The organism is Saccharibacillus sacchari DSM 19268, from assembly GCF_000585395.1.
In the GTDB taxonomy this organism is placed as follows: domain Bacteria; phylum Bacillota; class Bacilli; order Paenibacillales; family Paenibacillaceae; genus Saccharibacillus; species Saccharibacillus sacchari.
Window position 1 is genome coordinate 4,441,191 of the sequence record NZ_KK073875.1, and the last position, 115,343, is coordinate 4,556,533.

The window sequence follows — 115,343 nt, forward strand, 5'->3', positions numbered from 1 at the left end:
GTCTTCGGCGAAGATCATTTCGTAGGCGGACAAGCGCAGGATTTGGCGGTCTACGCGGGATAGGCGGCTGATTTGCCAGCCTTTGAGGTAGCCTCCGAGCAAGTCGTCGAGAGCTGTTTTGTTGGTCCATACGCCGTTGACCAGCGCCAGGACGTATTCGGCAAGGCGGTCGGCGTCTTCGAGTTTGACTTCGCCTTCGTTTTCATTGCCTGCCTCCGAAATCAGCATCGAAACGGCATCAAGTGCTGAAACTTCGTTCATTTCCATCTGGTACAAGCTCTGTACCGCAAGTTCTCTTCCCAATCGTCTTTTCATGGGTGCCTCCTGTAATCATGTTCTAGTATATGGCTTCGGTTCATTATTAGGTTTACGTTTGATCTTACACATGCAAAAACCTGTGAAACGCTTCTCCCGGTGTCTGAACGCTGTCTTTCCCGAGAAAAGCGAGCCGGACGGCTTTGTGGCCGTGCCGTCCTCGCATTCCGGCGAGAAATGCCGCCTGTCTTGCTTAGAAGACGGACGCAAGCAGTTCTTCTTATGGCTTGTATTCATTTAAGACAAGCCATCGGTCCGGCGTAAAAACGTCTCACAGGCTTTCGCTCAACTTGCTCTCGCGAAAGAAGGGCGATACAGCTCTTCTTCGCGTTTTCCGGTTCAGTTTCTTGCTCCTTTTACCGAAAAGGCCGCCAGCGTGCAGCGAGCTTCTCCCGGATTTCGCCCCAGGGAAGCAATGGACCCGAACGCAAATCTTTCCGTCGGCCGATCCAATAGCCAAACAGGGTCAAAAGAGCCACGACGACCATGTGCCAAAAGCCGACTAACAGATAAAGCAGGCCGAAAAACAATCCGCACGCGGTCCAGCTTAGTCGGCCACCGTACTCGGCCCAAATTTCATTCCATTTCATCGGCGGCCCCCTTTATTCCACGCGGCTTTTAAAGGCCTGTTGCTGCACCACGCCAGCCACGTAGACGGAGACGGAGGCCACAGGGATTCCCGTAATTTCCTGAACGAATTCCTTGACTCCGCGCTGAATCTCATCCGTAAGTGCAGGGATTGGATATTCGCCGTCGACGACCGTGCGGATTTGCACATCAAGTCCCGGTTCGGTCATGCGGATCCGCGTTTTCGGTTCCTTGACTCCTTTTACGCGGGCAGCGGCTTTCAGGCACAGATTTTCAATCGTCTCAACCGAGATCTGAATCTCGCCAAGGTCTGTGCGTTGGTCAACAGAATGCAGATGCCCCCGACTGCGTCGAAGCGAGACGAACAGCATTCTTAGGCTGATCAGAATTAGCACGGCGAGCGCGGCAATCAGAATCGACAGCATCGGCAGATCGAATCGGAAATCGACAGGAACCTGAACCGATCTGCTGAGCAGGAGGATTGCGAAGATGCTCAAAACCAAAATCGTGACACTGTATACGAACAGCAGCAGACGGTCTACAATTTTTGCCACTTGCAGCCAAGCCCCCTCAAAACGGTAGTAAACCCCGACTTTACAGGTCGGGGGTTGGAAAAAATCGTTATTTCACCCGGGGAGTGCCGAGATCGAGTTCTTCGGTCCGTCCTTCGACCGCCTTCGCTCTGAACTGCACGTCATGCACATGCACATTGACTTCGATCACAGACAATCCCGTCATCATCTCGATCGAACGTTTCACGTTGCGTTGAACCGCTCCGGCTACTTCCGGCAAACGGGAACCGTATTCCACGATAACCGATACGTCCACTGCCGCTTCACGCTGGCCGACTTCGACTTTTACGCCCTTGGACAGATTTTTGCGTCCGAGCAGCTCGGCGATGCCGCCGGCAAACCCGCCGCTCATGCCCGCGATACCTTCCACTTCGATTGTAGCCAGGCCCGCGATCACTTCGATCACTTCCGGCGCGATCTGGATCTCGCCGATCTCCGTGCGTTCAAATTCTGTAGGTAAGCTGCTCATATTCGATACCATCCACCTTATGGATTATTTATTCCTTCAATATATCATTTGCCGCCCAATGTGACAAACGGCGTTTATCACGTTTAGACTTCGTTTTCTTCAAGGAATTTGATGTCGAAATCACCGCGGACGAAGGTTTCATGGTTCAACAAACGCTGGTGGAAAGGAATGGTTGTCGCAATGCCTTCGACTGCAAATTCCGCCAATGCGCGTTTCATTTTCGCAATGGCTTCATGGCGAGTCGGCGCCCAAACAATCAATTTCGCGATCATCGAATCATAGAAGGGCGGAATGCTGTATCCTTGATAAGCTGCACTGTCTACTCGAACTCCGGGCCCGCCTGGCGGCAAGTAAAAGCTGATTTTACCCGGAGCCGGCATAAAGTTGCGATCCGGGTCTTCCGCATTGATCCGGCATTCGATCGACCAACCATTGATTTTCACGTCAGCTTGGGCGAAGGACAGCGGATTGCCTTCAGCAACCGAAATCATTTCCTGGATCAGATCGACGCTTGTCACCATTTCCGTAACCGGATGTTCGACCTGGATACGCGTGTTCATCTCCATAAAGTAGAAGTTATCGTCCGGACCCAGCAGGAACTCCAGCGTACCCGCTCCCGAATAATTAACGGCGTGCGCCGCGCGTACCGCAGCTTGGCCCATGGCTTCGCGAACTTCTTCGGACAGAACGGAACACGGTGCTTCCTCGACCAGCTTTTGACGGCGACGCTGCACGGAACAGTCACGCTCGCCCAAGTGAACGGCATTGCCGTGCTTGTCGGCGATGACCTGAATCTCGACGTGCTTCATGCCTGTCAAGAATTTCTCCAGGTAAACGCCCGCATTGCCGAAAGCCTTCTCGGCTTCTTGCTGGGCAGCCACGATCTGCTGGCGCAGCGTGTCCTCATCCTCGGCCAAACGGATGCCTTTGCCGCCTCCGCCCGCCGTTGCCTTGATGATGACCGGATAGCCGATGCCGCGAGCCAACTCCACGGCCTGTTCCAAATCTTCAACGAGACCGTCGGAACCCGGAATAACCGGTACGCCGGCCTGCTGCATGGTCGATTTGGCAACCGCTTTGTCGCCCATCTTCGTGATCGCTTCCGGCGAAGGTCCGATGAAGGCGATATTGCACGATTCGCAAATTTCCGCGAAATCCGCATTTTCGGCCAAGAATCCGTAACCCGGATGCACGGCATCGCATTCGGTGAGCGTAGCTACGCTCATCAGGTTGGTGAAGTTCAAGTAGCTGTCTTTCGACGCTGTCGGTCCGATGCAGTAAGCTTCGTCAGCCAGACGAACATGCAACGAATCACGGTCGGCTTCGGAATAGACGGCCACTGTTGAGATACCAAGCTCGCGGCACGCACGAATAATCCGCACAGCGATCTCGCCGCGGTTGGCGATCAGAATTTTATTGAATTTCGTCGTTTCCAAATCGATACGTCCTCCTTCCGTTACCGGGTCGCTCATTCCGCTCGAACCAGGAACAGAGGCTGTCCGTATTCGACCAACTGTCCGTTCTCGACGAGCACTTCAACGATTTCGCCTTTCACTTCAGCCAAAAGCTCGTTCATCAGCTTCATCGCTTCGATGATGCAGACGACCGATTTTTCGTTGACGCGGCTGCCCGCGTTTACATAAACATCCGCATCCGGCGAAGGCGACGAGTAAAAAGTGCCTACCATCGGGGAGACGATTTTATGTAAAGACTCGTCTGGTACCGAAGCTTGAGCAGTTGATGCTGCTGCAGCTTGTGCGGGAACGGCTTGGATTTGCGGCTGCTGTTGGATCACTACAGGAGCTTGAAGAGCCGAAGCGTCAATACGCGATCCTTTGCGGATGACGACGCGCGCGCCTTCTTCTTCCAATTCCAATTCCTGAACCGACGTACGGTCCAATAATTCAATGAGTTCTTTAATTTCGCTTATTTTAAACATTCAGGCACGCTCCTTAACATTTTCAGGCTTGTGCGGGTATTCAACCAGCTTTTTGTAAAATGCACGGCAAGCCGTTTACTAACGTTATGTATTATATCACAACACCGTAAAATAAAAAGAGCGGTCTCCCGGAGGAGATTCCCGCCCTTTTCAACCTCTCTAACCCCTTGCCCCGCCTAACTTAACGGCGATCTTGCGGGCCTCCGACAAATGCCTGTTCCTGCGTATCCAAGTTATAGGCCGTATGCAGCGCCGCAATAATATCTTTTACCTTTTCGCCTTCGATGACGCAAGAAACTTTAATTTCCGAAGTGCTGACCATCTTGATGCTTACGCCTTGGTCGGAGATCACGCGGAACATTTCCGCGGCCACGCCGGGATGGCTGACCATTCCCGCGCCCACGATAGACACCTTAACCAGATCGGTCTCGGAAGTCAGCTCGCGGTAAGAAACGCGTTCGCGAGTGCTTTCGATGACGCTCAATGCGCGTTCGGCTTCGGTTCCGTTTACGGTAAACGAGAAATCGGCTTTGCCGTCCTGCGATCCGCTCTGCACGATAATGTCGACGTCGACGCGCTCCGCAGCCAAAGCTCCGAATATGCCCGCCAGCACGCCCGGCACGTCCGATACGCCCAAAATGCTGATACGCGCTACATTTTTATCGTAAGCGATCCCGCTTACTACCACTCCCTGCTCCATGCTTGACTCCTCCTCCACTACGGTTCCTTCATTATAGGTAAAGCTCGAACGAACGATCAGGCGCACGCTGTTATGCTTCGCGTATTCAACGGCGCGAGGATGCAGCACCGCCGCGCCCAGATTAGCCAGCTCCAGCATTTCGTCATACGAGATCGATGGCAATTTGCGCGCGCATTTGACGATCCGCGGATCGGTCGAGTAAATGCCGTCCACGTCCGTGTAAATCTCGCAAGCGTCCGCTTTGATCGCGGCAGCCAACGCCACCGCCGTCGTATCGGAACCGCCGCGGCCGAGCGTCGTAATTTCGCCGTCTTCGCTCATCCCCTGGAATCCGGCCACAATAACGATTTTCCCTGCGTCCAGCGCTTTGATAACGCGATCCGGACGAATATTGAGGATTCTGGCGCTGCCATGATTGGCTTCGGTCTCGAATCCCGCCTGCCACCCGGTAAAAGATACCGCTTCATGACCGATAGCCTGGATTGCGATCGACAGCAGCGAGATGGAAATCTGCTCCCCTGTCGTCATCAACATATCCATTTCTCGAGCCGGCAGATTATCGCTCAAGCGCTTGGCCGAATCGATCAGATCATCCGTGGTGTCTCCCATCGCCGATACGACGACGACGCATTGATGGCCTTCTTCTTTTTTCTCGGCGATTCGCTTCGCAACCCGCTGCATCCGCTCGGTGTCGCCGACAGAACTGCCGCCGAATTTCATAACGAATAATGACAAAACGTGTTCACTCCCCCGCATGTTTCCGAAACTCGTTTGTCAGGCAAACGGCTCCGGTCTATTTTATCGCTTTAAATGAGTATAATACGAAAACGCCTCAATCTTCCATTGTTTTTCGGAAAATTATTTACACTTTTCTGCATAAGTATGTATAAAAAAAGCTCTTCACCCGCCTAACGGTGTGAAGAGCTTTTAAATTCCATGCCTAAATGATCAAATAACTAAGCACGGGAGATGTATTTACCTTCGCGCGTATCGATCAGCAGAACGTCGCCTTCGTTGATGAACAAAGGTACTTGAACGTTATGACCGGTTTCGAGTTTTGCGTTTTTGGATGCGCCAGTCGCTGTGTTACCTTTGATACCCGGCTCTGTTTCCACAACTTTCAGCTCAACGCTTGTCGGCAGGTTAATCCCGAGGATTTCGCCTTTGTAGCTGATGATGTGCACGTTCATGTTTTCGCGAATGAATTTGAGTTCCCACTCCAATTGTTCGCTGGTCAGCGAGAATTGGTCATAAGTCTCGTTATCCATAAACGTATGCTCTTGACCGCTTGCATACAGGTATTGCACGCCGCGGTTTTCGATTTGCGCGCGGCCGATCGTTTCACCAGCACGGAATGTACGCTCAACTGTGTTGCCGTTGCGCAGGTTTTTGAGCTTGGAGCGCACGAATGCGGCACCTTTACCCGGTTTTACGTGTTGGAATTCGATAACGGTGAAGATGTCGCCGTCGACTTCGACGGTAAGGCCTGTTTTAAAATCGTTAACTGAGATCATAGAGGATCCCTCCTTGGAATGGTTGCCTTGCTGAAGTAACTTCTAAGATTGCCTTATGCCATCGGCAGAAGGGTAAGCTCTTTGGTCGAAGAAGTGATGATCTCGATTCCCGTCTCGGTAATCACGATATCGTCTTCGATGCGCACGCCGCCGAAGCCCGGAATGTAGATGCCCGGTTCTACGGTTACGACCATGCCCGGCTTCAGGATATCATCGCTGAGCTTGGACAAACGCGGACTTTCATGCACTTCCATGCCCAGTCCGTGTCCCGTGCTGTGCCCGTAGTTATCTCCGTAGCCGTACGACGAGATGATATCGCGAGTCAGAGCGTCCGCTTCGCGGCCGGTCATTCCCGGACGAATCTTGTCGAGCGCATTGAGCTGGGCTTCAAGCACGATGCCGTAGACTTCGCGATGACGGTCGCTCGCTTCGCCAAGTACAACCGTACGCGTAACGTCGGAGCAATAACCGTTGAGCAAAGCGCCGAAGTCAAAGGTAATGAATTCGTTCCCTTGCAAAACGCGTGAACTTGCTACGCCGTGCGGCAGCGCCGAACGTTCGCCGGAAGCGACAATCGTATCAAACGACGACGAAGTTGCCCCGTTTTCGCGCATGAACATTTCCATCTGCAGATCGAGCTCGCGCTCCGTGACGCCAGGACGAATTTTCGTCAGGATATGGCTGAAGGTACGGTCCGCCAAAACGGCCGCTTCGCGCATGATCGCAAGTTCTCCCTCGTCCTTGAAGATGCGCAGGCCTTCCACAAGACCCGACACCGGCACGAGTTCGACGCCCGCCAGCGCTTCCTTATAGCTTTGATACGTCGCAAATGTGACATGTTCCTGCTCGAAACCGAGTTTCGCCGAAGAACCAAGCAGTTCCTTAACCGTTTCCATCACCTTGGGTGCATGCTCGACCACTTTGAAATCTTTGGCCTGCTCAGGTGCCTGCGTCATATAACGGAAGTCGGTAAGCAGATAGCTTTCGTTTTCCGTGATGAGCACGTATCCGGCGGAACCGGTAAATCCGGTCAGGTAACGACGGTTAATGTCACTGGCCACAAACATTGCGCTAACGCCTTGCAAAGCCATCGCTTCGCGCAATTTGCTTACACGCTGCTGCATATTTTCTCCTCTTTCCCGGTGAACCTATATCAGTTCGTATTTTCCAGAGCTTCAAGCGAAATTACCACAGTACATTCTATCATATGCCCGCCCCCTCTGAGAAGCCTTTTTACGCGCAAGCAACGCAGGCCCGGAAGCCGCCTGTTCGCTGGTATTTGCCTGTAAAATCCGATACAATGAAAAGAAATGTCTTTTAAAACGTTTAGGAAGGTGAAGGTTTTGTCTGAAAAATCTGCTCCCGTCGCCTACGGCGGACAAGCCGTGATCGAAGGAGTCATGTTCGGCGGCAAGCACGTCAACGTCACCGCGGTGCGCCGCAAGAGCGGGGAGATCACTTTCCTCGAAGTGCCCCGCGAAGAAAAAAGTTGGGTGCGCTCTTTGCGCAAGGTTCCGCTGCTTCGCGGTCTTGTTAGCTTGGTCGACTCCAGTATCAAAGGCTCCAAACACCTCAATTATTCGTTCGACGCTTATGCGGACGACGAGATGACGCCTGAAGAACGCGAAGAATTGAAAGCGAAAAACAAAAAAGGCGAAGCAAAATTAAGTCTTGGCGCTATCGTGGGCGTAACGGCAGCCGCGATTATTTCCTTTATCGTCGGCAAGGTTGTATTTACGCTGGTACCGGTATTCGTCGAACAATTCCTGTTCAAAGGTTCGTTCGCCCATCAGATTTACCATAATCTGGCCGAAGGCGGTATCAAGCTCGTCCTGCTTCTTTTGTACCTGTATTTGATCTCGTTGACTCCGCTCGTCAAACGATTGTTCCAATATCACGGAGCCGAGCACAAAGTCATCAGCGCATTCGAAGCCGGCGAAGAACTGACGCCGAAAAACGTGCAAAAGTATACGAGATTGCATTATCGTTGCGGAAGCAGCTTTATCATGCTAACCGTGATCGTCGGCATTTTAATCTACTCGTTGTTCACTTGGGATAATTTGGCCGAGCGCGTCATTCAGCGTCTTTTGCTCCTGCCTGTCGTGATGGGCGTATCTTTCGAGTTTCTGAAGTTCACCAACGCGCTTCGCGACGTGCCGGTGCTGCGTTATCTGGGTTACCCGGGACTGTGGCTTCAACTGCTCACGACCAAAGAACCGACCGACGAACAAGTCGAAGTGTCGATCGCTTCTTTCAACCGGATGCGCGAACTGGATGCCGTTTATCAAAAACAAGGCGTTCCCGCTTCGGCGCCGAACGCCATACTCGATCCTCTGGAGGGTTGATGCTTTATGAAAAGACCGGGAATCGCAGGTTGGATCATTCTGGCGCTTGCCGCGGTGGGCATCCTGCAAATGATCACGAATCCTTCCATCACTTGGTTGATTCCGATCGGCATCATTGCGGTGGTCGCCATCCTTTACTTCGTCCTGCCAAAAGCCCGTCGTTCCGGGGGCTATCGTACTTCGGACGGTAAACGTCCCAAAATCAAGCCTTCGGCCCGCACGCAGGAAAAACTGGCACGTATGTCTTCTTCCACTTCGTCAAAGTCGTCCGCGCCTCGCGGCGTCAAACCGCCTGCACCTTCGAAAAACTCGAAGAAAAAAAAGAACTATCCGTTTCAGGTGATTGAAGGACGCAAAAGCAAAGATGATGAGGACGTGCCGAAATTCCACTGAGCAGGACGCTGATAGGCGGTATAACGTCGAAGTTCGTTTCGTGGAGGGACTGCGGCGCGTGCAGGGAGACGTTTCGGGCTCGATCGCCGTTGTTTTCGAAAAAATGGATTGGATTATAATTAAGGAGTTTTTCCGAAATACAAATGCTCTCTTACCTCGAAACGTCTCCCCGCTCGTGGCACTTTGGCGGTGTGCGAAACGAAAAGCATCCTGCTCAATTTTGTAGGTAGTAAAGATTGAAAAAGCCAGGCCGCGGAAATTTCGCGGCCTGGCTTTTTTTGAGTTTTATTTGACATTTTTCAATCAGTTCGCCCAATATTGTTCCAGAGTCGTTTGCACTTTGCCGGACAAGATATGTTGGGCGCGGAAGAAGATGTTTCCGTCGACGTTTTGATGGCCGAGAGTATACGCCAAGTGGTCGGTCAGTTCGCTTGCGCTGCTCCAACCGGCTTCGCTTGTACCTACTTTGTAGGCGGCTTCGCCGATATAGAGTTTGACGTCGGTTCCGGCTACGACGTCGGCCCACCAATCGACTACCGTTTTGTAATTGGCGGCCGTATTGGCATTGCTCCAATAGACTTGCGGGACGATATAGTCGACCCATTCTTTTTTGATCCAGGTACGCGCATCGGCATAGGTCGTATCATACGCGGTTACGCCTGCACGGGTGTTGGAGCCGAGCGAATCGGTCGAAGCATTGCGCCACACGCCGAATGGGCTGACCCCGTAGCTGACCGCAGGTTTGGCGGCATGGATATTTTGTCCGAGTTTTTGCACGAAGTCGTTGATGTTTCCGCGACGCCAGTCCCCTTTGTTGGAAAAAGCAGCCGTGTTGTATTGTTTGTAGGTGTTGTCGTCATTGAATTTCTTCGAAGACGATTCTCCGTACGGATAGAAATAATCATCCAGATGCACGCCGTCGATGTCGTATTTATTAACGACTTCCATGACTTCGTCAATGACGGATTGGCGAGCGTCCGGGATTCCCGGGTTGATGTACAATTTGCTATCAAAATTCACGATCCAGTCCGGATGGGCTTTAGCTACATGGTTGGAAGCCAGGCCTGCCGTGGAAGAGCCCGTACTGGCGCGGAACGGGTTGAACCAAGCATGGAACTCCATACCCCGCTTATGCGATTCCTCGATCATGAAAGCAAGCGGATCGTAACCCGGATTTTTGCCCTGCGTTCCGGTCAGTACGTTCGACCAGGGCACCAGCGCAGACGGGTAGAGCGCATCCGCGCTTGGACGCACCTGCACGAATACGGCATTGATGCCGGTTTCCTGGAGCTGGTCCAGCATGGACGCGAACTGCGCTTTCTGTTTGGTCGCGTCTTTCGAAGACGGCCAATCCAGACTGGACACGGTTGCGACCCATGCGCCTCGAAGCGCCGTCAGATTGCCTTGGTTATCCGGTACGCCCGGCGTCGGAACGCCGATCGGACCGTCCGGCGTGGTCAGCGTAATGGTCTGGGCAGCCTGGCTCCAATTGACGTTAAGGCCCAGTCCTTGACCGACAAACCGCAGCGGAACCATGATCCGTCCGTTCAAACTCGTGACCGAAGCTTCAAGTTCCACGGCATTGCCGTTGACATAGGCCGTTTTCGAACCGAGCGGAATCGAGAGCAGCGTGCCTCCCTGATTGATTTTCACGACTTTGTCGCTTTGCGACCATTCGATCTGAGCGCCCAGGCTCGTACTTACCAGTCGCATCGGCACAAGCGTTGTATTGGATACGATGTAAGGGTCCGCATCGCCCTGAATCCGTTGTCCGTCCAGTATGATTTGAATAACCGATGCCGCATTCGCTTTCGTTGTTCCAAGCCCGCTCCATGCCGGTAACAGCAGCAGGACAGCCAGGAACACCATGATTCCTTGACGCCATTTCATTTTTCCAAGTCCCTCGTTTCGTATTGGTTTCGTTTCGCACCTCTCAAAAAGGCCTTAATCGTTATACGCAAACTGCTTGCTGATTGTAGCGGTAAACGGACGAGAAAACTTTTCCGCAAGCAAAATCGCAAACAAAAAGGCATCTGTGCCCAATGGCCACAGACGCCTTTTCTAATTTTCGGTCGTTGTGTCGTTCTGGATTGCTCTAAGCTCTTCCACCCGCTTCGGATCGCCATTGAAATATTCCACCAGCGATTCGATCTGCGTGATTGAATTCCAGCTCAGATGGTGCTCAATGCCTTCCACATCCGTATAGATATGGCTCTCCTCCACCCCGATCAGACGCAAAAATTCTTCCAACAGCTGATGGCGGTCCACCAGTCTTTTGCCGATCTTTTTGCCTTTGCTCGTAAGGATCAACCCTCGGTATTTCTCATACACCAGGTACTCGTCCTTATCGAGCTTCTGAATCATCTTGGTGACTGAAGAAGGATGAACTTCCAGCCCTTCGGCAATATCCGATACCCGGGCGTAGCCCTTTTCCTCAATCAGCAGGTAGATACGCTCCAAATAATCTTCCATACTGGGCGTTGGCATCCGCTTCCCTCTTTTCCTTGACTTGAGGCCGCGTCTTGCGCGACTCTCTCGATAATGACGCCGATGAACACAGATCCCGCCGTGTCGAAGATCGCACCGCTTCGAGACCTGTCTTCATGAGGCGTCAGCCTTGCATATTCATCATGCCAGCAAAAAAACGGCTCTTACTATGATACCTTTATTCGAAGCCTATTGGCAAGTTCATGTCATAAAAAAAGAGGATACCGTCAGACGGTATACCCTCTTCGCGCCACCAGCGTCAGCAGCAGCATCAAAATAAGCAAAAGGACAATCGTAGCCCCCGGCGCAAAATTCCAAATGCCCGCAACGATCAAGCCTACAATCACGGCAATCTCTGCTACGGCCACCGACAATATGATCGACATGCGGAAGCTTTTAGCCAAGAACAGACTGCACGCGACCGGAATCGTCAATAGTGCCGATACCAGCAGCGCACCCACGATCTTGATGGCTGTACTGATCACAAGCGCTGCCAGCACCGTAATCAACATATTCAGCAGTTTAACCGGAAGTCCGCTCACCGCAGCCGCATCCTCTTCGAACGTAAGCAGGAACAATTCCTTATAGAAAAAGACTACGACAGCCACAACAACCACCGTAACGCCGCCTACCAGATACAAATCGGTCCGACCTAACGTATAGATACTGCCGAACAGATAACTCGTTACGTCGGTATTATAACCTTGTCCCAACGTAAACAGGAACGAGGCCATCGCCACACCGCCCGACATAATCACCGCGATCGACAGCTCGGCATACCCTTTGTACGCACGGCGCAGCTTTTCTATTGCGAAGGATGAAATGACCGCAAACACCAAGCCCACCACGAGCGGATAGACATTAATCAAAAAACCGAGCGCCACCCCTGCAATCGTCACGTGCGCGAGCGTGTCCCCGATCATCGACAGACGACGCAGCACAAGAAACATGCCGATCAGCGGTGCCGTCAATCCAATCAGCAGGCCGCCAAGTAAAGCACGCTGAAAAAAGTCACTGAACAAAATTTCCAAGTTACCGTCTCCTTACCCTTGCTCCGCCGACCCGACGAGCGGTATCGAATGCTGCAGATTCGTTTCGCCGCAGTCCAGATCGTCGTGCGAATGACGCACGAAAAACTTGATTTTCCCGTTTTGCTGCCGCGGTTCTTTGCCCAAATAATCTTCCAGGCGATCGATATCGTGCGACACCATCAAGAACGTGATATTGTGATGCTGATGCATGTGCCGAATCAATTCGAAAAAGCCGTCCTGCGTCTCCGCATCGATCCCTACCGTCGGCTCGTCGAGCACAAGCAGATCCGGTCGATTGATCATCGCGCGCGCCAAAAATACCCGCTGCTGCTGACCGCCGGATAGGCGTCCGATACGCTTGTCCGCAATGTCCTCGATCCGCATAACCTGAAGCGCGTCTTCAAGCTTCGCTTTAGCGTCTTTGCCCATGCGACGGAACAGGCTTTTGTTCGTGTACAGCCCCGAAGTCACCACTTCGCGCACCGTTGCCGGAAAAAGCATGTTCAGCGCGTTTTTCTGCGGGACATATCCGATGCGCTCCCAGTCGCGGAAGCTGCGGATCGACTCGCCGAACAAACGGATCTCCCCGCTCGTCGGCGGCATCAATCCCACCAGCATTTTGAGCAGCGTCGTCTTGCCGGCTCCGTTGGAACCCACGATCCCGACGAAGTCCCGTTCTTTTACGCTGAAGTTCAGGTCTTTCATGACATGCTGATCTTTATAGGAAAAGGACACGTCGCGTAGCTCGATCATCGGCTGATGGCAATCCACAGTCGGAAAAGCGGACATGGCATTCCCTCCTTTTTTATCTGCGTCCACTCAAACGCGCGGCCCGGCAGATTGCCGGAACCGCGCGTTTATCTATTGACCTTATCGAACGCGGTCAACATGCTTGTCTCTTCTATTGTAAGGCGAGAAGCAGATTTTGCAAATTCTTTTGCATCAAACTGAAGTAATCATCGCCGTCTTTGGCCTGCTGCTCCGTCAAACCCTCAACCGGATTCAAGACCAACGTCTCGACGCCGGCTTCGTCCGCCAATGTTTTGGCCAGTTTATCGGATACCAGTTCTTCGAAGAAAATATAACGGATGCCTTCTTCCTTCACCAGCTTCGCCAGATTCAGCATATCCTGCGCACGCGGCTCGGCGTCCGGGGACAGACCCATGATGGCATGCTGCGACAACCCGTAATCACGCGCCAAATACCCGAAGGCTTGGTGGGAAACCACAATTTCTTTATTCTTCAATGGAGAAAGCTTTTCCGTAAACTCGGCATCCAGTTGAGTCAGCTTGTCCGCCAACACTTCATAACGTTCATCGTAGCCTGCCTTGTGATCCGGATCGGCTTCAACGAGACTGTCGCGAATATTCCCTGCCATGATCAGCGCCGACTTCGGACTAACCCAAGTATGGGGATCCGTATGTTTGGCATCGGCAGACTCTACGGCATGTTCGTCCTCCGAATGTTCTTCGCCTTCATGGTCGTGATCTTCTTCCGCGGCTCCGTGATTGTGCCCGTCGTCTTCGGTTGTCAGAATCAGATCGACACCCTGACTGACCTCCACGGCTTTGACTTCGGAATCGGAATCCAGCCCCTTCAGAAAGTCCGGCACCCATCCTTCAAGCCCGGCTCCATTGTAGAAAAACAGTTGAGCTTTCGAGGTGTTTACGATGTCCTGACCGCGCGGCGTCCAATCATGCGGTTCTACGCCGGTCGGCAGCAGGTTGATCACGTTCGCATCGTCGCCTCCGATCGCGGAAGCAAATTCATAGATGGGATAAAAGGTTGTGACTACATTGACCTTGCCTTCCACAATAGTTCCTGCCGAGTTTCGACCGCACGCCGACAATACAAGCAATGCCGCCAAGGCTATGACTAGCGCCAAGCGCCCTGCATATTTGTTGTTGCGCTGCATATTTACATACACTCCGTTTCATGTAAAAAATCCGATTCCGAGCAAACACGCCCTAATCGTAACCTTACCGATTATAGGATTCTGTTTGAACATTGTCAACCTTTTTCGATACATTTACGGTTAATTTCAATAGCAAAAAACCGGACTTCTCCGCAGCGGGAGAAATCCGGTACAATCTGTTCTTATTTGACGATTGCGCCGTTCGGCATCGAATCCGGCACGGTCGCCAGCGTCAGTTGATCGCCGTGCGAAGCTGCCAGGATCATCCCGCGGGATTCTTCCCCGCGCAGCTTAACCGGCTTCAGATTGGTTACGCAGATCACCTTGCGGCCAATCAGCTCTTCAGGCGTATAGAACTTCGCGATGCCCGAAACGACTTGACGTTGTTCGAAGCCAAGGTCAAGTTGCAGCTTCAGCAGCTTATCGGCTTTTTTGACCGGTTCGCAGGCAATCACTTGAGCGACGCGCAGTTCCACTTTACCGAAGTCGTCGATTCCAATCTCTTCTTTCGGCTCCGGCGTTTCGATCGGCGCGGCCGCTTCGGCCTTCGAAGCTTCTTCTGCTTTGGCCGGAGTGCCTCCGCTCATGGACTCTACAATATTCGCGACTTCGACTTCCACGTCGAGACGCGGGAAGATCGGATCTCCCTTATGCAGTTTGGTTCCCGGAGCAATGACGCCGAATGTCTTCGTCGTGTCCCATTCTCTCCATGCCGCGGCTTCTTCGCCCGCGATACCGAGCTGGGTCCAGATCAGCTTAGGCGCACGGGTCAGGAACGGTTGCAGCAGCAAGGACGCGATGCGCAAGCTTTCGATCAGATGCAGCATCACCGATTCCAGCTCGCCTTTGCGGCTTTCGTCTTTGGCAATCGCCCACGGCTGCGTCTCGTCGATGTATTTGTTCGTACGGCTTACGAATTGGCTGATGGCCGTCAGAGCGACGGAGAATTCCATGCCGTCCAGCGCCTGCTCGACTTTATCTACCGCCGCTATGGCTGCTTTTTCCAAGGCCGCATCAAATGGCGTAACTTGTCCGTTATAAGCAGGCACTTCGCCGCCTACGTATTTATCGACCATCGCTACCGTACGGTTCAACAGATTGCCCAGATCGTTTGCCAAGTCGGAATTGATGCGCTCCACGAAGCTTTCGGGCGTGAATTGTCCGTCCGAACCGAAAGGCACTTCGCGCAGCACGTAGTAACGCAGCGCGTCGAGGCCGTAACGGTCAATCAGCTTGACCGGATCGATCACGTTGCCCTTGGACTTGGACATTTTGCCTTCGCGAGTCAGGAACCATCCATGACCGAACACCTTCTTCGGCAGCGGCAGATCAAGCGCCATCAGCATGATCGGCCAATAGATGGTATGGAAGCGCAGAATGTCTTTACCAACCAAATGCACATCGGCAGGCCAGTATTTTTCGAACAGCGACGGATCTTTCGAACCGTAACCCAGTGCCGTGATGTAGTTCGACAACGCATCGATCCACACGTAGACGACATGCTTCGGATCGCTTTTAACCGGAACGCCCCATTTGAACGTGGTACGCGATACGGCCAGATCTTCCAGACCCGGCTTAATGAAGTTGTTGACCATTTCGTTTTTGCGGGACTCCGGCTGAATGAAACCCGGATTATCTTCATAATACTTCAGCAGGCGGTCCGCATAATTGCTCATTCTGAAGAAATAACACTCTTCCTTGACCAGTTCGACCGGATGGCCGCTTTCCGGGCTTTTGCCGCTGACGACTTTATTGTTGTCGTCACGCACGACGTCGGCCAATTGCGATTCGGTGTAGTACGTTTCGTCCGGAATGCTGTACCAACCTTCGTATTCGCCTTTGTAAATGTCTCCTTGTTTCAGCAAACGCTCGAAAATATCCTGAACGACCGTGATATGACGTTCTTCCGTTGTCCGAATGAAATCGTCATAAGAGATGTCGAGCTTATCCCACAGACTGCGAATGCCTTCGACGATCCCGTCAATAAACTGGATCGGCGTCTGGCCCGCTTCCGCCGCTTTTTGCTCAATCTTCTGACCATGCTCGTCCGTTCCTGTCAGGAAGCGCACGTCATAGCCGCGCAGTCGCTTGTAACGGGACATGGCATCGGCTGCTACCGTCGTATACGTGTGTCCGATGTGCAGCTTGCCGCTCGGGTAATAGATCGGCGTCGTAATATAAAAGCTTTTTTTCTCCGTCATGCTCTTCTCTCCTTTTAAAAAAGATTCGGAGCGGAAATATCAAAAAGACTCCCGCCCCATAAATGGGACGAGAGCCGTAAGCTCGCGCGGTACCACCCACATTCCCTTCGTTCTCGCGAATCGAAGGCTCTGCCGGTCACATTCGACCGTCCATTAACGCTGGAACACGCCTTGCACTCACTCTTCGCTGATCGATCTTGTCCAACTCTCCAAACCGTATGGGGCTTTTCTGTTGATACAATTCGTCGCGTCGCAGCTTGCACAAAGTTCCTCCCGGACCATATTCGAAGGCTCTTCCAGACCGGTTCGCAGCGTGTTTCCCGGTTCTCTGAGGCTGGTGCTTCCTTCTACTCATCCGTTCTTCGGACTTCAGTATGAATCGCATAATGCAACATCATGATAATGATACACCAAAATATACCGAAGAAAAGCCCGAGGTGTCAAGTATAGTCTTGAAACTCACTACCTGCGCATACAAAAAAGTCCACGTCCCCCATTAGATATGGGTTCCGTGAACTCCTCCATGCCCTTCGCGATCGTCCGGTTTTGGCTTGCGGGCAACACGCGGCGGCACGGGATCATAGCCGCCGGCATGCAACGGATGACATTTCGCGATTCTTTTCGCGGCCAGCCAACTTCCTTTGGCAGCCCCGTGAACTTCAATCGCTTCAAGCGCATACGCCGAACAAGTCGGCACGAACCGACAGCTCGGCGGCGTAAGCGGGGAAATAAACTTCCGGTAAAAGCGGATCGGACCCTGGACCGTCCGGCGTGCGATTTTCATCGCGCCTCACGCTTCCCGGCAGCCGCTTTAACCGGCTCCTGCGCCGCTTCTTCGCGGCAGTCCTTGCAGTACCCAAAGACTTCGAACTTATGCTTCACGACTTGGAAATCGTCCGGCGACTCCGTCAACTGCATCGGGCAAAACGTGATCGGATACGTTTTTTCGCATTGCAGGCAAATCATATGATGATGGTGATGATCCTCGCTGCAATGCAGCTTAAACTTCACGCCTTCTTCGAATACGATCTGCTCCAACACGCCGAGTTCCTGCATGACGCGCAAATTACGATAAACCGTGTCGAAGCTGAGTCCTTTGTATTTTTGTCCCATATAGTCATAAACATCCTTGGCAGACAGATAACCGGGTGCTTCGGCAAATAATCGTGCCAGCGTCTTGCGCTGATCCGTGATCCGCAACCCCTGTTCAGCCATGATCTCGATAATGCGTTCCATCGAAAGCATCGGTAATCCTCGCCTCCCGGCCGTCTCCGGCTTAGTCCTGGAGCGCCTTTATTCGTAACGCCCTTCATTAATAATGCCCCAAATCAGCCGCGGAGTCAATCAGCCGCATTCCCGCGGACACGCGAAAAATCCGGCTCCGCATCAAGCGGAGCCGGATTTTCGGTTAACCTTCGATTCATCGGAGCACGCACGGCCTCGAAATATCCCGGACCTGCCGAAGCCATGCCTAACCGTGATGTCCTGTCGCTTGTACTCTCGTTAAAATTATTGCTTGAGTGAAGGCATTTGGCTGAAGATCAGATTGACCGACAGGTTGCTGCCGGGTGCCGGCGTGAACTCCAAATCTACGCTCTCCGTGTTATTGCCCGTACGGTAGACTACGCCTGCTTCGCTGGATGTATTCAAAGCGGAACCGACAAGTCCCATGCTTTGCGCGGACAACTCAACAAGTTGACCATTTACAACGATCCAGCCTGCATATTTGCCGCCGCGTCCGTTAAAGGTAATGAGCGTATTCGGGGCAACCTTGTCGAGGTGGATCTTGTACAACACGCCGAAGTTGCCCAGATTTGATTCTGGCAGGTTATTCGGGGCATCCACGCCAGTCAAGTTCAGGTCGTCTTTGTTATCGCCGATAATGAGCTTCGTTGGCGTTGGGCCGCCTACCGGCTCGAATACATCGATGATTTTAGTCGCGAGCGGATACGTGCCGCGGTTGTGAACGCCGTCGCGCGGAGCTGTCGTCAATGTTTTTGCCGCTTCGATCGGATCGACATCGGTATCGACCATCAACGTGCTGTACGTGATTGGCTGGGAAGCATCGACGTCGGCAATCAGCGAGATCACCGTCTTGTCTGCCATCGGAACTTTATTCAGATCCGTCAAAATGATTTTGCTTTCTCCCGGCTGCAACGTGATCGTCGTACGTTGTTTACCATCGATCACCGATTGATGGTAACGCTGTACGGAGACTTTACCTGCTGCCGTAGCGAAAGGACTCGGGCCGCCGAAGCCGCTATCCAAAGTTTGAATCGTTGCCGGCGTCGCATTGTTATTGGTCGCGACAACGTACATGGTTACGCGTTTTTTCGTGTAGTTCGCATGGTGAACCATGAAACGAACTTTGCCGTTGATTGTATCTTCGTACAGTTTTCCTGTGCCGAATACCGATTCCGGACTGTTGCTGCGATACAGGGTCACGTCACCGAGCGTATCGTAACGAGCTACTTTTTGCATAGCCGGAACGCTGCCGCCATCAAACAAGAATTTGCTTCCGATCGGTACGAACAGCGCATTATATTCATCTTGCGTGTACAGAACTTCGTCTGTAACCGTGATCGTTTTGGTGAAGGTATCGGTTGCGCCGTCTTCATCCGTAACAGTCAGGGTAATGTTCTGAGGACCCGAAACGAAATAAGCTCCCTTCTGGTTTTCCCATAAACGGCTGTTAGCTTCCGGCAAGTTACCGTCCGGGTCGTAACTTTGGTCCGTATAATTGACGGGTTCACCCATACGGTAGACTTCTTTATCGGTTGTAAATTGTGCTACCGGTGGCTGGTTTGGCGCTTCAACCGTAACGGTTTGGCTGTATGGAGCACTCCATTGTCCCTTGGAATCTTGTACGGAATAAGTGATTGTATAGGTTCCGGGATCAGTGAAGACGTCCTGACGTCCTTCCCAACGCTCATCAACGATATCGTAGCCGCTAGGCGATTCGGATTTCGTTGCATAAGTTACCATGGTTTCACCGGCGATGATTTTTTCAGGTGACACGGTAAAGGATGCTGTCGGCTTCGAAGAGATCGTCAACGTGATCGTTTTGGCTTTGTAGTCGATCTTATAAGGAATACCCAGTGCTTGCGTGATCGAAGTCAGCGGCACCATGAAGGTACTTTTCTCTTGATAAGAAGTTCCTTTCATTTTGGTAGGCACCCCGTTTACCGTATAGGTGTCGGTTCCCAATTTGAAGCGCAATTCATCTGCACCTTTTGTAATGACGGTTTCTTTCGTTTTTGCATCGTATGTAAGTTTGAGGCCTACACGATTAACAAACGAACGAACAGCAATATACGACACGCCGTCTTTAGCAGCCATCGGCTGAGCAGCGGTATAAGTTTGCCCGTCCTGATACATTTTGTCGCCGTTGATCATCAGAACAAGCTTATCCGTTCCCAGTGTCGTCGATGCGTCGAATGTCGGCACGGTAGGCGTCGTTGCATTCGGAGTCTTCGTTGGCGTTCCGGTGCTTGGCGTAGTCGGTGTCGGTGCCGGATTCTGCGTAGCCGGTACGGTTTCTTCGTCTGTTGGAGGTTCCGTTGTCTCCGTTCCGTCGACAGGGGTTGCCGAGGAATCGTCAGGCGTTTGCGTATCGGTAGGCACGCTGCCTTCAGTTCCCGTCGGGTCCGTCGAAGGTTGTTCGTTTGGCGAAGGCTGTACATTTGTAGATGCTGCCGGATCGGCAACAGAGTTTGTATCTGGGTTAGTTGTTGCATTCGGTGCAACTTGCGGTTGTGCGGCAAGCTTCTCCGTATAGTTTTTTGCTGTTCCGTCTTGTTGTACGACTTCTCCCTGTACAACAACTGGCGTATTACCCGATGTCGCTGCTGCTTGGGCCGATGCCGGAGGCAGCACGGCTGCCGCCTGCACGACAACGAGCAGAGCGATGATCGTGATTTTCTTCAGATTCATTTTACGACTCCCTTTATAGCTGAATTTGGTCCTTCTCTCGCTAAGCACATAGACTTAGACGCGCCAATCGGTTAAAAGTTTCTGTGAAACAATAAAAAAAGCGCCCTTCCTGTAAAAGGAAAGGTCGCTTTCTGTAAACGTTATGCAAGCATTTACACAATTATCAACCTGTTAATATTTAAAAAGATAATTTCTTGAATTTTAGGTATTACAGCAACAAAATCATTTATGCCATTTGCATGTTGCGTCCTTCTTCAATTAATCTGTACGCTCGTTGAACTTGCTCGTCCGTCGGAGAATCTACGCCTTCCAGCGGGTATTCCCGACCGAGTTCTTTCCATTTATAAATGCCCATTTGATGATAAGGAAGAATTTCGAATTTCTCGACGCCGTTCAACGTTCCGATAAACTTCCCAAGATCTCGCAGGTTATTTTCATCGTCATGAATGCCAGGTACGAATACATGGCGAATCCACATTTTTTTGCCATGATCAGATAGCCATTGTGCAGTACGCAGCGTTTGTTCATTGCTAACGCCAGTCAATACTTTATGCTTGTCGTTATCGATATGCTTGATATCCAGCAGAACAAGATCCGTTACATCCATCAGATATTGCAGTTTGTCCGCATTATTGAAGCCGTTGCTGTCCAGTGTCGTATGCAGTCCCCAACGTGCCTTAACTTCGCGGAAGACTTCAGCTACAAATGCAGCTTGCAGTGTGGGTTCGCCGCCCGAGATGGTTAATCCGCCACCGGAAGAACGATAGTAATTGAGGTAAGGCTGTATTTCGGATAGTACTTCTTCAACGGTTACTTCTCTGCCCCCGTCAAAATTCCAGGTATCGGGGTTGTGGCAGTATTGGCATTTCATCAAGCATCCTTGCATAAATAGTACGAAGCGAATTCCCGGGCCGTCTACCGTCCCGAATGTTTCCAGTGAGTGTATGCGTCCTTTGTGACTCATTCGTCGTCACCCTTTCAATAATAACGGCGCTCACATCCCGCGAGCGCCGTATAGTTGATGTTGAATGAACAGGTAGCCAGTCCGAAGTGATCGCTTCGGCTTGCTTACTTACATATTAGAGTGGAACGTACGGTTGATAACGTCCATTTGTTGTTCGCGAGTCAGCTTGATGAAGTTAACGGCATAACCCGATACGCGAATCGTCAATTGCGGGTAGTTTTCCGGGTGCTCCATCGCGTCCATCAGTTGTTCGCGATCGAACACGTTAACGTTCAAGTGGTGAGCGTTGCTGCCGAAGTATCCGTCCAGCATAGCGACCAGGTTCGACTTACGAGTTTCTTCTTCTTTACCCAGTGCTTTAGGCACGATCGAGAATGTGTTCGAAATGCCGTCAAGGCTTTCTTCATAAGGCAGTTTGGCAACGGAACTCAGGGAAGCCAATGCGCCTTTTTTATCGCGGCCGTGCATTGGGTTAGCGCCTGGTGCGAATGGTTCGCCAGCTTTGCGTCCATCCGGTGTTGTACCTGTTTTCTTGCCGTATACCACGTTCGAAGTGATCGTCAGTACGGATTGAGTAGGCAGCGAATCACGGTATGTTTTGTGTTTGCGAATCATACGCATGAATTTCTCGACCAATTGTACGGCAATTTGGTCGACACGATCGTCGTTGTTGCCGTAGCAAGGATATTCGCCTTCGATTTCGAAGTCGATCGCGATTCCTTGTTCATTGCGGATTGGTTTAACTTTTGCGTATTTAATTGCGCTCAGGGAGTCAGCCGCTACGGACAGACCCGCGATACCGCAAGCCATTGTACGCAGGATGTCACGGTCGTGCAGCGCCATTTCGATACGTTCGTAGCTGTATTTGTCGTGCATATAGTGAATGATGTTCAGGGCGTTCAAGTATACTTTGGACAGCCATTCCATCATCGGTTCATAGCGTTTCATCACTTCGTCATATTCGAGGTATTCGGAAGTAATCGCCGGGAATTCCGGTCCAACTTGTTCGCCCGATTTTTCGTCTTTACCGCCGTTGATTGCGTACAGCAGCGTTTTTGCCAGGTTGGCACGAGCGCCGAAGAATTGCATTTGTTTACCGATGCGCATTGCGGATACGCAGCATGCAATACCGTAGTCATCACCATAGATCGGACGCATCAGGTCATCATTTTCGTACTGGATCGAGCTTGTTTCGATCGAGACTTTTGCGCAGTATTTTTTGAACGCATCAGGCATTTGTTCCGACCACAGTACGGTCAAGTTCGGTTCCGGCGCAGGGCCCAGATTGTACAGGGTATGCAGGAAGCGGAAGCTGCTCTTCGTTACGCGAGTCGTGCCGTCTACAGCCATGCCGCCGATTGATTCGGTTACCCAAGTCGGGTCGCCGCTGAACAGTTCGTTGTAGTCAGGCGTGCGCAGGAATTTCACGATACGCAGTTTCATAACGAAATGGTCAACCAGTTCTTGAGCCGTTTCTTCAGTCAAAGTGCCTTCGGCCAGATCGCGCTGCACGTAGATGTCCAGGAAAGACGATACGCGTCCCAGCGACATTGCCGCACCGTTTTGTTCTTTGACTGCTGCAAGGTAACCGAAGTACACCCATTGGAACGCTTCTTTAGCATTGGTTGCCGGCTTGGAGATGTCCATACCGTGCAGTTTAGCCATTTGTTTCAGCTCGCCCAATGCGCGGTATTGTTCGGAGATTTCTTCGCGCAGACGAATCGTGTTTTCATCCATGCCGTCTCCGACCGTTTCGTTGTGCTCTTGTTGTTTTTGTTTCATCAGGAAGTCTACGCCGTACAGAGCAACGCGACGGTAGTCGCCGATGATGCGACCGCGACCGTAAGCATCCGGCAGACCCGTTACGATACCGGATTTACGTGCAGCACGAATTTCGGGTGTATAAGCATCAAATACGCCTTGGTTATGCGTTTTACGAATATTAGTGAAGGTATCCACGATCGATTGCGGAACTTCGAAGCCGTAAGCTTTACAAGCGTCGATAACCATTCGGATCCCGCCGTAAGGCTGAATCGCGCGTCTGAAAGGTGCATCCGTTTGTACGCCTACGATTTGTTCTTTTTCTTTATCCAAGTACCCCGCGCCGTGCGAAGTGATCGATCCCGGAGTGTTGACGTCTACGTCCCACACGCCGCCTCTTTCTCTTTCTTCTTTCGACAACTGGGAAACGATTTTCCAGAGATCATTCGTATTTTGCGTAGGACCGGCCAAGAATTCTTCGTTGCCCGTGTAAGGAGCGATATTCTCGTCGATGAAGTTTTTCGTATCGACGTGGTTTGTCCACTTACCTGCTTTAAAATTTCTCCATGCTTCCGAATTTGCGCCTGTGATTTCTTTTTCGATAACCGACATGTGATTACCTCCATTTATATGTTTAGCTGAGATCACGGCCTAGAGAGGCTTTCCGCGTCTCGCTTCAGATCCCTAGCTGCTGACGATCCCACCAACAAGGTGAAAAATATCACATTCATCAACAGAGCTTAAGACTTTCTTTTTTCTCTCAATGTCTTGGGGACCTTTCATGCCTTTATTATGCCCTTCTTCATCCCAAGATGATGTGATTTTTATCACAATCATTCACTTTTTTATGATTTTTATCACTTTTAAGCCCGCTTTCTGAATAACACATCATTTCATGACTGTTTTTCAATTTTCATGATAACTAACTTTCTTCCTGATTTTATATTGTGCAAGAAAAAAGCGGCGCTGCTCACCAATGTGAGTGCGCCGCATCATAGTACGAGAGTTTGTGTTGCTTAAAGGGCGTCGGAAGCCCGAGCGGGTCGGATACAGTGTCAGAGCTAAAAGTATCAGTCTTCGAATCTGCCGTAGAACGCGTCGCGGTATACGTCAGCCAGTTCAGTCACAAGCGGCAGCTTAGGGTTAGCCGTTGTGCATTGGTCTTCGAACGCACGGTCAGCCAGGTAATCAACGCGCGATTCAAACTGTTTCGCATCGAAGCCCAGTTCCTGGAATGTAGCCGGGATGCCCAGTTTATCATTCAGCTCACGGATGGCCTTAATCAAGCTTTTCACGCCTTCTTCGGTTGTTCTCGCCGGCAATCCCAGAATGCGCGCAATTTCAGCGTAACGCTCGTCAGCGATAAAGTGCGAATATTTAGGGAACGAAGCGAACTTCGACGGTTTTTTCGCATTGTAACGGATGACGTGAGGCATCAAGATCGCATTGGTGCGACCGTGAGCCGTGTGGTACTCCCCGCCCCATTTGTGCGCCAAGCTGTGGTTGATGCCGAGGAAGGCATTCGCGAACGCCATGCCGGCAAGCGTCGAAGCATTGTGCATTTTTTCACGGGCTACTTTATCGGCAGTCAGTGCTGATTTTTCCAGGTTAGCGAAGACGAGTTGGATTGCTTTGATTGCCAAGCCGTCGCTGTAGTCGCTTGCCATAACCGATACATAAGCTTCGATCGCGTGGGTCAGCACGTCCATGCCCGTGTCGGCAACCGCGACTTTAGGCAGCGAGTATACGAATACCGGATCGACGATCGCTACGTCCGGAGTCAGCTCATAGTCGGCCAATGGATATTTCGTATTGCCTTTTTCCTTATCGGTGATGACCGCGAACGAAGTCACTTCCGAACCTGTGCCCGAAGTCGTAGGAATCGCCACGAATTTTGCTTTGCGACCCAGACGAGGGTATTTGTAAATCCGTTTGCGGATATCCATGAATTTTTGTTTCAGGTTGTCGAACTCGGTATCCGGATATTCATAGAACAACCACATGCCTTTTGCAGCATCCATCGGCGAACCGCCGCCCAGCGCGATAATGCAGTCCGGTTGGAAACGTTCCATCATGGCACGTCCGCGCTCGACCGTCGTGGTCGACGGATCGGGTTCGACTTCCGAGAAGACTTCGATCGCAACCGGAGTTTGACGTTGACGCAGATAATGTTGAACGCGTTCCACGTAGCCAAGCTGTACCATCATCGGGTCCGTTACGATTGCCACACGCGTGATGTCCGGCATTTTAGCCAGATATTGGGTTGCGTTCTTTTCAAAATAGATTTTATCCGGTACTTTGAACCATTGCATATTCACGGTACGACGCGCCACCCTTTTCACGTTAATCAGGTTCACTGCGGTTACGTTCGACGATGTCGAGTTACGGCCGTAAGATCCGCAGCCCAGCGTCAGCGATGGCAGGTTCGTATTGTAGATGTCGCCGATCGCGCCGTGCGTCGAAGGCGAGTTTACGATGATACGACCGGTTTGCAGGCGGTTCGCGAAGCGTTGAATCACCGCATCGTCGTTCGAGTGGATCGCCGACGAGTGACCCATGCCGCCGAACTCGACGACTTCTGCGGCGCGAGCGATACCTTCATCGGCCGTTTTTACTTTATAGCAAGCCAGAACCGGGCTCAGCTTTTCAGCCGACAGCGGATACTTCGTGCCTACGCCTTCGATCTCGGCAACCAGGATTTTCGTTGTTGCCGGAACTGTGATGCCTGCCATTTCCGCGATTTTCACCGCCGATTGGCCGACGATCGCCGGGTTAACTGCGCATTTTTCCACGTTCATGGCGCTTGGCGTCAATTTGGCGATTTCATCTTTATTCAGGAAGTAGCAGCCGTTTGCAATCATTTTCTTTTTAACTCGATCAAAAATCGGTTCTTCGATGATAACCGCTTGTTCGGATGCGCAGATCATGCCGTTATCGAACGATTTCGACAGAATCAGGTCGGTTACGGCCTGGTCGATATCCGCCGTTTTTTCGATGAAGGCCGGAACGTTACCGGGACCTACGCCGAGAGCAGGTTTGCCGCAGCTGTAAGCTGCACGAACCATTGCTCCGCCGCCGGTAGCCAGAATCAATGCTACATCGTTGTGGTTCATCAGAATGTTCGTTTTATCCATCGAAGGCTTGTCAATCCATTGGATACATCCTTCTGGCGCGCCTGCTTTAACCGCTGCTTCATGCAGGATTCGAGCGGCTTCCGAACTACAGTATTGCGCAGATGGGTGGAATCCGAATATAATAGGGTTACGTGTCTTAATCGAAATCAGCGCTTTGAACATGGTTGTGGAAGTCGGGTTGGTTACAGGCGTGATCCCCATCACGATGCCTACCGGTTCCGCAATTTTCTGGAAGCTGTCATACTCATTGTCCTCAATAACGCCTACCGTCTTATCATTTTTAATGCTGTGATAGATGTATTCCGTTGCGAAGAGATTTTTTGTGATCTTGTCTTCGTACACGCCGCGTTTCGTTTCTTCAATGGCGATCTTGGCGAGATACATGTGCTTGTCCAGGCCGGCCAGGGCCATCGCTTGCACGACGGTATCGATTTGTTGTTGGTCCATTTGCATGAACGCTTCCTGTGCTTTTTTCGCGTTATCAATCAGTTTTTGAATGTCCTGTTCAGCGGTTGGTTCAACAGTACGGGCGGCTTCATTTTTCACTGCCATTTCCCTCATCCTCCTCAAGATGTTTGCGTTGTTTTCTCTACGTCACAAATCATAGCACACGCGTTTTAGTTTGGGAAGTGAAAAATTTCACAAAATAATTTCGAGCCGTATTCCTCTCCTTTTCCCGAAGCATTCCTTGCACTTCCTTTCATTAATGCCTTCGAATACCCTCGGCTTACTCTTTCAAAAAAAAGTTAAAACAATTCTCTTTTTTTGCATTTACTTTCGTTTGAAATAGCTAAAGTACTACCATTTCCCCCAAAATAAAAATATAAAAATTTATACAAAAATTTGCGTAATAAGAATTGACAAAATCGCAGATATCCCTCATGATAAAGACATAAAGTGAAAAAAGTCACAATGTTTGATATTTTGCCACTATTTTTCGCTCCATTGACTCCAAAAACTTGAAATTTTCAGTTATAATTAATTTAAAATTTGATTAACGAAAAAGCGTTAGGCTTGTACGGAAACTTTGAAGGAAGCAGATTGGCCTGAATTTTCGCTCTGTGCAAGGACCGGTTTCGAAGGCGTGGCCGGGGCAAGTCAAGAAATCGTGACGCGACAGAGAGTGAAAAGGCAGGGAAAGATGCACTTCAGTAAGTTTTCGTACACGCCCTAGTAAATGCTCGGCCGACAATTCGAAGTGTGCGCTTGCGCAAAGGAGATGTTAATGATGACCCTGTATCACCATGCCACCGATCATCGAGGCAATACCGGATGTTTTTCGGATCAAAATATGAAGCGTCTGGAAGTCGTTATGAAGGACCGCCATATCCCGGAAGGATCGCATTTGTTTTGGGAGGGAGACCTCGCCGATAAGCTTTATTACATCAAAAGAGGCCGTGTCAAGCTGACCAAATCGACCGATGAAGGCAAGGAACTCATCCTTTACATGTACCAAACCGACGACATGGTCGGGCAAGCGGACCCTTTCTTCAGCAGCAAGCATAGCTTTACGGCTGAAGTTATCGAGGATACTGAAGTCGGCGTTATCGAACATAAAGACCTGGAAGTTCTGATCTGCCAACACTGTGACTTTGCGATCGATTTCATGAAATGGATGGGTATCCACCACCGTTTGACGCAAACCAAATTCCGCGATCTGATGATGTACGGCAAGCCGGGCGCACTCTGCTCGACGCTGATTCGCCTGGGCAATACGTATGGCGAAAAGCACGGCGAAGGCACGCTGATCAATAAAAAAATTACGCATACCGATCTGTCGAACATGATCGGAGCTACGCGCGAGAGCGTGAACCGGATGCTTAGCGATCTGCGTAAAAAAGGTGCTGTCGAGTATGAAAACGGCATGATCGTCATTACAGACCTTGCCATGCTTCAAGAAGTCTGCCACTGCGAACTTTGTCCAAACGAAATATGCCGGATCTAGTACCCTTTCAACTCTTAATCATAGGTTTACGCTCCCCTGAAACGCACACGCTTCAGGTGCGATTCAGGGGAGCGTATTCCTACCTTTAGTGTTGACAAGGTACTAAGCGATCCGGCTTTTTTGTGCGTTTTTATTCCGATTAAGGCGCATCTCAAAATCTCTCCAGTGTCAGCTCGACATAATCTCCCGGCTGTAACGGCATATCAAACCCCCGATCAGGATTGAGTTCTTTCCCGTTCACCTTGAGCACCCATGTCTCCCGAGGTTTGGTCATATACCCTTCTTGCGTATCCGGATTAGCTTTGACCAGTCGAATATTGCGATCATTCTCGGACATGGTCACGAGTCCGCTAGCTTTAAGAACGTCGCGAACCAATGTGCCTTCCGCATACGGATGCGCGTAAGAACCGCCCAATGACGGGTTCAACTCTCCCCCGCTGATTAATAAGGTGTTAACCGGTGCTCCGTCGTTGCCCGGCGCTTCGATATATAGCAGAATTTCGTCGCCGGCTTGCACGCGTGCGCTGAAATCATCACCGGGGATCTCCTTGCCGTTCTGCTTGACCGACCATACCAATTCGGAATGAAGCTCCGTGTCATCGACTGAAGCAATGCGTCCTTCATTATCGAACCGGACGATACCGCTTCGTTCCAGGGCATCGCGGATCGTGTCTTCGGCTCGGTAAGAACTGATCAGCGAGCGATTCTCATTGGGCATATAAATGCCTCCGTCAACGACCAGTCTGAAGTTTTCACCGCTGCTTGCTTCCGCTTCGGCCGTTGTGTCCGCTGAAGGCTGTCGAAGCAAAACGGCTGTCGCGGCTACCGCTATAACAAGCAGGACGGCAAGCACGAACAATAGGACACGTTGATCGGGCAGCTTGATTTTTGTCCGCATGGGTCCCCGTTCCCTTCCTCCCGAAGTGTAACCGATTGCCTCGGCTCATATCTTTTATTGTAACAAAAGCAGCAGGCGTTTCTCAAATGCATACGTCACGAAATAAAAAAAGAACCCCTTCGTCTCCAAAGAGGTTCTTTGCGTTTCCCGGATTAATCGACCCAAGATTCCGCCCACATCTGAATCTGCTGCATAACCGGCTGAAGTGCCCGGCCTTTTTCCGTCAATTCGTATTCGATCCGTACAGGAGTTTCGGGATATACATGACGCACCAGAATACCTTCACCTTCCAGATCCTTCATCCGTTCGGACAACATTTTGTCGCTCATCATCGGAATTTGGTTGGAAATGTCCTTAAATCGCTTCGGACCGCTCATCAATGTCTGAATGATCAGACCGTTCCAGCGCTTGCCCAAAAACGAAAAAGCCGTCTCGAATCTTGGACAAAGCTGCATTGACACTTCATGTTTTTGCTCTATCATAGATGATCACCTCTTAGAAGATTCCCTCTGAAGAGAAACTTACGATTTGTTAGTTTATTTCATATTAACACATTTCCAAGAAAAAGAAAATGCCTTCACGAATTATTTTTTACCGCTAAAAAATGTTTAAGTGCCTTCAGATCGCGATCAATCACTTCTTCGAGCGATCGATTGTATATGACGGCAGCCGGATGATACAGCGGAAAAATCGAATAGGAACGTTCGCCGAAAACGTAGCCGGAAACAGGGTCGTTCATATCTTCGAGTTGCAGCACGGGACCTTCGATCACTTTGCCGTGAAGCGAGGAAATCGTTTCATGACTGCCGATCAGACGATGCAAACCGACATTCCCCATCGGCACGATCACCTGCGGCTGAACATGCTCGATCTCAAAATCCAGAATCGGCGCATGAGCCAACACTTCGTTTTTGGTCGGCGTACGATTGGAACGACTGATCCGCGGAAGGGTACCCACGGGTGCTCCTGCCACAACCTTGTCTTTAAAAGGACGACTGCGTACGGCACTGGAAATGTAAATGTCCTGACGCGTGAGTCCTAGCTTCTCCAGATACTGTTCTAACACCTTCCCTGCCTGACCTGTAAACGGACGACCTTCCACAATTTCCGTCGCGCCTGGCGCTTCTCCAACAAACATAATCTTTGCCGGAATGGCCCCTTGACCGAGCAAAAAGCCTTCAAGGTCATAGCCTTCGGATCTGCGCAAGCATGCCTTTACAATCTCTTCCGTTACGGGCGCGCTGCCAAATTCCACGTTCATAGCCATCCCCCTTTCTTCACTCGCCTCTTCATTATTTACCGGTATTGTTCCTATTTTACCCCAAATCGGATATTGCGCCAACCTCGACAAAGCCCTTCTTTATAATTTTGTTAACGCTTTCTTCATTATAAACAGAAAAGCCGTCCTCCCGCGTTAAGCGAAAGGACGGCCGTGCAGCAGCAATTGCTGCACGCCTTCGATATTCATGTTTCCCCTAAAGTCGGAATTCGTTTGTTTAACGTCGGCAGAGATGTTTTAAACGAGTTCCGGAGCGTGCAATGGACGTACCGGCTGCGAATGCCCATACACCGGTTTAGCCGCAGTCGTCGGATAAGCCCAACGAATCGAATTGGAAATTACGCGGATGATATCCTTGTTGTAATACGTCGGGTACGTCTCGTGTCCCGGGCGGAAGTAGAAGATCTTGCCGGAACCGCGGCGGAACGTGCAGCCGCTGCGGAAGACTTCGCCGCCGGAGAAATTGCTGATAAAGACGATCTCGTCCGGAGTCGGAATATCGAAGAACTCGCCGTACATTTCTTCATGCTCCAGAATGATGTTTTCACCGATGCCTTCCGCGATTGGGTGGGAAGGATTAACCGCCCACAGAATCTCTTGCTCACCGGCTTCACGCCATTTCAGATCGCAGCCCGTTCCCATCAGTTTCTTGAAAGGCTTGGAAAAATGGCCGGAGTGCAATACGATCAGGCCCATGCCTTCGCGCACGCGTTGCGCAACGGCTTCCGCGATCGAGTCGTCAACCAGCTCGTGCGCCATGTGGCCCCACCAGATCATGACGTCCGTCGAGTCCAACACTTCTCTTGTCAAGCCGTGATCGTCCTCTTCCAGCGTACACGTGCGAATTGCGAACCCTTCCGGTGTCAGGGCGCGCTCCAGTTGTTTGTGAATACCGTCCGGATATACGGCTTTAACTTCTTCATCTCTGCGTTCGTGCACGAATTCGTTCCAGATGGTTACATTGATCATCGTCGGTATCTCCTTAGTTATGACTGTAATTTGAGTGCCTTATATTAAACCCACCACATCTCTCCAGCAGGCTCTTCAATGAGTACCTGTTGAAGATTGCGCACGGCTTTACCGAAGCCTTCATCGACGGACATCAGCCCGTCTTCGTGCTCAATACTAACAACGTAATCGTAGTTTTGCAACCGCAGCTCGCTCATCATGTCGGACCACACTTTCAGGTCGTGGCCGTAGCCTACGCTGCGGAAGTTCCATGCCCGATCCTGCATCAACGTGTAGGACTGCATGTCCGTCAGGCCGTGCATGTTGACGTTGTTTTGATCGATCGTGATATCTTTGGCATGGAAATGGTGAATGGCTCCGGCGCGTCCAAGGATACGGATCGCTTGAACCGGATCGATGCCTTGCCACCACATATGGCTAGGGTCGAGGTTGGCGCCGATCGCTTCGCTGGTAGCTTCGCGCAAACGCAGCATGGTTGCCGGCGAATGCACCGAGAAACCGCCGTGCAGTTCGAGTCCTACTTTGACGCCGTGGTCCTGCGCGAACTTCCCTGCATCTTTCCAGTAAGGAATGACTTTGGTTTCCCACTGCCACTTCAGGATGTCCTGATAATCGTTCGGCCACGGTGCGACCGGCCAGTTCGGATATTTCGCATCCTCATGGTCGCCCGGACAGCCGGAGAAGGTATTGACAACTTGCACGTCCAAACGCTGCGCCAATTCGATGCTCTTCATAAAGGCATCGTGATCGGCTTTAGCTAATGCTTTTTGCGGGTGGAGCGGATTGCCGTGGCAGCTTAGCGCACTGATGATCAATCCGCGCGATTCAACCGCTTTTTTGAACGCATCCAGTTTCGACTTGTCGGCCAGCAGTTCTTCCGGGTTGCAATGTACGTTGCCCGGATGCCCGCCTGTAGGGATTTCTACTGCTTTGAGTCCTTTTTCCGCGATGTAATCGAGCGACTCTTCAAATCCCCGTTCGTTGAACATTACCATGAATACTCCAAGCTTCACAACCGAACCTCCTTAATTATTATATCCGTATTTTGAGGTGAATCTGAATAGGAAAGAGGTGCGAAAAAGCCCCTTTTTCCGACATTCGATCGACCAGCGAAATGTACCAGTAATGATGTGGGGCGTGAAGTTCCCATGCGGGTTGGAAGCGGGGGGCTACGGGGAAAAGTCCGTTTCGGTCGCTGTTGAACTCAGAAAATTGGATTGGAATTAATAATGGGATTTTCCGAGTTCAAAGGCGATCACTTGCGTTCCTGCACTGGACTTCTCCCCTTCGCCGTATAGCTTCGCAAAAGCAAAGGAACTTCATTTTTCGAAAAAGTAAATAAAAACATAAAAGATACAGATAAGGGCTAAGTGAGCGAGATGAGGATTCGCTCGCTGGCGCCGGTGATTAAAAGCGAAGCGGGAGCTGGGCACCCGCTTTTTTTAAATCCTTACACTTATGGAACGCAGAAAGCGTTTGAACAGATCACTTTTCGGCAGAACTTTTGGGTGCAACTGGAAAGTTTCTGCCGGAAGGGATTTGGATCAGAGTCCGCTTATGCCGGCGTTCTTCAGCGCATAAGGAATCTTAGTTGAAGTATACGGCTTTGCCGGTTTTGGCGGACTCGTAGAGGGCTTCGAGAATTTGGGTCACCACGAGGGCTTGTTCCGGTTTAACGACCGGATCTTTGTCTTCGAGGATCGCTTCGAGCCATTGGCGAGCTTCGCGGTCTTCGGCGTTTTCGGAGCCGCCGTCATAGAAAGCTACGCCGCCGGAGCCGAAGTCGACTTTGGTTTCGACAAGGCGGCTGCGGTTTTCGCCGTTGATATGCAGGCCGTCAGCCATGTCTGCGCCGCCTTCGGTGCCGCAAAGCAGCGTTTGGGCTTCGCCGAATTTGCGCACGTTGAGCGCCCAACTGGATTCGAGCACGATCGTTGCGCCGTTCTCCATTTTGATGAAGCCGAACGCGGAATCTTCGACTTTGAATTGTTCCGGATCCCACGGTCCGAAAGCGTTGGCTGCATTTTCGCGGCTGCCGAGCTTATGGAAGGTCGAGCCCATGACGCTTTGCGGCTTGTAGTTGTCCATCAGCCAGAGAGTCAGGTCAAGCGCATGCGTGCCGATATCGATCAACGGACCTCCGCCTTGTTTTTCTTCGTCGAGGAACACGCCCCAAGTCGGAACGGCGCGGCGGCGCAGTGCGATCGCTTTGCCGAAGTAGATATCGCCGAGCTCGCCTTTTTCGCACATGTCTTTCAAGTGCAGGCTGTCGTCGCGGAAGCGGTTTTGGTAAGCGATCGAAAGTTTTTTGCCCGTACGCTCTGCCGCTTCGATCATGCTGCGCGCTTCTTCCGTCGTTTTGGCCATCGGTTTTTCGCACAGGACATGCTTGCCGGCTTCAAGTGCCGCAATCGTGATTTCCGCGTGGGAATCGTTCGGCGTGCAGACGTGAACGACTTCGATGCTTGCATCTTTCAGCAATTCCGTATAATCCGTATAGACTTTGGCACCTTCGGCGCCGTATTTGTCGGCAGCTTCTTGAGCACGGGATTCGACGAGGTCGCAAAAAGCGACGAGTACGGCTTTATCTTGTCTGGACAGAGCCGGAAGGTGCTTGCCGTTGGCAATGCCTCCACAACCGATTACGGCGACGTTAAGCGTTTTAGACATTCAATTTTGCTCCTTCTGCTGCGTATTTTTTAACCCATTCCATGCTTGTAGCAATACTTTCGAGCGGTTGGCCGCCTGCACAGTAGTCCTGTTCGACAACGATCCACTTCACTCCTGCTTCGATTGCGGCATCCGCGATGGCTGCAAGATTGACTTCGCCTACGCCCAGTTCAGCCGTAATGGCTTTTCCGTCGGCATCGCGCGTCATGTCTTTCAAGTGAATGATCGGCAGGCGTCCTTTGTAGCGATTGATGTATTCGACCGGATCGTAACCGCCGTAGTGTACCCAACACGTATCCATCTCGACTTGCAGGTCTTCGGCCGGAACGGCATCGTACATGGCGTCGAACACCGGCTTGCCGTCGACTTCTTCCGTCATTTCGAAGTCGTGGTTATGATAAGCCAGCACGGCGCCCTGCTTGCGGGTACGCTCGCCGAGGTCTTTCAGATTCGCGAAGACTTTGTCCCACTGGCGATCTTCTTCCACCAGGTAAGGGACGATCAGCGTATTGTTGCCGATTTGTTTGTTATACGCGATTTCCGCGTCGAGATGCTCAAGCAGTTGGGCGTACGCCGTATGCGTGCCGAGCGCCGTCAATCCAAGCTCGTCGAGAATCGACTTTACTTCTTCTGCGCCGCGGCCGAAGAACGTATGGAATTCCACGCCTTTGTAACCCAGGGCGGCTACCTTCTCAAGCGTTCCGCGGAAATCTTTTTCCATTTCTTCGCGTACGGTGTACAACTGCAATCCTACTTGCGTCATTGTGTACTCCACCTTTTCATCAAATTATAATTTGAGCGAATCGTGTCTTGCGGCGGGAACTTTGTACGAGCTGTCGAGCGTGACATGACGGCTCTCCGCGGATGAGTGCATAAAAGCATGCATTGCTTCCAGCACGTGATAAGCCAGCTCTCCGCTTGCCCGATGACGACGGTTTTCCCGAATGCTTTTGACCATGTCTTCGACGCCCAGCCCCCGCTCGTTGCGGGCACTCTCGAATATAGGCTGAAGAATCTCCCAATTTTCCGATCCGGCGCGGCGCAATCTGACATCCCCGCCGAAAAAGTTCGGATCAGGAAGCGACAGCGTCCCTGCCGTGCCGTAGATTTCCATCCGCGGCAATTCGGTAGCTCCCCGCACGTCGAAACTCATAATCATCGTCACGATCGGTCCGCCCGCGAAATCCAGCGTCCCTGCCAAATGGGTCGGGGTCTGAACCGTGATCGGAGTTCCCGCTTTCGGCCCTGAGCCGATTACGCGATCGGGAATCTGGATGCCGGTCGATGAGCTGATCCGCTGAATCGGGCCCAGAAGATTGACCAATGCCGACAAGTAGTAAGGTCCCATATCGAACATCGGACCTCCGCCGTAGGCATAAAAGAACTCGGGGTCCGTATGCCAACCTTCCGGACCTCCGCCAAGCATGAAAGCCGTTCCCGCAACCGGTCGACCGATCAATCCTTCCTCGATCGCGCGGCGGGCCGTGCTGAGCCCCGCGCCCAAAAAAGTATCCGGCGCGCAGCCTACAGCGAGGTTCCGCTTGGCGGCCTCGTCGAGAATCAGGCGGGCATCCTCCAATGAGACGGCAAGCGGCTTTTCTCCATAAACGTGTTTGCCGGCCTCAATAGCAGCCAGATGTACAGAAGCGTGACTGGCAGGAATCGTCAGGTTGATGACCAACTGTATCGATTCGTTTTCCATTAACTCTTCCACTGTGCAAGCGGTTGCAATGCCGAATTCGGCAGCACGTTCTTCCGCCTTTTCGAGTACACGGTCGGCGAGCGCAACCACTTCGATCCATTCGCTCGCGGCTAGATTTTGCAAGTATATCGCGCTGATGTTGCCGCAGCCGACAATTCCGGTCTTCATGCGTGTCAAAAGAACACCACTCCTTCGTGTCGATTACCAAGTTGCTCGATCGCCGAAATATTCTCGGTTTCTTTTGTTCGTGGTTGGTTCGCTTTCATGGTATTGCATATCGATTTGTATTAAAATGAAGAATATAATCGAAACATGAACAATCTGGTCATTATTTTATTTTCTTTTTCAAGGAGTAGCTGATATGCAGACGACTGACCTCCCTTGCCAAGTATTTACCGCAGGATTTTCCTTCCACCGTACTCCTTTTCACGTTCACCGAACGGAAGGCCTTGGCAGTTATCTGCTTCGCCTTCAGACGGACGGCACTTCCGAAGCTCTCGTTGATGGAAAAATGCAACGGATTGAAGCCGGAGACCTGCTGCTCTACGGGCCGGACGAGACGTATGAACTCAAAATTTTCCCTCCTTCGCCTACGGATAACCGCGAGCGGCCGATGGAAAGCGGGGATTACCACATCTTTTTTGGCGGCGAATGGATCGATCGTTGGTGGAACGAACGCAAGCGCCCAACCAAGATCAACATTCCGCTCAGCGAAGGACTGCTCGGTTTGTTCCGGCAGATCGTGATCGAGCAGCGCCGCATTTCCAATCCGGACCCGCGCATTTCGGATTATTATTTGCGCATTTTATGCCTGGAGACGGATCGTTTGCTGAATGAACAGCCGATTTCGTCAGGCAAAACCTTTCTGGCTTATCGCATCAAACAGTATATCGAAGAAAACGCCTCTTCCCTGTTCAAACTCGAAGACGTCTCTTCTTATGTGGACATCAGCGTCTCCCGCTGCGTTCATCTGTTCAAGGATACGTTCGGGATCAGCATCATGCAGTATGCCCTCGAAGTGCGGCTCGATATGGCAAAAGAACGAATCGTGTTCAGTCCGATGCCGCTCGAACAAGTCGCCGAGACATCAGGGTTTGCCAACTATACGTATTTTCACCGGGTATTCCGCAGCAAATTCGGCATGTCGCCGAAAGAGTTCCGGCATACGCGGCAGGAGAAGATGTAACGCGTGAAAAATCCCGTTCGAACGCTTCAGGCGCTTGAACGGGATTTTCATTGTGGCAGGAGGATTCCCTCTAACCATTCGATTCGCGTTTCTTTTTCTTCATTTGCTCGATCTCTTCAGCCACGACCATACCCAGATCTTCATTGCCGAACATCGTGAGAACGCCGAGCAGCGTATCGTTGGTGATATCGCCGGCTTCCTCCTTGGAAACGGTCAGCTCCAGTCCGCGCGCCAAGCGTTCGTTCGCCTGCTGCTCCGGATAGGCTCTGGAATAGAGTTCCACCGGATCGAGGCCGTTGTTGATACACCACTGCGCATAAACGAGAATCATCATGTCTTCCTCTTGGCGGTAGACCTCCACGATTTTCTCCTGCGTTTCCTTTTCCAGCTCGCGCCGTCCTTCCGTACTTTCGTAGCGCTCATAATCGACGTCCCGGTTCTCGTCGTAATCGTTCATTTTTCGTCCAACCTCCTTTCATTTAAAATAGATTTTGCCTTTTTCCATGAACAAGGCGCGTTGCAATGTCTCGGCAGGAGTCATGCAGCAGCTTCCTTTTCGAGTATACGCGCCCGACGCTGGATTGGCAAAGCAATAACCATCATGCGCAACCCGTTGATTCGTCAACCGCCGGAACGTTTATCTAGGCTTGTGTGCGTAAAGAAGCGCCGGCACTTGCGCAAGCTTCAAAAACGTTTATAATTTAAAATATAACTTCTAATTAATTGCGCATCAAACAATTGATTCAAATAAAAATACGGAGGGATTTACATGGCCGATTATCCATCTTCTATGATCGAAAAAGCAACGTTCGCGGGAGGCTGCTTCTGGTGCATGGTCACCCCGTTCGAAGATTTGCCGGGCATCGTGAAAGTCGTCTCCGGCTATACCGGCGGACACACGGAAAACCCAACTTATAAAGAAGTATGTTCGGAAACGACGGGACACGTCGAAGCGGTTCAAATCACGTATAACCCTGAACTGTTCCCGTACGAAAAATTGTTGGAACTGTTCTGGCAGCAAATCGATCCTACTGACGGCGGCGGACAATTCCACGACCGCGGTTCCTCTTACGGTACGGCAATCTTTACCCATACGGACGAACAGCGCATCAAAGCCGAAGCTTCCAAAAAAGCCCTCGGCGAAAGCGGACGCTTTGACAAGCCGATCGTAACGCCGATCCGTCCGGCCGAAACGTTCTACGAAGCGGAAGAGTACCATCAAGACTACCATAAGAAAAACCCGGGCCACTATAAACGCTACAAAAAAGCCTCCGGCCGCGAAGCGTTTATCGAGGATCATTGGAAAACAACCGTCAACAAAGACGATCTCAAACAGCGTTTAAGCGAAATACAGTATAACGTGACGCAAAAAAACGGCACCGAGCCTGCTTTCCATAACGAGTTCTGGGATCATCACGGCGAAGGCATCTACGTCGACATCGTCTCGGGCGAGCCGCTGTTCAGCTCACGCGACAAATACGACTCGGGCTGCGGATGGCCAAGCTTCACCCGTCCGATCCGCGATTATCACGTGAAGGAAAAAGTCGACCTGACGCATTTCATGATTCGCACCGAAGTGCGCAGCAAAGAAGCCGACTCCCATCTGGGCCACGTATTCGACGACGGTCCGGGTCCGGACGGTCTGCGCTATTGCATCAACTCCGCCGCGCTGCGGTTCGTGCCTGCGGAAAAGCTCGATGAAGAAGGCTACGGCGAATATCGCGCGTTGTTTGCTCAATCCTGAAGCCAACTTTGCCCGACAGCAGAATCAATCTCGGCATGACAAAAACGGATTCCGTCATCAGACGGAATCCGTTTTTGTGTCAGCCTATAAAAGAATCTTAAGCGTGAATACGACGAATCAGGTGCACGAAAGTATCGACCGCTTTGCGGATACGCAGCTCGGTTGCCTGATCGGCAGGATCGCCGTTCTCGTCGAATTTGCGTTGATCGCTGCCGATCGAGATCCATTCCGGGCAGTTCAGGCCGTGCAGGTTACGAACGATAGCCTGCAACGCGCCGAGAGAAGATACCCCTACCGATCCGCCTGCCGAGCTGGCAGACAGCACCGGCTTGCCTTCAAAGTATTCGCTGTTCAGGAAGTCCAGCGCATTTTTCAGGACGCCGGAGATCGAAGAATGATATTCCGGCGTCGACAATACGACAGCCTGGGCCGACTTGACGGCTTGCGACAGCTTGAGCACTTCCTCGTGTCCGTAAGCTTCTCCCGGACCGTAAAGAGGCAACTGGTGCTCGTACAGGCTAAATACTTCAGCTTCGAACCCCTGCTCCTCCAGCAATTTGGCGATGTAACGAATCAATAATGTACTGCTAGCTTGCTCGCGGTTACTGCCCGCGATTAATGTCACTTTCATCGTCAATCTCCTTCCGTCTTTCTTTTTATCTAATGATCTTATCCGCATCGGCAGCTTTTATGAAGAGCTGTCGCGGGACCCTATTTTTTATCATAGCAGGAAGTTTTAAATTTGAACATTCTTTGTCTATTGCTTGCTTCATGCTTTTTAACATTCAAACTGACCGCTGTGATTAGTCACGAATGCCGACGGGTAGGTAAAGAACGTAGACATGGGAGCACACTTCACTACATCCGGAGAGGAGAATTCATCATGCCGTGGAGCAAAAATGATTACCCGCAATCCATGAAAAACCTGGACGAGCGTGTCCGTAACAAAGCCGTTGAGATCGCCAATGCCCTGCTGGACGAAGGTTATGAAGAAGGTCGAGCCATTGCGATCGCCACAGCCAAAGCGGAAGAATGGGACGAGAATCATCCTGCTCGCAAAAAGTAAAACCTTACGGCAGGCAGCTACAAAAAAACCGTTTCGGCTTTCTCCATCGCGGGAGAAAATCGGAACGGTTTTTTTACAAAATCAAACGGGGACGTTTGCGGCTCCGGGCCTTCCCCTGCGGCCCTATATGCTTACACTCGATTCAAACCTTTCACTTCCGGTGCAGCTTGCGGCACATGACGCTTCGACGATGTGAACAGACGCATGATCGAAGTCAGACCTTGACGCAAAATTTGCGGTTCCACGGTCCATGTGATGACTTTGCCTCCGATGCAAACGGCGGCTACCGTGTACAACGTCTCGGCCAGCGGCAGATACAGCAGCGACAGCAGCAGTACCGACGCATCCATCAAAATGAATACCGTACCGATCTTGAGTCCCGTTTTTTCGTGCAGCCAGATGGCCGCGCAATCGTCTCCGCCCGTTGCTCCGCCGGAGCGAAGAACCAGACCTCCGCCGATCCCGGTCAGTATGCCCGACAACAATGCGGCAAGCCACAATTGTCCGTGCAGATCGAAGTTCAGCGTGGAGAAGTGCTCGATGCCGGCATAGAACGCAGTGAACGAGCCCGCGGCAAGCACGGCCGGTCCCATGTTCCTCCACCCTTTTTTCAGGGCGAATAACAGCATGAACGGAATATCGAGAATCAGAATCGTCAACGCGGGCGACAGCCCGAATGCGTATTCGCCGAGCAATGAAAGCCCCACAAATCCGCCTTCCGAAAGATGGTTTTGAAAATTAATGTGATAAAACGCGAATGCCATAACGAACGTGCCTGTTAAGATCGCGGCCGCCTGCGCGGACCGCTTCATCCTTTTCCCTTTTGCCTTCATACGATGATCTCCTCATTTTCGCAGTATTTGTCAAGTCGACAATGCGCTGCGAGCCAGAGGGGAAAACCGTAAGGCATTCATCCTTCGCATGGATGTCCCTTCCCTTCGCAGTGTTTGTCAACAACGATGATCCGACAAACTTTCTACGAGGGACGCTAAGTATAGGAGAGATCGTAACGTTTCCAGATTGTCCTTTGGGGAATACTCCTTCGGGGACTCATGGTATCCTGATCCTTTCTGTGTTTGGATGTGAAGTCTGAGCATTATATACCCAGCGCTGTCACCTTTCTAAACCATTTTACCACAAAGCCATTTGGGAAGCGACAGAATGAATATGGTTTTTTGTCATTTTCATGTAAAAGAAGATGGTTTTCTTTGTAAAAAACCACCTATTTCGCCGCTCGAAGCAAGCGATTCACCGTTTCCCGACGCAAACCGATCAACTGCCCGATTTCCTCCTGCGTAAGCAGATCCGTCAGCGGCTGTCCGTATGTGTAGGTCTCCATCCAGCGCTGCAACAGTTCAAGCCGTTCTCCCGGTGTACCCGCCGTCAAATGATCGATGCGCTGCTGCATGAACCGGACCTTTTCCTGAAGCAGCAAGGCGATTTCCAATGCTTTCTTCGGATCTTCTTCCAGGCTTCGATACCAATCGGCGGCAAGGATCGGCTCGACTTCGCTGCGTACAAGAGCTATTGCGGTGCCGTGCGTTTCTTTCGGGCTGATCAGCGAGTGATGAGGGACGACCTCCCCTGCGTAAAAAACATTGAACAAAATAATATTCCCGTTCTCGTGGAGACGCGTGACTTTGAACAATCCGCTATGTACGCGATACAGGTACTTCCCGTCGTCTCCCTGGCGGAACAATATTTCTCCCTTGTGCAAAATCATGTTTTCCCCCTCTTTCCTTCATGAATCCGGATCTGCCCGGTACATCTGTCTTATCTTCTCGGATTCGGCGGCTACCGCTTCAGCAAATATCGACGGCCGGATGACACGAACCGACGCGCCGAAACCAAGCACCAGACGCAAAGCAAACTCCGGTGTCGCCAAATCCGCATCGACCTCATACTGCCCGTTATCCATCGGCTCTGCGCGCAAGACGCGAGCATATCGTTCTTCCCGAAAAGCCTGCAGCACCTCTGCTGTCATGACCAGGCTCACCTCATAATGAGGCAGTCGGTCCGGAAATGCGCGCAGCGAATCTTGCCAATAAACCGCCAAATCAAAATCTTCGGGATACGCGAACGACTTCTCCAGCAAGCGAATGTTTAGCATGTTGGACACCCGGAAGGTCTTGATCGTATCCCGGTCTTGCGCAGCCAAGTACCAAACTCCCCGTTTGACGATCAAGCCCAGCGGCTCGACCAGACGATTCGGGCCTTTCGACGCGGTCGGGTTTGCTTTTGCATAATCAAACGCCAACAAGCGCTCTTCCCACACGGCTTCCTGGCAGAGCGCCAAGGCTTCAGGAGCTGCTGCCGAACCCGTATGCCAACTGCTCTCATCAATCAACAAGCGGCGTCTTAAAAATTCAGCTTCCTGCCGCTCAGGCTCGGGATAAGCGGCTCTAAGTTTTTGCAAAGCCGTCTCGTAATGTCCGCCCAGTCCCACGTCGCTCAATGGACCGGACGAAGCGCGCAGCAGCAGCGCAGCAGCCTCGTCGGGCGTCATTCCGGTTAGGCCGCTGCGATACCCTTCCATCAGGCTCCAACCGCCGAAACGGCCCCGATGCGCTACGATCGGAATACCCGATTGTCCGATCGCTTCCAAGTCCCGGCTGACCGTACGCGTCGTCACTTCCAATTCATCGGCCAATTCCCGCGTAGACATTCGTCCCCGGCTTTGCAGCAGCAGCACGATTTTCATCAGTCGGTCACCTCTCACGGAAGGACCTCCTTTGTATTTCGTTTGTTTTTCTTCTCGATCCTTATATAAGACAAAGGTTGTCATCTATTATCGCTTATATTGAGAATGCGGGCAATGTGCAATCCGGCCGGAACATTCATTTCCCGACGACGAAGATGACAGGAGAGATGGCACTCATGCCTACGAATAACAGACCGTTGACCGGAAAAATAGCCTTGGTCGCGGGCGCGACAAGAGGAGCGGGACGAGGCATCGCGCTTGAACTGGGAGCACTCGGCGCGCATGTCTACGTAACCGGGCGCACCACAAGGCAGCAGGCATCGGATATGAACAGAAGCGAGACGATTGACGATACGGCAGAAATGATCGAAGCCCGCGGAGGAACCGCCACTGCGGTACGAACGGATCATTCCGACCCCGAGCAAGTAAAAAGGCTGGCGGAACGTATCAAGACCGAACAAGGCGGACTGGACATTCTGGTCAATGACATCTGGGGCGGCGACGATCTGACCAAATGGGATCAAAAGCTTTGGGAGCACTCGCTGGCAGACGGTCTGCTGATCCAGCAGCGCGCCGTTCACACGCATCTGATTACCTCTCATTATCTGCTCCCTCTCATGCTGGAACGACCGGGCGGCCTTGTACTCGAGATCACGGACGGCGTAGACGATCGGTTCCGGGGGAACGTCTACTATAGTCTGGCCAAAGTGTCGGTGATACATCTGGCCAAAGCGATGGCCGAAGAACTTCGCCCGTATCAGATTGCCGCTATTGCTTTAACGCCCGGATTTCTGCGTTCCGAGGCGATGTTGGATCTGTTCGGCGTGACGGAAGAAAACTGGCGGGACGGGGCAAAAGCAGAGCCGCACTTCGTCGCCTCGGAGACGCCGGCTTTCGTCGGACAAGCCGCCGCGCAATTGGCTGCCGATCCCGAAGTCATGACGTTTACGGGGCAAGCGCTGAGTTCATGGGGACTCTCGGATCGATACGGGTTTGTCGATGCGGACGGCGGGCGCCCGCATTGGGGGCGCTACGCGGAGGAACACGGCCTTTAGTTTTCTGTTGCGAGGCTTGGGTCGGTCGGCTGCGGGGGAGGTCGTTTCGGTCGCGTGTTGCTTTAGAGCATACGCTTCCGAAGTGCCTTTTCTTCGAAAAGCCTTTACTACATGACCTCCCCTCCGCCTCCCTTAGGCCTCGCGGAAAAGCAAAAGGCCGAGGGTTGGGAAGTAAGAAAGAGCTATTTTAAAATTGTGAAAGAATTATTTATTCTTTCATAATTTTAAACATACAAAAAGAAGCTGCGGCATATTGCCAGCAGCTTTTATCACTTCTTCTATTTTTTTAAATATCGACAAACACTAACGTAGCTGGAAGCGAGAAGACAGAGAGAGAAATTCAGTGAAAGACGCCTTTGAACTCGGAAAACTTCAACTAAAAATTCCAATCGACTTTTCCGAGTGAGACAGCGACTTGAACGAATTTATCTCGCAGTCTTCTCGCTTCCCTCGCCAAAAGCTAGTTTTTCGACTTCAGCAGTCATCGCGTTAGTGTCCAGGCCGCCGTGGTTGCTGAGGAGGATGATGACCGTTCCGTCGTTTAGGCCCCGGCGAATGCCGGTGGTGTAGCCGTCGCCGCCGCCGCTGTGGAAAGCGACGCGGTTTTGCCCTTCGCCGTCGACATGCCAGCCGAAACCGTAATTTTTGTACGGGCTCACGGTGTACATGCGTTCCATCGTTTCTTCGGACAGCACTTTGCCTGCGCTCAGCGCTTGGGACCAGGTTAGCATGTCGTCGAGCGTGGAATAGAGACTGCCCGTGCCGGAAGGCGAGAAGTAGTAGTAATCGACGCTCTTCCATGCGCCTTCTTGCCAATCGTATTCGTAGCCGGTCGGAATCTTGGTTTGTCTCGTTGCGGTTCCGCTATGCTTCATGCCGAGCGGGTCGAGAATTTGAGATTGAACGAAGTCCGCATAACTCATGCCGGAAGTTTCTTCGATGATGTAAGCAAGCAGCACGAAGCCGCTGTTGCTGTACATGTAATCGGTACCCGGGGCGAATTTGAGCGGACTTTGCTTGATTTCTTCGACCGTCTCCGATAACGGGATTCCTTCTTCGCGTTTAAAATTCAGCGCGATTCCGGATGTGTGCGAAAGCAGCATCGCCAACGTGATTTCGTCCCCGCTAGGATAGTCGGGGATGTGCTGCGACAATGTGTCGTCGATGCTCAGCTTGCCTTCTTCGCCCAGCTTCAAGATCGAAGCGGCGGTAAAAGCTTTGGTCAGGGAACCGAGCCGCATTTGATCCGTCGGCCGGATCAACGTCGAACCCGAAGACAACCCGTACGACTTGCGCATCAGCGCTTCGCCGTCTTTGGCGATCAATACGCTGCCGGAGTAATTTTGGTCTTTGAGATAATCGTTTACAGCCGACAGGCCGGTATCGTAATTCGTTTCCGTGTCTGTTTTAAGCGATAAATTCAATACGCCGCCGCTGGTCACCGGGCTTACTTTTGCCCGCAAAGGCTCGGTCAGCCCGCGCAGCGGTACGGTCAGAATACCGTCCACGTAACGCGTCGTGCCCGGCATTTGCAGTTCGTAGCCGTTGACGGATACGGTGGTGGAATCAGGGCGGTAAAGCAACTCGTCCCCATTCAGCGTTACGATTGCCGCACGCTGGGCTTTGTCCCACTTCACCTTCGCCCCCAGCGAAACTGCTCCTTCCCGCACCGGCACGTAGGTCAAGGAACGATACGTGTAGACGCTGCTCCCCCACTGCGCAGGCTGACCGTCGATCTCGGCAACGATCGAAGAGATCCCGGCTGATACCGTTGCCGGAGAAAGTCTTGCCGATATCGCTTCTTCCGCGTAAGCGGGCAGCGTGCTCGAAGCTACTGCAAACGCCAATCCGGCGCTAAGCGCCATTTTGCTCCAGGCAGAGCTTTTTTTTCCGTAAAACTTCATGTTTGTACATCCTCCTGTCATTCATAGCGCGCATTCCTGCACGTATTCTTCGCTTTCCCTCTACATTATGTATACCGAACTTCGGCTTATTAGTTGTGTGCATTAACAATTTAGAACAGCGATTATTGAATCCGAATAATCACTATACTTTATATAGCTAGTATTTTTTTGATTATTATTTACGATTATGATATGATAATTGAGCGAAAAAGAATACGAACCGTTTACAATCATCATTCATATCCGCGTCATTTGCGAAATGATGCTTTGAGAGGGGAACATAGATATGCTTAAACTCGGTATTCTCGACCAATCGACCATTACGGAAGGAAGCGGCCCCAGAGAGGCGCTTCAGACGACTACGCGCTTGGCTGTCGAAGCCGACCGTTTGGGATACAACCGTTTTTGGGTATCGGAGCACCACAGCTCGAAAGCACTGGCACACTCCAGCCCCGAAGTGCTGATTGCTCATCTCGGTGCTAATACGTCCCGAATCCGGCTCGGCTCCGGCGGTATCATGCTGCCTCATTACAGCGCGTATAAAGTAGCGGAAAACTTCCGTCTGCTCGAAGCCTTGTATCCGGGGCGGATCGACCTTGGCGTCGGACGCGCTCCGGGCGGGCGTCCGCTTTCGACAAGAGCGTTGCAGGAAGGCCATTATAACAGCGCAGACCCTTATCCGCAGCAAATCGTGGATCTGATCGCTTATTTGAACGATGCCGTACCGGCCGATCACCGATTCGCGGGCTTGAGCGTATCGCCTTCGGTGGATACGGTACCCGAGCTATGGTTGCTCGGATCCAGCGGCGGCACGGCGCGTCTGGCCGCGCAAACGGGCGCTTCCTACGCTTTCGCGCAGTTCTTCGGCACGCCGGGCGGATCCGAGGCAACAGCCTTTTACCATGATAATTTCGAGCCTTCGCTCATGTCGCCGAACTCCAAGTCGCTCGCGGCAATCACGGTCGTTTGCGCCGATACGCAGGAAGAAGCAGAGCAGCTGGCTTCCAGTTCCGATCTGTTCTTCCTCGCGATGTACAAAGGCATGGAACTTCCTTATCTGCCGTCCGTGAAGACCGCTACCGAATATCCGTACACGCCTTATGACCGAGAGCAAATTGCCGCAACCCGCGCTTACCGCGTGGTCGGAACACCGCAGCAGGTCAAAGCGCGTCTGCTTGAACTGGCTGAAGAATACAAGACCGACGAATTGATGATTGTCTCGTCGATTCATGATTTGGATGCCCGTCTGAAATCGGTGCGCCTTGTTGCCGAAGCGTTTGGACTTGGCAACGAACAAACAGAGGCCGCAGAAGAAGTTCAAGCTTAAGCGAAAATATAATATTCGAAAAAGCCGTACGGCGTTGCCGTGCGGCCTTTTTGTTCTGCGAAACCTTGAAACCTTCAAAACTCATACGAAAGCCGTTTCCGCCACTCCTGAAAGAGCGCCGGAAACGGCCCGTTTTTTTCCGAAATTCGAACCAACTATTCCCGCGTCAATTGCGACGAACCCGCAATGCCCGGCTTCGTCATCTCGAACGGATTCAAGATGATATCCAGCTCTTCTTCGCTGAGCACGTTGTGCATCAGGCACAGATCACGTACGGAGCGGCCGGTCGTCATGGCTTCACGAGCGATACGGGCACAAATTTCGTAACCCAGATACGGGCTGAGCGCCGTAATCACGCCGACGCTGCGTTCCACATATTCGGCGCAGTTCGCTTCGTTGGCTTCGATGCCGTCGATGCAGTGCGTACGGAACACGGTCAACGCCTGATTCATGATGCTGATCGACTGAAGCAGGTTGAATACCAATACCGGCTCCATCACGTTCAGTTCCAGTTGTCCGGCTTCGGATGCGAGCGAGATGGTGTGATCGTTACCGATTACCTGGAACGCCGTTTGGTTCACCACTTCGCACATCACCGGATTGACTTTGCCCGGCATGATCGACGATCCCGGTTGACGCTCGGGCAGCTTCAGCTCGGCGAGACCCGCGCGCGGGCCGGAAGCCAACAGACGGATATCGTTGGCGACCTTCGACAGATTGATCATGCAGATCTTAAGCGCGCCGGACAATTCCGTGTAGGCATCCGTATTCTGCGTCGCATCGACCAGATCTTCCGCGTGACGCAGCGGCATGCCGCTGATTTCAGCCAGCTTGACCACGACCGCGTCCATATATTTGACGTCCGCGTTCAGGCCCGTACCGATTGCCGTAGCACCCATGTTGATCTCGTGTAGCAGTTCTTTCGAGCGGCGCACGCGGTGCAGGTCGCGGCCCAGAACGCGTGCGTAAGCAGCGAATTCCTGACCCAGACGGATCGGAACGGCATCCTGAAGATGGGTACGGCCCATTTTAATAATATGATCGAATTCGCGCGCTTTATTCTCGAACGAACGCTGCAAGCGCTCCATCGTATCTTCAAGCATCTCGACCAGCGAGAGTGCCGCAATATGAATCGCCGTCGGGAACACGTCATTGGTGGACTGCGCCATATTGACGTGCACGTTCGGATTCAGATGGAAATAGTCCCCTTTTGCTTTGCCCATCAGTTCAAGCGCGCGGTTGGCAATCACTTCGTTCGCGTTCATGTTGATCGACGTGCCGGCGCCTCCTTGAATCGGATCGACGATGAATTGCGTATCCCATACGCCGTCCATCACTTCGCCCGCAGCTTCAACAATCGGTGCCCCCAGATGTCCCTGCAGTCTTCCCACTTCCATGTTTGCAAGAGCCGCTGCCTTTTTCACGATCCCGAGTGCGCGAACCATTGATTCATGAATCCGGTAGCCGGTAATCGGGAAGTTCTCGATCGCTCTCATCGTTTGTACGCCGTAGTAGGCGTCTGCAGGAACCTGTTTGGCTCCCAGGAAGTCTTTTTCTATCCGAAACTGCGGTTGCATCATATTCCGTCCTCTCAGCGCTGTCTGGGGTATGCCCGTATCCGTCCGGCATACCGCGAGCTGTGTATTTGGTGTGAATGTAAAGGTTGAATCGTTCTTTCTCGTATATCGGCTATTTGCCAGCAAGGATTTAGTCGCTTGCCTTGCGCGGCAAACCTTCTTAATCCGCCTGTTCAGCTACAACAATGGTCGGCTCTGCCGATACTTCGACGTTTCCTTGAAGCGCGCGCGTAATCATGCAGGAACTTTCCGCTTTGTGCGCCAGACGCTCCGCCTTCACGCGAACCTCTTCATCTTGGCCTGGGGCCAATACGAGCAGCGGACGATGCGTAATCGTTTTGTACGTAAATACATTATTCGTAACGTCCACAATCCCGTCGGATTCCAGCGTCAGACTTTGCACGGCAATTGCCGAACGCTCCAGCATCGCCGCAAGCGTAATAATATAACAGGTAGATGCCGCTCCGAGCAGCATCTCATCCGGATTCGTGCCGATTCCCGGTCCGCCCATCGGTTCGGGAATGGAGATTGCGGTCTTCAGCTCGCCGCTTTCGATGGTGCCGGAGCTGTTGCGCCCTCCGTCCCACTGCGCCGTGAGCCGAAATACATGGTTCATGCGATCGTCTCTCCCTTTTCACTTAAAATTGCTTCTATCTCAGTATACGCCAAACCGTGCGCTTCCGCGACCGCCTTATACGTAACCCGTCCTCCGCAGGTGTTAATGCCTTTGCCGATTGACGGATTATCCAGCGCAGCCTGACGGAAGCCCTTGCGCGCAATTTGCAATCCGTACGGAGTAGTGACCATGGTCAGCGCCAGCGTAGAGGTTCGCGCGACGGCTCCCGGCATGTTGGCTACGGCATAATGCAGCACCCCATGCTTCTCGTAAACAGGGTTATCGTGCGTGGTGATCCGGTCGATCGTCTCGATGGAACCGCCCTGATCGATCGCGACATCCACAATGACCGAACCCGCTCCCATCGTCTTCACCATTTCTTCGGTCACAAGCTTTGGCGCACGCGCCCCCGGAATCAATACTGCGCCCACAAGCAGGTCCGCACGCTCCACAGCGACTTCCAGATTATGCTTGTCCGACATGAGCGTCTTCAAGCGTCCGCCGAATTGGTCGTCGAGTTGCCGCAAACGATCCGCGCTGATATCAAGCAGCGTCACGTCGGCACCGAGCCCGATCGCCATTTTGGCCGCGTTCGCGCCGACGATACCGCCGCCAACGATCGTGACTTTGCCGGGTTCCACGCCTGGCACGCCGCCGAGCAACACGCCTTTGCCGCCGAACGGCTTTTCGAGAAAATGAGCCCCGATCTGGATCGACATGCGGCCGGCTACTTCGCTCATCGGCGTCAGAAGCGGCAGGCTGCCGTTGCTCAGTTGAATCGTTTCATACGCGATGCCGGTAACTCCCTGATCAACCAAAGCTCGGGTCAATGCGGCTTCAGGGGCAAGATGCAGGTAGGTGTACAGAATCAGCCCGGCGCGGAAAAATCCGTATTCGGATTCCAGCGGTTCTTTGATTTTGACAACCATCTCAGCAGTCCAAGCTTCAGCAGCACTGGCTACGACTGTCACTCCTGCCCCCGCATAATCTTCGTCCGAAAATCCGATTCCGAGTCCCGCACCGGATTCCACCCAGACTTGATGCCCTTCAGCGATATACGCTCTTGCGGCCGCCGGCGTCATTCCGACGCGGTTCTCGTTGTTTTTGATCTCTTTCGGTACTCCGATAATCATGTTGATCCCCCGCATTCTGGTCCCCAAAAGACGATATTCGCCCCGCCGGGACAGTTTGGTTAAAGTTCCCAATTCTATTCTAACATGGGCGGCGAAAAAAGAAATCGGCCTTTTTCTTGCGTTTTTTTTACTGAAAAAGCTTTCACGTCTTGCTATGTATACGCCAACCGGATTAGAATGGGAGAAATACGCTTTTTAATCCTGTTCCGAAACAACGCGGTGAAGCGGAATGAGTATTGACGCTCTTTCGTATTCGTGTCAGCGAAGGAACAAGGTAACAGCTCAAAGGAGACTATGCAGACATGAATGAAACATTGGAACAGCTGCGGGCCAGCGTTGACGGAATCGACTCCCAGCTGCTGGAACTGCTCAGCAAACGCGCGGAATTGGTACACCAAATCGGACAAGTGAAAGAAAACCAAGGCGTACCCAAGTTTGAGCCGGAGCGCGAAAAGGAAATCCTTGACCGCGTAACGGGCCTGAACAAAGGACCTTTCTCGGACAGCACGCTGAAGCATCTGTTCAAAGAAATCTTCAAGGCGTCGCTGAACATTCAGCAAGAAGATCACAAGCGCCAGCTGCTGGTTAGCCGTAAAAAGCGTCCGGAAGACACCATCGTCAAATTTAACGGCGTTGAAGTCGGCGGCCCAAGCCCGATCCTCGTAGCAGGTCCTTGCTCGATCGAATCGCGCGACCAACTGCGTACCGTTGCCAAAGCCCTCAAAGAATCGGGCATCACGGTTATGCGCGGCGGTGCCTTCAAACCAAGAACGTCCCCTTACGACTTCCAAGGTCTGGGTCTGGACGGCCTGAAATTGCTGAAAGAAGTTGCGGACGAGTTCGGCCTGGCAACAATCAGCGAAATCGTACACCCTTCGCATATCGAGATCGCTGCCGATTACATCGACGTGATCCAGATCGGCGCGCGCAACATGCACAACTTCGAGCTGCTGAAAGAAGTAGGCGGCGCGAAAATTCCGGTTCTGCTCAAACGAGGCCTGTCCGCGACGCTGGACGAGTTCATCCACGCGGCCGAGTACATCATGGTTAGCGGCAACGAGCAAATCATGCTGATCGAACGCGGGATCCGCACTTACGAGACAGCAACGCGCAACACGCTCGACATCTCGGCGGTTCCACTGCTCAAACAAGAAACTCACCTGCCGGTTATGGTTGACGTGACTCACTCGACCGGACGCAAAGACATCATGCTTCCTTGCGCAAAAGCCGCTCTGGCAGCCGGCGCAGACGGCATCATGGTCGAAGTTCACCCGGATCCGCAAACGGCATTGTCGGACGCGGCTCAACAGTTCGACATCCCGCAATTCGGCAACTTCTGGAACGGCCTGAAAAACTCCGGCCTATTCGGACCGCGCTCGTAAGATTACACCCTAAGTGCGGGAAAGGCCTGGGGGAGGCGGCGGGAATTCGCTCAGTTCGCTGTCTCAATCGGGAAGCTGGATGGATTGGATGAAGGAAGCTTCCCGATTTCAAAGGCGAACTTCACGATCTCCTTCTGCCTCCTACGGCCTTTCCAGGGCCGGCTTTTCAAGCGGCATTTTCATAAAAAGAAAAAGCAGCTCTGCGTATATTGCGCAGAGCTGCTTTACTGTGTCGAGAAAGGCTAACGTAGCTGGAAGACAGAAGGCGGAGAGAGAAATTCAGTGAAAGACGCCTTTGAACTCGGAAAACTCCTTATTTAAATCCAATCCTTTTTCCGAGTGAGACAGCGCCTTGAACGAATTTCTCTCGCAGCCTTCTGTCTTCCCGCGCATACGTAACTTTTTCGACAGAGCGAAGCAGCTCTATGACATATCGCAGAGCTGCTTTTTCGCGTACAACTTTAGTTTAATAGGGCGGCTTGGCGTTTGAAGTGGTCTTCGACAACCAGGCAGACCATGCTTTCGACGACGGGAATGATTCTCGGGCAGATGCAAGGGTCATGTCTGCCGACGGTAGAGATTTCCGTTTCGGTTCCGTCAACGGTCACCGTCTGTTGCGGCTTGGAGATCGACGAAGTGGGTTTGACGACGACTCGGAAGACAATGTCCGCTCCGTTGCTGATGCCGCCGATGATTCCGCCGCTGTTATTCGTCAAAAAGCCGTCGCTGTTCATTTGGTCATTATGCTCGCTGCCCAACATTTTCGCCGCCGCGAAGCCCGCGCCGAACTCGATCCCTTTGATCGCTCCGATCGACAACATGGCTTTGGCCAAGTCCGCATCCAATTTATCGAAAGCCGGTTCTCCGAGGCCGGGAGCTACTCCCCGTACGACGCATTCCACGATCCCCCCGCAGCTATCGCCTTCTATAGCCAACGATTCGATAAGCTTGACCATTTTCTCTGCCGCTACCGGATCGCAGGCTCTGACGGGGTTTTGCTCGATGAACGATTCGACAAACTGCTCGCATTGAATGCCGCCGATCTCCGACGTATACGCAACAACGGAGACGCCTCTTTTTTCAAGCAATTTTCGGGCTACGGCTCCAGCAGCGACACGCGCGGCCGTTTCTCTGCCGGAAGCTCGCCCGCTCCCCCGATGATCCCGGATTCCGTATTTTTTATGGTACGTAAAATCGGCGTGACCGGGTCGGAACGAATCTTTGATATCGCTGTAAGCGCTCGGCTGCATATCATGGTTAAACAACATGATGCAGATCGGCGTACCGGTCGTTTTGCCTTCGAAAACGCCGGACACGATTTTGATTTTATCGTATTCTTTGCGCGGCGACGTGACCGACGATTGACCCGGCTTTCTGCGGTCCATCTGAATTTGGATATAGGATTCTTCCAACTCCACGCCCGGAGTCGCTCCGTCTATAATCACGCCTACCGCTTCCCCGTGAGATTCTCCGAAAGTCGATATTTTCAGTCGTTCTCCAAATACATTGCCTGGCATGGCTACACATCCTTCTCGTTTTTCTGCTTACAAAAAGTATAGCGTAGTCTATACTATTAATGAAATTGATAACATTGTTATCTGCCATAGAGAGGGATGATAGCATAAATGCAAGTCAACTTGGAGTTCTATAAAGTTTTTTTGAAAGCGGCCGAGACCGGAAACTTGACCCAAGCGGCGGTCGAACTTCATATGACCCAACCTTCGGTCAGCTACGCGATCGGACAATTGGAGAAAAGCACGAATCTTGTTTTATTCCAACGTCTGTCCAAAGGAGTCAGGCTTACATCGGAAGGTCAATTGTTATATGAATCGCTCTCCAAAGCTTTTCAATACTTGGAGTTAGCCGAACAACAAATCCAATCGCTTAACGAACACAAAATCGGATCGATCCGGATCGGTTCGACCGGGGGAATCATCAAAAACATGCTGATGCCCGGACTGGATAAATTCCGCCACCAGTATCCCGGCATTCGCATCAAACTTCTGCAAGCCAAAACAAGCGAAATTTTAACCCAGGTCGAACAAAACAAATTGGACATCGGTTTTGTTTATTTGCCGATCAAAGCTCCGAATCTCATCATGAGACCTTTGAAATCGATGGAAAACGGCTTTGTGGTCGGAGAAAAGTTCAAATCTTTGTCCGAAATGCCTTTAACGACCGAACAATTGTTGGAGATTCCTTTGCTGCTGCTGTCGTCCGGAAGCACGACCCGAATTTTTTTGGAACGATGGTTTGCGGATCACGGACATCCAATATCCGCCGATATCGAGTTGAACAGCATCGATCGGCTGGTCGATTTCGCGAAACTCGGGTATGGAGCGGCTTTTGTCGGCACGTCTTTTGTCGAGAAAGAACTGGAACGCGGCGAGTTATTCGTACTGCATACCCGGGATCGGATACCGGCTCAAGAACTCGGCATGATTACGAGAAAAAATCAAACGCCGCTGATCCTCAGCTTTACCGAAACGTTATCCGCGCTGTTCAAGTCGCCTTGATTTTGACTTGAACTCCGGACATACACGGACGCCTTCTTTTCAATCTTCCGCCGGGTTGCCGACCTCGCCCATGAACACGATCGCTCCCGTCGTACGGTCGGTAATGGCGAAAAAGAACGGACGATTGAACTTGAGGTCAAACGGCGTTTGCGGAGCGGGGGCCGATGTGGTCTCGGCTCCGATCACGGTCACGGCAGCCGCTTCCGTGCCTTCTTCGTTCACTTCGATAAAGGTATCGTGCGTGACGAAGCTCACGAAAATATCACCGGGCTGTGCGCCGCCTGCCGCGAGGCCGCCGAGCTCGGCCTTCTGGTCACTGAAGGCGTCGACCATGCCGAGCGCGGACAACGTCGCGTTCAGCTTCAATTTGTCCTGAAGTTTGAAGCGCGGGAGTTCGAGGCTGCCTTCGTTGTCGGACAGTTCTTGGCTCCATGCGTTGAATTTAGGCAATTGCCGTTGTTTGAACTCATCCAGCGAACTGCTCTCGTCAGGCAAAGCAAGAATCATGCCGAAGTTCTTGGTTTCGCCATACGGTAAACGAACAGCTTCGAATCCTTCTCCGTCCAGATAAGCATACTCGCCGCTTTGGCGCATCGTCGGAATCTTCACTTCCTCGCCGCCTTCCGGATAAAAAGGCAGGTCTTCAGTTTGTCCTTTTTTGAACGGTTCGCTCCAATCGCCTTTAAAGTACATCGCGTTCATGAGCAGCAAAACAAGGTCCGGGCTGAGCGGCGCCTCGACGACTTCAGGAATCTTTCCGGCCGTGTTATCGGATGCCCATTGATTAATAGTGCTCGCGGCTTGATCGGAGGTAAAATCGATCGCTTGAACTTGCGCGCCGTAGCTTTTTTCCATCCGCTCCGCGTAATTTTTATTTACTTCAAAGCCTTGACGGCTCCATAATGAATTGGCAATATCCATCTTTACGGCAGGATCCGAGCCTCGCAGCAGGTCGCTCAGGATCATTTGGCTTTCGGCCAGCACTTCGGGCGACATCCCGTTCAGACGGAGCATGTCGTCCATTTGCTGAGCCGTCTTCCCTTCCGCTCCGTCTTTTAACATGGATAGCGCAATGCTGATTCCCGCGGGCGAGACCATTCGATTAGGCCCCGGATCCGCTTCGCCGGGCTCTTCTTCAAGCTCGGCATACAGATCCAAAGCAAACTTGTTCATCGCAGCGGCAAGTTCCGGGTTCGCGTCTTCGGCCTTATACGCGGAGACGTAGTTCGGCTCGGACGTTCCGTTCGAACATCCGGTTACCGCAATGACGGCCAGCAAGGAGCATAACGTCAGTCTTTTAAAAGCTTTTCCTGCTTTAAACTTCCCCGCGTTGCTTTGGCCCCGTTCTGTATCCAATCTCTTTTCCGAATTTGTCTGGTTTGAATTACGCATCTTCGATAGACCCCCTTTTTTGTCGGTCGCGCGCGTTTTTGTAAAAAATCAGAATTCCAACGGATTGCCGACTTCGCCCATGAATACGATCAGTCCTGTTGTTCGATCGGTGATGGCGAAGAAAAACGGACGGTTGAGCTTCAATTCGAACGGTTCTTCCGGCGGAAAGGCTGCGCCTGCGCGAGCGATGCCCGTTACCGCTGCCGCTTCCGTGCCTTCCTCGTCCACTTCGATAAACGTCTTATGCGCAATCGCCCCGATCGGTTGTCCGTTTCCTTGTCCCATGCCGCCGAAATCGAATTCAAGCGGATCGAAAGCCTTTTGGATGCCCAGACCCATTAATGCTTCGTTTAACCGCAGCGACGTCTCCAGTTTGAACTTCGGCAGTTCGACCGTTCCTCGCGCCGATGCAAATCGCTCATTCCATTCCGTCCATCTTGGCAGCTGCTCGGCATGGAAGTCTTGAAGCGTCCGTCCCGAATCGGGAAGCGCCAGCAGCATATCGAATGCCCGAGCTTCGCCATAAGGCAAACGAACAGCGCGGAACCCTTCCGCATCCAGATACGCGTAACGGCCGCTTTGCTTCATTGTCGGTACATCAACGCTTTTTCCACCCTCGGACTCCGAACTGAAAAATGGGCGATCGGTTGTCTGCGAGGGGTTAAACGGTTCCGACCACATTCCTTTGAAATAAACGGCATTCGCCAAGTAGCTGCTTAACCCCGACAACGTTCCCCCATCCACCAACTGATCGATTTTCCCATGCGTCGAATCGGATACCCACCGATTGATGATGTCTGCCGCCGCCGGTTCTCTAAAATTAATCTCCCGACTTTCCGCCCCGTAATGAACGCGCAGCGCTTCTTGATAAGTTTCGGACACTGGATGCCCCACCTGACTCCATAACGCATTGGCAATCTCCAACTGCACCGAAGGGTCCGCCGACGACAACCGTTCCCGCAAGTTTTGTTGAAGACTGCCAAGCGAAGCATTCTCATCAAGCACCGAACCCAATACCCCATCCATTTCAACGGCCGTCTCATCCAAAGCGCCTTCGCGCAGCATCGATAACGCAAATCCGATACTCGCAGGCGAGATCATCCGATTACGCAGGCTTGAGGATTCCGGCTCGTCTTGGGACGCGTTCAGTTTACCGAACAACCCGATTCCCAGCGCGTTCACCGATTGCACGAGCGATTCCAGCGGATTTGTTTGTTGCTTCATTGATTGATTGTCCTCCTTTTCCCTCTATCGCTTGCTATCGTTTCTATTCACCTATGACTCTGCCGGATTCCCGACTTCGCCCATGAATAAGATCAAGCCCGTCGTACGATCCATAATGGCAAAAAAGAACGGGCGGTTCAGCTGCATTTCGAACGGTCGGTCGGACAGTGAAGCGGATTCGTTCAATGCTACTACCGTTACGGCCGCGGCCTCCGTGCCTTCTTCATTAACTTCGATAAAAGTATCTTGCGTCACCTCGCTCACGAAAAGTCCGGCAGCTTCCTTGGCAATCCCGCCAAACTGAGCCTCATAGGGATCAAAAGCCGATTCCATGCCCAACGATTTAAGAACGTCATTCAAACTCATGGAGTCCTCAAGCTTGAACTTGGGCAGTTCCACCTGACCTTCTTGTTCCGCCAGTCGGGCGCTCCATACCGGAAATTCGGCAAGATGCTTCTTTTTAAAAGAGTCCAACGTCGCGTCTTCATGAGGAACTGCCGCGATCATGGCGAAGTTCCCGGATGTCCCGTAGGGCAACCGAATCGCCTGAAAATCTCCCTCGTCCGCGTAAGCGTAGCACCCGGTTTGCGACATTGTCGGAACTCGAACCCTTTCACCTTCATCTGTCGTAAACGGCTTCTCCTTCGTCAATGCCGGATCGAACGGTGTCATCCAACTGCCTTTGAAATAGAGCGCGTTCATCAGAAAAAGAACCGTGTTCGGATCGATCGGAGGGTCAATGACCTGCTCAATCTTGCCGTTCGTGTGCAGCGATGCCCATTCGTTCATGGTGTCGGCAGCCGTTTCCGAATTAAAATCCAATGCACGCGCTTGCGCTTCGTAACTTTGCTCAAGACGTTCGACAAAGCTCGGCTTCAACTGAAACCCCTCACGCGCCCACAAGGAATTGGCGATCTCCGTCCGCACTGAAGGATCGGCGGCCAGCAGAAGCTCGCGCAAAACCTGTTGCCCTTCACCAAGCTGCTCGGCATCGGCCTTCAACCCCAATACCCGATCCATCTCTTCAGCGGTTCGTCCTTCGGCTCCCGCTCTCAGCATGGATAAAGCCATACTCAGTCCCGCAGGCGAAAGCATCACGTTAGACTGCACGATTTCCTGTGAAGCAGCCCACTCCGCATACAAATCCAGCCCAAAACGATTCATGGCATGCGTCAGATCGCGATCGACATCATTCTCCCGATAAGCCGTAGTTCGAGCAGCAGACGTTTGACCAGTATCTATTTGCCTACTCCCGCTCTCTACGCAGCCAGCCAGAAGTCCCGTCGCAAGCAACGCGCTTATTCCCGCCCGTCCCCATCCTGCAAAGCCTGACCGTCTCACCTGTTCACCTCCTGACACCGCTGTTCAAAAAATCGCAGTCTTATATGTTTACCAACGCCACGTCATACGGAAATGTTGCTTAAATTAGAAAAGAAAGTGCGGCACTCATAAAAAAAGTCCCCTTTGCAAGCCTAAGCTCGCAATGAGGACTTCCCAAGCAACATGATATCCGCTAAAGCTTTTCCGAATGCGAATTTCCTTTCCCGAGTAGGCGCGTTCGGGCTATGTTCAGTACCCGTTCCACTTCGGACGCGGCCACGGGCTTGCTAATGAATTCATCCATCCCGCCGGAAAGACATCGTTCCACGTCCTCTTCCCGTACAAAAGAACTCACTCCCACGATCAACGGCGTTCGATCCGGAGGCAGCTGCGTACGGATGCGCGAAGCCGCTTCAACGCCATCCGCGCCCGGCATCCGTACATCCATGAAGATCAAATCGTAATCGCCGGAGATCGCCCGTCTGATTGCGCGTTCCCCGTCCTCGACCGTATCCGCACGGCAGTCAAATCGGGCGAGCATAGCTTCAAGAACCTTGCGATTCACCGGAAGATCTTCGGCAATCAGAATGCGCAAATCCTGACGCGGCTCCGGAGCCGGCGGCGCCACGCTCGGCTTGATCGCCGGCTCGACCACTTCTTCGATATCCGTGAGACCGATAAACGGCTTACCTTCCGTATCCGGAATCAAGAACCGAAGCAGGAAACGGAAGGTTGCGCCCTCCCCTTCTTCGCTCTCCACCGAAATCATTCCGCCCATCAATTCAACCAATTTACGGCTAATCGACAAGCCGAGTCCGGTTCCCCCATACTTGCGGTTCAAGATCGGATGCAATTGGGAAAAAGGCTGGAACAGACGATGCTGCAACTCGCTTGCGATTCCGATTCCCGTATCCGTCACCGCAAATTCGATCCAGACTTCGCTAGGGGCACGGAACGCTCTGGGAGTCACGCGAAGCGTCACGCTTCCCTGCTCCGTGAACTTGATTGCATTCCCGACCAGGTTAATCAATATTTGACGCAAGCGCTCGCTATCGGCAATCACGACCGAAGGCACGCGCTGAACCGATTCGTCGACGGCAAATTTCAAAGCCAGATTTTTCTCCGTCGCGCGCGGCAGGAAGAGTTGAATCACGCTGACCAGCACCTCGCGCAACTCCACGGGCCGAGGCTCGATCTCCATGCGCCCGGCCTCGATTTTGCTGATATCCAAAATCTCGTTCAAAATCTTCAACAACGCGTGGCTGCTCTCGGAAATGATATCGGCATACTGCCGCTGCTCCTGTTGAAGCTCCGTTTCGCGCAGCAAATCCGTCATTCCGATGATTCCGTTCATTGGCGTGCGCAACTCGTGGCTGACGGTCGACAAAAATTCGGACTTCGCCTGATCCGCACGCTCTGCCGATTCTTTTGCCCGGATAATTTCTTTCTCTCCGGTCACGTCGCGAAATACGAGTACGGCTCCCCGACGTTCATTACGATCCAGAATCGGCGTAAACTGGTAGGAAACGAGGAAGCTTCCGCCGTCTTTTCTCCAGAACACCGCTTCAGGCTGCGCATGCGCAACGCCGGAATGAAGAGCATCCAGCAGCTCTGCTCCGCCAGCCTGATAAGCGCTCTCCTGAGTTTGCGCCTGTCGCATCATTTCCGAGTAGGAGCGACCGATCGCTTCTCCGCCCTCATAACCAAGCATGGCCGCGGCAGCCGGATTGGTGAACATCACGCGGCCCGTCGTATCAAAGCCGATGATCCCTTCCGAGACTGTATTAAGCAGCAGCGAATGCTGGTAGCTGAGCGCTTCGATCTGTGCCGTATATTGCTTGCGTTCCGTGATATCGGTAATGATCGCATACACGCCGGACTGATCTTTTTTCGACCCGATCGGAACGTAAGCGACGCTGACGTCGCGCATTCGTCCATCGCGGCGATGGAACGTCGTTTCGAAAACGCGGGACTCCCCGTTGCGCGCAGCCTCGAAATGGTTGCGCGAAAGACCGGCGTATTTTTTGGGCTGAAGCATGCCGATTCGAAGACGCTGCATCTGCTCGCGATTATAACCGCACATGGCTTCCATGGCCGGATTGACGCTCAAAATGCGTCCTTTCATATCCAGGGATATGATGCCCGAATTATGGTTCATGAAAAGCGAACGATACTGGCTCTCGCTGCTACGCAGCTTCTCCTCGATGCGCACGCGGGCGGTCACGTCCTGCACGATGCCGATCACCTGCAAAGGCTCGCCGGTCGTACTGTCTTTGGACACTTCCCAAACGTCGTAAATCGTCTTTTCGGCCCCGTTGGGCAGTTTGATCCGATAAGTAATCTCTCCGTCGCGCCCGTTTTTCAAAATCCCGGCCACCACGGTTTCGAAACGTTTCCGATCCTCGGGATGGATAAGACGAAGCAGCGATTCCGTTCCCGACTCGACCCCGTTCACCGCATAATCGAAAATTTCCCGCATTTCCCGGGAAAAAGTAAGGCGCATCTGCACCAGATCCCATTGCCAGGAACCGATGCTGGCAAGCTGCTGGGCTTTCGCCAACACGACGTCGTTCATCTTCCGCTCGGTGATGTCGCGCGCAATAACCAAGATCCGGTTCACTTCGCCATTCGAGCCGCGAATAAGTCGAAACGAGGTATCCACCCAACGAACGCTGCCGTTTTTGTGCAGCACGCGACGTTCGAAGGTTTCGTTTTCCGCGTACAGCGTCCCTTCGATCGTCATTTTCGTGGCATCGCCGGAATGGTAAAACGCAGTCCGATTCCGTCCCAGCATCTCCTTCGGCGTATAACCCAAAGTCCGCTCGACCGAAGGGGACACGTATAATAACGTGCCGTCCGGCTTGCTGAAAGAGATCATATCGGGCGTGTTTTGCGTAATCAATTTATAAATCTCCCGAGTGCGATCCCCCTGATCGCCTACAGTAAGGTTGCGTTCGGATACGTCATCCATATAAACCAGGGCGAAAGGCGGTTCGCCGTCACCGGAAAGTTCGCACTCCACCTCAACCCATACGATATCTCCTCCGCTTCGCGCAAGACGGATCTCAATAGGTCCGAACGACCGTGGTTTCTTCTGCCATTCATCGAAGTAATCCAGAAGATCAAGCGCACTATCCGCCTCGGCGCGAAGCAATTGCAAATAACCGTCGCCCAGAAGTTCAGGAGCGGCTCGGCCAACGATCCGGCTTGCGGCCGGATTTGCACCGACGCATTTCCCTCCCAAATCGAGAATCAGGACACCGGTTGATATTTTGTTATATATGCGTGTATGCAGGGATGCGTTTGGAATATCGGACGAGGTCAAGTTCATTCTCCTTTAAAAGGCTCTTCAACAACATGCATGCAAGCGGCAAAACGTCCGGATCATTCGTAAATTCAGCAGGTCCGCTTCCTGAAGAAGCCAGCCTGATGAATTCACTCATACCCGGACAATATGCCGATTCGGCACGCTTATCAGCCTTACCGTTAAAAGTCTATTCTTATCTTTTACCCAAATCCGTAACCTTTATATCGAATTCGAGCCTCTATCCGTCAAATTTCGCGCTCAGTCGCTTTCTTGCAGCGCAATTTGTCAGGCCGGGTACGATTATAACATATACATCGTATCAAATAAGGGTTGGTATTTTAAAGATTGTTTTGGTGAATCGCTATGTAGAAATTTGTCGAAACTTTTGTCAATTCGATGTAAAGCGACGTAAATTCGGCTATAGTTAAAAGAACTAAAAAATTCGGATGATTTCCTTTTAAATCGGCTCATGCCGAAATGAACCTTTCATCCTGAAGGAGGAACCCATGAAACGAATCAAACCTTCTGCGGCGAAGACGTCCGTCTCATCCAATCGACCCCATAACGAACCGGATCTATCTTCTACATACACCTTAAGCGAAGAACGAGTTTCGGCAATGCCGATCCCTTTCCTATCGCCGCTCCTACGCGAATTAAATGAAACTTCCAAACGCAAAATGGCGCAAGTTCTTGAATTCTCTTTTGCCCGTCGAGGTGCTTATAAATGGCCCCAAGTTTTATTTGCCAAGTCGATGCTTGACCTATACTCCCAAGCTCGGGGCAGCCGGGAAATCAGACGCAAGCTGGCGGAGGCTGTGATTACAGCCATACGCCCCCTGCTCGATTCGACTGATCCGGCCTTTTCTCCGGAACAATTCGATGCGGATCCGGCAGATTGGACCCTGCATCATGGCAAGTGGCATTGTTATTGGGCGTTATATTTTTCCTCTTCGGCCGATCCGTTCGAAGAAGCCGGACGTCTGCGGCTTGAACGATTGGCTGCCGAAACGACCGTCGCATCTCCCGCTGCGGAGTCTCTTGCAGAGGCGACGGTTGCGCTTGATCCTCTGCCTTCCGACCTTCGCAACGAAGCTGCCGAACAGCGTCGCATCGAAAAGCTTAATAAGCGTATCGAAGCATTGGAGGAGCGGGCGCGCCGGGAAGAAGAGCGAGCACGACGATCAGAAAAGGAAACTTCGGATGCCAAACGCGAAACGGCCAAACTGCGCGAACATTTGAACCGGAGCGAACTGGAACTGGAAGCCGAACGGCGGTTGACTCATCGATTGACCGAAGAACGGGAGTCTTTTGCAGGACGCCTTGCCGAATCGAAGCGTCAGCACAAGCAGGATCGGAGCCGCCTCGAAGAAGAACTGGCCGAAACGAAACGGATCGCGGAAGCGTTGGAAAGTCGAATTCGAACGATGCAGACTGAAGCTGAACAGGAAGCCTTTGCGGGTACGGAAACGGAAGACCGTGCGGCTAACGATCTTCACGAGGAGCGTCCTTTTTCGAACTCCGACCGACCGCAGCATCAAGGAATTGCATATGCAGACCGGGTATCTCCTAAATCCGCAGTCAACATGGACGATGCAGAGAGCACGATCCATCGATTCGACTCCCTTTTGCGACGCGATCTGCGCGAAGCGGGAACCTCGTTGCCGGGCGGGCACGAACCCGGAGATCCCGAGGCGCGAACGCATATGCGTCGCATACTCGACTTGCTGGATGCCGTGGATGCTTACGTCGCAGGCCGAAGATTGGCGCGCGGCGTCGATGTATTGGCAGATATGCGTCAAATGCCACGGGATCCTTCGGTTCAATCCACGAGCAACCGCGGACAAGATTCGCTGGATCGCGAGGAACATCCAACTGTGCAAGAACTGCAAGCGGAAGCTGGTTCACGCGAAGATCGCGGCATGGCCGAAGCGCTGGAGCAATTCGAATCGAATGAACGTACAGAGGAAAACGGACAGTCCGGTACCTTCTATCGCAGAGACCATGGCGGTTATATCGTGCTCGAAGAAGGGGAAAGCTTCAACATTACCGAGTCGATGGTGTACAAGCATCAGCTTCAACATGAAGCCGAAGTGTTGTGCATACCGAGACCTGACGGTCATGGCGGAACGCAGTATGAAATCTCGCTGCTGTTCCAGGGGGATGATACCTTCTCCCCGGTTCGTCAGTACAACGGATATGCGGAGCAGGATGAATACGGAACCTGGTATGCGGTAGATATGAACGATGCGGACCGCCGTTATCCCATCCATACTCGGGATTTGGATATTCAGCGGCCCGTCGACGGCGCGCCTTGCATCTTCAACGTCGGCGAGGAAGAAACCGTTGCCCGTCTTGCACGGGTCTATCGAGACTTCTCTGCTCCGGATGCGCCGCAACGAAGAGAGTCTTCCGTATTGCGCTCTGCCTCCTCTTCTTCGTCTTCGAGCAAAACTAAACGCGAAGGCCGTAAAAATAAGCCTGAGCCGTTCTTGCAAGGCTGCACGGTCGTGGTCATGGGCGGGCAACGCAAATGGTTTGAAGATGTGGTCGTGGAAAGCGGCGCCGAATATGTTCATGAAAATGGTCTACGACCGGACCTCGTCGCCTCGGACTTGCGGCGGGCGCAGGCGCTGTTCCTGCTGATTACGTCGACGTCGCACCGCGCGTCTTGGGAAAGCGTCGAGCTGGCGAAAGCGGCGGAGATTCCCTACTTTATTATTCAGGGGTCGAAGTCGAATTTGCGCAGTATGTTGTGGGAGAACCGGGACGCGATCATGGAGGCGAACCGAGGCGACTTGTAGTTGTCGCTAAGGCGGGTAAAGAAGTTCCTATTCGCTGGGGGGAAGCTGGGCGGCTGCGGGGGAAATTCGCCTATCGCTTCGCTGAATAGGAACGACTTTACCGGACGCCGCAAAATAATGCCGCGTCGGTTAAAAGAGTAGGAAAAGAAAAAGAGAAAAACAACAAAAAGGATCAGGGTCGCTGCGGACCTGATCCTTTTTGTTGTTGCCTCAATCTTGCGTATCGGCAATAATCGGTTCTGGATTGGGGATTATCCTGCTTCATTGTTGCGAAAAAGCAAGAATTTATCGCGATATCGGCGAAATGAGTGATTGAGTGCCTAAATTGTTGCGTATACGCAGGAATGGGAGGCGAATCGACTTGTTTTGCCCGAAATTGTTGCTTTTATGCAACAATGAAATACTCTCCTGAGCATCAGAAACAGCGAACAATTCAAAGCCGTCCATTATTCGGGGATTTGAGGGGACGTATGTTGGAGCTCATCGAAATTCGGGTGGTCGTGGATCAAGGACTCAGCATGCCGACTACGGCGTCCAGGCCGTCGTCTCGGCCTTCGGGCGGGAGGACTTCGACGCGGACGCGGGTGGGAACGCAGACGATTTGTTGGTACGGGCGGGAAATGAAGCCCATGTCGAGTGCAATGCGCTTGGGGGCGTCCGAGTAGGTCATTCGGATGCCTTTGTCGTAAGATTTTAGCGTATTGTGGCCGAATTCGGTTTGGATGTCGATCTCTCGTTCTTCTCCGGTTAACGGTACGCGTTCGTATTCTTCGCCGTTTACGGTGATGACGGCGACCAGGGTATCGGCGGAAGCAGCAGCGTCGGCTTCTCGCCATTTTTGCCAGATCAATACGGCTCCGGCCAGGATTAAAATGGCGGCGATCAGCACAAAGTCGCCGCGTTTGATTTTTAGCTTGGGCTTGGTCGGTTTGGATTGCGGTTGAGGCTCGTCTGTAGGTTTTCCGGGTTCGGTAAATCGTTCTCCGTTGTCCATCTTTGTGCTCCTTCAAAATTTCTGATGACCTATTTTCGATCATGGGATCATAGATACGTGCTGAACGCTTATTGCTTGATTGCTATAACTTCCAGTTACCTACGCTTTTAAGAACGTGCCCCCACCGCCACCGGAGCCGGTGCGTATTCTTCGTAAGACAGGCCGATATGCGAGCCGTCCATCGGTTGCCGTTCGATAATCGCTTTGCGTTTGGCTTTGAGGACGATCTGCTCGATGTCGGCGAAGCTGCAACCGCCGAGCAGACGGCACGCTTCGGCTTCCGCGCCTTCTTCGCAGCCGAATTCGCCGATCAGCAAACGGATATAATCGCGGCGATCTTTTTCATCCGGCAGTTGGTAAGTCATTCGCGTATCGAAACGGCGCCAGATGGCCGGGTCCAACTCCGTCTCCAGATTCGTGGCGGCCATAAAAATGCTGCTGTCGCCGAATTCGTCCAGACATTGCAGCAGCGTATTGACGGCACGCGCCATCTCTTTCACTTCGTCGCCGCTTTCGCGCGTGCGGGCTACCGCATCAAATTCGTCCAGAAACAGCACGCACGGAACGACGGACGCATAATCGAAAATTTTGCGGATATTGCTGCCTGTCTCCCCCAGATGGCTATGGATCAACGCATCCAACCGCACGACGATCAAAGGCAGACCGAGCGATGCCGCAACGTGAAAAGCCGTCAGCGTTTTCCCCGTTCCCGGCGGTCCGTACATCACCACTTTGTTCGGAATCGGCACGCCGTGCTCGTTGAATTCTTCTCTCCGTTCCAAAATGGTCATAAACTCTTGCACGATGCGTCGATTTCGTTCCGGCAGAACCAAATATTTGACTTTCCGCACGCAATCTTTTGCCTCATATATCGTAGCCATGTCCGTGCCTTTGGATTTTGGCAGGCGCGCGGCTGTAGATGATTTGCCCATTCTTTTCCTTGCTCCTCTCGACGCCTCTAAATCCGAAGCTCATATCTGCATGTCAACTAATAGTAATCATTACTATTTAACTATGGAATACTCCCGTTGTCAAACGTTCTGTATCAAAAAAGCGCCTTTCAGGCGGATTCGAAATCCGACCAAAAAGCGCTTAGTATGAGAATGCCGACGCTTCGCATGTTGCGTCCGTCCAGACTGAAGGTCGGCTCATCGAGGATAAGAATATCCGGTTGCCCCATCCCTCCGGCGGCAAAAGCCAGTCGCTGCTTTTACCCGCCCGAGAGTGCAGCCGGATAGCGATCGCGCAGTTCCCAAAGTTCCAGCTCACGCAGAAAGCGTTCAGCTTTCCGCGCTCAAAGGCGCGTCTCTCACCGAATTTCTTTCTCCGTTTCGCTTCTTTTCACACGTTTATTTTATCATTCTAGAAAAATGAAGTTCGCTGTTCGTGCTAACTCGCGGCGATCTGCGCGTTCATCTTTTTGCCGTTTAAGGCTGCGACGATAAAAGCGATTAGGGCCAGTAAGGTGCAGCAGGTGAATACGGTTGAGTAGGACCAGGTTTGGGCGATCCAGCCGAAAGCTAGGCCGCCGAGGGCGAAGCCCAGGTCGTAGGAAGACATGAACAGACCCATCAGGGTGTAGCGGGCTTGGGTCGGCAGAGCGAAAGATAAATAAGTAGTCAAGGTCGGGTACAGGAAAGCGAGCGCCAGGCCGTTGAAGACGGCGGACAGGTACAAGAGGCTTCCAAGCATCTGCGGCACTGCAAGCATCTGTGTGCCGACGGCCGATGCTAGAAGGAGGCCCAAGATCAAGGCTGCGCTCCAGCGGCCGTCGGACGGGATTTTTTTGCGGAAAACAAAGCGGCAGACGACTACGGTTGCACCTTGCAAAGCCAAATAGATGCCGACGCTTCCGCTGTTTGTGGAGATGAGATATAGCGGTAAAAAGGTCGCGATAGCGCCGAATATACATGAGGTTAGCAGCATAATGAAGGTACTGATGCCGAGCGGGCGGCTGCGGCCGATTTCGCCGAACGACTCGAGTAGTCCGCGCAGTGTGTAGGATTGTTGATTCGCTGAGGCTTTCGGTAGCGGCAGCGACAATCCGGCTGCAATCGCTGCCAACGCCAACAGCAGCATCGCTCCGCCGAAAGCAGAGCTTCCTCCGCGTTCCCATAATTCAACGGCGAGCAGCGGACCGACCAGAGAAGGCAGCATGGTCGAGAGTGTGTACAAGGACAAGCCTTGACCGCGATCTTTATCTTCCAGTCGCTCCATGATTCCGGCCTGCATGGTCATGGAAAAGAATGCCGTCGCCGCGCCTTGCAGCGCTCGAAGCCAAATGTAACCTTCGACGCCGGATACGGCATAAAGCAGCAACGTTACCGCATGGACGACAAGCAAACCGCGCATGACCGCAAGCGGTCCGAATCGACCGATCCATTGACCGGCAAGCGGACGCAGCAGCATGCAGGTCAACATATAAGCGCCCATCATCAATCCGATGCCGCCTTGTTCGAGACCGGCATCGGCACTGCGCAAAGGCAGGGCGACGGTCAATACGGAATTAGCGAAAAAGAATAAAAAGGCAAGCGTATAGAGACGTATAAATCCCGCGGATGCGGGGCTGGTGCGATTCAATCCAAATCCTCCTTCAAACGGGGAGCGTACGCTCAGACTGCTATCGAAAGTTACGTTAGACGTTATCTACACATCGAACATACGATTCCCTTTTCCCGATGACTAAGCCCGATACGCTACTTGACCGTTCACGACGGTCATAAGCGCTTTGGCTTGCAGCAGCGAGGGTTCGCCTTCCGCGATATCCCGATCCAGTAGGGTAAAGTCGGCGGCAAAGCCTTCACGCAGTTGACCGCGTTCCTTCTCCTCGGCCGCGGCCAGTGCGCTGCCTTCGGTGAACAGCCAAAGCGACTGTTCCAGGCTCAAGCGTTCCTGCGGCAGATACCCTTCGGCGGGTTCGGCCAGATCCGGGCGACGACGCGTCATCGCCGCATGGAAGCCGAGCAGCGGATTCAGCGGCTCGATCGGCGCGTCGCTTCCGCCTGCGCAGATCACGCCCGCGTCGATGATCTTTTTCCAAGCATACAGATAATCCGTCCGATCCGGCCCTACCCGATCCAGCACCCACGGAAAGTCGCTGGCGACGAAGCGCGGCTGAATATCGGCAATCAATTGCAGCTTGGTCATGCGGTGCAGCAGCTCGGCATCCAGCACCTGCGCATGGATAAAGCGGTCGGGTAAATTCGTGATGCCTGAACCTGCGAGCGGAAACTTTTCCATCGCGGCAAGCGTCAGATCCGCCGCTCCGTCTCCGATCGCATGCACGGCAATCGGGAAGCCGAGCGAACGGGCGCGGGCGGTGAGCCGATGCAGCCGTTCCGCCGAATGAATCGCCATGCCGCTTGTGTGCGGAGCATCATGATACGGTGCGTTCAGCAGCGCGGTTCGTCCTCCGATCGCGCCGTCGGAGAAAATCTTGACCGCGCCGATCCGCAGCCACTCGTCGCCGTCGCCCGCCGTCAGCCCCAAACGCTCGGCCTCGTCCAGATAATCATGGAAAACAAGCTGATGCGAGCGGAACAAAACGCCTTCCTCGCGCAGCTCGCGGTGGATGCGGCGCATGATATCGATCCCGCCCAGATACCGAAGATCTTCGGTATGCGCGGCAGTCAATCCCAGACTCAGCGCATATTCGCAGGCGGCGCGGATTGTCGATTTTTTGGCGGCGTAATCCGGTTCGGGCTGCACGGCGATTAGCAATTTGCAGGCTTCTTCGTAGATCCAGCCGTTTAGCCCACCCGACTCGTCCCGACCGAAAGCGCCGGACGGCGGATCGGGTGTCTCGTCGGTCACGCCTGCCCGGCGGAAGGCTTCGGTATTGGCCAGAAACGCATGGAAACAAGTTCGCGTGAGATACAGCGGATGCTGCCCTGCCTCCTCATTCAATTCGTCAAGACTCGGTGCGAGCGCAGGCGAAAACGCATTTTCATTCCAATTCAATCCGAAAATCCAATCGCCGTCCGGCGTCTGCCGCGCACGTTCGCGAATTTGCCGAAGCATCTGCTCTTTGGACGAAGTGTCGGAAAAATCGAGCGCCGACAGCTTCATCCCCTGCATCGACAAGTGCATATGCGAGTCGGTCAGGCCAGGGAGCACATAAGCGTCGTTCCAATCGACTGTTTTGTAATCGCGTCCTGACAATTGCAGCTCCAAATCGCGCGTTGTGCCAACGGCTCGGATAAGGCCATTTTCCGTATAAACGGCGTTCGGACCCTGCGGTAAGGCATGAAGGCCGATTCGGCCGTTTTTAAACAAGGTTCCCTGGGTTCGGGTCAAGAGATTCATTCCCTTCTCGGTTCTATTCAGACCTATCCTTGAGTGTACCATGTAACGATGCGATAAATTCGATAAGCTTAAAAGCCGAACATCCGTTGAACGCGGTTGTCCGGCTTTTTGGGCATGATTCTGAACAAAGACGGGAAGACGTTGAAGTTTATAAATCGGCCAGTCCGTAGATTTTTTTCTCCAGCTTCTTTTTGTCTTGTTCCAACGCTTTGCTCGTCTGTTCGGAACGCTTCAATTCTTCCCGGTATTCGGCTTGAAGCTTGCCTAACCGCGAAATTTCGGTATCCAAGAAGCCGATCCGTTCCCGTTCCGCGGCTACGACATAGCGCTCGCCTTGTCCCCATTCCCCGTCGCTATGCAGTGCTTCGTCGGCCATCCGCTCCAAAATGCGATCCTGCTTACGGCGAAGATCCATTAGCGTCACGCTGGATGCCGCATAATTCAGCGTGTATTTGACCAGCCCTGTAAAGCCTTGTCCGCGCTCTTGACGGGACGATTCAGCATCACTCATGCGACGGCGATTCTCCGCGTACTCCTCCAACAGTTGATCGAAGGAGGCCGAGATATGCGGAAGCTGCATGCTGCTAACCCGGAGTTTATCGACCAGCGAGGAACGAATCTCCGTAATTCGCTGCTCGGAACCCGCACGCTCGGTTTGCGCCGCTTCCAATTGCTCGGCGCAGCTGGCGGATTCGCGCGTGTAATAATCGATTCGTCCGTTTTCTTCGTCCAAGTCGGCTTTTAGCGTACCGTGTTCTTCGGCGTGGGAACGCCACAATGCCAGCAGCGGCTCATAATCGGCTTCCAGTTCGTCTTCCGAGACCAGTTCCGGCAGGAACAACTGCGTCAACAACAACGGCACGCGTCTGCGCTGGGGATTCAGATTGCGATACATCGAGAGCGGCGCGCTTTTGCCTCCGCCCGGAATCACTTGCAGAAACGAGGGGCTTGCGGATACCGTCAAAAAGTCGATCCGGCGCCCGTACAATTCCTCGTTTTGGCCGAGTCCCAGCAGCCCTTTTGCCGAAGCCAGCAGCGTCATGGCCGTCTCGTAATAAGCGAAACCCTGCTGTTGTTCGAGCGCGGCAAGCAGGATTTTCACACCGCTTGGACGCGGAGGCGGAGCCGGCTCGGGCTGTTCGTCGGGCGGCAGCGTCGAAGCTTCCCCAGCAACGTCACCTTCGGCGTACAAGGATTCGCTTGAGGAAATCCGTTCAGATCCGAAATCCGAATCGAATTCAGCGGAACGGATCGAGGAATGGCTTGGAGCGTCGGACACTTCTTTGTCCAGCCGTACGCTGCCGATCGGCGCGTCCGCATCCAACGGCGAAGTCATCTCGATATCCGGCTTGAAACTTGGATCGAATCCGGGTACGTCCGATTGCTCCGCAGTCTGCGTAGAATCGACCGGCTCAGGTACAAAGTTCAACGGGTCCCGATCCCGATTCGCCGCTTCCGGCGATTCGGAAATTCCTTGCGTATTGGCTCCGATCCAATCTTCCAAATCGAAATCCGGTTCGGATGGCGATCCTTCCGCTTCCGCCGATGTCTGAAGGTCCGTATCGACTTGCGCCTCAGCCGTCTCCCAGAGTTCCGGAAGATCCGGCAGCAGCGAATCGACGCGCCGCATGTAAAGATCCCAATCCTCTTGAGACGCAGCGTCCAACAGCCGCCCCAAAACCTGCATCAACTGGACAATCTGATAATCGATCAAGGCTTCAAGTTCGCTCGCTTCAGGATGATCTTCCCGAAACGCCAGATAAGCCCGATCTTCTTCAGCAACGCCGATCTCGATATGCTCGACGATTCCCCCGGCGAATTCTTCCAACTCCGCGGCCGTCGTGAGCGGCATGCCGACCAGCTTGGCACGCTTCGCAAGCTCCAGCAAAATACCGAGCCGCAGATCGTCGTCGCTCCATTCACGGTAAGCCATCGCTTTTTCCTCTAGTTTTCTGGCAAAACGTTCCGGCTCGCGCTTGATCCAATCGCGGATTTTGGATACGAGCAACTCTTGCACCGCCGTATCGCAGCAAAGCACGTACATCAGTCGTAATTCGTCGCCCCCCAGCTTGCAGAGTGCCTGCGCAAATGTATGTCCGTACATGGTTACACCCCTTTTAGGCGAATATCTTCGTAGCTTCATTCTAACCGCTGTCGGGGGGTTCGTTCAAACTTTGTCCTTGACCTTTCTCAAATTGCCCTCTATAATCCAGTATCAATGAAACATTCGGCTTTGACCGAAGACAATATTCCCCGAGCGCACCGTCCAGAGAAAGAAGCGATTGCTGAGAGCTTCTTCGGAGAGCGGCCCGGAATTACCCCTTCGCAGCCGCGAAAGCGAACGCCATGTCCGTTGCCGATCCTGAGTGGATCCGCACGATGGCCGGTAGCTTCCGCCGATTGATCCCCGTTACCGGATTCCAAGTAAGGGTCATGACGATTCATCGGAGCATCCGCTTCGAAAGTCATGGCTGAATGAGGGTGGAACCACGAGCCGAGCGCACTCGTCCCTTTCCGGGAGAGTGTGCTTTTTGCGTTTTCCGGAAGATCGTCTGCGCTCGCCATCCCACAATACTTGGAGGAATGCAGCATGTCTCAATTATCCAATCTTAACGTCAATTCCGGTTCGAACGATCGCGAACGAATTGACATCACTTTCCCTAACGGCGATGTACGCCAGGTCTTATCCGGCATTTCGATTCTCGATATCGCCCGGTCCGCAGGAACTTCACTCGGCAAAAACGCGGTAGCCGCCCGTTTGAACGGTCGTTTGGTCGATCTGTGCGAATCCGTGCAGGAGGACGCTTCGCTCAAAATTCTGCTTCCGGCAGATGAAGACAGTCTTCCGATCTATCGCCGCAGCGCCGCCAATCTGCTTGCTCAGGCCGTGAAACGGTTGTACGGCGGCAATGCCGTGGTTCGGCTGGGAGACAGTCAGGTTGCCAAAGACGGCTTTTATTATGAATTCGAACTCCCTTCTGCGCTTTCCGCCGAAGACCTGCCCGCGATCGAACGCGAAATGCGGAAGATCGCCGAAGAGAATCTGCCGAGTCAGAGCCGGAAGATCAGCCGCGAGGAAGCGCTGGCTTTTTTCCGGGAGCGTAATGAATCTTACAAAGTCGAGCGGATCGAAGAATCCCAAGAGAGCTTGGAGTTTCGAATCTATGGGCAAGGCGAATTTGCGGACCTCTATCATGAACCGTTGCTTCCTTCCGCCGGACGGCTCAAAGCGTTCAAGCTGCTGAGCGTCGCCGGCGCTTATTGGAACGGCGACTCGGAGCGTCCGGTGCTTCAGCGGATTCAAGGTTCGGCCTTCCCGCGCAAAGAACAGCTCGACGAGCATCTGCTGCTGTTGGAAGAAGCCAAAAAGCGCGATCACCGCAAGCTGGGGCGCGAGTTGGAGCTGTTCATGTTTTCGGACGAAGCGCCGGGGATGCCTTTCTACTTGCCGAACGGGATGTCGCTTCGTACAGAGCTTGAAAACTTCTCGCGGGGCGTGCAGCTTCGCAGCGGCTATGACGAGGTTCGCTCGCCGTTCATGATGAACCGCCGCCTGTGGGAAGAATCGGGGCACTGGGATCATTACAAAGACAATATGTATTTTTCCGAAGTGGATGACGAAGCCTTCGCGCTCAAGCCGATGAACTGTCCGGGACATATGCTGATGTACAAAAACGAACTGCGTTCCTATCGCGATCTGCCGATCCGCATGATGGAGTTCGGTCAGGTGCATCGCCACGAATATTCCGGCGCGTTGAACGGGCTGATGCGGGTGCGGACTTTTTGCCAGGATGATGCGCATTTGTTCGTACTGCCGAATCAGATCGAAGACGAGATCGGAAAAGTGATGGACCTGATCGACCGCATGTACCGCGTGTTCGGGTTCGACTACCGGATTGAATTGTCCACTCGTCCGGAGGATTCCATGGGTTCGGAAGAGCTGTGGGACGAAGCGGAAAACGCGCTGCGACGCGTGCTGGAAGATCGCGGTGTCGACTATGTGCTGAATGAAGGCGACGGTGCCTTTTACGGGCCGAAGATCGATTACCATGTGTTGGACGCGCTCGGACGCAGCTGGCAGTGCGGCACAATCCAGCTTGATTTTCAAATGCCGGAGAAGTTCGATCTGTGGTATATCGGCGAAGACGGCGGGAAGCATCGTCCGGTCGTGATTCATAGAGCGATATACGGATCGATCGACCGCTTTATCGGTATCCTGATCGAGCATTACGCCGGAGCATTTCCGCTGTGGCTGGCCCCGGTACAGGTTCGCGTATTGCCGGTGTCCGCGCATTATGACGACTATGCGTTCGAGGTGCGGAAAATGCTGCGCGATGCCGGACTTCGGGTCGAAGCGGACATCAGCGGGAACAAACTCGGCTACAAGATGCGGGCGGCGCAGCAGGAAAAGGTGCCTTACGTATTCGTGGTCGGGGAAAAGGAACGGGAATCCGGCAGCGTGAATATGCGGCGGTATAACGGGGATGAACAGGTGCTGATGTCGCTGGATGAAGCGATCGGAGCGTTATTGGAAGAAAATCGCGAGCGGCAATGACAATCAGGCGTCCAACTAATAGGTAAATAAAAGGAAACGTTCAGGCTAATGCCCGAACGTTTCCTTTTTTGATGTCCAAGTTATGCTTTCGAACGCCCGGGCAATCCGGCTGTTAAGCGCCCGGCTTTCTGCGCATCAGAAAGTCGGTCTGCGCATTCGCCAATTCGGAATTGGCCTGCTTCAGTTGCTCCAACGTGGTCGCCGTTTCCAACACTCGTTCCGCTTTGCGCAGCGCGCGGCGAAGATCGCCGAACGCCGACTGCGGATACTGGCCCGGCCCGATTCCTTTCGGCGCGTCCATCGTTTTCCATACGATTGCGATACCGTTCTTCAGTTTTACGTATTCTTCGCTATTTTCGATCGGGCTGTTACGTTTCAATTCGTCGACCAACTTCGCATATCTGACGTCCAGATTGCCCTGAGCCATCTTCACTTGGTTGGAATCGGAATTGCTGTTGACCAGTTGTTCCAATAAGGACGCGGCTTGCTCGAAAGCTTGAACGGAATTCGCGTGATTGCCCGCATTTCCGCTGATCGCGGCAAGTCTGGCTTGAATATCCGCACGGTATTTCGACGCGGATTGCAAATAAGGAGCCGGATCGTACACATACAGTTTTTTCGCTTGAACGACTTTCGGGAGATAGACTTCTTTGAAGGCCCGGATGTAACTGCCTTTCTCCTGCCAGCCCAAGTCTTCGGCATATTTTTGCGCATCCCATACGGCATGCAGCACAGCGCGGTCGGAAACCGACAGCTTGCTTTCGTCCTCGCCGATACTGCTATGGTAATACAATACGTATTCCGATGTCGCGAACGTTTTGGAAATTTGACCGTCAAGGATGTAGAAATCGATAAAATCGTTCAGCGCTTTTTCGTAATCTTGCCGGATGGCCGATAATTCCGCCTGTGAAGCTTCTGGATCAAGCGCCGCGACGTAAGCTTTATTTTGAAGGGCGATCAGATCGTGGTAGCGGTAAGAATCGGGATCGTAAGTATACGTTTGCGTGAGGTAGAAGGTCTGCTCTCTTTTCAAATTCAATCCAATCAGCTCAGCCCGGATTGAGTCGTTCAAGTAAGCAAGGGGGATCGTGGCCTGCGAAGAAACGATCGGTTCGTCTGCTTGCACGTCTGCTTGCACGGCTGATGGCTGAACACCAAATCCTCCTAGGCCGACAGTGACCGCAAGCGCAACGGCGGACGTACGTACGAAACGTTTGTTGATTTTCATATAAAATGTTCTCTTCCTTATTTAGTATCTTGTCAGCGCGAAAAGCCCATTCCTTCGCACTACGAAAGAACGGGCTGAATTTCCGGGGAGTGAAAGCAGAACGGAAACCAATTACGAGTTGCGGCTGCTTTTGAATTTGGAGACGGCCTCGGCCAGATCCGAACGGGCTTCTTTGACCTGCTCCGCCGTCGTGGATTTCTCCAGCGCGCGTTCGGCTTTGCCGATCGCCCGTTTTAACGTCCCGACCGATGAAGCGCCGTATTGGCCTTTTTCTTTGCCGGTCGGCGAATCCAGTAAAGGTTCAGCCGTCTTAATCTCCGCTGCCAATGTCAGACCTTCGTTCAGCGCGGCATACGTGGTCTCGACGCCTGATTGCGCGGCATCCAGCTCGTTTTTGCCGGATGTCCGGTCAAGAATCGCTTCGAGAGCGGCTGCGGACGTATCATAAGCTTCGCGCAAGTCCTCTACCAGATCCTCGTCAACGTTTTCCGTGCGTGCTTTGATGTTTGCTTCGTACTGTTTCAACACGGACGTATAATCGGACGCGCGGAACGCCGTAATATCGTTCGCTTCCGATTCGCGCAGCAGGAACTGCTTATACGCGGACAGCGCGCCGTCTTTCGTGGAGTCTGCCGACAATTTGTTCTGTGCTTCAGCTATGCCTTGCAGAATAAGAGCTCCGGCTGTGTTGCTAGCAGTTTTGCTTTTGGTGTCCGCCAGCAGTTTTTTTACCGTATTCGCATTGCTGATCGCTTCGCCGTTGTAACGGTCCAGCGCTTCTTCCAGCTTGCGGGACGTAGCGTAGATCCGGTCTGTAGGCGCGCTTGGATCAGCCAATACTTCAACGGCCCGGTTGCGGGTCTCCGTCAAAGTCGCATATGCCTTTTCCGATGAATCCAACGGGAAATGCTCGACCGCACGCAGCGTCATGACTTCAAGATCGATTAACGCGGCACGAGTCGCGGTAACCGAAGATTTTTTAGGATCGACAGAGATGACGGGCAGGTACACTTCCGCATTGCCGACTTTGGTAACGGATGTCGATGTGGAAGCCGTGCGAACCGCAGCCTTGGTCGTTGAAGCACTGACTGACGCGGTTGCGGATGTTGCTGCGCTTGATGCCGAACTAGTCTTGGTGCTTGCCGCTTGATCGGCCGGAGCCGCGACTTTGGCCTCCGATTCCGGTGAACCGTCTGCAAAAATATGAGGCACCGCATACACGCCGCCCGCCAATACCGCAGTCGCCACGACCGCCGCTGACCATTTCCTTGCGTGACTTGATGTTTTCTTTTCCATGTGAACGCCTCCTATGTACAGCAGTATGGTTCTACCTCCTTTAAACCATTGAAGCGTTAACGAATCGAAAAAAAGCCCCTCTTTTGAAAAAGAGCGGGTTAAGGAAGAGAGTTAGTTTGGGTGGATTAGGGTTGGGAATTTTTCGAAGATTGGGGCTAGGCTGGTGAAGACGTTTTTTATTAATATACCTATTGGCGACTTTACTGAATACTCTGCATATTTAAGAGCTGCATGTAATTTTTTTGCTTATAGCGGTAAAAGGCCATATCGATACAAATATCTGCTTAGATAATAGCTTTTCTCCAACTTCAAACATGAATCTTCCCTTTTAAAAATTACGTAAAGTTATGACTCTCAATCTGAGCCTTACTATAATTCAATACATAACAAAAAAGCCGGCAAAATACCACCGGCGATAACTAGGTTGAAAATTATTAAACATCAAGAAAAATTTAAAAACTTCCGATACCGCCGCCACCAGGACCTTTTAATGTTATAGAAGGACTGATAACTTTCTGCGATTCACTTGTATCGTTTGATGAGACTTGAACATTCCCCAATAGAGCACTTGAAACAACCAACCCAGCCAAGCTAGTAAAGATCCATTTGGAAATCATTTTTTTCATTATTATACTTCCACCTTTCGCAACATTTCTATATAACTCTTTTTTTGTACCAATGAGGCAAATTTTCTGTTCCGTTCAAATAGAGAAATACATTTCATGAAAGTGTCTTTATCATTAATTTTAATTGCTACATTTAAAGCTTTCAATAGATAACTATGTGCATTTTGGTAAAATACTTTATTGAAAAAGTAAAGAGTTAATTCATAACATATATCTTTATAACGGTTTAATTGATGAATCTTTTTATAATGTGAAGTTTCATTTAACTGTTGCTCCATTTGTTTTTCAAACTTCTCCAGAATATGATCAATGTCTAAATCATATAAGTTAGCTGCTTGTGAAATGAATAGAAAGCTCACAAGTGTTTCAGACGGATTAGATTTCAAGAATTCAACACACTTTTTCAAATACAACTCTGTATTTTTACCTGATAGAAGTTCAATGTGTATCTTATTTTGTTTGGAAAAATCAGAAATTTTTTCTACATATTTAAATCCGCTCTCATCCAATCCTTCAAACCAACTTAAATCTTCATACAATTTATTGTATTCAAGAGCACCTGCAAAATCACCTTTACGAAATAAAATAGTTTCCATACTCAAAAAACCGTAACCGTAATAAACGATTAGTGGATTTTCTGAAGCTATACCAAACAGAACCTTTTTTTCGCATTTCCCTTGTTTGTACAAATTATAAATTTTAGTAGAAAAACTGACTAATTCTCTCGAGTAATATTCTGCTTTATCTAACTTTTCTAACATGAAATACACATCAAACAATCTCATCAACCCATCCAACCGATGATGATCCGGCAGCTTTTCGCAAAACGGTTCGAACTCGATCGCGGCCCGCAAATTCTGTTCATTATCTTCCCCCAGAGCCGCACGGAACAACCGATAATGACTGACTGCCAAACGCTCCGACTGGTGGTACTTCTCGTTCTGCACGATACACTGGTAGAACACGGCCGATTCTTTGATCTTTCCGCTCGTATACAGGGCTTCTCCGATCTCGAAAATCATTTCCAATTGCTTAAGGTCTTCCAGCAACCGGGACAGCACTTTTGCGATACAATCGATTCGGTCCAGCTCGGCAGAGCGGATTAAGAAAGGTTCTACGCGGCGGCGATTCGGCCTTCCGTCGTAGAAACACTCATCAATGTACAACTCGAACATCCAACCTTCCTCGTGTCCGAGCGCCTTTCCGATCCGTTCTAACTGGTTGAGCGAAATGGGCTTGGGAGGATTGCTGTTCAATATTGCGCTGAAAATGCCACGGTTGATTCCCGACCATTCGCCGAACTCTGAAAAATTCATTCCCATTCCTGCGATCCCTCTTTCAATTTCGGAACGCAGCGTCATCGTCATTTCCATCTCCACACCTCTTTCGCTTCAAAGCCGTTTCCTGTATATACCAGTTGACTATTATATTTTTCTCAAAATGCAAGATAAACACTAAATCCTTCCCTTACAATTAATTTACAATATACAGAATAAATAAACATCGGTCAATTTCTTTTTGCACCCATTTTTGAACAATACTTGAATGATTTAAATCAAGCAGAAACAAGGATTTTAAAATGGAAATTTACTTTCCAGAATGACCGGACAGTCATGTATTTAAATTCATAATTTTGATAATTGTATTCGGCTAGTAATAATGAAAAATAAGACTTTTGGTATTTTTGTGAGGGTTCAGCAATCTTTTACTCATAACGTAACTTTTCTGGAACAAAATTCGTCGGATAGATAATGGGAGAGGAGGAGTATTTCTGCATAGATCTGTTCTTTTTCAAAATCAGAATTTTCGGATCATTCTGATCCTCGTTTTTTCAATGACGCTAACGGGATGCAAAGAAGTAAACTCTTCGCAACCTAACGGCGGAGTCTCGATCTCTTCGACTACGGCTACCCCACCTAATGACGAGCAAGACGAGGATGCGAAAATCCGCGAGATTGCCTGGGACAGCTTAAGCGCTCGCCAACAAGAATCCGTACAAGGAAATTGGAAAACGGCTGAAGTTGAACGGCTCCAAGGAAACTCGATCTGGTACGGAATTGCGATGGATGAGCAAAGTACGCAAATACCGGATCAAGTGATTCTGGTGACCTTTAATACGACCCAAGATCAGTTGCTGGGTCCGTTGGTTATTTATATCGATGCCGAGAGCGAGGAGCGTATCGGAGTAGGCGTTCGCGAGTAAAACGACGATGAAAGCCCTCATTCCGCCAAGGAATCGAGGGCTTATCCGCTATTGAACGTGTTCAGTTCTTTTTCGAATCGGCATCCTGTTCGTCATGATGAGACTCCGCTTGCGACAGTACCGATCCTGCGAGCGATTTGGTATTTTTTTCGGCCTCTTTATCGTGAAGAACTTTGGAAGCCAGCGCCGTCATCTTTTTTGAGGAATGCTTGCCGTCATGGGCATTGGAATTGGGCATCCGTATCACCTCCATAGTGTGGAAGTAACCGGAATGACGGGAGAGGAAACAGGCGGACATAAAGTGCGGTTCCGCATGCGCTATCCGATTGTTGTCCGGCTGCGGCCTATAACATAAACGTTCCCTTTCAATGCTTCGCCACGATACCTCTCCCCCAGATCCAGATCCTTGCCTCGCACCAACAGCACAACCTCGCGCCGAAGCTCTGGGTCCTCTGCTTCCTCTTCACGACTATGCGCAGAAATCGTCCCTTTGAACACCCGATAGCCGGATACGAAAAACAACGGGCAGGTCGCAATCGTCTCGGTCTTCACGAATACGGCAATAATGAACACAATCATCAGCAGCGAGATCGCAAAGTTGGTTATGGACGAATAATCGAGTGCGAGCCGTGGCAGCAGCAAGGTCATGAGGAAAAAGGTGTAGTCGCCGGCAGGCAGTTTTTCGAAGCGGCGCACGGCGTACGTCAATCCTCCGCTGCCTGAATGCACTTTTTTCCCAATATCCCGCAGCAACCAGACGATCACCAGACGATACAGCAGCAGCGAACCGCCCAATACGGCTAATAAGAACCCTACTTCCGCAATCCAAATATGCCCTCCGAGCATCTGCGACAATTGCTCTTCTCGAATCGCATGCGGCAGCAGATTGTTGCGATACAAAAAACCGCCGAGCATCAGCATCAACAGCGGTGCATAGGCGGTCGTCCAGAGGATGATCGGTTCTTTTTTACTCCACATTCCCCAAGCTCCTCCTCTATACGCCCATATCCGCTCGTTGTTCGGCATTCTCGATCAAGTCGGTCAGACCGAATTCTTTCGTTAAAAAGGACTGGACGATTTTATTTGCGAAAAAGCGCAGCAGCACCGTGGGGCGACTTCCTTCCGGATAGATCACCAACTCTTTTTCCAAATCAAGAAAATCGTACAGTTCCCATAACGGGGCATAAGCTTGACGATACTCTTGCTCGCGATCTGCGCTGGTCGGCATATTGTTTCGGATCATGCGGAGTTCGCTGCACCGGTCTTTGAAATTCTGCTCCAGCGCTTCCATTTGTTTCTCGCTCATTTGCGCTACCGTTCTTGTATGGAAAAAGGCTGTGCAGTCCTGCTTGAAACGCTCTATGTCCGCTTCCGCAATCGCAAAAAACGGCATAGCTGTAAGCGTACCGAGATTGCGTTCCCGAGCTTGGACAATATGATCGCGGTAATCGAACACATATTCAAAAGATTGAAGCCTGGAAATATACAGCTCGTTTTCGATCATCATAAATTCAATCTTCCCGCCTAATTCGATCAATTCCTCGGAAGCCTCCGTCAGTTCATTAGAGCTGCCAAACGCCCACTTTTTTCGGGATATGCTTTGTTTGGGTTTACGGTAGAAAAAGAAATACAGTTGATGACCGTCACATTCGAGTTGAACGACTTGGAACTCCGTATCGGTCGTTTCCAACAAACTGTCCGGGTGAGCCAGTGCTTGGAGCAGACGCTTTTTGCGTTCATACGGAATTCCGATCGTTTCGTCCAGGGTTAAGCGAGCCAACTGATCGAGCTTTTGGACTTCCAGATGGTATTCACCGACCACGAATCGCCGCGTTCCATCCGATTCTGTAATCTGCAAGGCACGAACCTCGCGAAGAATCTGCTGCTTCAACCATGTGCTCAGACTTTCCGATAAGGAGAGCGTTTTGGCACGGTAATACCGATCCGCTTCCTTTTGCTTGCGTACAAGGGAAAAAGCCACGTTGATTTCACGCAGCTCTTCCGGGGTTGTGAGGCGGCTGAGTTTAGTCAGCGGATGATGTGGCTCGTTGATCGCTAGAGTCATGGATTGACTAGCTCCTTTTTTTTGTAAAAGGTTAGGCAAACATCCCGCTGAGCGTTGCGCCGATCGCGACGAATACGATACCGACGCTGACCGGGATAACGGATAACAGAATGCTTGTCGTCGACTTTAATTTAAAACGCGCCGGATTGTCTCGCAGATAGTACACGTCGACGGGAATGCCGATCTTGTGGCTTCTCCATGAAGTGCCGACTTTAGAGCGTTCTTCCAACAGTCCCTCCGAGGTGCTAAAGCGTACAATCGGAAAATAGTAACGCATCGTGCGATTGGAGCTGCGCCGAACCTCTTCGGCATATTCCACAACTTCGCCTTTCGAAACTTCGGCATGCCGCATAAAGCTTCGGTGTCGCAGCCACACGAACACGCCGATCCCCGCAACGATAACCCCGATCGCGAGAAAAAGCAGTCCCATCCATTGGATCAAGGGAATCCCTCGCTTTCTTTGGCTAATAGTTTGTCCACTTCAAATCGTAAATTTATATTTCTGCCTGCTTCCTCTCCTGCTTATTACCCTTTTTCAAGCAGATTGAGTTGGGCAGAATCAGGCAAAAAGTGCGAACCTGAAGCTCCCAGCAAATCCCCGGGAGGTTCGCACCCCAAGCTGCGTAAGGGATTGAGCAATTTGAGTTGTGTTTTTGTCCAGTTTTCGGTAGGCTGAATTTGAGGTTCGCACTTTTTGACCTGGGAAGCCTTGCTGGGCTTGGGGTTGGAGCAGGTGCAGTCGCACTCCGTGTGAGTACGTGGATTGAAACACGTACCCCTTTCGCCGCAGGTCTTCAATATGGTCGTCGCACTCTGTGTGAGTGCGTGGATTGAAACAAAGAAGATATCGGTCAGCGGGGTATTGGAATGCGTCGCACTCCGTGTGAGTGCGTGGATTGAAACATCCAACGTGCTTGCCAAGCATCCGGATCTTGTCGTCGCACTCCGTATGGGTGCGTGGATTGAAACAAAGCTTCCGGCCCGTACATATAAGCCACGAAGAGTCGCACTCCATGTAGGTGCATGGATTGAAACTCACAAGTAGTCACCTCTTTCTACTCTATCGCGGACAAAATGAAAACACACACGAAAAAGAGATCTGTCCTCTATCGACAGATCTCTTTTTCTCTCACTTTTTTCTCAAGTACCTAACGGCGCAAGCTCAACCTTACTGACAACCCGCATGCCCATGGCTTGCATCACAGCCTGAATTCGCTCCGTCGTAGCTCCATAATACTCGTTACGCTCATCACGCGAGACTTGCGTTTCTGAAATATTTAGCCGGGCTGCAAGTTCTTGCTGGCTAAGACCAATGTAAATCCGATAGGCAATCAAAGTTCGACCTATTTCGCTTAAGTTCCAAATTGGAGCAAATTCCCCTCTTTTAATGCGCTCATAGTAGGCCACTTCTTCTTTCATTTGTTCATGAAAAGCAATTTGAGGTTCGATTGCTCGTTCGATCTGTTCATCATTTAACCCTAAGGCCTGAAACCGATCCTTCTCCTGTTGGATAAATGCTAAATCTTCTTTCAATTTGCTGATTGCTTTACGATAAGCTGCCTCTGTTTTAATCACATGAAACCCTCCTTATTTAACAATTTTCACAATTCCTTTTGGAAGGAAAGTATCTCTGGTTTGACGGAACGCAGACGGGAACTTCAACATATGCCCATACTGATCGGTGATCCCCGAGGCTTGATTATACTCAGGATATAACTCTACCCGATAACGATGCCACATCGGTAATTGCTTTTTGGCAGAATTCCGATCGTATAATCGACTGGAACTATCCCAAGTCCATACTTTATACGGGTCCTCTTTGTTTAGGCGAGCTTGCAGCTCCCCTGTTGCCAACATCATCAAATCGCAAATGAAGTAGCCGTCAATATCGCTTGGATGTGCTTTATTTTCGACAAAAGAACCGTCAATAAAAATATCTTCTATGCCTACTTTCCAAAGTTGCTGCACCATAATTTCCAATTGATCAACCAAATAACCTCTCCAACGCGAATCCCATGGACTACCGTCTGTGGGTCCTTGAACTAATACCGATTGTCGCAGCTGATCCATAGTCAGTAGATAATCGTTAGGCTGTAATAATCCAGACTCGTTAAAATGCATGCTTCTCCTCTTTTCTTACCCGTTCCCTTTAAAATAAAAACAAATAAGTTAAGTTGACTTATATGTTAATAAAATAAAAAGAATAGGTCAATGATTTTGGGCAAATAAAAATGCGGACAAATCCTCTCTCTAGCGAGAAAAGATTTGTCCGCATGCTTTACGGGCATTTTATTTGCTGTTCACTTCAACTTAATAGATTACAGCTTTAAAAGCAAGCAAGTTTTCTTGGCTACCGCAACACCCAACTCAGCAACAACCCCACCCCGATAAACACAATCCCAATCCCCGTCGGAATCACGAAAACAACATATCAGCTACCGACTTCAATTTAAACTTTTCCGACCGATCACGTAGATAGAAAACGTCAACCATGCTGCCTTCCTGATGGCTTTTCCACGACGTACCGACTTTAGAATGCACCTCTTGCACGCCATCCGGCGTCGAGTACCGTACAACCGGAAAATAATAATGCGCCATTCGACTGCCGCTTTTCCCGTGGCGCTGCCGATAATCCGTCCGCTGACGGTATTCGATGATCTCGCCCTGAGTCACTTCGGCACGCTGCATAAAGCTCAGATGCCGCAGCCGCACCATAATCCCGATCCCCGCCACGATGATCCCGATCCCCAGACAAAGCAGTCCCATCCACTGAATTCGAATCCTCTCCCATAGGTACGAAATTCCTTCGGTCATCTTCAATTACTCCTTTTCTTCCTGCTCATCCGGCTTCGAATTCCCAAATGCCGAACCCAGCGCAACGCCTACGCCTATTCCAATCGGCAGACCCAACGCGATATTATCCAACAGCAACCCGAACACTAGACCAAACGAAGTACCGAGCGCGATTCCGAGCCCCATTGACTGCTGTTTCGTCTTCACCGTCGTCCCCTCCTTTGCTCATTTCCTTCGTACTACGAAACAAATTCAATTGCGTCGCGCAAAGTACATCCACATCGCATAAAACAAAATCACCATAAACAGCAGCGCGCCCAACAACGAGAAGAACACCGCCGCATTCAAAAACCCCGCAATTACCGTAGCCACGCCTAGTGCCGCAAACATCACCAAGCATGTCATCGAAGCCGTTTTTTGAATAATCAGACTGAAGCGTTCGTCATTTTCTTCGATGTGCATCTTCTTGAGCGCGGCTTCGCTTCTTGAGCCTTTGATGTTTTGTACCAAGAAACCGAGAATCACCAACTCCAATCCGAAAAAGATACCCTGATGGAATCCTTTCGTGAAGCTGTTAAGAATCGGCAACTCCGAGCGGTAAAGCATAAAGCCTGTATAAATCAACGCAACGACTACCGCCAATACGGTCAATACAATAATGCGAGTTCGTACTTTTTGCTGAAATGTATCCATGATCTATTCCTCCAGTTCGCTGAAATCAAATACCTCTTCGATCGTCAGTCCGAAATAACGAGCAATCTTGTAAGCCAACACCAGAGAAGCCGTATACTTGCCGACTTCGAGCGACGTGATCGTTTGCCGGGTTACGCCGACGGCCAGTCCCAATTCTTCTTGCGACAGCTTGCGCTGCTTCCGCAATTCCGGGATTTTTGTTTTCAAATGGACTCCTCCCTCATCTTTTGCAATGTCCGCTTTGCATTTTTAGTATAGTTAACTTTGCAAAAAGTGTCAAGCCAGCTTTGCATAATGATGTTTCTCCGATAAAAAAGCAAATAAAAACGAGCTTTCGGAATTCGCTCCGCAGCTCGTTTTCAAGTCCGACTTATCTTATGTTCGATTGTTCATCCTGTACACCGTATACCCAGCGTCACAACTGGATCAGTCCGTTCACCAGCAAAATCAATCCAAAGCCCGCACACAACACGCCGCCGACCGTTTTTGCGCGACTACGGCGGCGATCGTAATATTTCGGCCAAATCACGTACACGCCGAAGGCAATCAGCAGAATTCCCATGCCCAGGCTAAAATAGTGCATGATTCCGGTTATTGCTTCGGCACCTTGCCGGACAGCTTGGTCGCGGGGCGATTCTTCCATAAATGATCTCTCCTCTAGGGTGTGTCTTCAAACCTCAATGGAAGCAGATTTTGCCGAATTTTTGTTCTCAGCAAGGAACTTTTTCGCAGTCGTGCCGGGGCACGTCAAGAGAAAGTGACGCAGCCTTTGGTGGATGGCAACACGCTTCAAGTTGATATCCACGGAGGACGAAAAGGCGGCAAAAGATGCACATTGGCAGATTTGAAGACACTCCCTAAGCCAATTTGTCTTTATATTCCGTCGGGCTACAGCCTGCATACTCTTTGAATACTTTGGAAAAATAATGCGGATCGCCAAAGCCAAGCGCATCCGAGACGTGTTTGACCTTCATATCCGGCTCCGAGGCCAGTAAACGGCGCGCTTCGTCGATCTTCAGCTCCATATAATGATGCACGAACGTACTGCCCGTATACCGCTTGATAATCCGGCTGATATACGAAGGACTCACGTGGAACTGCTGCGCGGCTTCGGCAATCGAGATCTGAGCGTACAAGTTTTGCCGAAGGTGACGGTCGATTTGCTCGAATAATTCTTCTCCGCCGCGTTTGCCCGGTTCTTGCAACCGATCGAACTTCGCGGCGCACCATTCATAAAGCGATTCCGCAAAAACTTCCGGGCTTGCAGCAGCGAACAAAGTCCGAAATTCGGGTTCCGAATTTACCGCGTCCGGCACCTTTTCACCGCTTGTTTCTATAGCCGATTCTTGCCTGCCCACCCCAAACTCATCCGTCAAAAAGATCACCAAGCGCTCCAGGCTCATCATCCGCGCCGAAGCGTGCAGCCAATAAGGCAAACTTTGCCGAAGCAGCAGCAGAAAACGTTCTTTTTGACGCTGAACGATCAACTCCGCAAGTTGAACTTGAATCGCCAGTTTCGCCGCTTCGCTGGCCCCGACCTCCTGCTCTCCCGTCAGCGAAGACGCCAGGCAGCCGGACACCGTCAATCGATCGCGCACGGTACGTTCAAGTTTGCCGTATGCCGCGGACAATGTACGTAATTCAACGTGTTGAGCGGCGGCTAACGCGACAGCAGATAGCCCGGCATTTTTTAACGCTTCAACAACCGAAGCTTCATCGAATCGAAGACGCTCTGCGAAGCTTTCCTTTAGGATTCCCGCGTCGTTCCTCTCTATGAATACGCCTTCATCCATCATTATAACAAACTGACCCGCTTGCTGAGAAGGCAGCACCCTGAACGCTTCGATGTTGAAAAAGTCTTTTAACGCGGCAGCAATACTTTCAATATCCCAAAACTTTGATTCTGTCGCAAAAGGACGCTGACGCACCAACATCAACCGTTTCTCTCCCGCCAGCAACTCCGTATCCAACGTCATCTCCGCCAAATAATCCGCTTCCACTACGCCTTCCAGCAAGCGCCGCTCATTCTCCTGCTGCTCGCGAAGCTGCTCCAGCAATCGGCTCAATACATCCACCAACTGTCCTTGATCCACAGGCTTGAGCAAATAGTCGAACGCCTGCAAATTCAACGCGCGGCGCGCATATTCGAAGTCGCTATAACCGCTAATCAGCACCGTTTGCAGCCGGGGGTTCAACTTTTTCGCCTGCTCGATCAGTCCCAGCCCGTCCAGCTTCGGCATGCGGATATCGGTCAGCAAAATATCGGCAGGCCGGGACTTCAAATGCTCCAGCGCCTCCAATCCGTTCGAAGCGGTCGCCGTCACCTGCACGGGCAGGCCGGCCGATCGGATCAGCATTTGAAGGTTGCGCAAGATCGGCTTGCTGTCTTCCGCGATGATCGCGTTATACATATCCCCCACTCCTTTTTGTTAAGACAGGTATTTGGGCGTGTACGCAAACTCAACGCCATGCATCTTGACCTGCCTTTTCGACCTCTGCGGCGTCATTTTCCCTTGACGTGCCCCGGCACGCCTTCGGAAAAATTCCTTGCCGAGAACGAAAATTCAGCTCAATCTGCTCTGACGGAGTTTGCGTACACGCCCTAATAAAAATCTTCCGTAAGCGACGCAATGATCTGAATCGCTGCTCCCCCGCCATTGTCGGAATGATTGTACATGTTGAAAAATAACCGATTCTTGTACATCAGCTGCAAACGGTGCGCCGTATTGACGATGCCCATGCCGCCGATGCCTGTTTCCCTAGGGGAGTCTTCGCCGGAAGATTCCGTCGAGCGGATCAGGTCCAGCGTGTGCGCAATGGTCTCCGGCGAAAAGCCTTCCCCGTTATCCCGTACCTCCAGCGCCCACAATCCATTGTAAACCTTCACGCGAATCTCGATTCGCCACGGCGCGTCCGCATTTCCGAAAGCGTGTTCGATGCAGTTCTCGACAAAGGGCTGGATCACCAATCTCGGCAGACGGATCTCGTCGAACGCCGAATCTTCATCGATCATCCATTCCAAATCATCCTCGTAATTGTGCCGCAGCAGCGCCAGATAGTCTTTCGCGTGCTCCAATTCTTGCGTTAAGCTCACATGTTCATAGGGTGAAGAAACGATATAGCGCAGGCTGTCCGATAGGTTTTTGCACATTTCCGAAACGACTTCATTCTTGCCTTCCTGCGCGGCGATACTGATCAGATACAGCGTATTGTGGATAAAATGCGGCGCGATTTGCGCTTGCAGCGCCGAGTTGCGGGCAATCGCTTCTTCGTGCACCGCCAACTTTTCCCGCTCGATCGACACTTGCAGCCGGTCCAGTAACCCCTGGAACGACTCGCTCAATTGCAGCAGCTCGTTGTTCGACGAAGGGGTCTCCACTCTCGTATCGATATTGCTGTAATTGATGCGCCGCATCTGATTGCGCAGCTTGCGGATCGGCAGCAGAAAACTGCGAGCGGAGAAATACATATACGCGGCGGAAAAAAGGAAAAGCGACGCGATCAGCAGCATGGAGATCGTAGCGACTGAGTTGACCGGACCGAGCACCACTTTTTTCGGCGTTACGGTATAGGCGGTCCAGCCTGTCTCCTCCGACCGATAATACGCAACATAATCGCCGGTATCGCTAATATACACCCCGTTCACGCCCGAGGCCGGAATCCGGAAGTCGGGCACGGCTGCTTCGGATGGATTCGACTCGTAAACGGTGCGTCCATCGTAATCCATCACGTAGACTTCGCTGCCCGAGCTTCCCGCCGCAACCGAACGCCGAAGCATCTCCTGCTGAAGCTGGATCGCCATATACCCGAATACCTTTCCGTTTTGATTCAGAATCGCCCGGATAAAAAAGACGCGATTCGCGGTCGGGCGATACAACGAGTAACCGTTTTCATTCCAGTTTATATCGCTGCCGCTTTTCTCTAAAAAAGGCAGGAGCGACGAAGGATTGCCCGACGTGCCGATAAAAGTGGTCAGCAGACCGCCGCGCAGATCGTAAATCGCGACGTCCTCGATATTCATGCTGGGCCCGATCGACTGGAACATGATCTCTCTTAACTTTCGATTGAGCGCCAATCCTTCGACGGATAACCGTGAAGAGTCGCCCGTCGGCATTAAGTTAAATATCTCTTTACTCGACAAAATTCGCTGAGAAAGCTGATTTTGGCTGTCGACGTAGAGATTGAGCTGATCCCCGATTTTAGCCGCGGCAAGCCGCATCTCGTTCTCCGTCGTCTCCCGCAGCGGATGCACCACGATTCGGTTGACATAGATCGCGAAACTGCCCATCACGATCAAGAGAAGTACGGCGAACGCCAGTAAAAACTTGGTTTGCAGACTGGCTTGGCCGCCGCCGAGTTTGAATGTTCGAAAAAGCACGGTGCGACCTCCCTTCTGGCGTACTGATGTTCATACTGTACAATCAAAACGAAAAATCGACAAGGGTTGGGCATCCAGCTGGCATAGATGAGAAGGAAGGAGATTAGGCTGGATTTTCGTTCGCAATAAGGTACTTTTTCGCAGGCTTGCCGGGGTAAGTCAAGGGAAAGTGACGATGCGTTGCCGGAATCGGACACGCTTTAGGCACGATTCCGGGTGAGGGCGAAAATGATGGATGGGTGCAATATTTGGTCGGTGGATGACTGGAAAGGCTTGCTTCTGGGGTGAGAAGCAGGTAAGGTCGTGCTGCGAACGAGAGTTTCGGCGTGAAAGGCGAAGGCTTCGCGGCTTCTTTTTCCTTTCACGCTACCTCGTTCTTTGCTGGAGGGCGCTCGTATTTTATGAGCGTTTTTTTAAAACCTTTAAAATCCTATCGCTCGAACTGGCGTGGCTTAACAGCAATGGATCCAACCGATCCATTGCTGTTAACCTTCGAGCTTAGTTCAGTATATTACCCCTAAAGAGTAAATCACAGCCATGTACCCTCTCCTCCCCACCCTCTATAATCTAAACATGAAAGCGGATTCAACATGAAAGCACTTCAGGTTCAACATTCACAGGGGGCGATAACATGAAGCAAAAGACAAGAAAGATTGCGGCAGGATTGCTGGGCGGGTTGGTCGCGGTATCGTTGGCGGCTTGCGGCGGAGGCAATGCTTCGCCGGGGGCTTCTCCGGCAGCAGGCGGTGGCGGCGATACGGGCAGCAGCACTAGCGGCGGCGGTAGCGGAACGACGATTGAGCTTGCGATCTCGAAAAGTTCGCAGGATTCGGCGTTCGTGCAGCAGGATCTGCTCGACGCGTTTGAGAAGGAAACTGGAATTAAGGTCAACTTGCAGCTCCTTCCGGCCGAGCAAACAGCGACGGTGCTGCAAACGAAGCTTGCGGTTGACGAGACACCGGACATTATTCAATACAACCTGGCGAGTGCGACGACCGACCTGAATCTGGAGCGCAACTTCGAGATTCTCGACGACGAGCCGTGGGTAAGCCGATTGGAAAACAAAGAAGTATTGTCCGCTTACGGACATGTCTACAGCTTCCACGTCAGCCAAGATACCGGCATGCAGGGCGTCGTGTACAACAAAGACATTTTCGACGAGTTGGGTCTGAGCATTCCGAACAACTTCGAAGAATTCCTCGCGGTGTGCGAGAAGATCAAGGCAGCGGGCATCACGCCCGTATTCATGCCTTACAAAGACAACTGGGCGGCAAACGTGTGGCCGGCGGCGGCTTTCGCGGATTACGCGGACAAGAATGAGCCGACGCTGTTCGAAGACATTAACGCAAACAAGAAAAAATGGGCAGACGTCCCCGCTTTCGCGGACATCCTGCAACAGCAATATGAAGTGTATGAAAAAGGCTATACCAACGGCGATCTGCTGAGCGACAGCTACGATATGGCCGTGGGTAAATTCCTGAACAAAGAAGTCGCAATGATGTTCATGGGCGACTGGCTGATCCAGAACGTCGCGGACAACGATCCGAATATGCGCCTCGGCCTGTTCCCGATCCCGTACACGCAGGATGCCAAGCTTGGCGCCAGCCCGTTGGGCGGTCAATTGTTCATTCCGAAAAAAGCGAAACATATGGCCGAAGCCAAGCAATTCCTCGACTATGTAGCACGTAAAGACGTCGCGCAGCCGATCGTCGACAAACAAAAGTACGTCTCGATCTTCAGCGACGTCACTACGCCGGAGCTGCCGGAGTACAAGCAAGAGATCGTAGACAACTACATCACGCCGAAGAAAACGGTGCTGACGGTGGATGCGCATATGCTGGTTGACCGCAGCGAGCTGTACCGTTTGCTTCAAGACGAATTTGCGGGCGGGCTTGACGCGCAAGGCGTACTGACGGCATGGGACGAGAAATTCGCGCAGCTGATGAAGGATAAAGAGATCGCAGGCTTCTAAGTCTAGCTACCTCATCTACCTAACTTAAGATTTACTGAATAAAGGCGTCCGCCAGGACGGGGGTCGACTCTGATCGTACCCCTGTTCTGCCGCGCGCATATGGAGTGTGAAAAGATGAAAATATCGAGAAAACTATACTCGTACTATCTGATTTGGCCGGCTCTGCTGATCTACTCGATCTTCTTCGTCGTTCCCGCCATCATCGGCCTGTTCTATTCCTTTACGGACTGGCGGTTGGACCGGGTGGGGCTCAATTTTATCGGTTGGGATAACTTCGAACGCATTTTCACGGATAAAACGTTGCTTCTTGCCATTAAAAACACGCTGATCTTCGCGGTCGTGACCGTTATCGGCAAAAACCTGATCGGTCTGGCTCTGGCGGTCGGCTTGAATATGCGATTGAAATCGCGCAATATTCTGCGGGCAATCTTCTATTCCCCGTCTATTCTGAGCGTGTTGGTCATCAGTATCGTATTCACGCCGATGCTGCGCTCCGAAGGCACGATTAACCGTATTTTCGAATCGGTCGGCCTGGATTTTCTTGCGCAACGTTGGCTGACCGATCCGCAAATCGTCATTTTCACCGTCGCCGCGATCTCGATCTGGCAGCATGCGGGCTTCCAAATGGCGATTTACCTGGCGGGTCTGCAATCGATCTCCAAAGATTATTATGAAGCCGCCACGATCGACGGGGCCGGCGCTTGGAGAAGCTTCCGCAGCATCACGCTCCCTCTTCTGCTCCCTGCACTCAATATTAACTTGATGCTGACGCTCATCGGCGGACTGAAAGTGTTCTCCGAAGTATTCGTGCTGACGGGCGGCGGTCCGGGTAACGCTTCGCAGGTCGTCGGCACGATCATTCTGCGTTCGTTCGGCGAAGGCAGTTGGGGCCTCGGTACGGCGGTCAACACGCTGCTGTTCGCAGCCGTTACGGTCATCGCGATTCCGCTGCTCATCTTCATGCGCCGCAAGGAGGTATCCGAATAATGAATTATACGCGTAAAATGGCTTGGCGGAATTACCTCGTCGAAGGCTTCCTGATCTTGATGTCGCTGATTATCATTTTGCCGATGCTGGTCATGATCTTCGGCAGCTTCATGAACAATATCGAAGTCATGAAGTTCTCGCTGCGTTTACCGACCGAATGGCATTTTTCCAACTATGTCACCGTATTCAAAGAAGGCGGATTGGCGCGCGCGTTCTGGAACGGCATCCTGATCACGGGCGTGTCGTGTATCCTCAATATTTTCACGTCTTCCGCCGCCGCTTTTATCTTGACACGGCGCGATACGAAGCTGTCGAATATCCTGTACATGTTCTTCTTTATGGGCCTGATTGCGCCGATGTCGACGATCACTACGATTCGCGTCGTGCAATGGTTCGGCTTCTACGGCAGCATCACGAGCGTTATTTTGATCTACGCCTCGCTCAACACCGCTTTCAGCGTCTTCCTGTACAGCGGCTTTATCCGCTCGATTCCGAAAGCGCTGGATGAAGTGGCTTTCCTCGAAGGGGCGGGCACGCTCAGCGTCTTTTTCAAAATCGTCACGCCGCTGATCCTTCCGGTTAACGCGACGGTCGCGATCATGGTGTTCATGTCGGTATGGAACGACATCACCATCCCGCTGTACTTCCTGACCGACAGTTCGGACTGGACAATGCCGCTCTCGGTCTACAACTTCTACGGAAAATTCAGCCGCGACTGGAACCTGATCTTCGCCGATCTGGTGCTCACCTCGCTGCCGGTATTCATCCTCTATCTGTTCTGCCAAAAGTACATCGTAAGCGGTCTTACGGCTGGCGCGGTGAAAGGCTGATCGATGGCCGAAATGAAAAGGACTTCCCTCTGGATCGCAGCGGGAAGTCCTTTTTTGTCCGATTTCTTCTATTATAGAACTATACTCAGCGTTAAAAACGAAAGCAACGTCGAGACAATCAGCATAACCAGCAGCGGGCGAAGGGCACGGCTGCGCAAATCCTTTAGGTTCACATTCAACCCGAGTCCGACCATCGCGGCTGTCAGCATCCAGGTCGTCAGCGTGCCAAGCCCGTCGAACAGGCCGTCAGGCACTGAAACGACCGGTTCAAGCACATAGCTTCCCAACAGACTCATTAACAAAAATCCAACCAAAAACCATGGAAAGGCAACAGCAGCCTGCGTCGTATCCGAAGATGCAGTCGCGGATTTCCGATCCTTTTTCTTCATCAAAACGATAAAAATCAAACAAACCGGCAGCAGCAAAAAGACTCGGCCGAGCTTGGCTAACAACGCCGCTGCCAGACCGTCCGTGCCAGCCGCCGCTCCTGCCAAAGCCACATGCGCCACTTCATGCAAGCTGAGTCCCGCCCACATGCCATATTGCAGCGAGTTCAACGGCAGAAGCGGAAATAATAGTGCATACCCGACCGAAAATACAGTTCCGAGTAACGCGATCATCCCCACAGCCGCCGCCGTATCTTCTTCCTTCGCCCGAACGATCGGAGCAAGCGCAGCAACGGCTGCAGCTCCGCAGATGCCCGTTCCGATGCCAAGCAGCAGCGACAGATTCCGATCTGCTTTGAATAGTTTAGCCAGGCCGAGCGTCGCCGCAATCGCAAACCCAATCACCAGAGTATCCTTGACTAACAGCCCCGGCCCTTCGCTCAGCACCAGTCCCATGTTCAACTTCAATCCATACAACACGATCGCGAAGCGGAGCAGCCGTTGGGACGAGAATATGATGCCGATTCGCAAAGCTTCCGGGTAGCCGAATACCTGACGATACATGACCGCAAGCAAAATCGCACAGGCCATCTGACCGACACGATCCAATCCGGGAACGCGCGCCAGCTCATACCCTAGCCAAGCGATACCGAATGTAAATAAAACACCGCCCAAACCTCCGAATGGACGAATGCTTCTTGCTCTATGGGCGATGCCGGATCTTTTCATGTATCGGTATTTCTTTATCTTTTCACGTGCGACGATCATATCAATCCCCTCCTGTCCTCATCTTAGGCGGAGGTTGTATATAAGTAAAATTATGATTTAGAATGATGATCATAAGTATTTATGTATGGATAATTGAAATTGTAACCTAGAAAAGAGGCAAAGACATGGATCAGCAGCTTCGAATTTTTATCAAAGTCGTGGAAAAAGGCAATTTCTCGCGCGCCGCAGACAGTCTTCATATGACCCAACCTGCCGTGAGCCAACATATTCGCACATTGGAACAGTCCGTTGGCGCACAGCTGTTGGAACGAACCAATAAGTACGTGCGACTGACCAAAGCCGGAGAAATCGTTTATGCGCATGCGCGCGATATTCTTGGTTTGTACGGGCGAATGCAACACTTGGTGGACGACTTGTCGAATCACGCCGGAGGTCCGCTTGCGATCGGAGCCAGCTATACGTTCGGCGAATACGTTTTGCCCCGGATCGTGGCGGAATTGAAATCTCTGTATCCCGACATCTCGCCTTCGGTGACGATCGGCAACACCTTTTCGATCGCCGAGCAAGTTCGCACCGGGGAGCTGGATGCAGGCATTGTCGAAGGGCATCCCCGCGATATGAAAGAACTTCAAGCGGAAGGATTGGCAGAGGATCGGATGGTGCTGATCGCGTCGCCGAATCATCCGTTACAGCGCAGTCTTTTGTCTGACGAGCGAACGAATAAAGCGGTCTCCCGTTCTTCGGCGAGTATTGCGGAATCGTTAAGCGCCCAGCCTTGGATTCTGCGTGAATCGGGGTCGGGTACGCGCGAGGCTGCGGACGATGCGCTCGGACGAATGGGCGTTACGCCTTCCGAAACCCTCGTTTTCAGCAGCACGCAAGCCGTCAAAGAAGCGGTCATCGCCGGACTCGGGATCAGCTTATTGTCGCAGTGGGCAATTCGGCGAGAGCTGGCAAGCGGCGAGTTGGAGATTCTGGATGTGAAGCCTCTCCCTTATATCCGACAGTTTTCGATCATAACCGGGTCCCCTTTTCGCACCAAAGCACTGGATGTATTTCTGGAACTGTTACGGGAGCGGCGGGATCTGACCGGACTTACGGTTTGATGCTGGATTGGAATTGAGCAACCGCACCGTTCAATACGTTGGCGGCATCCTCCATCTCTTCCCACGCACGCGCTGTTTCAAGCTTCCGCTTCGCATCGTTGATTGCCCGGTTCAGTTCTCCGAATGCGGAAGCGGGATACTGACCGGATCGGATTCCGCGAGGGGCGTCCAGCAAAACTGTAGCCGTGATGACGAGATCCGCCAGCGTTCTCATCTTTTCGAATAAATAACCATGCCGGTCCGCGTTGGTGCGTATCGCGACATAGGCAGTCCTTTTGTAAAGCTTGTTCGATTGTGCCACGGTACTCCAGAGCGAAATCGATTTTTCGAAGTTCTCGACCTGCTGCGCCACGTTTACGCCCAACGACTCCACGATCGGCAGCGTCTCCGCAACCTGACGACGCATATTTTCGATTCCTGCCAAAGCAAATGCCGGATTGTTGCCCTCCAACCGATAATCGCTGACACGTCTTGCTTCGATTCGGTAATAACGATGCGCCTCCAGATAACGCTTCTGATCGTTGCCCGCTTCTGCTGCCATCGCTGCCGCGTCATCAAGCGCCTGAAGCAAAGCATTCTGAACCGGTGAATACGGAGGCGTCGTGACCGGTCCCCAGAATTCGGTAATATACAGGTGCTCGCCTTCCAAAAATTGTTCGAAATCGCCTTGGTCTTGAATGAAAAACCCGCCGTAATCGTCGAATTCATTTTGCAAATGCCGGTACGCCGCAGCGATCTGAGTCGCGGAGACATTCGGGTTCGCGAGCGCAAGGATCGCCTCCTGCTGAGCTGTATTCACGGCCCAAACGTCTTTAGGGTCTACCCCGTACCAGAATGGGTACTGCATATACTGCGAAGCCTCGACCAAAAGAATCAGTTCCTCGATCGCCGGATCTTCCAGATTCGGAAGTGTGCTCGCAGCTTCAATCGAAGACGCGGCCACCGATACGTTCGTCGGCAATGCCGGAAAAATGCCCAGCGTCAGAGAAGATACCAAAGTTGCTGTAGACAGCCGGGAGACAAACTTGAACTTTTTATGCGCCATCTCTGCTATTCCTCCTTCAGCCTGAATGTTATCCAACTCTCATTACACATAAGATTGGAAGACAAATCCATTTTACTGAAACAGCTTTCCCCTAAATTTTTGAGGAAATCGTGAAAATCTCGAAATTTCCCGAAATCGGCCTATCTTTTGGTTATAGGAATAGAGTAGGCGTTTATGCGTTTATTCATTTCATATCCGAAAGGAAGGTGATCGGATTGGCCGTAGCCAATCAATATCGACAGTCGGAGCAGCCTTATTACGTCATCGAAAAGGAAGAGGTGCTGGAGCACCTGGAGAGCGATGAGCAAGGCTTGAGCCCGGAAGAAGCTTCTCGCCGATTGGACGAACACGGACAAAACGTGCTGGATGAAGGAAAGAAAACAGGATTTTTCGCCAAACTCTGGGAACAGCTCAAAAGCGTCATGATTCTGGTCTTGATCGCGGCGGCCGGTCTCTCGATCGCGCTCGGCGAATACATCGACGGCGGCGTCATTCTGATCGTGGTCGGCATGATCGTGGTGTTGGGACTCGTTCAGGAAAGCAAAGCGGAGGCCGCGTTGGAAGCGTTGCAGGAAATGTCCTCCCCGCACGCCAGCGTAAGACGCGACGGCGAAATCGAAGAGATCGAAAGTTCGGAACTTGTTCCGGGCGATATCGTGGTGCTGGAGTCGGGAGATGTCGTACCGGCCGACCTGCGGTTGATCAAAACGAATTCGTTGCAAATCGACGAATCGGCGTTGACGGGCGAATCGCTGCCGGTCGACAAGCAGACGGACAAACTCGAAGACCCGGATTTGGTTGTCGGGGATCGGGTGAATCTGGGCTTTATGAGCAGTATCGTTTCGGGCGGCCGCGGCGAAGGCGTGGTCATCGGAACAGGCATGACCACGGAAGTCGGAAGCATCGCAGGGCATTTGAATGAGGACAGTCGGGAGAAGACCCCTTTGCAAAAACGTCTCGACCATATGGGGAAAATCTTGACCGTTCTGGCGATCGGGGTTGCCGCGGCTTTATTCGGCATCGGTTGGCTTCAAGGGCGCGATCCGTTCGAGATGTTCATGATTACCATCTCCGTAGCGGTATCCGCGATTCCGGAAGGCCTGCCTGCCGTGGTGACGATTATCCTGGCGGTCGGCGTCAAACGCATGGCCGGACGCAAAGCGATCATTCGCAAGCTTCCCGCGATCGAGACGCTCGGCAGCACGCAGGTCATCTGCTCCGACAAAACGGGTACCCTCACGCAAAACCGCATGACCGTTCAGCAGTATTACGTGAACGGCGAAACGGCGGACGTCTCGGAAGAGACAGACGAGCGTTCACGCCAAGCGGATGCGACAAAAGGAGAAGACGCGACGTCTATCTTCATTCAAGTGCTCTCCTTGTGTAACGATGCCAAGCTGGATTCGTCACAAGAAGAAGGTGAAACATCCGGCGAATCGTCGGAAAAACGCGATATCGGCGATCCGACCGACATCGGTCTGGCCCGCTTTGCCCGCGATCTGGGCGCTCCGCGCAGCGAACTGGAACAGCAGTATCCGCGCGAAGGCGAAATTCCGTTCGACTCCACGCGCAAGCTGATGACGACCGCGCACGCGGTCGGCGAAAACGGCGCTTACCGCCTGATGGTCAAAGGCGCGCCGGACGTTCTGCTGGAACGCTGCACCCAAGTTCACGGCGACGGCGTGGAAGAATTGACGGACGAACGCCGCGAGCAGATTCGCCAAGCCAATCAGGACATGACGGACGATGCGCTTCGGGTGTTGGCGTTCGCCTACCGGGAAAGTGACAAATTGCCGGACGAGTCGGACCCGGAAACGTACGAATCAGACCTGATCTTCGTCGGTCTCGCAGGCATGATCGATCCGCCGCGCGAAAACGCGATCGAAGCGGTTCGCGTCTGCCGCGAAGCGGGCATCCGTCCGGTCATGATTACGGGCGACCATGCCGGAACCGCCGCGGCGATTGCCAGGCAGTTAGACATTTTAAAAGAAGGCGACGAAGTATTGACCGGGGCGGAACTGGACAAGCTCGACGACAAGGAATTCGAGCAAAACGTCGATCATTATTCGGTCTATGCACGGGTATCTCCGGAGCATAAAGTCCGGATCGTCAAGGCGTGGAAAAAGAAAGGCAAAGTCGTCGCCATGACCGGAGACGGCGTGAACGACGCGCCTGCGCTCAAAGCGTCGGATATCGGCGTCGGCATGGGCATTTCCGGTACGGACGCCGCCAAAAACGCGTCGAAGATGGTGCTGACCGACGACAATTTCGGCACGATCGTCGTGGCCGTCGAAGAAGGCCGAAAAGTATTCAGCAATATCCGCAAATCGATCCAATTCTTGCTGTCGGCCAACTTCAGCCAGGTCACGACCATCTTTATCGCGACCAGCGTCGGCTGGAGCATCCTGACCCCGATTCAGATTTTGTGGATCAACTTGGTCGATACGCTTCCGGGACTTGCTTTAGGGATGGAAAAATCCGAAGGCGACGAAATGAAAAAGTCTCCACGCAAACCCGACCAGGGGGTATTCGCGGACGGTCTCGGAATCCGGGTGCTGTATCAAGGCGCTTTGCAAGCCATGCTGGTATTGGCTGTATTCATCTGGGGCCTTAATCAGTATTCGTCGGAAGAAGCGGTCAGCATGGCCTTTATCGCGCTCGGCGCGATTCAGCTGACGCACGCGTACAATGCGCGTTCGGCTACCGGCTCGGTGTTCAAGCTGGGATTCTTCTCGAACAAATACCTGAACTGGGCCGTGTTGGCCTCCGGCGTGCTGCTGCTCGGCATCTCGATTCCGGAATTCATGCATCCGTTCTTCGGTCTGGTGCCGCTCGGTCTGAGCCAATGGGCAGTTGCTCTTATAGCGGCGATTGCGATCATCCCGCTGGTTGAACTGGTCAAGTTCTTTATCCGCGCGAGCGATAAAAAAGCGGCGGGCGAAGGCGAGCAGGAAGATCGGCAAGCCGCGTGATCGTAAGGTAGGATTGGAGCATCAGAGTTGCTAAGCGACATGTACCTGTGATACTTTGCGGTACATGCGATAATTAAAGAAGAAACAGCCCCTTCGACGTCGAAGGGGCTGTTTCTTTTCTTGCTTTAGTTTTCTAATTTTAGTTTGCTTTATTCTGCCGTATATAGCAGCGATACTGCGCTTTTTGCTTCAACATTGAAGCTGATTTCGCGGTCGTCGGCACGTCGGGTAGATGGAGATACCGACTCCGATTCGTTTTTCCCAGTCGACAGCATTCCGCTCCATTCCAGCGAAATCTGCCGACTCTGTTCCCCGTCGTTGAACAAAACGACGGCGATCGAACCGTCGCGGTTCTCGAACGCGACGGAGCGAATCTCTTCCGCCGGGCAGGATGACCCGATCCGCACGGCTCCCGGACGAATGACTTTGCTGAAATGCGCCAACGCATAATAATCGAGCGTATACGTCAGCTCTCCGGTCGCTTGGTTGACCTGTACGATGCCTCGGCAGGTGCTTTTGCCGAAGCCCGGCACCGTCGGGCCGTTGTGCTCGTCGAGCGCCATGTTCCACAAGACAAACGATTGGCTGTTATGCCGCAAAATATCGATGCCCGTACGCAGCACGTTCGAGAAAGCCTGCTCGAACGGAGGAATCCATTCGCCACCGGAGCCTTCGGTAAAATGGACTTCTTTTCCGGGTACTGCTTTCCATACGTCGGATTGCGCCGAAGCATTGCCTCCGTACCAATGCCAAGCCACGCCGTCTACCGCATCGCCCGCTCCTTCCAGCACTTCGAGCGGATAATCCGGCCGGTCCCAGTTATGGTCGTAGCACAGAATTTTCGTACTGATTCCGGCGCGCTCGAATGCAGGCTTGAGATGGTCCCGGATCAATACCGTCTGCTCGTCGGCCGGCATCAGCATGCTCGGATAATGCAGCGGCTCGTATAGCGATTCGTTTTGCGGCGTCACCGCATGGATCGGCAGACCGTGCACGGCATACGCCTGAATGTAGCGGACGAAATAATTCGCGAACGCTTCGCGATATTCAGGCTTCAGCCGACCGCCGAGCATCGAACCGCTGGTTTTCATCCATCCCGGCGCGCTCCACGGCGATGCCATCAATTTAATGTCCGGATTCAGCTCCAGCGCTTTTTGAGTCAGCGGAATCACGTCCGCTTCGTCGTGCGCGATCGAAAATCGGGCAAGCTGCGGGTCGCTGTCGCCTTCCGGCAGATCGTCGTAACTGTAGATGCTGCGCGCGTAATCCGAAGCACCCATCGGATTGCGAAGCACCGACAAGCCAATGCCTTTTTCCGCATCGAACAGTTTGACCATCAAATCTTCGCGTATCTGCTCGTCCAATACTTGATGGATCAAATAAGCCGCCGAATCGGTAAAAGAAGCGCCGAATCCGTCCATCGTCTGTCCGCGTTCGGAGAAATCGAGAGTGACGGCGGCTGCGGCTTGAGACGACGTATCGTGCGCGTTCGCTGTTTTCACCGTGACATCCGGCTGCTCGCGTTCGCCATTCAACGGCGGTGCGCCACTGGCAGATGCCGTTTCTTCCGCTATCTCCTGTTCGCTGCCGCGCAGTTCATCCAAGCTTAACTCTCGGAATAATTCATGTTCGCCCCGCGAACGGTAAATCGTCCATCCGGACATATCAGACCCTCCAGTCTTTGTGCTGATTTTCGCTTCGGACGCGATCTGTATCTTCGGACCGCCATCCTATCGATTTTTATTCAAGACCCAGCTTTTCTTTGTTAGCCGCCATTTTTTCGCTGCGAATCTTCACGATATCGGCCCAGCGGTTTTGTTCCAGGAAAGATCGGTATTCGTTCAATACGGCGTCGAATGTGGCATCGTCTTTCGCGCGGATCATGCTGACCAACGTCGTGTTCCATTTGGTATTAATCGCCGTCAATGCGCGCGCTTCGGCGGTGCCTTGATCCGGGTTGATGTTTTCAAGCAGGAAATGCGGAACCAGCTTGCCTTCGCCCCACTCTTGCATCTGCTTGACGGATTCCGGGAACGCGTCGTCGCTCAGCGCTTTGTGCTTGTCATGGCCGAAGAACATGAACTCGCCCATCCGATAGTCTTTTTTATAGCGGTCGGCATCGTCTTTTTGCAGCTTTTTGATTTCCGGCAGCAGTTCGATTTTGCCGTCGGCCGTTTTCTGATAGGTCTCGCCTTCGATCCCGTAGTTCATCAGCATTTGCCCTTCTTCGCTCAGCAAATACGTATAGATTTGGATCGCTTTGGCCGGGTCCTGCACTTTTTTGGTCACGTAAGTCGCCATCCAGCCGGTAATGCCGGATTGGTTCAGCGTCGGTTCGTTGCCTTTGGTGCTTTGCGGTCCGTCGATCGCCATATACGCTTTGTCGGGATTCGCCGTCATGAAGATTTGCAGATTGCCGCTTTGCTGAGGCGTGCCGTCAAGCAGCATCGCCGCATATTTGCCGACTTTTACTTTTTCCTCGAACGCTGTTCCGTCGTCCGCGAAGCTATCGTCGCTCAAGTCTCCGGCACGATAAGCTTCGTTCAACGTTTTGATCCAGGCCAGATAATCCTCATCCAGATTGCGGTCGTAAAATTGTCCGTCTTCCGTTTGCAGCGGCACGCCGAGGAAATCCTGAAGCGTATCGCCGAGCGAACCCGTTCCTTCTCCGATCGAATTGAATCCGAACGGAATCAGATCCGGGAATTGCTGCTTGATCTCGCCCATCACTTGAACGAATTGCTCCGGCGTGCCGATCTCCGGGCTGCCGAGCGCTTCGTATACGTCTTTGCGGATCACGAATGCCGTTTTCGCCGGAATTTCTCCGCTGTCGTAATCGGCCTGCGTATTGGAATAGTTCGGGTACCCGTACGTTTTGCCGTCTTTGAGCTGGAACCAATTCAACGTGTCGGCAGCGGCCACTTTGTTGAAATACGGATCGTACTGCTCGGCCAGGTCGTTCAACGGAAGCGCCCAGGTCGCGGCTTTTTGCGCTACCGCGGAGTTGGAGTCGAACACCGTGATCAGATCGGGCATGTCTCCGCCGGCGAAAAAGGTATTCAGCTTCGTATCGTCGCCCGTGATGAACTTGATATCGATGTTAAGGTCTTCCTTGATCTTTTTCGTGACCAAGTCTTTGCCGAAGTCCGTATTCCACCAATCCGCGTTGACGTACCAAGTGAGCGTCGTAGATTCGGCTTTTTTGTCCAACTGCCAGGCCGGCGTCTCGGGATCAAGTTCGTAACGGCCTTCCAGCGATACCGGAGCCGCCGCTTCGTTGTCCGAACCGCCACCGCATCCGGTTAGCATCAGCGCCGTCGCCAGCACGCCCGCGCCCCATTTCCAAGCCGATTTTCTTAAAACGTTTTTATTTCTTTGCATATTTAACCCCTCCGATTCGTATGAATGGTTTTACCCGTAAATATGGTTTTGACCGATCGATCATGCCGCTGCTTACTCCTTGACCGCGCCCAGCATCATACCGGAAATGAAGTACCGTTGCAGCAGCGGATAGATCGCCAAGATCGGCAGCGTGGTGATCACGATCGTCGCAAGCTGAACTCCTTTGGTCGTCGTCTCGATGACTACCGAACCGCCGATGTTCTGCATGGACTGCGTTTGCGATTGCACGATGATCTCGTACAGCATCATTTGCAGCGGATATAGCGATTGATCGGTGATATACAGCTTGGTCGTCATGAAATCGTTCCATTGGCCGACCCCGTTGAACAACGCGATCGTCGCCAGCGCCGGCATCGAGAGCGGGATGAACAGACTCAGGAACACGCGCCAATCGCCCGCCCCGTCGATCTTGGCCGATTCTTCCAGCGCGTCGGGCACGTTGCGGAAAAAGTTCATCAGGATCACGACGTCGTAATAACTGAACAGCGCCGGAATGATGTATACCCAGAAGCTGTTGAGCAGTCCGAGCGATTTGATGAGCAGGTACGTGGGGATCATGCCGCCGGAAAAGAACATCGTGATAACGCCCATCGCCACGTACAATCTGCGACCTCTTAAGTATTTTTTGCTCAAACCGTAAGCAACCATCGCGCAGAAAAAGACGTGCGTGGAGACGCCGACGATCGTTTTGGATACGGAAATGAAGAATGCCTGCCAGATGCCTGCGTCCCGGAATACCGCGCGATAATTTTCCAGCGAAAATTCCGTCGGCCAGAACACGAACCCGCCTTGCGCGAGCGATTGCCCGGAGCTGAACGACGAGACGAGCACGTTCCACAGCGGAACGACGATCGCGACCGTGAAGAGCAAAAGCAGCGTCATATTGATCGTATCGAAGACCCGGTTGTCCAGTCCTCCTTTGATCCGGGTCGGCTTGATGCCGCTCGGTTTGGTTAACAAGCCCATACGTTTGTCCTCCCTACAGCACGGATTGGTTATCGTTCATTTTGCTCGTCACTTTGTTCGCGGTCAGCAATAAAATGACGGATACGATCGAGACGCCGAGACCGACAGCGGTCGCGTATGAGAAGTCGCCCTGGGCCAAGCCCATGCGGTACACGTACGAGTTGATGACTTCGGCTTTTTCCCGGTTTTGCGAATTCATCAATACCAGCGTCTGGTCGAGGTTCGAACCGAGCAGGCCGCTGATCGTCAAGATCAAGTTCAGGCTGATGATCATCTTCATGTTCGGCAGCGTAATATTCCAGATCTGCCGGAGTCGGCCCGCCCCGTCGATCTTCGCCGCTTCGTAATAGGTCGGGTCGATCTTTGCCATGATGGCGAGATACAAGATGGTGCCCCAGCCGGATTCTTTCCAGATATCAGACAGCGTGGCGATCCACCAATACTTGTTCGCGTCGAGCAAAATGTTCTGCGCGTTGGAGATCAGCCCGAGGTCAAGCAGAAGCTGGTTGAACAGCCCCGTCGTGGAAAACCAGGTGATCATCATCCCGCCGAGCACGATCCAAGACAAGAAGTGCGGCAGGTAGGAGACGGTCTGGACGAACTTTTTGAAACGGTTATAACGGACCTCGTAGATCATAATCGCCAGCACGATCGGAAGAACAAACCCGATGCCGAGCTTGAGAAAGCTGATCGCGAGCGTATTGACGACGGAATCCCAGAAGTAGCGATCCGAGAGGATAATGCGGAAGTTCTCCAGTCCTACCCACGGCGCGCTGTCCAGCGTATCGATCACGGTGTAGCTTTTAAAAGCAATGGTCAGGCCGTAGATCGGCACGAAGCAAAACACGATCATGAACAGGATGCCGGGAATGACCATCGTCTGAAGTTCCCATTGGCGGAAGTAATCGATCGCGAAGCTTTTGACCCGCTGCCCGATCGACGGCTTGTCGCTCGTAGGCTGATTAGGCGAGGTTAGCGCGGATTTGGCCATCTGAATGGCTCCTTTCGTTTGCTTGTTCATTTAATTAAAACGTTTTTATTGGTTTGCAAAAAAATGCTGCCTTTTCGAAATGCGAGCGGTTACATTTCCGTGTTAAAAGAACTGTCGGAACAACAGCGGCGGTTTGCGCTTTGTCCCGACCGAAAACCGTCCCATTACCGTTCAATCGACCGGAACGTGGCTGGAAGCACGGACGATCAGCTCGCCGGTCAGCGTCTGACTCTGCCCTTCTTCTTTGCCCTGAATCATGCGCACCAGATGATCGACGGTCAAAATCGCCTGGCGGGCGATCGGATTACGGACGGTCGTCAGCGGCGGCGAGAAATACTGCGCAATGTCGATGTCGTCGAAACCGACCACGCTGACATCTCCCGGAACCTCGTAACCGTGCGCTTTCAGCGCTTGAACGCAGCCCATCGCGCTCAGATCGTTGCCCGCCAAGAATGCGGTCGGCAACTTGCTCGCGTGCATTCGGATAAAAGCCTTGATCGCGTTGAACGTGCTGTCTTCTTCGAAGTATCCCTGGATCACGTAATCGCCGTCGAACGGCAAACCGTACTCCTTCAGCGCGGCCAGATAGCCGTCTCTGCGCCGCACGCTGTCGAACATGGTGTCCACGCCGGAGATGTACGCGATCCGTTTGTGTCCCAGTCCGATCAGATACTTGGCCGCTTCGTACCCCGCCGCGTACGAGTCGAACGTGACGCTGCCCATCGTGTCGTTGCTGAATGCCCGATCCAGAAACACCGCTTTGATCTTGTCTTTTTGCATAATCTCGATGTCGTGTTCGTCGATCTTCAACTCTTCGTAGATGATCACCCCGTCGACGCGCCGACCGAGGATATTGCTCATGATGACTTGCTTGTCCTTGGTTACGAAAACGTTCAGCCCGTAGCCGTGCCGTTCGCACTGCCTCGACATCGTCTCGATCAGCTTGTAGAAATAAGGACCCGATACGCTTGTCGTGAAAAAACCTAGCATCATCGTCTTGCCTGATTTCAGCATCTTGCCGTTGAGGTTCGGCACGTAATTAAGCCGCTCCGCAACCTCCAGAACATGCAGCTTCGTCGCCGGATTGAGGACGTCCACGTCGTTGAGCGCGTTCGACACCGTGGAAATCGACACTCCGGCTTCTCTTGCGACATCCCGAATCGTAATTTTAGCCATAATTTCGTTCCTTTTTATAAAAACGTTTTTATGAAATTAAAAATAGCACAGGATAGATCGAGTGGCAAGACAAAATTGCGAAATGAGAAAAAACCGCTCCGCCGGATCGCGAAACGGTCTTCGTTCATACTAGTAGCTTGACCGCGCAAGAGATTAGGTTACGCCCCCGAAAACCCGCTTGAACCGTGAGTGTTTCCGATGGACGCAAACCTTAAATTTAATGCGGTCAAGCTACTGTCGTGATGGCAAATTTTCAGGGCTCCATTATTCCTTTGGCGACGCGAACGATAAAGACGATACTCGGGCAAACGCCGAGGCTTACGTTCCCTATCCGCAAGGTCTTCAAGCCTTGAACAACGCCTCTCCCACCAGCTTTGCCGCCTGATCCGTACCCAGCTCGCCAAGGCCGAACATCTGCTTCAACTGCCCGACAAAGCTGACTCCGCGGTTGGACAATACGACAAAGCCGGATTGCAAGTCCCGGTTAAACGCCGCGTAGCTGGTGAATCCGTACGTGCCTCCGTTATGCCAATGGGTCACGGTTCCGTCTTGGCGCATGGAACGCATCCAGGCGTAGCCGATTCCCACGCCTTTGGATAACGCGACGGAGGCTTGTTCATGCTGGCAATCGAGCAGTGCCGGTTCCAGTTCTGCCGCATTCGGATGCTGTCCGAGCTGCGCTTCCAGATAAGTCAGCATATCCGGTAGCGTGGAATGTACAGCTCCGGCTCCCGCCATGGCAGAGGTAAAGTCCCAATGCGGCATTGGGCGACCGCCTGGGGCATGACCTGTGAGCAGCGTTGCACGGGAAGATGCAGCTAAAGAAGTTTGATGATCGCCATGCTGAATTTTGGCGTTCGGCGACTGTATCACCGCTCCGCCGCCAGCCACCGCCTCAATAGGTTCTTCCATAGCCGCAGCTTCATTTTTCCCCACGGGATTTTCATTAAGAATCGCCATTACGCTGTCATTCATACCCAAGACGTCAAAAAAGTCCTGCTGAAAAGCTTGAGATGCAGGTACACCGGAAGCATGGCTTAATGCCCATCCCAGCAGACCGTAACCGTAATTGGAATACTCATGCTTGCTTTGCGCACGCAGTTTCTCCTCGCGCACCGCCGCAAGCAGATGTTCTTCCGTATACGCCGCATAAGGGTTAGTCTTGTCCTGTTTCATCGAAAGCATGACATGATTCTTCGCCAGCCGCGTCAAGCCGGATGTATGGGTAGCCAATTGTCGCAGCGTGACCGTTCGCGCAAACTCGCTGTCCGCAAGTTCGGGAACCAGCTTTGCCAGCGGATCGTAGGCTTGCCATAATCCGTCCTGTTCTCCTTTTGCCAGACGCAGTGCGGTCATCGTTTTGGTAATGGAGCCGATCTCGTATTGGTCTTGCGTTGACTTCTGGTTGGGTGTCCAATAAAATTTCTCTCCGCGCACGATCCAACCGACTGCCGGCGCATGCTCGGGCAACGACGCCCAGCGGGTGATTTTCTTGTTGTTGGTTAACATATGCTTCACGGCATCCACCAAGAAAGCCCTCCTTCTATTCAAATGATCTTACATGCAGAGCGGAAATTCGGATCTAAATAAGCATAGAGATTCGGGCAACCTATTTGCTAGGCAATCCAGAGCTAGTCCGATATCTCTTTATCTTTACGTTTTTGAGCAGCGGTTCCAAAAATCACGCCTAATGCAACGCCGAGCGGCATCCCAATCGCCAAATTTTCAATTAAGATACTGAGTACCATACCGAACGCTGTACCGATCAAAATACCAATACCTAGGGCCTTTTTTCCAACTGCTGTTGATTCTTTATGCGACTTATCCATCCCTTGTCGTTCATTGTGGTTAGGGTTCATTAGATATCCCTCTTCTCCAACGACTTTTTCAACTGTACATAAAAATGTTCCGGGTTTGTATGATCCGGCAATCCGGCCACTTGACCGTCTCCCAGCTCCAACACGATCCACGGACCGTTATTGGTTTTCGCAAAATCGATCGTGAAGAAGCGGCTCTCAATCGATCGGATGACCGCTTGAAATTCACCTAACACGGCGTTAAAAGCTGCATCCTCGCCTGCTTCCCAGTAAGTGGATACAAAGATCGGGTTGCCGTCTAGCACGAAAACTCGGATCTCCCGGGATAACGGCATGCCGCTGAGAGGATGGCGAGACAACACTTCAAGTTCTGCAAAAGCGCGGAGCACCAGTCCTTCGTTCAGCTGACTGCCTTGCAGCTCCAGAAAGCGTCGCACCGTCTGTCGGACATTCCCTTCATCAGACGCATCTGGGATATAACAGGCCTCGTCCCACTCATGCTTGCGTGATTTGACGTAGTCCTTAACGATAATTGGATGATTGTCGAAAACACGAACGGCTTCCGTCGCAAGCTCCTCTGCCGCGTCGATGGATACCGGATTCGGCAGCGGGAACCAGATCGACTTCGGCGTCACGTCTGCGATCTTGGCATAGGATTCCGGCAAATAGTGGACATGGCGATATTGCTCAGGTGTATGGATCAGGCGCAGATTCCGTGTCAGCAAGGCTGCGTATAGGCTCTCGTATTCGTTAGGTCGCAGCATCCATCCTCGGTATAGTGCAGGTTGAGGTTCGGGGTGCCGGGCGACTCGTTTGAGTGATTTTTGCGGGTTGTTACTCACTAAGAGTTCTTCCAGGTCAATGAGTCCGACAGCGAACCCTACCTTTTCGGCGGTATGATACTCGTCGATGTAGCTATCGTCCGCTTCCCGCGGATTCATTGGAGAAGATGCGAATAGGACAGTACAGGTCATATCAGTTACTCCTTTCGAATATTGACTACCGGACACTCCCCGTCCGTCTTCTGTTGTTAATGGTAAAGTAACGCGGGGCGGTTTGCAATTTTGCATGGGGTTGGTCGGGAGTTAGGGTTAGGGTAGTTGGAAAGGAAAAAGTGCGAATGGGAAGCTCAGATGAAATTCCTGAGAGGTTCGCACCCTGCGCCGTGTAAGGGATTGAAGGATTTGAGTGGTGTTTTGGGGTAGTTTTAGGTAGGCTGAATTTGAGGTTCGCACTTTTGGGGTTGGGGGGCTTGTGGGAGTTAGGGTTGGAGTGGGTGCAGTCACATTCCGTGGGGGGCGTGGATTGAACCGTTGGCGAAATGTTGCTGGGCACATCGCTCTGGGTCGCACTCTGTGGGGTGCGTGGGTTGAAACGTGATATTGCGTCCGGCGAGTTCCTGCACGGTGGGTCGCACTCTGTGTGGGAGCGTGGATTGAAATTGATAGACACGTAGCTTCATGTAAGCTTTATTCTGTCCTTCCAAAAGCCAAAAAAACCAAGAGGAGCTTTCTAAAAAATCAGAAAGCTCCTCTTGTATTTCTACTTTTCAGCTATACTCCGATCCTAGTGCGGCACTTCTGCTTGGAAATCGTCTTTATACGACTTATCTGCGTTATAGAACACAATATCCCCATCCATTAAGGAAAACGTATTGTTCCACGAGTCCTTTACCGTACGCTTGAACCCCTCTAACGTCCATTGGTTCATCAAGGGCGCGTTGATGTACTGCAAATGCGGCGCGCCTAGATTCCCTTCTCGAATACTCTCGATGTTGAAGTTCAACACAATATACCCATCACGCAGAAAGATGGGATCTCGCCGAGTCAAACCGCCATGCGTACGGCCATACTCCGCCAGATTCGTTCCTTTTTCCACCACATACGGATCTCCCGGCAGACTATATTGACCATACCATTTCTGCATGGCCGCATTCGCTCTCGCATGATCCACCGAACTCGGTAAATTGTTTTTCGGCCCGATCAAGGTCCGAATCTGCTCCGGCAACAGTATCAAATCAAATCCACCTACGGGCGTCTTCTCTTTCGTAAACCGCCGAATGTAATCCGAAATGAACATTTCTCGACTTACACTGTTCATTTCCGCAAACGTATAGTAATGATCATATTTATACCGCGCCGTATCCCTCAGCTCTTCATCCGGTACATTTCGCAAACGATCGTTCAAAATGACATATCGCTCCTGCGTATCCTCGGGTGACCCGACTTTAATAAAGGTCCGATGGTCGTCATTGTAATACAAATCTACTGGCGTCTTCACTTTGCCGTCTTTGCTCGCAAACGTAAAACTCGGCGTAATCCGAATACCATCCATCTTGCCGAACATATTCCCTTTCGTCTTTAGGTCGAATTTAATGTGATACCCCGTTTTCACGGAGACATTCTTGGTTCCTTCCACTGGATTACTTCCCGGTAGAATCGGTAGGGTAAACGGCGAGACATTCCCGCGCGCTGCCCCGTCGATTCCAAACAATCCAGTCCAGTAGGTGTTGCCTGTATGCGTAGCACTCCCTTCCATCGTTCGGAATACCATCTCCCAATTGTAATCCGCAACATCGGTGATATGGAAATCATAAAGCCGACCGATCACTTCAACATCTACGCGATCCGTTGCCACATGTGCAAATAAGTCCAAATTGGCTTCACTTTTATAAGGAAGACCTTCCGGTGCATTTTCAGCAATATTCCGAAACTGTACGGTATAATCGCCTTCGTCGATCCAAACAGGCAGAAAAAATGTCGTGTCCAGTTGTCCCACCGGAATATCGATCCATGTCCCTTTTTCATAATAGATGGATTTGTCTGCCGTATACACGCCGAACGGAAAACTCACTTGTTTGGTTCGGAAATACTTGGCGTAATCCCGATTGCCGTATCCCGGAATATTGAGATGCTGTCCGTTCGTGGGAATGCGCAACGTAAACGGACGATCCAAGATAAACGCCGCACGAGAATAATTCGGTGTCGTCTTCTGATTATGTGCCTGATCATCGGTGACTGACGAGTAATTGACAACAGGTGTATGCACGGTAACGGTATTCACATTTTGTAAATCAAAAGTTCGATCTGCGCCTCCGCCTACATTCCCCGCCAACAACGCATAGTCAATTTTACCGCTGCCTGGAGTATTCGCACGATTTTCCAATCGATTTGAGATCGTATATCCGTGCCCATATAAAACATCTCTGTCGATCATCGTAGGTTGAGGCAATCTTCCTGGCATCGGTGCATTTTTTTTAGTCCACTCTTCACTCATAATTGTGCTTTCATTAAAAATAACCTTATCGTTCTTCGCCTGATTTTCTCCTACAGCTCCATCTGCCGCATCTGAGAATTCTGTTGCATGTTCTGGAATACTTGGAGGTGTAGTCGTAGGTTCTTCGGCCGTGACATCCTGTGCGCCCAAATCCACCGGTCTACAAGACGCTTCTTTCACATGGTCCGTGACTTCATGACTATTCGCAGTACTCAACACAGGAGAGGTGTAGCCGTTGGGATCAAGTTCAACTTTTCCATTCGGAAGAGCATAATTGCTGAACTCTGCCCCAGCAATTTTGTAAACTTCAAGATTATTAATCTGCCAATAAGAAAAATCGCGTGTGATCGTGATGTTCTCATTTACCACTTTGCGATCTGACATCTCCACTCCCGGTATTTCAGGCGTCGTTTCTGTAGCAGGTGTGGAAGGCGTCGTCCAAAACAGTTTATATTCTTTGCGTACAGGAACGGTGAATGTAACTTGACCTTTCATATTCCCAAAATTGTAACGATGCAAATGAGATAAACCAAACGCATTCACGTAGAGGTCTTCAGAAGTCGGAATTCCTTGCAAAACATCAAAAGCCTCAGCATCCCGCAAGTCTGCACGAATAACCCCTGTCGCTTGCGGATCGAGTACCTCGTCGCTTTGCGCTCCGAATGGACTTGGCTGGCCGATCACGAAGCTGCATTCGCCTATAGTAGAGCCACCTGATCCCTCGTAATAAAAGTTAATATAGTGTGTCGGATAAGTACCGTCGTAACGAATGGAAGGATCACCGGATTGGATATCGTCGCCAGAAGGAACGCCTACTTTGCTCTCCTTGTAGCCGACATAACGATATTGTTCGTTGCCAGAGGTATGTAAGATGGTGTTATTCCCGCGTTGCAAACTTTTCGCTTGATCTTCAAAGCCTGCGACATTGCGAAGAGATTGCCCGGTTGTTGTGTAATGACGTATTTCTGCGCCCGCTTTGGGTTCGTAATACATGATGAGCGTCGCCTTATCGTAAGATCCGTCATAGCGTATGGATTCTGGATTTCTTTCGATTATAGCTCCGCTCGGTGGATCGTCAGTCTTGCTGAGTTTATACCCGGCGTATTTCCAAGCGGACGAGACGGGAGGGGTCTTGCTATATGTTCGACCGGATTGCAGACTTTCTGATGTCGACCTGAATGTTCCAGTGGAGTCGAGAGTGGCTAAGCTTCGTCCATCGGTAGTGAAGTAGCCGGTGTCGAGTTGGCCGTCGAGGGTGAATTCGAAGATAAGAGGAAAATAATAGCGGCGCGCTTCAATATTACTATCATAGTATTGGGTCATTTCTTCTTCATGAATGATGTCATAAGGAACTCTTGCTGTAAGTTTGCCAGTAATCCCAGCATTGAAAGTAACTGTATCACTACCAATACCTCTTTTATTTTCAACGCTTCTTACAGAAGTCACTGTCCCTACTCTCAGTGCATAATCTGAATACGGATCGCCTTGACGAGATTCGTTAAAGTATTCAATATGTTTATCTTCAGAAGCACTGAATTGATGGACTTCAACATCCCGAACAGTCCTTCCCGGAAACGAAAAGCTATAATCCGAATTTAATAAATTAGGCCCTATAACTTGATCAGGCGCTGCATCTCCGGCTGTTCGAATATACCACTGTCCTCTTGAGTTTTTCCAAATATCCGCATACATAAAAGCTACTACATACCTTTTTGTAGGGGCACTATCCGGGTCTTTATAAGGGGTTATATGTGAATTGCTATTACTCGCTGCGGCCTCTATGTGAATAAAGGAACCAAATAATGAATTGAAAAATAGGACTGCGGTTAGCAGCCCTATACTAAGAATCCTTTTTTTGATTTTCTCCAAGCCAATTCTCCTTTATATCGTGTCTTTTATTTGAATTTATTTTTCATTAATACTAAATCATTTCTTCCTAAAGAAAAGCTTAAGTAATCAATATTTCTGATTTTCATGTCATCGTAATTATCCAAGCCCAGTGAAATCCGATCTGCACGATCTACTATTGCAATATAAGAAATTCTTAGCGATTTATTACTATCGGATTTATCTCTCAATCCCACAATTTCGCTTCTAATCTTCTCTGGTTGCCCCTGTTCATAAAGAAAATAACTCATTCCAATAATACTTTTACTATCAGAAATAGTACGAATATATTCTTCCCCTAATGTATTTTTGACGATATCCATGCGGTAAATCGTTTGATTTCCTACATTTAGAGGAAAATCCGATTCAGTAATTACTCTAGCTTGAGTTAGAGGTTTTCCATAGCCATTAAAATTGCTCAAGTTTAATTTTAGAAATGATTCATATGTATTAAGACTTTCCAATTCCGTCTCATCTTCAATCTTAGGCACTTCCCTACTCCCAATCCAAACAAATTTTGAAGCACTATCCCAATTAACCGATTCTCCTAGCCCTTCACTAACAAAACGAAGCGGCACCAGCGTTCTTCCGTCTTGAGCAATAGAGCTAACATTCAACTTTAACGTCTTTCCATTTACGGTTGCTGTATTTGAACCAATGGTTAGTTTGACTACTTTTTTATCTTTGACGATCGTTATGTTTTTTCCTTGTAAAGATAACTTGCCACCCAAAGACTGCGTAACAAAGCGTAACGGAATCATTGTCGTTTCGTTTTTTATAACAGGTTGCACATCAGGGAAATTTACTCTGTGTGCATCAACCAGTACATGAATCGGTAATTTCGCTAATTCTGCTGCCGAAAAAGTTGTAGCGGCTTCAGTCTTTGCCAACGGCTGAATGGACAATACGATACCCGCTATAAGTGAAACCTTCCCCAATATACTCCAAACTTTTCCCCCCATTTTAAACCCCTCCGTCAATCATGCTTATTTCGATACGATGTTCAGAATTCATTTCCAGTTATATAACTAATTTAACGCTAACTCGCTAAATCCTCTTTTTTCCGAAAAATCCATTCAGTTGTCAAAGAACACGCAAAAAAGCGGACAAACCTTTCCCGTAGGAAAATTTGTCCGCGTGCTTCGCGAATCGCATGAGTTATTTCTTTCAATTTAGTATAGGATTACTCGAAAAGCAAGCAAGTTCGAAAAATATTCACTTTATTGTTGTCTGCTCAGTCCCTACATACACCTTCACGCTTTCCGCCCGGTCGCCTTTCAACGTCTTGAACGTCACCGAGATCGCAAAACTCAGCACATTGTCGCCCAGCCTGATTTCTCCGTTGGCTGCTCCCGCTTTTCCATGGCTAATCGCTTGGAACACGGTAATTTCGTCCGGCTCGGCATCGAACGATTCCCCGTAGATCCGGACAGAATAATCTTCGTCGGAAGCCGAAGCTCCGGATTTACCAAGCGTCGCAACCACTTTAATCGCCAATCCTTCCACAAACGCATTTTTCGGCGAATTGCTGCACATTCCGCTTCGAACGATCTTTATGTCGATTCCCCCTTAAGTCGAAAAGACCTCAATCGCCTTCAATCTTCACCGTCATCCCTTCAAGCGCCACACCGGCAGACCGTACCAGATTCAATGTCCGACCCGCTCCAAAAGCTACCTCTTCCCCGCCCTGGAACCGGATATTCCGCGAGATCGCATAGTGCACCACCGAGAACGTCAGCTCGAAGATTTCGTTCCCCGAACGCGGCGAATCCACCAGTTCGAACTCGTCCGAGCCGAAATCCGCCATTCCGTGCGTATAAGCCGCTCCTCCTTGCGCTCCACCGTACAACCCGACAAAGACCCACAAATTCACCGGCAGCTCCTGCTCTTTTAACAACTCCGCACTCGCTAAATAATCCGCCCGGCTCACGAGCAACGGCGCCGAGTAGACGGCAAGCGCATTCATTTCTCCGTCCAGCAAAGCCGCGATCGCCTGCGTCAGGAAGCGGTGTCCGCTCAAGCCGTTAGGCGCGTTGCGCAGCGTTACGAGCAGCTGCGCGGCATAGCCCGTAATCTCCTGCTCCGCCTCCGGCCACAGTTGATTATACTTCGCGTTCTCTTCGGCCTCACTATTCGGCAGCGGCGCCGGTATGTACTCGGCCGTAACCGTCATGCCCCGATAATGCGCGATCAGCTGCCCGTCATGCAAGCCGCCTTCCGCTTCCGCGCCTTGAATCCGCAGCTTTTGCATCACGCCGTCCAACTGCGGCGGCTGCGAGTTTTTTAGCAAAACATGACGGCTTAGCGTAACCGTATCCGGTCGATGTTCCGGAATTACGCTCCAAGCGGCAATTCCCCTGCTCGAACGCGGCTCCCGATCCGATACTCTCGAAGTCTCCCGCACCGCCGTTTCCTCGTCGTCTTCCGTCAACTTTTTAAACCATTTTGTGAAAAAACTCATCGTTGTCCTAGCTCCTTCCGTTTTCCGATGAACAACGGACACCCGAACGATCCGGGTATCCGCGCCGTTTTCCGGAATTCTTTTTTTACAATAAATCCTGCATATAATATCGAATTTGCTTTCTCCACCAGTGCCAATCGTGATTCACGTCATAGCCCCAAAAATCGAGCCGCGCCGGAATCACTTTATTGTACAGCACTTCGCCGAGGCGCGCCGTCTCTTCCCGCAT

98 protein-coding genes (2 of these 98 cut by a window edge) are annotated in these 115,343 nt (G+C 51.8%); 18 read left to right on the plus strand and 80 right to left on the minus strand.

The window, feature by feature from the left end; all coding sequences use genetic code 11:
* The 9 genes from nusB to SACSAC_RS19305 all read right to left on the minus strand — a co-directional run.
* Window positions 1–315: the 5' portion of a transcription antitermination factor NusB gene (gene nusB / locus SACSAC_RS19265; protein ID WP_037289374.1), read on the minus strand. Its footprint begins 138 nt before the window's first position; 315 of the gene's 453 nt are visible here — the first part of the coding sequence; it begins with the start codon at window positions 313–315; its stop codon lies beyond the left edge, outside the window.
* A 356-nt stretch (window positions 316–671) separates the two neighbouring features.
* Entirely contained in the window at window positions 672–905 is a 234-nt protein-coding gene (locus tag SACSAC_RS19270; protein WP_037289376.1) for a DUF2273 domain-containing protein, read from the minus strand.
* Between the two features lie 12 nt (window positions 906–917).
* The gene (gene amaP, locus SACSAC_RS19275) at window positions 918–1,457 is read right to left on the minus strand and encodes an alkaline shock response membrane anchor protein AmaP (protein ID WP_037289378.1); all 540 of its coding nucleotides are present in this window, start codon (window positions 1,455–1,457) and stop codon (window positions 918–920) included.
* Between the two features lie 67 nt (window positions 1,458–1,524).
* A complete protein-coding gene (locus SACSAC_RS19280) occupies window positions 1,525–1,944 on the minus strand; it encodes an Asp23/Gls24 family envelope stress response protein (RefSeq protein WP_037293297.1) in 420 nt (139 codons plus the stop codon).
* 83 nt (window positions 1,945–2,027) lie between these two features.
* Window positions 2,028–3,416, minus strand: a complete 1,389-nt coding sequence (accC, locus tag SACSAC_RS19285) for an acetyl-CoA carboxylase biotin carboxylase subunit (protein WP_051507264.1) — start codon at window positions 3,414–3,416, stop codon at window positions 2,028–2,030.
* Window positions 3,413–3,883 carry an acetyl-CoA carboxylase biotin carboxyl carrier protein gene (gene accB / locus SACSAC_RS19290; RefSeq protein WP_037289382.1) on the minus strand — a complete coding sequence of 157 codons (471 nt, stop codon included), beginning with the start codon at window positions 3,881–3,883 and terminating at the stop codon, window positions 3,413–3,415. Before accB ends, accC begins: the two co-directional genes overlap by 4 nt.
* A 181-nt stretch (window positions 3,884–4,064) precedes the next feature.
* Window positions 4,065–5,318, minus strand: coding sequence for an aspartate kinase (locus SACSAC_RS19295; RefSeq protein WP_037289384.1), 1,254 nt, complete (start codon window positions 5,316–5,318; stop codon window positions 4,065–4,067).
* Window positions 5,319–5,539: 221 nt separating this feature from the next.
* A complete protein-coding gene (gene efp / locus SACSAC_RS19300) occupies window positions 5,540–6,097 on the minus strand; it encodes an elongation factor P (RefSeq protein WP_037289386.1) in 558 nt (185 codons plus the stop codon).
* Between the two features lie 53 nt (window positions 6,098–6,150).
* Window positions 6,151–7,221 carry a M24 family metallopeptidase gene (locus SACSAC_RS19305; RefSeq protein ID WP_037289388.1) on the minus strand — a complete coding sequence of 357 codons (1,071 nt, stop codon included), beginning with the start codon at window positions 7,219–7,221 and terminating at the stop codon, window positions 6,151–6,153.
* A gap of 219 nt (window positions 7,222–7,440) precedes the next feature.
* On the opposite strand from SACSAC_RS19305, the gene SACSAC_RS19310 reads away from it, so the two are divergent.
* Together SACSAC_RS19310 and SACSAC_RS19315 are read left to right on the plus strand one after the other, a co-directional pair.
* On the plus strand, window positions 7,441–8,442 hold the full coding sequence (locus tag SACSAC_RS19310; protein ID WP_037289390.1) for a DUF1385 domain-containing protein: 1,002 nt from the start codon (window positions 7,441–7,443) through the stop codon (window positions 8,440–8,442).
* 6 nt (window positions 8,443–8,448) lie between these two features.
* A complete protein-coding gene (locus tag SACSAC_RS19315; RefSeq protein WP_037289392.1) occupies window positions 8,449–8,835 on the plus strand; it encodes a hypothetical protein in 387 nt (128 codons plus the stop codon).
* A gap of 303 nt (window positions 8,836–9,138) precedes the next feature.
* Here the strand turns inward: SACSAC_RS19315 and SACSAC_RS19320 are convergent, their stop codons facing one another.
* From SACSAC_RS19320 to adhE, 12 genes are all read right to left on the minus strand, one after another.
* Window positions 9,139–10,725, minus strand: coding sequence for a family 10 glycosylhydrolase (locus SACSAC_RS19320; protein ID WP_037289394.1), 1,587 nt, complete (start codon window positions 10,723–10,725; stop codon window positions 9,139–9,141).
* Between the two features lie 171 nt (window positions 10,726–10,896).
* Complete coding sequence (gene mntR, locus SACSAC_RS19325) at window positions 10,897–11,322, minus strand: transcriptional regulator MntR (protein WP_037289396.1); 426 nt, start codon at window positions 11,320–11,322, stop codon at window positions 10,897–10,899.
* A gap of 227 nt (window positions 11,323–11,549) precedes the next feature.
* Window positions 11,550–12,353: a metal ABC transporter permease gene (locus tag SACSAC_RS19330; protein WP_037289398.1), complete on the minus strand. Its 804-nt coding sequence runs from the start codon at window positions 12,351–12,353 to the stop codon at window positions 11,550–11,552.
* Window positions 12,354–12,365: 12 nt separating this feature from the next.
* Window positions 12,366–13,142: a metal ABC transporter ATP-binding protein gene (locus tag SACSAC_RS19335; protein ID WP_037289400.1), complete on the minus strand. Its 777-nt coding sequence runs from the start codon at window positions 13,140–13,142 to the stop codon at window positions 12,366–12,368.
* Between the two features lie 112 nt (window positions 13,143–13,254).
* Entirely contained in the window at window positions 13,255–14,268 is a 1,014-nt protein-coding gene (locus tag SACSAC_RS19340; protein WP_037289402.1) for a metal ABC transporter solute-binding protein, Zn/Mn family, read from the minus strand.
* 182 nt (window positions 14,269–14,450) lie between these two features.
* Window positions 14,451–16,469 carry a methionine--tRNA ligase gene (gene metG, locus SACSAC_RS19345; RefSeq protein ID WP_037289404.1) on the minus strand — a complete coding sequence of 673 codons (2,019 nt, stop codon included), beginning with the start codon at window positions 16,467–16,469 and terminating at the stop codon, window positions 14,451–14,453.
* Window positions 16,470–16,965: 496 nt separating this feature from the next.
* On the minus strand, window positions 16,966–17,253 hold the full coding sequence (gene yidD / locus SACSAC_RS19350) for a membrane protein insertion efficiency factor YidD (RefSeq protein WP_051507265.1): 288 nt from the start codon (window positions 17,251–17,253) through the stop codon (window positions 16,966–16,968).
* Window positions 17,250–17,714, minus strand: coding sequence for a Fur family transcriptional regulator (locus SACSAC_RS19355; RefSeq protein WP_037289406.1), 465 nt, complete (start codon window positions 17,712–17,714; stop codon window positions 17,250–17,252). The genes yidD and SACSAC_RS19355 overlap by 4 nt, the downstream gene beginning before the upstream one ends.
* A 264-nt stretch (window positions 17,715–17,978) precedes the next feature.
* On the minus strand, window positions 17,979–20,402 hold the full coding sequence (locus SACSAC_RS19360; protein WP_037289407.1) for a copper amine oxidase N-terminal domain-containing protein: 2,424 nt from the start codon (window positions 20,400–20,402) through the stop codon (window positions 17,979–17,981).
* Between the two features lie 226 nt (window positions 20,403–20,628).
* A complete protein-coding gene (gene pflA / locus SACSAC_RS19365) occupies window positions 20,629–21,366 on the minus strand; it encodes a pyruvate formate-lyase-activating protein (protein ID WP_037289409.1) in 738 nt (245 codons plus the stop codon).
* Window positions 21,367–21,474: 108 nt separating this feature from the next.
* A complete protein-coding gene (gene pflB, locus SACSAC_RS19370) occupies window positions 21,475–23,739 on the minus strand; it encodes a formate C-acetyltransferase (protein WP_037289410.1) in 2,265 nt (754 codons plus the stop codon).
* Window positions 23,740–24,197: 458 nt separating this feature from the next.
* On the minus strand, window positions 24,198–26,813 hold the full coding sequence (adhE, locus tag SACSAC_RS19375; protein WP_037289413.1) for a bifunctional acetaldehyde-CoA/alcohol dehydrogenase: 2,616 nt from the start codon (window positions 26,811–26,813) through the stop codon (window positions 24,198–24,200).
* A gap of 676 nt (window positions 26,814–27,489) precedes the next feature.
* Between adhE and SACSAC_RS19380 the strand changes: the two genes are divergently transcribed.
* Complete coding sequence (locus tag SACSAC_RS19380) at window positions 27,490–28,206, plus strand: Crp/Fnr family transcriptional regulator (RefSeq protein WP_037289415.1); 717 nt, start codon at window positions 27,490–27,492, stop codon at window positions 28,204–28,206.
* A gap of 151 nt (window positions 28,207–28,357) precedes the next feature.
* Here SACSAC_RS19380 and SACSAC_RS19385 read toward each other — a convergent pair whose 3' ends face one another.
* From SACSAC_RS19385 to SACSAC_RS19420, 8 genes are all read right to left on the minus strand, one after another.
* Window positions 28,358–29,104, minus strand: a complete 747-nt coding sequence (locus SACSAC_RS19385) for a hypothetical protein (protein ID WP_037289416.1) — start codon at window positions 29,102–29,104, stop codon at window positions 28,358–28,360.
* 152 nt (window positions 29,105–29,256) lie between these two features.
* A complete protein-coding gene (locus tag SACSAC_RS19390; RefSeq protein WP_037289418.1) occupies window positions 29,257–29,586 on the minus strand; it encodes a winged helix-turn-helix transcriptional regulator in 330 nt (109 codons plus the stop codon).
* Between the two features lie 95 nt (window positions 29,587–29,681).
* Window positions 29,682–30,365 carry a uracil-DNA glycosylase gene (locus tag SACSAC_RS19395; RefSeq protein ID WP_037289420.1) on the minus strand — a complete coding sequence of 228 codons (684 nt, stop codon included), beginning with the start codon at window positions 30,363–30,365 and terminating at the stop codon, window positions 29,682–29,684.
* Between the two features lie 255 nt (window positions 30,366–30,620).
* Entirely contained in the window at window positions 30,621–31,352 is a 732-nt protein-coding gene (locus SACSAC_RS19400; RefSeq protein ID WP_037289422.1) for a ThuA domain-containing protein, read from the minus strand.
* A gap of 44 nt (window positions 31,353–31,396) precedes the next feature.
* Window positions 31,397–32,365: a sugar phosphate isomerase/epimerase family protein gene (locus tag SACSAC_RS19405; RefSeq protein ID WP_037289424.1), complete on the minus strand. Its 969-nt coding sequence runs from the start codon at window positions 32,363–32,365 to the stop codon at window positions 31,397–31,399.
* Window positions 32,366–32,939: 574 nt separating this feature from the next.
* Window positions 32,940–34,022, minus strand: coding sequence for a Gfo/Idh/MocA family protein (locus SACSAC_RS19410; protein ID WP_037289426.1), 1,083 nt, complete (start codon window positions 34,020–34,022; stop codon window positions 32,940–32,942).
* Window positions 34,015–34,785 (minus strand): sugar phosphate isomerase/epimerase family protein, encoded by a 771-nt coding sequence (locus SACSAC_RS19415; RefSeq protein ID WP_037289428.1) that lies wholly within the window; start codon window positions 34,783–34,785, stop codon window positions 34,015–34,017. The genes SACSAC_RS19410 and SACSAC_RS19415 overlap by 8 nt, the downstream gene beginning before the upstream one ends.
* Window positions 34,786–34,809: 24 nt before the next feature.
* Window positions 34,810–35,901 carry a Gfo/Idh/MocA family protein gene (locus SACSAC_RS19420; protein WP_037289430.1) on the minus strand — a complete coding sequence of 364 codons (1,092 nt, stop codon included), beginning with the start codon at window positions 35,899–35,901 and terminating at the stop codon, window positions 34,810–34,812.
* A gap of 184 nt (window positions 35,902–36,085) precedes the next feature.
* On the opposite strand from SACSAC_RS19420, the gene SACSAC_RS19425 reads away from it, so the two are divergent.
* A complete protein-coding gene (locus SACSAC_RS19425) occupies window positions 36,086–36,910 on the plus strand; it encodes a helix-turn-helix domain-containing protein (RefSeq protein ID WP_037289432.1) in 825 nt (274 codons plus the stop codon).
* Window positions 36,911–36,980: 70 nt separating this feature from the next.
* Here SACSAC_RS19425 and SACSAC_RS19430 read toward each other — a convergent pair whose 3' ends face one another.
* The gene (locus SACSAC_RS19430) at window positions 36,981–37,244 is read right to left on the minus strand and encodes a hypothetical protein (protein ID WP_245608755.1); all 264 of its coding nucleotides are present in this window, start codon (window positions 37,242–37,244) and stop codon (window positions 36,981–36,983) included.
* A 435-nt stretch (window positions 37,245–37,679) separates the two neighbouring features.
* Between SACSAC_RS19430 and msrA the strand changes: the two genes are divergently transcribed.
* Entirely contained in the window at window positions 37,680–38,654 is a 975-nt protein-coding gene (gene msrA, locus SACSAC_RS19435) for a peptide-methionine (S)-S-oxide reductase MsrA (RefSeq protein WP_037289434.1), read from the plus strand.
* Between the two features lie 97 nt (window positions 38,655–38,751).
* On the opposite strand, the gene SACSAC_RS19440 is transcribed toward msrA, so the two are convergent.
* Window positions 38,752–39,285, minus strand: a complete 534-nt coding sequence (locus SACSAC_RS19440) for an NADPH-dependent FMN reductase (protein WP_037289436.1) — start codon at window positions 39,283–39,285, stop codon at window positions 38,752–38,754.
* A 252-nt stretch (window positions 39,286–39,537) separates the two neighbouring features.
* On the opposite strand from SACSAC_RS19440, the gene SACSAC_RS19445 reads away from it, so the two are divergent.
* Window positions 39,538–39,720, plus strand: a complete 183-nt coding sequence (locus SACSAC_RS19445; protein ID WP_037289438.1) for a DUF2188 domain-containing protein — start codon at window positions 39,538–39,540, stop codon at window positions 39,718–39,720.
* Window positions 39,721–39,851: 131 nt separating this feature from the next.
* Here the strand turns inward: SACSAC_RS19445 and SACSAC_RS19450 are convergent, their stop codons facing one another.
* The 3 genes from SACSAC_RS19450 to SACSAC_RS19460 all read right to left on the minus strand — a co-directional run bounded on the left by SACSAC_RS19450 (window position 39,852) and on the right by SACSAC_RS19460 (window position 42,439).
* Entirely contained in the window at window positions 39,852–40,553 is a 702-nt protein-coding gene (locus SACSAC_RS19450) for a YitT family protein (protein WP_051507266.1), read from the minus strand.
* Between the two features lie 389 nt (window positions 40,554–40,942).
* Complete coding sequence (locus SACSAC_RS19455) at window positions 40,943–41,443, minus strand: Crp/Fnr family transcriptional regulator (RefSeq protein WP_037289440.1); 501 nt, start codon at window positions 41,441–41,443, stop codon at window positions 40,943–40,945.
* Between the two features lie 18 nt (window positions 41,444–41,461).
* Window positions 41,462–42,439 carry a helix-turn-helix transcriptional regulator gene (locus tag SACSAC_RS19460; RefSeq protein WP_037289442.1) on the minus strand — a complete coding sequence of 326 codons (978 nt, stop codon included), beginning with the start codon at window positions 42,437–42,439 and terminating at the stop codon, window positions 41,462–41,464.
* Between the two features lie 158 nt (window positions 42,440–42,597).
* Between SACSAC_RS19460 and SACSAC_RS19465 the strand changes: the two genes are divergently transcribed.
* On the plus strand, window positions 42,598–43,476 hold the full coding sequence (locus SACSAC_RS19465) for an SDR family oxidoreductase (protein ID WP_037289443.1): 879 nt from the start codon (window positions 42,598–42,600) through the stop codon (window positions 43,474–43,476).
* 425 nt (window positions 43,477–43,901) lie between these two features.
* Here SACSAC_RS19465 and SACSAC_RS19470 read toward each other — a convergent pair whose 3' ends face one another.
* On the minus strand, window positions 43,902–45,380 hold the full coding sequence (locus SACSAC_RS19470) for a serine hydrolase domain-containing protein (RefSeq protein ID WP_037289445.1): 1,479 nt from the start codon (window positions 45,378–45,380) through the stop codon (window positions 43,902–43,904).
* Window positions 45,381–45,666: 286 nt separating this feature from the next.
* Between SACSAC_RS19470 and SACSAC_RS19475 the strand changes: the two genes are divergently transcribed.
* Window positions 45,667–46,707, plus strand: coding sequence for an LLM class flavin-dependent oxidoreductase (locus SACSAC_RS19475; RefSeq protein ID WP_037289447.1), 1,041 nt, complete (start codon window positions 45,667–45,669; stop codon window positions 46,705–46,707).
* Between the two features lie 155 nt (window positions 46,708–46,862).
* On the opposite strand, the gene aspA is transcribed toward SACSAC_RS19475, so the two are convergent.
* From aspA to ald, 3 genes are all read right to left on the minus strand, one after another.
* The gene (gene aspA / locus SACSAC_RS19480; protein ID WP_037289449.1) at window positions 46,863–48,287 is read right to left on the minus strand and encodes an aspartate ammonia-lyase; all 1,425 of its coding nucleotides are present in this window, start codon (window positions 48,285–48,287) and stop codon (window positions 46,863–46,865) included.
* Window positions 48,288–48,444: 157 nt separating this feature from the next.
* Window positions 48,445–48,900, minus strand: coding sequence for an OsmC family protein (locus SACSAC_RS19485; RefSeq protein WP_037289451.1), 456 nt, complete (start codon window positions 48,898–48,900; stop codon window positions 48,445–48,447).
* Window positions 48,897–50,033, minus strand: a complete 1,137-nt coding sequence (ald, locus tag SACSAC_RS19490; protein ID WP_037289453.1) for an alanine dehydrogenase — start codon at window positions 50,031–50,033, stop codon at window positions 48,897–48,899. Before ald ends, SACSAC_RS19485 begins: the two co-directional genes overlap by 4 nt.
* A gap of 302 nt (window positions 50,034–50,335) precedes the next feature.
* On the opposite strand from ald, the gene SACSAC_RS19495 reads away from it, so the two are divergent.
* Window positions 50,336–51,415, plus strand: coding sequence for a bifunctional 3-deoxy-7-phosphoheptulonate synthase/chorismate mutase (locus SACSAC_RS19495; protein WP_037289455.1), 1,080 nt, complete (start codon window positions 50,336–50,338; stop codon window positions 51,413–51,415).
* A gap of 461 nt (window positions 51,416–51,876) precedes the next feature.
* On the opposite strand, the gene aroC is transcribed toward SACSAC_RS19495, so the two are convergent.
* Window positions 51,877–52,932, minus strand: a complete 1,056-nt coding sequence (gene aroC / locus SACSAC_RS19500; protein ID WP_037289457.1) for a chorismate synthase — start codon at window positions 52,930–52,932, stop codon at window positions 51,877–51,879.
* Between the two features lie 108 nt (window positions 52,933–53,040).
* On the opposite strand from aroC, the gene SACSAC_RS19505 reads away from it, so the two are divergent.
* Complete coding sequence (locus SACSAC_RS19505) at window positions 53,041–53,931, plus strand: LysR family transcriptional regulator (RefSeq protein WP_037289459.1); 891 nt, start codon at window positions 53,041–53,043, stop codon at window positions 53,929–53,931.
* A 39-nt stretch (window positions 53,932–53,970) separates the two neighbouring features.
* Here the strand turns inward: SACSAC_RS19505 and SACSAC_RS19510 are convergent, their stop codons facing one another.
* The 4 genes from SACSAC_RS19510 to SACSAC_RS19525 all read right to left on the minus strand — a co-directional run bounded on the left by SACSAC_RS19510 (window position 53,971) and on the right by SACSAC_RS19525 (window position 61,192).
* Window positions 53,971–55,323, minus strand: a complete 1,353-nt coding sequence (locus SACSAC_RS19510) for a serpin family protein (RefSeq protein ID WP_051507268.1) — start codon at window positions 55,321–55,323, stop codon at window positions 53,971–53,973.
* 48 nt (window positions 55,324–55,371) lie between these two features.
* The gene (locus SACSAC_RS19515) at window positions 55,372–56,547 is read right to left on the minus strand and encodes a serpin family protein (protein ID WP_037289462.1); all 1,176 of its coding nucleotides are present in this window, start codon (window positions 56,545–56,547) and stop codon (window positions 55,372–55,374) included.
* Window positions 56,548–56,598: 51 nt separating this feature from the next.
* Window positions 56,599–57,888 (minus strand): serpin family protein, encoded by a 1,290-nt coding sequence (locus SACSAC_RS19520; RefSeq protein WP_156951045.1) that lies wholly within the window; start codon window positions 57,886–57,888, stop codon window positions 56,599–56,601.
* A 172-nt stretch (window positions 57,889–58,060) separates the two neighbouring features.
* Window positions 58,061–61,192 (minus strand): PAS domain S-box protein, encoded by a 3,132-nt coding sequence (locus SACSAC_RS19525; protein ID WP_051507270.1) that lies wholly within the window; start codon window positions 61,190–61,192, stop codon window positions 58,061–58,063.
* 488 nt (window positions 61,193–61,680) lie between these two features.
* Here SACSAC_RS19525 and SACSAC_RS19530 point away from each other — a divergent pair, with 488 nt between their 5' ends.
* Entirely contained in the window at window positions 61,681–63,975 is a 2,295-nt protein-coding gene (locus SACSAC_RS19530) for a hypothetical protein (RefSeq protein ID WP_037289464.1), read from the plus strand.
* Between the two features lie 505 nt (window positions 63,976–64,480).
* Here SACSAC_RS19530 and SACSAC_RS19535 read toward each other — a convergent pair.
* From SACSAC_RS19535 to SACSAC_RS19555, 5 genes are all read right to left on the minus strand, one after another.
* Entirely contained in the window at window positions 64,481–64,969 is a 489-nt protein-coding gene (locus SACSAC_RS19535; protein WP_084778216.1) for a NusG domain II-containing protein, read from the minus strand.
* Window positions 64,970–65,076: 107 nt separating this feature from the next.
* The gene (locus SACSAC_RS19540) at window positions 65,077–65,901 is read right to left on the minus strand and encodes an AAA family ATPase (RefSeq protein WP_037289466.1); all 825 of its coding nucleotides are present in this window, start codon (window positions 65,899–65,901) and stop codon (window positions 65,077–65,079) included.
* 457 nt (window positions 65,902–66,358) lie between these two features.
* Entirely contained in the window at window positions 66,359–67,549 is a 1,191-nt protein-coding gene (gene cntE, locus SACSAC_RS19545; protein ID WP_037289468.1) for a staphylopine family metallophore export MFS transporter CntE, read from the minus strand.
* 102 nt (window positions 67,550–67,651) lie between these two features.
* The gene (locus SACSAC_RS19550; RefSeq protein WP_245608667.1) at window positions 67,652–69,265 is read right to left on the minus strand and encodes an amidohydrolase; all 1,614 of its coding nucleotides are present in this window, start codon (window positions 69,263–69,265) and stop codon (window positions 67,652–67,654) included.
* A 157-nt stretch (window positions 69,266–69,422) separates the two neighbouring features.
* Entirely contained in the window at window positions 69,423–71,378 is a 1,956-nt protein-coding gene (locus SACSAC_RS19555) for a coiled-coil domain-containing protein (protein WP_037289472.1), read from the minus strand.
* 486 nt (window positions 71,379–71,864) lie between these two features.
* Here SACSAC_RS19555 and thrS point away from each other — a divergent pair, with 486 nt between their 5' ends.
* A complete protein-coding gene (gene thrS / locus SACSAC_RS19565; protein WP_051507271.1) occupies window positions 71,865–73,829 on the plus strand; it encodes a threonine--tRNA ligase in 1,965 nt (654 codons plus the stop codon).
* Window positions 73,830–73,941: 112 nt separating this feature from the next.
* Here the strand turns inward: thrS and SACSAC_RS19570 are convergent, their stop codons facing one another.
* From SACSAC_RS19570 to SACSAC_RS19580, 4 genes are all read right to left on the minus strand, one after another.
* A complete protein-coding gene (locus SACSAC_RS19570) occupies window positions 73,942–75,057 on the minus strand; it encodes a hypothetical protein (RefSeq protein ID WP_037289477.1) in 1,116 nt (371 codons plus the stop codon).
* Window positions 75,058–75,168: 111 nt separating this feature from the next.
* Window positions 75,169–76,353, minus strand: coding sequence for a hypothetical protein (locus tag SACSAC_RS19575; protein ID WP_037289481.1), 1,185 nt, complete (start codon window positions 76,351–76,353; stop codon window positions 75,169–75,171).
* 452 nt (window positions 76,354–76,805) lie between these two features.
* On the minus strand, window positions 76,806–76,979 hold the full coding sequence (locus SACSAC_RS28080; protein ID WP_156951046.1) for a hypothetical protein: 174 nt from the start codon (window positions 76,977–76,979) through the stop codon (window positions 76,806–76,808).
* A gap of 2 nt (window positions 76,980–76,981) precedes the next feature.
* Window positions 76,982–78,352 (minus strand): hypothetical protein, encoded by a 1,371-nt coding sequence (locus SACSAC_RS19580; protein ID WP_037289483.1) that lies wholly within the window; start codon window positions 78,350–78,352, stop codon window positions 76,982–76,984.
* Window positions 78,353–78,813: 461 nt separating this feature from the next.
* On the opposite strand from SACSAC_RS19580, the gene SACSAC_RS19585 reads away from it, so the two are divergent.
* A complete protein-coding gene (locus SACSAC_RS19585; protein ID WP_037289485.1) occupies window positions 78,814–79,182 on the plus strand; it encodes a hypothetical protein in 369 nt (122 codons plus the stop codon).
* A 61-nt stretch (window positions 79,183–79,243) separates the two neighbouring features.
* On the opposite strand, the gene SACSAC_RS28085 is transcribed toward SACSAC_RS19585, so the two are convergent.
* The 13 genes from SACSAC_RS28085 to SACSAC_RS19645 all read right to left on the minus strand — a co-directional run bounded on the left by SACSAC_RS28085 (window position 79,244) and on the right by SACSAC_RS19645 (window position 89,111).
* Window positions 79,244–79,420, minus strand: coding sequence for a hypothetical protein (locus SACSAC_RS28085; protein WP_156951047.1), 177 nt, complete (start codon window positions 79,418–79,420; stop codon window positions 79,244–79,246).
* 80 nt (window positions 79,421–79,500) lie between these two features.
* Complete coding sequence (locus SACSAC_RS19590) at window positions 79,501–80,160, minus strand: hypothetical protein (protein ID WP_037289487.1); 660 nt, start codon at window positions 80,158–80,160, stop codon at window positions 79,501–79,503.
* Between the two features lie 16 nt (window positions 80,161–80,176).
* Window positions 80,177–81,247, minus strand: coding sequence for a Kiwa anti-phage protein KwaB-like domain-containing protein (locus SACSAC_RS19595; protein WP_037289489.1), 1,071 nt, complete (start codon window positions 81,245–81,247; stop codon window positions 80,177–80,179).
* Window positions 81,248–81,278: 31 nt separating this feature from the next.
* Window positions 81,279–81,689, minus strand: a complete 411-nt coding sequence (locus SACSAC_RS19600; RefSeq protein ID WP_156951048.1) for a DUF3592 domain-containing protein — start codon at window positions 81,687–81,689, stop codon at window positions 81,279–81,281.
* Window positions 81,690–82,387: 698 nt separating this feature from the next.
* The gene (locus SACSAC_RS19605) at window positions 82,388–82,822 is read right to left on the minus strand and encodes a helix-turn-helix domain-containing protein (protein WP_037289493.1); all 435 of its coding nucleotides are present in this window, start codon (window positions 82,820–82,822) and stop codon (window positions 82,388–82,390) included.
* 12 nt (window positions 82,823–82,834) lie between these two features.
* On the minus strand, window positions 82,835–83,368 hold the full coding sequence (locus tag SACSAC_RS19610; RefSeq protein ID WP_037289494.1) for a DUF6932 family protein: 534 nt from the start codon (window positions 83,366–83,368) through the stop codon (window positions 82,835–82,837).
* Between the two features lie 294 nt (window positions 83,369–83,662).
* Window positions 83,663–84,061 (minus strand): DUF3592 domain-containing protein, encoded by a 399-nt coding sequence (locus SACSAC_RS19615; protein ID WP_037289496.1) that lies wholly within the window; start codon window positions 84,059–84,061, stop codon window positions 83,663–83,665.
* Window positions 84,062–84,067: 6 nt separating this feature from the next.
* Entirely contained in the window at window positions 84,068–84,247 is a 180-nt protein-coding gene (locus tag SACSAC_RS19620) for a glycine zipper domain-containing protein (protein ID WP_037289498.1), read from the minus strand.
* A 45-nt stretch (window positions 84,248–84,292) separates the two neighbouring features.
* Window positions 84,293–84,733, minus strand: a complete 441-nt coding sequence (locus SACSAC_RS19625; RefSeq protein WP_037289500.1) for a hypothetical protein — start codon at window positions 84,731–84,733, stop codon at window positions 84,293–84,295.
* A gap of 3 nt (window positions 84,734–84,736) precedes the next feature.
* Window positions 84,737–84,940, minus strand: a complete 204-nt coding sequence (locus SACSAC_RS19630; RefSeq protein ID WP_037289502.1) for a helix-turn-helix transcriptional regulator — start codon at window positions 84,938–84,940, stop codon at window positions 84,737–84,739.
* A 208-nt stretch (window positions 84,941–85,148) separates the two neighbouring features.
* Entirely contained in the window at window positions 85,149–85,376 is a 228-nt protein-coding gene (locus SACSAC_RS19635; protein WP_037289504.1) for a hypothetical protein, read from the minus strand.
* Between the two features lie 214 nt (window positions 85,377–85,590).
* Window positions 85,591–87,144, minus strand: coding sequence for a response regulator (locus SACSAC_RS19640; protein ID WP_037289506.1), 1,554 nt, complete (start codon window positions 87,142–87,144; stop codon window positions 85,591–85,593).
* A gap of 191 nt (window positions 87,145–87,335) precedes the next feature.
* A complete protein-coding gene (locus SACSAC_RS19645; protein ID WP_037289508.1) occupies window positions 87,336–89,111 on the minus strand; it encodes a sensor histidine kinase in 1,776 nt (591 codons plus the stop codon).
* Window positions 89,112–89,742: 631 nt separating this feature from the next.
* Here SACSAC_RS19645 and SACSAC_RS19650 point away from each other — a divergent pair.
* The 3 genes from SACSAC_RS19650 to SACSAC_RS19660 all read left to right on the plus strand — a co-directional run bounded on the left by SACSAC_RS19650 (window position 89,743) and on the right by SACSAC_RS19660 (window position 92,900).
* The gene (locus SACSAC_RS19650; protein WP_037289511.1) at window positions 89,743–91,083 is read left to right on the plus strand and encodes an ABC transporter substrate-binding protein; all 1,341 of its coding nucleotides are present in this window, start codon (window positions 89,743–89,745) and stop codon (window positions 91,081–91,083) included.
* A 114-nt stretch (window positions 91,084–91,197) separates the two neighbouring features.
* Window positions 91,198–92,070, plus strand: a complete 873-nt coding sequence (locus SACSAC_RS19655) for a carbohydrate ABC transporter permease (RefSeq protein ID WP_037289513.1) — start codon at window positions 91,198–91,200, stop codon at window positions 92,068–92,070.
* Window positions 92,070–92,900: a carbohydrate ABC transporter permease gene (locus tag SACSAC_RS19660; protein WP_037289515.1), complete on the plus strand. Its 831-nt coding sequence runs from the start codon at window positions 92,070–92,072 to the stop codon at window positions 92,898–92,900. The genes SACSAC_RS19655 and SACSAC_RS19660 overlap by 1 nt, the downstream gene beginning before the upstream one ends.
* Window positions 92,901–92,971: 71 nt before the next feature.
* Here SACSAC_RS19660 and SACSAC_RS19665 read toward each other — a convergent pair whose 3' ends face one another.
* Window positions 92,972–94,015 carry a YeiH family protein gene (locus SACSAC_RS19665; protein ID WP_051507547.1) on the minus strand — a complete coding sequence of 348 codons (1,044 nt, stop codon included), beginning with the start codon at window positions 94,013–94,015 and terminating at the stop codon, window positions 92,972–92,974.
* A 164-nt stretch (window positions 94,016–94,179) separates the two neighbouring features.
* Between SACSAC_RS19665 and SACSAC_RS19670 the strand changes: the two genes are divergently transcribed.
* Entirely contained in the window at window positions 94,180–95,121 is a 942-nt protein-coding gene (locus SACSAC_RS19670) for a LysR family transcriptional regulator (protein WP_037289517.1), read from the plus strand.
* Here the strand turns inward: SACSAC_RS19670 and SACSAC_RS19675 are convergent.
* Window positions 95,111–96,166: a hypothetical protein gene (locus SACSAC_RS19675; RefSeq protein ID WP_037289518.1), complete on the minus strand. Its 1,056-nt coding sequence runs from the start codon at window positions 96,164–96,166 to the stop codon at window positions 95,111–95,113. The genes SACSAC_RS19670 and SACSAC_RS19675 overlap by 11 nt on opposite strands.
* A 215-nt stretch (window positions 96,167–96,381) precedes the next feature.
* Between SACSAC_RS19675 and SACSAC_RS19680 the strand changes: the two genes are divergently transcribed.
* The gene (locus SACSAC_RS19680) at window positions 96,382–99,138 is read left to right on the plus strand and encodes a cation-translocating P-type ATPase (protein ID WP_084778218.1); all 2,757 of its coding nucleotides are present in this window, start codon (window positions 96,382–96,384) and stop codon (window positions 99,136–99,138) included.
* Window positions 99,139–99,287: 149 nt separating this feature from the next.
* Here SACSAC_RS19680 and SACSAC_RS19685 read toward each other — a convergent pair whose 3' ends face one another.
* From SACSAC_RS19685 to SACSAC_RS19745, 13 genes are all read right to left on the minus strand, one after another.
* Window positions 99,288–100,802: a glycoside hydrolase family 30 protein gene (locus SACSAC_RS19685; protein WP_037289520.1), complete on the minus strand. Its 1,515-nt coding sequence runs from the start codon at window positions 100,800–100,802 to the stop codon at window positions 99,288–99,290.
* A 76-nt stretch (window positions 100,803–100,878) separates the two neighbouring features.
* Window positions 100,879–102,519, minus strand: coding sequence for a type 2 periplasmic-binding domain-containing protein (locus SACSAC_RS19690; protein ID WP_037289522.1), 1,641 nt, complete (start codon window positions 102,517–102,519; stop codon window positions 100,879–100,881).
* A 72-nt stretch (window positions 102,520–102,591) separates the two neighbouring features.
* Window positions 102,592–103,506, minus strand: a complete 915-nt coding sequence (locus SACSAC_RS19695; RefSeq protein WP_051507272.1) for a carbohydrate ABC transporter permease — start codon at window positions 103,504–103,506, stop codon at window positions 102,592–102,594.
* Window positions 103,507–103,519: 13 nt separating this feature from the next.
* Window positions 103,520–104,497, minus strand: a complete 978-nt coding sequence (locus SACSAC_RS19700; protein WP_051507273.1) for an ABC transporter permease — start codon at window positions 104,495–104,497, stop codon at window positions 103,520–103,522.
* A gap of 171 nt (window positions 104,498–104,668) precedes the next feature.
* Window positions 104,669–105,673 (minus strand): LacI family DNA-binding transcriptional regulator, encoded by a 1,005-nt coding sequence (locus SACSAC_RS19705; RefSeq protein ID WP_037289524.1) that lies wholly within the window; start codon window positions 105,671–105,673, stop codon window positions 104,669–104,671.
* 342 nt (window positions 105,674–106,015) lie between these two features.
* Window positions 106,016–107,200 carry a serine hydrolase domain-containing protein gene (locus SACSAC_RS19710; RefSeq protein ID WP_037293329.1) on the minus strand — a complete coding sequence of 395 codons (1,185 nt, stop codon included), beginning with the start codon at window positions 107,198–107,200 and terminating at the stop codon, window positions 106,016–106,018.
* 104 nt (window positions 107,201–107,304) lie between these two features.
* Window positions 107,305–107,532 carry a glycine zipper domain-containing protein gene (locus SACSAC_RS19715; RefSeq protein ID WP_037289526.1) on the minus strand — a complete coding sequence of 76 codons (228 nt, stop codon included), beginning with the start codon at window positions 107,530–107,532 and terminating at the stop codon, window positions 107,305–107,307.
* The gene (locus tag SACSAC_RS19720) at window positions 107,532–108,464 is read right to left on the minus strand and encodes an ATP-grasp domain-containing protein (protein WP_037289528.1); all 933 of its coding nucleotides are present in this window, start codon (window positions 108,462–108,464) and stop codon (window positions 107,532–107,534) included. Before SACSAC_RS19720 ends, SACSAC_RS19715 begins: the two co-directional genes overlap by 1 nt.
* Window positions 108,465–109,056: 592 nt before the next feature.
* Window positions 109,057–112,635: a DUF5704 domain-containing protein gene (locus SACSAC_RS19725; RefSeq protein ID WP_051507275.1), complete on the minus strand. Its 3,579-nt coding sequence runs from the start codon at window positions 112,633–112,635 to the stop codon at window positions 109,057–109,059.
* Between the two features lie 26 nt (window positions 112,636–112,661).
* A complete protein-coding gene (locus SACSAC_RS19730; RefSeq protein WP_037289531.1) occupies window positions 112,662–113,615 on the minus strand; it encodes a copper amine oxidase N-terminal domain-containing protein in 954 nt (317 codons plus the stop codon).
* A 253-nt stretch (window positions 113,616–113,868) separates the two neighbouring features.
* Window positions 113,869–114,189, minus strand: coding sequence for a hypothetical protein (locus SACSAC_RS19735; RefSeq protein WP_037289533.1), 321 nt, complete (start codon window positions 114,187–114,189; stop codon window positions 113,869–113,871).
* A gap of 49 nt (window positions 114,190–114,238) precedes the next feature.
* Window positions 114,239–115,114, minus strand: coding sequence for a DUF4261 domain-containing protein (locus SACSAC_RS19740; RefSeq protein WP_037289536.1), 876 nt, complete (start codon window positions 115,112–115,114; stop codon window positions 114,239–114,241).
* 85 nt (window positions 115,115–115,199) lie between these two features.
* A protein-coding gene (locus SACSAC_RS19745; RefSeq protein ID WP_037289538.1) for an esterase family protein crosses the window boundary here: on the minus strand, window positions 115,200–115,343 show its 3' end. It continues 609 nt past the right edge of the window; 144 of the gene's 753 nt are visible here — the last part of the coding sequence; its start codon lies beyond the right edge, outside the window — the gene reads right to left on this strand; it ends in the stop codon at window positions 115,200–115,202.

What these genes read in the sequence shown, in the direction of transcription:
- SACSAC_RS19270 (WP_037289376.1), bottom strand. Translation starts at nt 905, where the DNA reads ATGAAATGGAATGAAATTTGGGCCGAGTACGGTGGCCGACTAAGCTGG.
- SACSAC_RS19280 (WP_037293297.1), bottom strand. Translation starts at nt 1,944, where the DNA reads ATGAGCAGCTTACCTACAGAATTTGAACGCACGGAGATCGGCGAGATC.
- accC (WP_051507264.1), bottom strand. Translation starts at nt 3,416, where the DNA reads ATGAGCGACCCGGTAACGGAAGGAGGACGTATCGATTTGGAAACGACG.
- accB (WP_037289382.1), bottom strand. Translation starts at nt 3,883, where the DNA reads ATGTTTAAAATAAGCGAAATTAAAGAACTCATTGAATTATTGGACCGT.
- efp (WP_037289386.1), bottom strand. Translation starts at nt 6,097, where the DNA reads ATGATCTCAGTTAACGATTTTAAAACAGGCCTTACCGTCGAAGTCGAC.
- SACSAC_RS19305 (WP_037289388.1), bottom strand. Translation starts at nt 7,221, where the DNA reads ATGCAGCAGCGTGTAAGCAAATTGCGCGAAGCGATGGCTTTGCAAGGC.
- SACSAC_RS19315 (WP_037289392.1), top strand. Translation starts at nt 8,449, where the DNA reads ATGAAAAGACCGGGAATCGCAGGTTGGATCATTCTGGCGCTTGCCGCG.
- SACSAC_RS19320 (WP_037289394.1), bottom strand. Translation starts at nt 10,725, where the DNA reads ATGAAATGGCGTCAAGGAATCATGGTGTTCCTGGCTGTCCTGCTGCTG.
- mntR (WP_037289396.1), bottom strand. Translation starts at nt 11,322, where the DNA reads ATGCCAACGCCCAGTATGGAAGATTATTTGGAGCGTATCTACCTGCTG.
- SACSAC_RS19335 (WP_037289400.1), bottom strand. Translation starts at nt 13,142, where the DNA reads ATGTCCGCTTTTCCGACTGTGGATTGCCATCAGCCGATGATCGAGCTA.
- SACSAC_RS19340 (WP_037289402.1), bottom strand. Translation starts at nt 14,268, where the DNA reads ATGCAGCGCAACAACAAATATGCAGGGCGCTTGGCGCTAGTCATAGCC.
- metG (WP_037289404.1), bottom strand. Translation starts at nt 16,469, where the DNA reads ATGACGGAGAAAAAAAGCTTTTATATTACGACGCCGATCTATTACCCG.
- yidD (WP_051507265.1), bottom strand. Translation starts at nt 17,253, where the DNA reads ATGAAAATCGCACGCCGGACGGTCCAGGGTCCGATCCGCTTTTACCGG.
- SACSAC_RS19355 (WP_037289406.1), bottom strand. Translation starts at nt 17,714, where the DNA reads ATGCTTTCGATGGAACGCATTATCGAGATCATGGCTGAACAGGGGTTG.
- SACSAC_RS19360 (WP_037289407.1), bottom strand. Translation starts at nt 20,402, where the DNA reads ATGAATCTGAAGAAAATCACGATCATCGCTCTGCTCGTTGTCGTGCAG.
- pflA (WP_037289409.1), bottom strand. Translation starts at nt 21,366, where the DNA reads ATGAGTCACAAAGGACGCATACACTCACTGGAAACATTCGGGACGGTA.
- pflB (WP_037289410.1), bottom strand. Translation starts at nt 23,739, where the DNA reads ATGTCGGTTATCGAAAAAGAAATCACAGGCGCAAATTCGGAAGCATGG.
- adhE (WP_037289413.1), bottom strand. Translation starts at nt 26,813, where the DNA reads ATGGCAGTGAAAAATGAAGCCGCCCGTACTGTTGAACCAACCGCTGAA.
- SACSAC_RS19380 (WP_037289415.1), top strand. Translation starts at nt 27,490, where the DNA reads ATGACCCTGTATCACCATGCCACCGATCATCGAGGCAATACCGGATGT.
- SACSAC_RS19385 (WP_037289416.1), bottom strand. Translation starts at nt 29,104, where the DNA reads ATGCGGACAAAAATCAAGCTGCCCGATCAACGTGTCCTATTGTTCGTG.
- SACSAC_RS19390 (WP_037289418.1), bottom strand. Translation starts at nt 29,586, where the DNA reads ATGATAGAGCAAAAACATGAAGTGTCAATGCAGCTTTGTCCAAGATTC.
- SACSAC_RS19395 (WP_037289420.1), bottom strand. Translation starts at nt 30,365, where the DNA reads ATGAACGTGGAATTTGGCAGCGCGCCCGTAACGGAAGAGATTGTAAAG.
- SACSAC_RS19400 (WP_037289422.1), bottom strand. Translation starts at nt 31,352, where the DNA reads ATGATCAATGTAACCATCTGGAACGAATTCGTGCACGAACGCAGAGAT.
- SACSAC_RS19410 (WP_037289426.1), bottom strand. Translation starts at nt 34,022, where the DNA reads ATGTCTAAAACGCTTAACGTCGCCGTAATCGGTTGTGGAGGCATTGCC.
- SACSAC_RS19415 (WP_037289428.1), bottom strand. Translation starts at nt 34,785, where the DNA reads ATGACGCAAGTAGGATTGCAGTTGTACACCGTACGCGAAGAAATGGAA.
- SACSAC_RS19425 (WP_037289432.1), top strand. Translation starts at nt 36,086, where the DNA reads ATGCAGACGACTGACCTCCCTTGCCAAGTATTTACCGCAGGATTTTCC.
- SACSAC_RS19430 (WP_245608755.1), bottom strand. Translation starts at nt 37,244, where the DNA reads ATGATGATTCTCGTTTATGCGCAGTGGTGTATCAACAACGGCCTCGAT.
- msrA (WP_037289434.1), top strand. Translation starts at nt 37,680, where the DNA reads ATGGCCGATTATCCATCTTCTATGATCGAAAAAGCAACGTTCGCGGGA.
- SACSAC_RS19440 (WP_037289436.1), bottom strand. Translation starts at nt 39,285, where the DNA reads ATGAAAGTGACATTAATCGCGGGCAGTAACCGCGAGCAAGCTAGCAGT.
- SACSAC_RS19445 (WP_037289438.1), top strand. Translation starts at nt 39,538, where the DNA reads ATGCCGTGGAGCAAAAATGATTACCCGCAATCCATGAAAAACCTGGAC.
- SACSAC_RS19450 (WP_051507266.1), bottom strand. Translation starts at nt 40,553, where the DNA reads ATGAAGGCAAAAGGGAAAAGGATGAAGCGGTCCGCGCAGGCGGCCGCG.
- SACSAC_RS19455 (WP_037289440.1), bottom strand. Translation starts at nt 41,443, where the DNA reads ATGATTTTGCACAAGGGAGAAATATTGTTCCGCCAGGGAGACGACGGG.
- SACSAC_RS19465 (WP_037289443.1), top strand. Translation starts at nt 42,598, where the DNA reads ATGCCTACGAATAACAGACCGTTGACCGGAAAAATAGCCTTGGTCGCG.
- SACSAC_RS19470 (WP_037289445.1), bottom strand. Translation starts at nt 45,380, where the DNA reads ATGAAGTTTTACGGAAAAAAAAGCTCTGCCTGGAGCAAAATGGCGCTT.
- SACSAC_RS19475 (WP_037289447.1), top strand. Translation starts at nt 45,667, where the DNA reads ATGCTTAAACTCGGTATTCTCGACCAATCGACCATTACGGAAGGAAGC.
- aspA (WP_037289449.1), bottom strand. Translation starts at nt 48,287, where the DNA reads ATGATGCAACCGCAGTTTCGGATAGAAAAAGACTTCCTGGGAGCCAAA.
- SACSAC_RS19485 (WP_037289451.1), bottom strand. Translation starts at nt 48,900, where the DNA reads ATGAACCATGTATTTCGGCTCACGGCGCAGTGGGACGGAGGGCGCAAC.
- ald (WP_037289453.1), bottom strand. Translation starts at nt 50,033, where the DNA reads ATGATTATCGGAGTACCGAAAGAGATCAAAAACAACGAGAACCGCGTC.
- SACSAC_RS19495 (WP_037289455.1), top strand. Translation starts at nt 50,336, where the DNA reads ATGAATGAAACATTGGAACAGCTGCGGGCCAGCGTTGACGGAATCGAC.
- aroC (WP_037289457.1), bottom strand. Translation starts at nt 52,932, where the DNA reads ATGCCAGGCAATGTATTTGGAGAACGACTGAAAATATCGACTTTCGGA.
- SACSAC_RS19505 (WP_037289459.1), top strand. Translation starts at nt 53,041, where the DNA reads ATGCAAGTCAACTTGGAGTTCTATAAAGTTTTTTTGAAAGCGGCCGAG.
- SACSAC_RS19510 (WP_051507268.1), bottom strand. Translation starts at nt 55,323, where the DNA reads ATGCGTAATTCAAACCAGACAAATTCGGAAAAGAGATTGGATACAGAA.
- SACSAC_RS19515 (WP_037289462.1), bottom strand. Translation starts at nt 56,547, where the DNA reads ATGAAGCAACAAACAAATCCGCTGGAATCGCTCGTGCAATCGGTGAAC.
- SACSAC_RS19530 (WP_037289464.1), top strand. Translation starts at nt 61,681, where the DNA reads ATGAAACGAATCAAACCTTCTGCGGCGAAGACGTCCGTCTCATCCAAT.
- SACSAC_RS19535 (WP_084778216.1), bottom strand. Translation starts at nt 64,969, where the DNA reads ATGGACAACGGAGAACGATTTACCGAACCCGGAAAACCTACAGACGAG.
- SACSAC_RS19540 (WP_037289466.1), bottom strand. Translation starts at nt 65,901, where the DNA reads ATGGGCAAATCATCTACAGCCGCGCGCCTGCCAAAATCCAAAGGCACG.
- SACSAC_RS19555 (WP_037289472.1), bottom strand. Translation starts at nt 71,378, where the DNA reads ATGTACGGACATACATTTGCGCAGGCACTCTGCAAGCTGGGGGGCGAC.
- thrS (WP_051507271.1), top strand. Translation starts at nt 71,865, where the DNA reads ATGTCTCAATTATCCAATCTTAACGTCAATTCCGGTTCGAACGATCGC.
- SACSAC_RS19570 (WP_037289477.1), bottom strand. Translation starts at nt 75,057, where the DNA reads ATGAAAATCAACAAACGTTTCGTACGTACGTCCGCCGTTGCGCTTGCG.
- SACSAC_RS19575 (WP_037289481.1), bottom strand. Translation starts at nt 76,353, where the DNA reads ATGGAAAAGAAAACATCAAGTCACGCAAGGAAATGGTCAGCGGCGGTC.
- SACSAC_RS28080 (WP_156951046.1), bottom strand. Translation starts at nt 76,979, where the DNA reads ATGAAAAAAATGATTTCCAAATGGATCTTTACTAGCTTGGCTGGGTTG.
- SACSAC_RS19580 (WP_037289483.1), bottom strand. Translation starts at nt 78,352, where the DNA reads ATGGAAATGACGATGACGCTGCGTTCCGAAATTGAAAGAGGGATCGCA.
- SACSAC_RS19585 (WP_037289485.1), top strand. Translation starts at nt 78,814, where the DNA reads ATGACGCTAACGGGATGCAAAGAAGTAAACTCTTCGCAACCTAACGGC.
- SACSAC_RS28085 (WP_156951047.1), bottom strand. Translation starts at nt 79,420, where the DNA reads ATGCCCAATTCCAATGCCCATGACGGCAAGCATTCCTCAAAAAAGATG.
- SACSAC_RS19590 (WP_037289487.1), bottom strand. Translation starts at nt 80,160, where the DNA reads ATGTGGAGTAAAAAAGAACCGATCATCCTCTGGACGACCGCCTATGCA.
- SACSAC_RS19595 (WP_037289489.1), bottom strand. Translation starts at nt 81,247, where the DNA reads ATGACTCTAGCGATCAACGAGCCACATCATCCGCTGACTAAACTCAGC.
- SACSAC_RS19610 (WP_037289494.1), bottom strand. Translation starts at nt 83,368, where the DNA reads ATGCATTTTAACGAGTCTGGATTATTACAGCCTAACGATTATCTACTG.
- SACSAC_RS19615 (WP_037289496.1), bottom strand. Translation starts at nt 84,061, where the DNA reads ATGACCGAAGGAATTTCGTACCTATGGGAGAGGATTCGAATTCAGTGG.
- SACSAC_RS19625 (WP_037289500.1), bottom strand. Translation starts at nt 84,733, where the DNA reads ATGGATACATTTCAGCAAAAAGTACGAACTCGCATTATTGTATTGACC.
- SACSAC_RS19635 (WP_037289504.1), bottom strand. Translation starts at nt 85,376, where the DNA reads ATGGAAGAATCGCCCCGCGACCAAGCTGTCCGGCAAGGTGCCGAAGCA.
- SACSAC_RS19640 (WP_037289506.1), bottom strand. Translation starts at nt 87,144, where the DNA reads ATGTATAACGCGATCATCGCGGAAGACAGCAAGCCGATCTTGCGCAAC.
- SACSAC_RS19650 (WP_037289511.1), top strand. Translation starts at nt 89,743, where the DNA reads ATGAAGCAAAAGACAAGAAAGATTGCGGCAGGATTGCTGGGCGGGTTG.
- SACSAC_RS19655 (WP_037289513.1), top strand. Translation starts at nt 91,198, where the DNA reads ATGAAAATATCGAGAAAACTATACTCGTACTATCTGATTTGGCCGGCT.
- SACSAC_RS19660 (WP_037289515.1), top strand. Translation starts at nt 92,070, where the DNA reads ATGAATTATACGCGTAAAATGGCTTGGCGGAATTACCTCGTCGAAGGC.
- SACSAC_RS19665 (WP_051507547.1), bottom strand. Translation starts at nt 94,015, where the DNA reads ATGAAAAGATCCGGCATCGCCCATAGAGCAAGAAGCATTCGTCCATTC.
- SACSAC_RS19670 (WP_037289517.1), top strand. Translation starts at nt 94,180, where the DNA reads ATGGATCAGCAGCTTCGAATTTTTATCAAAGTCGTGGAAAAAGGCAAT.
- SACSAC_RS19675 (WP_037289518.1), bottom strand. Translation starts at nt 96,166, where the DNA reads ATGGCGCATAAAAAGTTCAAGTTTGTCTCCCGGCTGTCTACAGCAACT.
- SACSAC_RS19685 (WP_037289520.1), bottom strand. Translation starts at nt 100,802, where the DNA reads ATGTCCGGATGGACGATTTACCGTTCGCGGGGCGAACATGAATTATTC.
- SACSAC_RS19690 (WP_037289522.1), bottom strand. Translation starts at nt 102,519, where the DNA reads ATGCAAAGAAATAAAAACGTTTTAAGAAAATCGGCTTGGAAATGGGGC.
- SACSAC_RS19695 (WP_051507272.1), bottom strand. Translation starts at nt 103,506, where the DNA reads ATGGGCTTGTTAACCAAACCGAGCGGCATCAAGCCGACCCGGATCAAA.
- SACSAC_RS19700 (WP_051507273.1), bottom strand. Translation starts at nt 104,497, where the DNA reads ATGGCCAAATCCGCGCTAACCTCGCCTAATCAGCCTACGAGCGACAAG.
- SACSAC_RS19705 (WP_037289524.1), bottom strand. Translation starts at nt 105,673, where the DNA reads ATGGCTAAAATTACGATTCGGGATGTCGCAAGAGAAGCCGGAGTGTCG.
- SACSAC_RS19715 (WP_037289526.1), bottom strand. Translation starts at nt 107,532, where the DNA reads ATGAACCCTAACCACAATGAACGACAAGGGATGGATAAGTCGCATAAA.
- SACSAC_RS19720 (WP_037289528.1), bottom strand. Translation starts at nt 108,464, where the DNA reads ATGACCTGTACTGTCCTATTCGCATCTTCTCCAATGAATCCGCGGGAA.
- SACSAC_RS19730 (WP_037289531.1), bottom strand. Translation starts at nt 113,615, where the DNA reads ATGGGGGGAAAAGTTTGGAGTATATTGGGGAAGGTTTCACTTATAGCG.
- SACSAC_RS19735 (WP_037289533.1), bottom strand. Translation starts at nt 114,189, where the DNA reads ATGTGCAGCAATTCGCCGAAAAATGCGTTTGTGGAAGGATTGGCGATT.
- SACSAC_RS19740 (WP_037289536.1), bottom strand. Translation starts at nt 115,114, where the DNA reads ATGAGTTTTTTCACAAAATGGTTTAAAAAGTTGACGGAAGACGACGAG.